Raw genomic sequence first — 115,343 nt, 5'->3', positions numbered from 1 at the left:
TCTTCGTCAACAGCGTAACAACTTTGCGTACCCCTTCGCAACGCAATATGATCACGCCGCAATGCATTTAATTGAACAATTGTACGGAATATTTCAGCATTTGTATCAAGACTATCCCACTGCATACCAGAACGGCACCCAGGATCATTATCGCCAACCATACCAAGTTCATCACCGTAATAAATCATCGGAGCACCTTCGCAGGCAAACATGCAACAGTAGGCAGCTATGCAATCCTCAGTATTATTTTGGTGCGCAGTTAAAACACGCTCAGTATCGTGACTACCCAACAAATTCATCATCCCATGGTGATATCCATACGGTATGCGCTCCTGCAAACGGTTAATACCGTTAACAAAATCGTATGCATTGAACCGCTTCGTTGCAGTAAAACCTAAAACTAAATCACGCAGAGTATAATTCATTGTGCTATCGGTAGTGTCTCCTTGCAGCCATTGAGCGGGGTCTCTCCATTCTTCAGCTATCAAACATAATTCTGAATTTTTTGCTTTAACAACTTGCCTAAAATCCTGCCAAAATTCTGGATAAATAAAATATGGAACGTCAAGACGATAACCGTCGATACCTTGATCAATCCAATATCTCGCAACATTAAAATGATGCTCACGCACCTTTGGATTAAACACATTCCACTTCGGTAGATATTCACAACCAGAACAGGTTTTATAATTAGGTACAGGCAATGACTTAACTGGAAAGTTTTTCACTGAAAAATAATTAACATATTCTGAATTCTCTTCATTTTTAACAACATCTTGAAACATCCAATGAGTTTTACCACAATGATTTAAAACTGCATCTAGTACTATACGTATATTCCGCTTATGCGCTTCATCTACCAATGTATGGAAATCTTCAAGAGTTCCTAAAAGTGGATCGATTTTAAAATAATCGTTTGCATCATAACGATGATTTGTTGCAGCAGAAAAAATTGGATTCAAATAGAGCGCATTGCACCCTAAATCATGAATATAATCAAGTTTTTCTGTAATTCCAGCAATATTACCACCTAAGAAATTCTCACGCGTAGGCTCAGCATCCCATGGATCAAGCGGCACATGACCTTCAGTTAGCATACCGTAGCCTTCACAACGATAGAAACGATCAGGAAAAATCTGATAAAATCTTGCATCAGGTAACCACTGTGGTATAGACATAATAAACCCCATCCTTAATTTTTCTACAATTTCTAATCTTTCATACCAGTATTGGCAATTCCTCTAACAAGCGCACGTTGGAAGAAAAGGAACACAATAATACTTGGTATTGTTGCAGTCAAAGTTCCTGCCATCAAATAATTCCAAGAGGTTCCGTAACGCCCTACGAAGGATGCTAAACCAATCTGAATTGTACGAGTTTCATCCGTATTCGTAACTAATAACGGCCAAAGGAAATCATTCCACGCAAAGAGAAAACTAAAAATACCAAGCGTCGCAAACGCTGGAGACGACAATGGAACGATTACTTTGAAGAATATTCCAAACCTGCCACAACCGTCAATGCGCGCTGCCTCATCAAGCTCTCGAGGAATTGTTGCAAAATATTGGCGAAGTAAAATAATGCCAAACACATCTGCAAGCCTAGGAACAATCAAAGCATACAGCGTATCAACCCATCCCAAATTAGCGACTATCTCATAAGACGGAATAACAATCACAAAATTAGGAATCATCAATGCAGAAAGCAGCAGAATGAATATTGTTTTCTTCAAAGGAAATTCTAAGCGCGCAAAAGCGTAGGCGGCAAAGGCATCAAATATTAAATGTCCTACAACAATTCCTACCGTCATCAATAGCGTATTCCAATAATATTGCGCAAACGGTGCCGCTTGCCACGCGTGAATATAGTTTTCCCAATGCCATGATGTAGGAAAAATTGAAGTATTCGTGTATGTTTCAGCACGCATTTGCAAAGAAGTAGTGAACATCCACAAAAATGGAATGATTACTGTTGCTGAACCTAAAATCAGAATCGCATGACGCGCCAAACGCGACCATAATGATGATTTCATTATTCTTCTCCTTGTGCTCCAGAAACTTTCCATTGAATCATCGTCACGCCTAGCACTAGCGCAAGCGTAATGAACGCTATTGCTGTTCCATAGCCAAAATCACCGAGCTTGAACGCATCACGATACATCATCATGCCAAGCACTTCCGTACCTCCGCGAGGACCGCCACCAGTGAGCATGTATGCAAGGTCGAAGGATTGGAAGCTCGTTACTAATGCCTGAACTACTACAAAAAACGTCATTGGAGATAGCAATGGGAAAGTAATCTTCCATAATTTTTGCCACCCAGTAGCTCCATCTAATGCAGCCGCTTCATACACGCTTTTTGGCAATGCTTGTAACGCAGTTAAATACAAAATAGCGTTAAAACCAATATTTTTCCACACGGTCAAAAGAATTAATGCAATAAGCGCAAGCCAACGATTTTGTAACCAATCTGGTCCGTGTATATTGAATTTCATCAACACACTGTTCACGAATCCAGAAGGATCGAGCATATATTTCCACACAATGGCTGCAGCCACAGAAGATGTAACCACTGGAAGGAAGTAAATACTACGATAAATACTCCTACCTCGTATAGGCGCATCAAGCAAAAGCGCGAGCAACAATCCAGTCAGCACACTTAATACACATACACCAGCAGCATAAATAACCGTTACCATTAAGCTATTGAAAAACTCAGGATCTTGGAAAAGACGAACATAGTTTCCCAAGCCAATAAATTTCTTTTCTGGAGAGAATCCATCCCACGATGTTAGTGAAATATATACAGCAGACAACACAGGGTACAGCACGAAACCACCAATAATAAGCACTGCTGGCAACAAGAATACCGCAGCACATATTACTTGATCTTTCTGGTAGTGCCTGTGCGCAGACTTGAGAAAATGACGTTTTTTCATTACATACTCCTTGATGCAAAGAACTCCGATAGCTGAGTCAACTTCATTTCCTTTGACCCAGCTATCGGCACAGTATTTATGCAATCAGCCTTTGGCAATCACGTCGTTTACTGCCTTTTCAGCATTCGCAAGCGCTTCGTCAACACTCTGCTCTCCAGCGAAAGCCTTCTCCACAGCCTTTGCAAATTCAAAGGAAATCTTTGGATACAATGGCGTATTTGGACGCGTATGAGCAATCTCCATTTGTTCCACAAACGGAATTAAACGAGGCTGTTCCTTCTTAACCCAATCCAAATACTTATCAGACTTTGCAACACTCTTCGTTACAGGAAGCATGCCAGTCTTTTGCGACCACTTGATCACCTGTTCTGGCTGCAAGAACCAGTTCAAGAACTCACCAGCAGCCTTGGCACGAGCGTCAGAATTATGGAAGACGATTGCTTGTTCACCACCGAGATTAGTCGCTTCCTTGCCATCCTTTGGATGAGGAGCTTTCGCTACACCGAAATCAAATGGTGGATCTGGCGCCCAGATGCCAACCATCCAGCTACCTTCCTGAGCAGAACCACCCTTGCCCTTTTCAAATTCGCCCCACTTAGCATATGGGCTCACGCCGCTCTTGATAAGATCCATCCAGAAGTTCATAGCCTTCTTGCCTTCTGGCGTATTGAATGCAGCCTTAGAATTATCCTTCGTCAAGAATTCGCCGCCAGCTTGCCACAAGTTGACCTGGAAGTTCCAAGTTAAACCTTCGCCGTTATCTCCTGCTTGAGTAAGCAAATCATACCCTGGCTTGCCAGTCTTTTCCTTGATTGTCTCGGCAACTTTCTTCAACTCATCCCATGTTTGTGGTGGTTTGTTAGGATCTAACCCAGCTGCTTTATAAACGTCCTTGTTGTACATGTACGCAAGATTATTGGCAGTAACTGGCACAGAAACTTGTTTGCCGTCAATATGACCATAGTCAATCAATGCAGGAGTCACATCATCGAGCGTTTTCGAGCTGATAACCTTAGAAAGATCAGTCAAATTGCCCATTTTTGCAATCTGTGGCACCCATACCAAATCACTTATAGAAATATCTGGCAAACTCTTCGACGAAGCCGATGCACGAAGCTTCGTCATAAAATCAGAATTCGGAACGCTCGCAGTCTTAATCTTAATATTTTTATGCGAAGCATTAAAATCCTTCACCATTGCATCAAAGGTATCGGCATTAGCGCCATCCCAATAATGCCAAATGGTAAGCTGTGTTGAGCCATTAGCGTCGGATGATTTTGCACTACCACACGCACCTGCGCTAATAATCATTGCAGCAGCACCGATTAATGCACATATTTTTGTAAGTTTCTTCATTGTAACCTTCTTTTTATCTGCATATGTTAACTTGCACTCATTTTGCATTTAGAAAATGGGTGACGAACTATTCTCTAAAGCATCAGAAAACAAACTAGTAATTTTTTTATTCTTTGTTGTATGACTACATAACAAGCAAACAGTTTTTTAATTGCCGCAAACACTGGCTCATATAAATCTACATGTCATGTTCACACAGACACCAAATCAAAAATGCACGCTTGTTTCTACCTCCTCCCCTCCAACTCCGAAGACATTATCTTTAGATACCCACTGTTTGTCATCAAGCAATGCCTTAAATTGGAACTTTTTACCTTTAGGTATTCTTTCCATTTCAGTCTCCTTTGAACTGCAATGCTAAACTCTTGTAAATCAATTTACTACATTGTTAAACAAACGTCAATCCCTTAACATAACTACACGTTATATACTTGCCACGCTTGCATACTCTTCGCGACGCAATGAGCAAACGCTCCAGCTTCCTCTCCTACTATCGCCAGTAATTATGCATCTTGCTTGCAAGCCGCAGCGATGCGAATCACGACACAAACAAAAAGCGCAAAAATAAATACATTTCGGAGTAGTTAAGAGTAGTTAAGAGTAAAACACCGCAATAAAACACTCATTTCACTCACAGTCCAGAAAAAGGTGTATATCAAGAGACATATATTATTCAGAATATGAAAGAAAGAAAAAAGAGAAGGAAATGAACGCTGCGGCACGAATTCGCACAACTCTTATTATTGCCGTTTTATCGCTTAATGCTTTTCTTTTAACAAGCTGTAGATTTGGCGTGAGTCTATATCTTTTAATGCATGTTGACTTATCTCACGCAGCGCTTAACGCGGTATCAGTAGCGCTTATGACCTGCATAGCAGCACCGCTTGGCGGAATTATTGCAGATAAATATCCACCAACTAAATTGTTTATAGCGCTAACGTTCTGCTTTGCCTTGTTGTGCACTGGATATGGTTTTGCTTTAGTAGCACAGCATAATCTTATTACTATTATGGTTACGCTACTTGGCATAATATTCGGGTTCTTTACTGCATTTTCTTCACCTAATCAAAAAGTATTGATGGCGTATAGTGTACCAACTGGCGAAAAAACCAAGTTTTTAGCAAGCATGCGCATGTGGATTAATCTCAGCAGGCTTGCCGCACCTGCGATTACTGGCATATTTGTTGATATATGCAATCCTCTCATTTTCTTTACGAGCATTGCTATTGTGATGATACTAGCGGCGCTACCTCTGCTGTTAGTTAATCTAAACCAGCAAGCACAAAATAGCGCAAACAATACGAAAACAGGAACAGGAAGCAATAAAACCGCTGGTTTTGCAGCTTCTCTACACTATATGAAATCTACACCATGGTTAATAGTCTTAGGAGTAGCATCAGCATTACAATCTGGATCATGGCTTGCCGCATTCAGACTAATGGGAGCACACCATTGTCTCACACTTTTTCATTCGGCATCCACGTGGGGAACAATAGTCAGCATATTTAACATTGGCATGATTGTAGGTTCAGTATTATGCAAATATATTGTGCTTCATTATGAGATTTTATACTCTATTTTATTACCTGGATTCCTCTCTATTCCTTTACTTATTTTCGCACTTAATAATTGGATTGCTCTTTTTCTTTGCTCTGCTTTCATTGCAGGTATTATTTTTGACGCCACTATTGTCTATGGGCAAACAGCTCTTCTCGACGGCATACCAACACGCATTCTCGGCGCAACTACTACTTTTACTTCTATTATGGAGCAATGCGGCATTATCGTAGGGTATGCAAGCGTACTAGCATGGGGAAATCTAAATTCATCATTATTCATAATGATTGCAGCTGGCGTAATACTTGTTTCAACAGGTATAGCCTTATGGATTATTCAAGCTCGTAAACAAACATACCCATCAATGCTTACCAAAGATTATTGGACACCATCAACATGGGTAAAAAGAAGCATATAACAAGCTATTTAGCGCGAAAGCGCAATAAAGCTATACAAATGCACACGGCATTATTCACTCAGCCATTGCCAAGCCTCAACCACATTGCTTTGAATCACTAAGCTTTAAGCGAACTTATTCGCTGCGGAGTAACCCCCGTAAGCTCTCAGCGCCTGCCTTTATAAGATTCCCTTTGTAAAGGTTTTCCTAGACAAGATATTCATCATACAAATTCAAGTATTATTATTACTTAAATAATGCTTTTCTAAAGGAGCAATATGATAGCAAAGCATATTACTGTTGGCATTGTTGATGATGATTGTTTTTGTCTACACGGCCTAAAAACATATATTGAACAGGTTGTTCCGTCCTGCAATATTTGCTGGTTGTCAACATGTGCCGATCAAGCAATTCAGTTTTGTCAAAATCGATGCCCAGACGTGCTGCTAATTGACATGTATATGTCTGGGGTTTCGGGAATTAAAATATTATACGAATTGCGAAGAAGACACTCGCTCCCAATAATAATTGCTATAACTTCATTTCCTATCAACGATTATGCATTAAAAGCATCGGCAGCAGGCGCGCAAGGCATTGTTGGGAAAAACCACCCAGAAACTATTTGCGCTATGCTTAGCAGTATTATCCAAGGCGCGTTCAAGCCGCAAATAATAGGCGATCTTCATTTTGACGACACGATGACAGCATTTCAACGTTTGCAAAATAAGCCAAAAAAGGGACGCCTTGCTTTAACGGATCATGAGACTGAAATTGTAAAGTTGTGCAGTAAAGGCATGACCAATGCGCAAATCGCTAAACGTTTATTTGTTGAAACTTGTACTGTGGAAACTATCCTTCGTCGCGTGTTCAAAAAGTTGAATGTGACGAATCGTTCACAACTTATTACCACATGGCTGCATGATGAATATTTAGGAAATGATACACAATGATTATTTTCTTAATGCGTCGTTTGCGAGAAAAGCTTATTGACAATAAAACATTTTTACTATTGGGATGTTTATCGAGCGCAATGGATGCATATATTTACTCAAATAGCGACAATAGCACAATACAACTTGTTATAGTTTACATGATTCTTGCTGCTATGAATCTGTTCCTTTGCTTGCTCCCGCATTTTATGAGCATGTGCTATATTTTTGTGCACCTCAGCATTCTTGTTATTCCTAGTCTGAATCTTCCACCAGTAACTTTCGGGCTCATCATATCATTTGTTTTTATTTCATATTTATATCCGATTCAATTTACACTACCTTTATTCTTAGTAATAGATGCATTACACTACGTTGCATACCGATACCTATCAACTTTGTCTTTCAAGTATCTTATTGCTTACCTTTTAATAAATATATTTTGCGTTTGCACTGGTATTATTTTGCGCATTTATCACCAAAAAATGGTTCTTTATGAAAAAGATAGGCAAACAATTAATAATCTTAATTTGGCTGTGCGAATGCACGATAAATTAACTAATAAGATTGCAGATATTGCACTACAAAGTAAAATAGCATTACTTGACAAGTCTATTTCTAAAAAGCAACGAGAAGCTATTGAAGAAATAAATGATTTGGCAGATCAGGCTTTTGAAGAAGGTCATAATATTATCGACATTCTACGTGGAAATACTGCTAAGCATGATGCTCGAAGCGAGTTCATTCAGCGCATTGAAGATACGCTACAAATGAACGACTCAATCAATGAATCATGTGGATTAAAAGGAAGATCCATATGCAATATATCTAGTAACGATATTCCTGAAGACATTAGCGATGAAATCATCTGTGAAGTTATTGAATTAATCGAAGAACTATATTTGAACATTCGAAAATATGCTTCTTTAGTTTATTACATCAGAATTTCGATACGCGAAAAACAAATTGTTATAAAACAGTTCAATGTTCGATTTTTGGGCAAGAAAAGTAAAGATGTGATTCGCGCAGTATCTCAAAAAGGGCTTCTGCTTCATCGCGATACCCTAAAGCATTTAGGCGGTTCACTTTATTTTCGAGCCTTTGGCAAGTATTGGGAATGTAATGCAGTTATCCCTTTCAAAAATGAACATAACCGTATAAATAGTATACTTTACTGATTCAGTTTAAAAGATTAATGAATCTTGAGTAGTTTTAATTAGTAATTATTTGTAAAGGTTTTCATATACAAGATATTGTTTACCTTTTAGCGCGACATTAATTTATAAATTGTAAAGGTTTTATATACACAATTATTTTCTTGTATTAGAAGGAGAAGAATATGAGTAATTTAGAAGATACAAAAGCACAAATTCCGTCCGTATTTTGGACAATAGCCAATGGCGTATTTCTTGCTAGCGGAATTGCGCTGATTGTAATGCGTAATGATTATCTATGGGGAGTGCCTCAAATTATCGCTGGATTATTTGGTCTTGCAACCATATTTCTCATTAAAAAACCGTGGTGCGCGCAACTATATTTTATAGTATCTTCACTAGCCGTAATAGCAAATGGGCTTATGGAAATATTCGGCATAATCCACGGATCTGGATACGGTTATGTTCCGCTGATTATTGGTATAATTGTTCTTCTATTTATAGGCCTTGATAAGGATGAAAGTTCAAAAGCTCTTGGCATAGCCAAAAATAAGTAAAAGCATTAGACTGCGAATTTTAATATAAAAACATATCACAATTTTCAAAGGCCAAGCTGTAGCAATGTATCCTACGACTTGGCCTTTGATTATTTATCTGTTAATGATTTGTTTTGCATAGAGTTTATATGTTACTGAGTGATTGACTTGCGCATAGCCCCAACCACATTGCATTAAGTTACTAAGCTTTAAGCGAACTTATTCGCTGCGGAGTAACTCCCGTAAGCTCTGCAACATCACGAACCGTCAATCCCTGATTCCTTAATAAGCGGACCGTTTCACGCATAAGCATAGACGCTTCTTCTTGAGTTTTTATAGCTGCAGATTTTGCATCTAACATGCGCTGAAGCATAAGCTCATCTTGCTCACTAAGTTTCGGAGTTACTTTCACGCCATTGACTTTAACATTTAAAGTTGCAGCAGCGTCTTTTACCATTGCTGCAACCTGATCAAGTCTACGTACTTGAGTAAATAATCCTGGTATTTCTGACACTTCTATAGCCCACCAGCCATCGCATCTGCGAGCTATAGCGGTCACCATTTGTAAACAAGTCGTTGCATCATCATGCTCAGTAGCACTCATTGATTAAGTCTTTTCTCCAACTCTTTTCGCTTCACACACATAAGTATATGCCTATTTATCAATTAAGTAAATAGGCATTGCATACAAAATCAGCACAATGAAGTTATACAAATGCAATTACATCACAGGACAATTAGTTTGCACATCCTGTTGGAATCCTGACGGATCTCCTAGTTTTGCTTTACGCATGTGCTCTTTGAAAAAGTTTCTCGTTGCATCATCACAACGGTCTGGACCCATAAACGGCATGCTAGGCACTTTTTCGAGCTCACGCAAAGCTTTACTTGCCGCTTGTTCATTACTAGCATACGTGTCTAACCATTGCCGCTCCCAAGCACACTGATAATAATTAGATGCTTGCGTATCGCCATATCCACTCTGGAACTGAGCGTCTTTTTCTTCTCCAACCAAGTTTGCAGGAGCTTTATATTTTTCAGGCCAACTAAGCTTTGCAACGGACTCCTGATATTCCTTCTCTATATGAGCAAAATCAACAGTCTCTCTAGGTGAACTATTTTGCGAGCGCGCGCCACCCATACCGCTCGCATTATTGTTGCCTACTCCTCCACACGCATTAAACATAAGAATCGCACTAAGCACACCAACAATAAGAGTTGCTTTACCAATAGTATGATTATTCATTATTCCTTCTTTCTTATTTTTTGAAAATTAACGCAATGCTAATGCTGGCTGTAAACGCGATGCTTTTATTGCCGGCACCACACTTCCAGCAAGTGCTGTTATAAAAGCCGCAATAACAGCTCCAATAGCAGCTTCATATGGGTAAACTGGCGGACTGACTGGGCTTGATGCATCCCAAAAACTTGATGCTATAGACACAAGACCAAAAGAAACAGCGACGGCAGCAATCGAAACTATTAGTGCTAAAATAATCGCACTGCCTAACACGAGTGAAGCAATCGACCATCTAGTAGCACCCAAGGCTCTACGTATAAGCAGTTCATGTGTGCGCTGTTCCAACGATGCTAAACCAATATTGATTAAACCTAACGCGGAAACAAAAAGCAATAATGCTGCTACGATAGCAAAACTTAATTGCAATACTGTTATAACATTCTCGTAATCATCACTATTATCATGTCTTCTAATTTCGTTTACTTGTCCACCACAACAGTCATAAAGAGCATCTGAAACATAAGATTTAATTGATTTTTGAGAACGATTTTCTTTATTCAACCAGTAGATTGAGCCTTGAGCTTCTTTTCCAGAATATTCCCAAAGAGTTGGAGCGTAACGTAATAATCCTAGAATATTCACGTATACTTTTGCTGAGTCTACGCCATCGTTCACGACTCCAACAATCCTTATAGGACTCATTTGTGTTGTTTTGCGAGAAGTAATAAATGCTACTTCACCGATCTTGTATCTTTTGCTAGCAGATTGGTTTACTACCATTTCTAATGCGTTGCTTTTATCGCTATTACTAAACCATCTTCCACTTACAATAGGTAAGTTATAAACTTTGTTGTATCCTGCCGTAGTGTAAACAGCATCAACATATTGAAGATTGCTGGTCTTATATTCTTTGCTTATTTTTACACTCTTCGAGGCTGGCATAGAAGCGCTAAACAGTAGTCCAGTGTTTGGTTGTAGCATAACGTTAGCGTTACGGTTTGCGGATTCAATGCGATTTAAGAATTTGTTAAATACTGAATATTCGTCAAAATTTTGTGCTGAAAAAGTAATCTCGTATGTTGGTCTACGACCGTTTAGCTGTTCGTTAGTTGCAATAAGATAGTCCTTACCAACCGTGCCGATAAGCACTGACGCAATAACGGCAATGATGCCAATAAACATTGAAAAACCTGTGAGGAAGGATCTCATAGGAGACAGGCGCAAATCTTTAAGCAGCATAATCATAAAGAACACCGCCTTCCATAGTAAAAATGTGAGAGCAAGAACGAGCCACTTTCATATCATGAGTGACTAATAGTAATGTTGTTCCAGATTCTTGAACACGATCATGCAACACTTGAAGCACTTTTTCTCCCGTACTACTATCGAGCGCGCCAGTTGGCTCATCGCAAATAAGTAATTCGGGATTAGTAACTAAGGCACGCGCTATCGCGACTCTCTGCTGTTCACCGCCTGATAGCCTTCCAGGGTATTCGTTTAGTTTATCTTGCAATCCAACAGCACATAATGCTTCTTCTATCGTTTTTCTTCTTGTCTGCTTGCTTTGTTGTAGTCCTGCGTATAAAAGCGGCAACTCAACATTTTCTCTAATGCTTAAATGCTTAATAAGCGAATAGTTTTGAAAAACAAAACCAATATTTCTAGCGCGCATATGCGATACTGTACTATCACTACACTTTTGGATTGACTTGCCAGAATAATAGTATTTTCCAGTAAAATTTTTATTCAAAAATCCAATAATAGAAATAAGACTCGTTTTGCCAGATCCAGACCTGCCAACTACCGCATATGTTTCACCTTGGTTAAGTAGCATAGAAACAGAGTTGACAGTGGTAAGCCATTCGCCATTGCCTAGTTTTACACGCGCTGACACATCTTGTAATTCAACCAGTGGAACAGGATTGTTCTCCATAATCATTGCACTCCTGGAATGAGATCAGGAGAAACACCTGCTACAACATCACCCTCATGCAAACCAGACGTAATTTCAATATTAGCGCCGTCACTGATTCCAAGACCAACTTCTTTACGCTCCCATTTATCGCCTTTCTTGTATGAGACTAAGCCTTTTTGGACTCTTCCAGCAACCGCACTAACAGGCAGAGTTAGAACCGATTGTTTATGCTTGCCATTAAAAACAAGAGTCGCATTTTGACCTGATTCTACTTCTGCGCTTTTATCTATTAAACACGTTAAAACTTTTGACGATACACTGGGTTTACTTTGCGCACTCGACTCATCTGTTTGAGTTGAATCAGCATTATCATTCTTGCTACTACCCGAGGCTGCAACATCGGTAGAAGTTCCACCGCTTTGTACTATTTGCAAACAATTGGTTGGTCCAACACCGTCTTCAACTTGGAAGCGACCTTTAACATCTGCAATATCTGCAGAACGAAGTAAAGCTTTTGCGTTAAGGCTTATTGAAAAACCTTCATATTTAAGAGTGAATAGCGGGAAAGATTTAGGCATGTCCGCAGATGATTCAGCTACTGACACAACTTTAGCGTCTACGGGAGCAATAACTTTGTTACCAGCATTGTAGCCTAAAATACTTCCAGCTTTTACAGCACTTCCTGCTTTTACCGATGGAGAAAAATTCCCTCTACTTACAGCAGTGATAACAAAGGTAGACGATTGTTCTATTGTTGCTTTACCCGACACAACTTGTGTTAAAGGCTGTTTTTTGACTGAAATAAGTGGAACTGAATCATGTGATGCCTGCTGTTGACTATCATCAACTGCTCTACCAGCGCATGCAGTAAGCAAACACGCCGGCAGAGCAGCCAACAAGAATACTTTCGTAAACTTACGCATAACACAAAGCTCCTTACTCACCAAACTCGTAAACGCATAGAATGCGTTGAAACGAGCCTCTCAAACTAATCCAAAATAAATAAAGTGCTCGGTAACGCTACAATTAACGCTTTCATGATTACCACTTTATTTAGAATTTCAGCTTTTGGTTAATAGCCTATAATCGCCGTAAAGAGTTTGCATCATACTAAATGATGATTTTTATTTATGATTCTTGAAGCTTGCGTAATACCAGAGAATAATCTATTTTGCATAGAGTTTATACGTTACTGAGTGATTGACTTGCTCAGAGATCTAATATCACTCTATTAAATCACCGCTTAAGGCTATCCTCGTTAAGCAAAAAATCGAATAGATCCATAACCGCAATGCACACACTTCTATCTGATATTTTCCAAAGTACTTTGGGTTTTGCAAGATAGAATTAGTGAAAATAGGGCATATTTGGCAATTCTATCTGATATTTTCCAAAGTACTTTGGGTTTTGCAAGATAGGAAGATAATAAGATAGAAAAAATAGGAAGATAGTGCTAGCGAATTTAGGTAACTTTTTACTACTCACGATTTAAGTCTTAAGCAAATCGCCTGCACATTTGCGCTACTCAGAAAATCAACAATAACAGACATAGCACAGTAATAGACATGCGTATTACAAAAATGCGCTGACGCTTTGACACGTCTTCAAATCTTCTAGATTTTGTTAATAAAGACGAAGTCAACGCATCAGCGCTATCAAGTTATCAAGCTATCAAACCATCTACCTCAATGCTCTATGAGCTTGATTAAAGAATTCATACTCGTAAATGCATGAAGTCATATATGCTTGAGCAGCAAGAATTCGAGCCTGTGGGCCAGCTTCTTCAAAAGCTCTCTCAACAAATTTAACCGCCATTCTTACACCTGACTCAAAATCATGAGAAGAATACATTGAAATCCAATCATGATATGGGTTTTCAGGAGTATTATTTTTGACTAAAATTTGCCCCACTTCTTCATAAAGCCAATAGCATGGCAATATGGATGCAGCTCCAATCACGTAGTCTTCTGCCATTGTAGAAGCAAGTAAGTGATTTACGTAAGCTAATGTTACTGGCGAGCAAGGCGCATCAATGCTTATATTTCTGCTTCCAAGCCAATCTCTGTGCAACTGCGATTCCGCTTCTATGCACATAGCTGCGCCCGTAGCCCAATGCACTCTAGCCTCATTATCTGGCGTTTTAGCTCCAACAGCAGCTAGCGCGCGCGAATAACGCTTCAAGTATTCAGAATCTTGACTTATGTAGAAAGCAAACAAGTCAGAGTCAAGCGTTCCATTGCCTAAAGCCTCAATAAATGGCATTTTCATAATGTTGTTATCAACATCTGCACTAGCATCCCATAACGCTTGAGTCCAAGGACCACACGGCTCCACATTTGGCTTTCTAGCCTTGCTATGAGCTTTTACGACTACGCTTTGCGGAGTTAATCCATCTAAGCCATTCGCTTGCATATGCTCCCAAGGAGTTGACGAAGAATCTAATTCCAAACGATAATTACGAGCCGCATGGTTCACAGGCCCATGACCTTTTCCAACATGCAAATCTTTACCGCAAGCAATAGCTTCGTTAAGCCATCTTGACGACCACGCTAAAGCATTCGCTACAGTACTGTAATCGCTTAGCTTCTTTCCTTCTCGCAACGCTAATCCTATGCGCGTAGCTAGAGAAGAAGATAGCGAGCAGCCAGTGCCATGCGTTGTTGTTGTATCAACTCTAGGGCAAGGAACGTGCACTCTGTGACCATCTGGGAACACAACAGTATTTCCAGCATCTTCGCTTGTTAAGTGGCCGCCTTTAACAATAACAATAGTATTGTTTTTTGCACTCCACTCGCTTGCTTGAGCATAAGCTTCTTCAAAATTGGATGCAGGCTGTTTATCGCATAATACTGCGAGTTCAGGTATGTTTGGCGTAATAACATCCGCAAGAGGCGCAAACTCGCGCATTGCATCTTCTGCAGACTTTTCAAGCAGCCTATCTCCCGAAGTTGCTACCATAACTGGATCTAACACAACAACAGGAACAGGATGATTTTTAAGCCAATTTTGAACTAGGCTAATATATGATTTGTCTCCAAGCATGCCGATTTTTACAGCATCAATAGTTACGTCATCAAATACTGCTTCTAGTTGCGCTTGCAAAAAGTCGGTTGGAGGAGTATAAACTTCGCGCACACCGCAAGTGTTTTGAGCAACCAAATTAGTTGTTACACACATTCCAAATCCATGTGATGCCGTGATTGACTTTAGATCAGCTTGGATTCCAGCTCCGCCTGTTGGATCAGTTCCAGCAATACTTAGTACGCGTGGAATAATCGGGTCTTCTAAAGATGGCAAAGAAGATGGCCTTAGGCTTGAATCATATAATTTAGAAATTGATTGCAAAGGTGCTTGAGCTTGCGAAAATTGATTATTCATTATTTTTATTCCTTCGTAATAGCATCGCGTAATTTGCGCGCTTCTTCGCAAGGATTTTGCGCAAGCATTAGAGCAGATACTACGCATAAACCATCTATTGAAGTGCTTTTAATAGGGAATACCGTATTTTCGTTAACGCCGCCAATTCCGAGCGTACTAATGCCGAGTTCTTTAGCGCGTTTAGCAATCTTTTCTACTCCTTCAACACCTAAAGCAGGAGCAGCGTCTGGCTTAGTGGCAGTAGGCCAAATCGGACCTATTCCAATAACATCAGGCAATGCCACATTTTCTTTAGCACATTCGTTATAAACGTAATCTAACTGTTCTAACTTTTCTATAGAAAGCCCAACCATCCATTCTGCAGGAATAGACTTACGCGCTTCAATATAAGGCGTATCTGTTTGCCCAACATGCAAGTTGAGTCCTAAGCTTTTAGCGCAATCTATACGATCGTCAACAAAAATCGGCACGTTTCCGCAACCATTAGCAAGCATTTTGTCTCGCAAGCTTTGAGCTTTATTATTAAAAGTTTCGCTATTTGCGTACTTATCGCGCAATTGAACTACGCTTGCTCCGCCTTTAACGCAATCAACTGCAATATCTTCTTCTGCTCGATTGCTCATCTTTGGGTCTGTTATAAAGTATAAAGACCAATCAACAGGGTCGAGTTCAAATTCAATATTCGCTAGTTTCAGCATCTCGTCTGCGCTCAAATCCATAAGCGCATCCATCCATAATGTTCTAAATGCACCTGGCGATGTTGAGCGTTGTGCTGCCCAAGTTCCTGCTGCAGCAGCGTGCACGTGAGCGGCAACTGTTGCTGCAAAAGGTCGATTTCGATTTGCTCCAACGTATGCTGCCACCAATGCGCCAAGAGAGCAGCCCGTTCCGACTACTTTCGTCATTATCTCGTGACCGCCCGAGACTCGTGCCGAGCATCCGTGACCATAAATAGCGTCTTTTTCGCCAGAAATAGCCACTACCGAGCCATAGAGTTTAACTAGCTTCTTAGCAGCTGCAACTGCTGAATCAACGGAGTCTCCAGCGTCTACTCCCTTACCGCCGCTTTCTTCTCCAGCTAAACCTAAGATTTCGGAAGCGTTTGCACGAATTACAGTAGGATGACTTTTAACGATTTCGCGCGCGTATTGCGTGCGTGGAGCTAAACCGCCAACTGCAACTGGGTCAAGAACCCATGGAGTGTGTGCTTTTACAGCTCCGCGAATTGCAGCATCCATAGATTCTTTGTCTACTGGCCTATACGTTCCAATGTTTACTAATACACCAGATGCGATTTGAGCAAATACTTCAGCTTCTTCTGCGTCTACGACCATTGCTGGCGATGCACCAGCAGCTAGCAGAACGTTTGCCGTTATTTCTTGAACAACATTATTCGTTACGCAATGTGTTAGCGGATTTTTTGCGCGCAAAGCTTCGATGCATTCACGTACATCTTGAACGAATTGCTTGCAACGAGCATTAGTTGAGAATTCACTATTTTTAGAGCACGACACAGTAGTCATGATTTTCCCTTCGCTAGTACTAACTAGATCAGGTTCAACGGGTATAATCTCAGCGCTTTCGCGCACCCCGAACCCATATTTGACTATATATGTTCGTTATGACGTTATTTACGCGCGCGACGACCTACCTTTTCGCTTAGAGCGTAGCGCGAGAGGCGCTTTGACTGAGCTTGAAATTGCATAACGCATTTCAAGCTCCTTCAAAGCGTGATTTGGCTCAAATGTAAAGTCCAGTGGACTTTACATGCCAAATCAGCCGAGCGGCTACTAATAGCCGTGAGGAATAGCGCGCTGTAACGCGCGAACGAGGACCTTCCATGTAGTGCGTTTGTATAACGACACGACGTAAATCAAGTACAATCGCACTACAAGAATACGAGCGTGTTAAGCATTAAAAAAAAAAGCGGGGAGTTTATACTCCCCGCTAGAAAGAATAATGCGGCAGCGTGTTAGTCTCCCACACCCTATCGAGTGCAGTACCCTCACCGTGTCAGGCCTTAGCTTCCGGGTTCGGAATGGGACCGGGCGTCTCACCTGAGCCATGACCACCGCAAAACTAGATTATACACTCGCAATACGCGAGCGGCAAGCTGGCGGTTTGGGAACCGGACATGAACGCGAGCAACAAGAAGAAACAATCATCAAAATCAACAACTTAACCATAATCATGACCGCTTAACACTCCCTAATGTTAAGAGAATTAAACGATAAGCAATACAAGTAGTATCACAATCGCCCATTAGTACTGGTCAGCTCCACCCCTTACAGGGCTTCCACATCCAGCCTATCAACCACGTGTTCTACATGGGGGCTCACACACAAAGTGCAAGGAATGCTAATCTTGGAGCAGGCTTCCCGCTTAGATGCTTTCAGCGGTTATCCCTTCCAAACGTAGCTAACCGGCAGCGCCACTGGCGTGACGACCGGCATACCAGAGGTTCGTCCACCCAGGTCCTCTCGTACTATGGGCAGGTCTCCTCAACATTCCAACGAGCGCAGAGGATAGAGACCAAACTGTCTCACGACGTTCTGAACCCAGCTCGCGTGCCGCTTTAATCGGCGAACAGCCGAACCCTTGGGACCTGCTCCAGCCCCAGGATGCGACGAGCCGACATCGAGGTGCCAAACCATCCCGTCGATATGGACTCTTGGGAATGATCAGCCTGTTATCCCCGGGGTACCTTTTATCCGTTGAGCGATGCCACGTCCGTACGCCGGCACCGGATCACTATCTCCGACTTTCGTCCCTGCTCGACCCGTCAGTCTCACAGTCAAGCCCGCTTGTGCGATTACACTCAAAACCCGATTGCCAACCGGGCTGAGCGGACCATTGAGCGCCTCCGTTACTCTTTAGGAGGCAACCGCCCCAGTTAAACTACCCGCCAGGCACTGTCCCTAACACGGATAACGTGTCGAGGTTAGACGCCAGATATGGAAAGAGCGGTATTTCACTTGTTGACTCCACGCAAGCTAGCGCCCACGCTTCAAAGCCTCCCGCCTATGCTACACGATCCACACCTAACGACAATACCAAGGTATAGTAAAGGTCCCGGGGTCTTTTCGTCCTTCTGCGCTTAACGAGCATCTTTACTCGTACTGCAATTTCGCCGGGCTCCTGGCCGAGACAGTGGGGAAGTCGTTACGCCATTCGTGCAGGTCGGAACTTACCCGACAAGGAATTTCGCTACCTTAGGATGGTTATAGTTACCACCGCCGTTTACCGGGGCTTAAATTCACCGCTTCACCGAAGCTAACGGATCCTCTTAACCTTCCGGCACCGGGCAGGCGTCAGAGCGTATACAGCGGCTTACGCCTTCGCACGCTCCTGTGTTTTTGGTAAACAGTCGCTACCCCCTAGCTTGTGCCACCCCCAACAGCTCCGCATGTAAAAAACATCACCATCAGGGGTCTCCCTTATGCCGAAGGCACGGGAGTAATTTGCCGAGTTCCTTGGCCAGGATTCGCCCGATCGCTTCGGTATACTCTACCAGACCACCAGTGTCGGTTTAGGGTACGAGCGGAATCACACCTCACGTCGAAGCTTTTCTCGGCAAGCAGGATCACCGGAATCAGCCATACGGCCTACCCATCACGCCTCAGCTTAAACATCCCCCGGATTTACCTAGGAGACAGCCCACACGCTTAGCCACGGAAAACCACCTCCGCAGCCGGCTACCTACCCGCGTCACTCCCACGCTAACCTACTACCGATACGCTCCCAACACTAAACCAGAAGAAAACCCCGAAAGGCAATCAACCAGAATAACGAAGGTTAGTACTCTCAGATTCAGTTCGAACGGTGTAACACCGGTACGGGAATATCAACCCGTTCATCCATTCGACTACGCCTGTCGGCCTCGCCTTAGGACTCGACTCACCCGGGGACGACGAACGTGGCCCCGGAACCCTTAGTCATTCAGCGGACAGGATTCACACCTGTCTCTCGCTACTCATGTCTGCATTCTCACTCCCGTATAGTCCACGACAAGTTCACACTGCCGCTTCACCCCATACAGGACGCTCTCCTACCCCGCGTGAAATAAATCACGCAGTCGCGTCTTCGGTGGCGTGCTTAAGCCCCGCTACATTGTCGGCGCGGAACCACTAGACCAGTGAGCTGTTACGCACTCTTTCAAGGATGGCTGCTTCTGAGCCAACCTCCTGGCTGTCTATGCGACTCCACATCCTTTCCCACTTAGCACGCGCTTCGGGACCTTAGACGACGATCAGGGCTGTTTCCCTTTTGACGACGGAGCTTATCCCCCGCCGACTCACTGCCATGATAAACCTAACAGGTATTCGGAGTTTGGCTGCTATTAGTACCCGGTATGGGCCCGCAAGCATCCAGTAGCTCTACCCCCTGTAAGCAATAACATGACGCTGCACCTAAATGCATTTCGGAGAGAACCAGCTATCACGGAATTTGATTGGCCTTTCACCCCTAACCCCAAGTCATCCCCCCAGTTTTCAACCTAGGTGGGTTCGGTCCTCCACACGGTCTTACCCGCGCTTCAACCTGCTCAGGGCTAGATCATCCCGCTTCGGGTCCAGGACATGCGACTAAAACGCCTTTTAAAACTCGCTTTCGCTACGGCTCCCCCACCCGGGTTAGCCTCGCCACATACCACTGACTCGCAGACTCATTTTTCGATAGGCACGCCGTCACCCCACAAGAAGGCTCCGACGGATTGTAAGCGCACGGTTTCAGGAACTATTTCACTCCCCTCCCGGGGTGCTTTTCACCTTTCCCTCACGGTACTAGTACACTATCGGTCAGACAGGAATACTTAGGCTTACCCAACGGTCTGGGCAGATTCACGCGGGATTCCACGAGGCCCGCGCTACTTGGGAATAAACATAAAGAGACATCGCACGACCTGCTACGGGGCCATCACCCTCTACGGCTGGGAATTCAATCCCATTCACATAACACGATGTTTTATCACTCTCCTCAACCCCGTCAGAGGCTGAACAGTCAATCCCACGACCCCGAATACGCAACACCTGACGGTTATCACACGTACTCGGTTTAGCCTGATCCGCTTTCGCTCGCCACTACTCACGGAGTATCCTTTCCTGCAGGTACTGAGATGTTTCACTTCCCTGCGTACCCCCCACAAAACTGTGGTGACCACCCATAACAGTGGCCGGGTCTCCCCATTCGGAAATCCTCGGATCAAAGCCCACTCGGCAGCTCCCCGAGGCATATCGCAGCCCGTCACGTCCTTCATCGGTCCTGTCTACCAAGGCATCCACCATACGCCCTTACCAGTGATACACCAGTAAAAAGCCTATCGCTTAACTCTCTAGACAATAAATCATCACACTAAACGATCACAAAACGATCAAGCGACTCCACCAAAATGGAGCCGGTTGAAATTGATAAAAGTAAAAACAAGCAAAACCAAAAAATAGTCTCACTATTCTTACTCGCGTCCACTATCCAGTTCTCAAACCACCAAACACCAAGAACACAAGCCAAAACCAAAAAGCCTCAACCTGTAATCCAAGGGCTAGGACCGCAACCCCAAACAAAAAAGGGGGGTGGCAATCCGGGAACCCAAAAGCATGCCCAACATACTCACACAAAAAACGTTAACTATTGTTTTCCACACCAGTAACCACACTCAAACCGAGCGTGCACAAAAACTCCGTAGAAAGGAGGTGATCCAGCCGCACCTTCCGGTACGGCTACCTTGTTACGACTTAGTCCCAATCACGAGCCTCACCTTAGACGGCTCCATCCCAAAAGGGTTAGGCCACCGGCTTCGGGTGCTGCCCACTTTCATGACTTGACGGGCGGTGTGTACAAGGCCCGGGAACGCATTCACCGCGACGTTGCTGATTCGCGATTACTAGCGACTCCGCCTTCACGTAGTCGAGTTGCAGACTACGATCCGAACTGAGACCGGTTTTAAGGGATCCGCTCCATGTCACCATGTCGCATCCCGTTGTACCGGCCATTGTAGCATGCGTGAAGCCCTGGACGTAAGGGGCATGATGATCTGACGTCATCCCCACCTTCCTCCGAGTTAACCCCGGCGGTCCCCCGTGAGTTCCCGGCATAACCCGCTGGCAACACAGGGCGAGGGTTGCGCTCGTTGCGGGACTTAACCCAACATCTCACGACACGAGCTGACGACGACCATGCACCACCTGTGAACCTGCCCCGAAGGGAAACCACATCTCTGCAGTCATCAGGCACATGTCAAGCCCAGGTAAGGTTCTTCGCGTTGCATCGAATTAATCCGCATGCTCCGCCGCTTGTGCGGGCCCCCGTCAATTTCTTTGAGTTTTAGCCTTGCGGCCGTACTCCCCAGGCGGGACGCTTAACGCGTTAGCTCCGACACAGAACCCGTGGAATGGGCCCCACATCCAGCGTCCACCGTTTACGGCGTGGACTACCAGGGTATCTAATCCTGTTCGCTCCCCACGCTTTCGCTTCTCAGCGTCAGTAACAGCCCAGAGACCTGCCTTCGCCATTGGTGTTCTTCCCGATATCTACACATTCCACCGTTACACCGAGAATTCCAGTCTCCCCTACTGCACTCTAGCCCGCCCGTACCCGGCGCAAACCCACCGTTAAGCGATGGGCTTTCACACCAGACGCGACGAACCGCCTACAAGCTCTTTACGCCCAATAATTCCGGATAACGCTTGCGCCCTACGTATTACCGCGGCTGCTGGCACGTAGTTAGCCGGCGCTTATTCGAAAGGTACACTCACCCGAAAGCTTGCTCCCAATCAAAAGCGGTTTACAACCCGAAGGCCTTCATCCCGCACGCGGCGTCGCTGCGTCAGGGTTTCCCCCATTGCGCAATATTCCCCACTGCTGCCTCCCGTAGGAGTCTGGGCCGTATCTCAGTCCCAATGTGGCCGTCCGCCCTCTCAGGCCGGCTACCCGTCGAAGCCTAGGTGGGCCATTACCCCGCCTACAAGCTGATAGGACGCGACCCCATCCCATGCCACTAAACACTTTCCCAACAAGACATGCGTCAAGTTGGAGCATCCAGCATTACCACCCGTTTCCAAGAGCTATTCTGGAGCATGGGGCAGGTTGGTCACGCATTACTCACCCGTTCGCCACTCTCACCAACCAGCAAGCTGGTCGGATCCCGTTCGACTTGCATGTGTTAAGCACGCCGCCAGCGTTCATCCTGAGCCAGAATCGAACCCTCCACGAAAAACTTCAATGAAGAGCCAACATAAGGCTCCAATATAAAAGAAAAAGACGAGACATTCTTTAAGGAAAGAACATCCCAACAAAAAACCTCACCATCATTTAACCATCTCTCAGGCACCCCACAATCTGTGAGGCTGACAATGAACTGGCAATAATTAACTAAATAAGTAGTACAGACACGCTCTTGAGTTCTCAAACCACCACCACACCAGCCGGCTCATCAACCTCAACCGAGGAGAACCAGCCGCGCTGAGCAGCAAGAGATAAACTTACACCAAAGCAAGCCCAAAAGCAAATCACACCCAAACCAACAAGCCAAAACCATTGAAAACACTAGCATCCATCGGAGTGTCGCAAACACGGCTAAAACACGATAAAAAGTCGCCAGCAACCAAACACCAACAAAAACACAACAAAAATAATCCAAAAAAACAAGAAAAACACCCCCAAAAACCAAAACACGGGAGTGTCGCGCAATCAACATAAGCAAAATACAAAATACACAACGCAATACAAAATACACAACGCAATCAAACAACTACATATATGCACACAACATGTGCGCGTGCTATATATAGGTATATGAGAAATAGCGAGAAAAACAGCAAGGGCAGCGCACACCATCACATTGTTGCGCTAACAGGCGCAGGAATATCTACAAGCGCGGGTATTCCAGACTTTCGTGGCCCAGATGGAGTTTGGACTAAACACCCAGAGCAAATGAGCGTTTACGACATTGACGCATTTTTAAGCAGCGAAGAAGAACGCATTTACTCTTGGCGATGGCAAAAAGAATCGCCAGTTTGGAACGCTCAGCCAGGAACAGCACATAAATCGCTAGTAAAACTTGAGAAAGCTGGGATGCTGGACTTAATCGCCACTCAAAACTTTGATGCGCTTCACGAAAAAGCTGGAAACAGCACAGACATTGTAGTGAACTTGCACGGAAGCATTGGAACATCTCATTGCATGAGCTGCCACGCAAGCTACAATACAGCAGACATTATGCGCGACTTAAACGTACACCCAGATCCACATTGCAGGCGCGCGCTGCCGTACCGCGGAAACATGCCTTGCAACGGTCTTATAAAAACGGACGTTGTATATTTTGGGGAAGCTCTGCCCGAAGGCGCAATGGAACGCAGCGCGCAGGCGATTATGCACGCAAGCGAGCTGTGGGTTATTGGCTCCACGCTAGAAGTGTTTCCAGCCGCAAGCCTTGTGCCACTAGCTGCTCGCGCAGGAGTGCCGATTACAATAATGAACCTGGGCGCTACGCAATACGATCATTTGGCAGAGCGCATAATACGCGAAGATATTGCAAAGGCTCTGCCAAAGTTAGTAGACGAAACTATTGCAAAGTAACTATTGCAAAGTAACTCCAAAATAATTATTGCAAGCTAACGGCAATTCCCTCCCACGGCGCAAGCGTGCCATTTTTAAGCGATTTAAGGGCATGATCCGCGCTGTACGTAGAAATCATCACATCATCATACGATGCGCCGTTAGAGGCGATATTACGCAACAATTCGGCACTTTGAGCAGGTATTGCTACAGATGAATCCGTCATATTTACCATTACGAGCAACTTCTTTACAGAAGCACAAGGCAAATCGCAAGCAACCGCGCTTGAAGAACTCACACCATGCTCAAGACCTGCCTCATCTGCCACATCTGCCTTAGCATTATCACAAGTCTGCTCAACCTGCCTAATAAACGCGTAAACGCACTCGTCATCCGCATCAACCAAATTCCAAGAACCAGCCGAAACAACAGGCTGCAAATGACGCAACTCAATCAAACGCTTGTAGAACGAGTAAACGGAATCCGAATCTTCCATTTGCTCCGCCGCATTAATATCTACATAATTAGGATTCACGCTAATCCACGGCTGCGCATTATTTTGCGACGGAACATTAAAAGGCATGAATCCCGCATATTTAGACGCATTCCACTGCATTGGAGTTCGAGAATTATCGCGACCGCGCTTTGCGAGCGCATCCATCATAGACTCCGCAGACTGAATATGCGCTTCTTCTACGCGCTGCTTAAACATATTCAACGCTTCCAAATCGCGATACTGCTCAAGACGCGTAAAGTGCGCGTTTGTCATGCCAATTTCTTCACCCTGATACACGTACGGAGTACCGCGATGCATATGAAGAAGCATTGCAATCGCCTTAGCAGAAAGCACGCGCATCTCATCACTAGCCTCACTACCCCAGCGAGAAAGCGCACGCGGCTGATCGTGATTATTAAAGAACAGGCTCGCCCAACCAGCCTCGCTAACTGCTTGCTGCTGATCCGTCATTGCGCGCTTTAATGCCGTCAACTTAAGAGGAATAGGATTCCACTTAGTTCCATTTGCGCAATCAACATTAACTTGATCAAACAAGAAAAGCATGTCTAGCTCGCCATTAGCAGGATTTGTAATATAAGTGTTTCGATGCGCGGAAATTCCAGGAGCTTCGCCAACAGTTAAGAAACCTTCGCGACCCTTGAAAACCGCTTCGCGCATCTCGCGCAAAAACTCGTCTAAGCGAGGGCCATCGGAGCAGAAGAAATACGGTGAAGAGTAGCCGTCATCGCCTGCTGGCGCATCTTCAATCTGCGAACCGTATTCTCCAGGCAAACGCCCTTCGCTATCTATGCGCTTAGAAATTTGCGTAATTACATCCATGCGGAAGCCGTCAATTCCGCGATCCATCCACCAATTCATCATCTTGTACACTGCAGCGCGAACGGCAGGATTTTCCCAATTCAAATCTGGCTGCTTTGGCGAATACTGATGGAAGTAATATTCGCCGCGCTTTGGATCATACGTCCACGCCGAGCCGCCAAAATACGAACCCCACTTATTTGGCTCCGCACCTGGTTCTCCAGGCACACATCCTTTGCGTGCTGGCCTCCACCAATACCAATCCGCGTAGTCGCTAGAAGCATCTCTTGAAGCCTGGAACCACGCATGCTCGTCGGAAGTGTGATTTACTACTAAATCCATAACAACTTTAAGGCCGCGCTTGTGCGCTTCTGCCAAAAGCTCGTCCATATCTTCCAAAGTTCCAAAAAGCGGATCAATATCTTGATAATCGGAAATATCGTAGCCGTTATCGTCTTGTGGAGACTTGTAAACAGGGCTAAGCCAAAGCACGTCGACACCTAAATCAGCCAAATAGTCAAGACGCGAAGTAATGCCCTTCAAATCGCCTATTCCGTCGCCGTTAGTGTCTTGGAAGCTTCGCGGATAAATCTGATACACAACTGCATTTGCCCACCAAGGGTTTGGCGTAGCGCCGTTTGTGCGCACAGATTGCGGCAAGTTCGCTCTATTAAAAGTAGTCATATAAACCCCATTAATATTTTTATTATTTATTTTTATTATTCACAACGTTTACAATTCTATACTTTAACTATCTTACAAGCACATTTTTTAAGCACTAACAATATAAAAAGCGACCCGCAGTAAAACCGCGAGCCGCGCCTCCTTCTCATTCATTGTAAGAGCTATAGAGATACTATCTAAATTATTGCTGATTATGTAATCTAAATGCAAGCTCCGCCAAATGAACTCCGTGAGTCAAGAACTCGTGAGTGCGGCACACGTAGTCATTTTCGCGACCAAGCTTCGCAATATATCCGTTTATATAATCAACCTCTGTTTTGCGACCGCGACTCATATCTTGGTACATTGAAGGATAGTGCAAAGGATTTGCAACACGGCTCACATAGTCAATAGCCTCCAGCTCTTGCTGACGAGTATTGACCATACGGATTCCTGCGCGATCGCACACGTCGTACGCTTCGTTAATAAGTTGGCGAGCCATATCCATAGCCCCTGGATACGAAATAAACTGACCCATCTGAATCTGATACATTGTGCACAAAGTATTAACTACGGAATTAAAAACTACCTTCGCCATGCACGTGCCCTTGAAATCTTCCGTAATAGTAGGATTCAAGCCAGCAGCTTGAAAATCATCACGCATAGCAAGCTCAACATTGCTCACTTGCTCGTTCAACGCGCACATATTCATTGTACCAACGCCAACTTTACCAATAAAATCAACGTCTCCAGGACCATTCAGAACAGTTGCAATCATTGCGGTACCGCCGTAAATTCGATCGTCCGAGAAATATTGCTGAAGCTTTTCAAAATGACCCCAACCGTTCATTGCAGCGAACACAACCTGATGATCCTTAAACAAAGGCTTGCATCGCTCCAACATCTCCGCAAGCTGCATCTGCTTCATAAACACAATCCACACGTCTGGATCGCCGTCATAATCTTCTGGAGTATACATATTGATTGGCACAAGATGGCGATTTTCATGGTCACGACTAACCATTACTCCACCTTGCTCGCGGACTTTATTCACATTTTCATCCCAGGCATCAATAAAATCAACATGAATACCAGCCGTCTCCTGCAACAAAACGCCATAGCGATATCCCATAGCGCCCGAACCGATCATTGCATATTTCATGTCACTCATAATGACACCTCCCTGTAGGTAAAGTGGCGCCCATACATAAATTCATAAATTTCATTTATATGGATTACGCGCAAGCGACCACGAATATAACAAAAAGCAGAAGACCGAATGAGTGAAAAACAATCAGTCAACTGCTCTTTGGTTTTTATAGCATATTACACAGTTTTTTGAAAATGTCAAAATTTTTCTAATTACATCTTTACAGCGTTTCTAATTAAAAAATTATTCAGTTTTATCTATGATTTTCGAAAAAATTACGCAATAATTGCACACACTGCGATTCGCAAACGGAGCCAAAAACTTGCGGATGCGAGCCAATATGAGGATCTCGCAAAATATCCCAAACAGATCCGCATGCGCCAAGTTTTGAATCCCATGCGCCAAAAACAACGCGACTAATATGCGTTTGTAAAATCGCGCCAGCGCACATTGGACAAGGTTCCAAAGTAACAACAAGCGTGCAATCGCTAAGATTCCAAGACTTGCGCACATCTGCCGCCTGCCTAATCGCAAGAATTTCTGCGTGAGAAAGAGGGTCCGCGTCTTGCTCGCGAAGATTAGAGCCGCGGCCAATAATCGCACCAGAACCATCTACAACAACAGCGCCAACTGGAACTTCTCCACAATCGGCAGCAACTTGTGCAAGTCGCAATGCCTCTTGCATGAGTGAAACATATTCGCGCGCGCTGAAAGTCACATTAACCCCGAAGAAATATTGTGCAACGCAAACCAAGAGCGAATATCGCCAAGTTCTTCCATGTGAACTGCGTGGTCAAGCCCGCGGTAACGCTTCTCTTCGAGCCACGTATGCTCCTCAAGCCAGGCTGCAGCCGCAGAAAACTCGTAAGGAGCAATAACAGCATCATCCAAGCCGTAGCCAAAGAAAACAGGCGTGTTAAGATCCGCAAGAACGTCGTCGTTAAGAGAAATATCTTTAGCAATATTAGGAGCTACAAAGCCAGAAAGCGCAACGGATGCGCGGTAGCGATCTGGATTAAGCCTAAGAACATGAATCGCAAGAGCCGCACCTTGCGAAAAACCGAATGGCACAACAGCGCGGTCTTCGGGAACGTTCGCCGCAACCCACTCATCAATCGCAGCAGCCGCAGCATACATATCTCGGTCTAAGTCATCTCCATTAGGCACAGCATCATGGAACCAACTGTAAGCGCCTTGAGCCAAGCGAAGTGGAGCACGCAAAGAAATCGCATCGTTATAAGGTGCCACAACGCGCATTAAGTCAAGCAAATCGTCCTCGTTTGAACCCCATCCGTGCAACAGCAAAAGAAGAGGCCTTGTGGCGTATGCAGATGCTTCGCTTCGAGAATACTTAGCAACGCTTACATGCAAATCTTCGCCGAATCTGCCTGGAACAACACTAGATTCGCGGCCAGCATGAAGTCCATTTGAAGCTCCAGAAGCATTGTCTTCGCTGCCAAAATCATTATTGTTAAATTCGCCGTTGTCGAACTCACTAGAGATCACACCGTTATGATTAGTCATAACTACAGCATACGGCACAGCTTTGGCATTTATAAACGCGCGAAGACTATATAAAAATTTAACCCCAGCCGCTTGGACTGGGGTCTAAATTTAAGGAAAAAATATGAATAAGCTTTCGTGAATTACCTTTTAAGTTTTTCACTAATATTATGAAAACACACAATCCTTAGCGCTGCTAGTGAACTAGCTGATAACTTGCTGAAAGTTTTCTACTTTTCCCCTGATTTTTCTTAAAAATCAATACTAATCGAGGCTAATCAAGACTAATCAAATCTTAATTAAGACTAATCTTCCAAATTTGCGCGATAGAAGTTCTCGTAAGACCTAGACGGAGTTGGACCGCGCTGACCTTGATAGTGAGATCCGTTAACAGAAGAACCGTAAGGATTCTCACATGGAGAACTCAGCTTAAAGAAGCACATTTGCCCAATCTTCATTCCTGGCCACAATTTAACTGGCAGCGTACTAACGTTTGAAAGCTCCAAAGTAATGTGACCTTCGAAACCTGGGTCAATAAAGCCAGCTGTGGAATGAGTCAAAATTCCAAGACGGCCAAGCGAGCTTTTGCCCTCTAAGCGCGCAGCAATCGTGGAATCCAACTTCACATACTCCCAAGTGGAGCCAAGCGCAAACTCGCCAGGATGCAAAATCCAAGGCTCATTTGGTGCAACCGCAAACTGCTCAGTCAACTCCCCCTGGTTTTCCGCAGGATCCACGTACGTGTAAGCGTGATTATTGAACAAGCGGAAGAATCGGTCGAGCCGCACATCAATCGACGCAGGCTGCACCATTTGTGGGGTCCATGGAGTCAAATCAATATGACCCTCGTCATGAGCTTTGAGAATGTCGCGATCAGACAACAGCATAACGTCAAATCTCCTTGCGATAAAACTTCGTAAAACAAACACTTAAACACACTTATATGCCAAGTGTAGCGCGTGCCGCGGTCGAAAATATTAGGCAGATATTGCAACAGAAGATTCGCCTTTGCGCTTAGCAATAAATCGCAAAACGCACTTTCTTAACTCCGAAGCAATAAGCACAACCATTGAAAGCCCAAGGCACTCCACCCACTCCATAAAGTCGAGCGGAACTGTGCCAAACGGACCATTAAGGAATGGTATATAAATTACAGCAAGCTGCAACACTACGGAAACTGCGATTGCGCCCCAAAGCCAACGATTTGCAAACAAGCCAACAAACACGCTTTGCAAATGCGAGCGAGATGCAAGAGCATTAAGCATTTGAGCAAACACAAGAATAGTGAAGCCCATTGTGCGCGCATGAGTCATTTGGGCAGCATGAGTTAAAACAGTTGTGGAGCGGTCTGTAAACAATCCGCCAGCCAAATGCATATCCATGCCAATCAACGTTATAGCTGCCATAATCACGCCAATAAACACAATGTCTCCCCACATTGGCTTATCAATAACGCTATCCGTAAGTCTTCGCGGACGCCTATTCATAACGTCATCCGTTTGCGGATCAACACCCATTGCGAGCGCAGGAGCCGCGTCCGTAAGCAAATTAATCCACAAAAGCTGCGTTGCGAGCAAAGGCAAAATCACGCCTACAGAGTTTGGCTGCGTAATTCCCAAAGCGCCAGCAAACACTACACCACCAAACACGGTGAACACTTCGCCAACGTTGGAGCTAAGCAAATATCTCAAGAATTTACGAATATTGTCGAAAATTCCGCGACCTTCGCGCACAGCTGCGACGATTGTAGAGAAGTTGTCATCTGCCAAAATCATCTTGGCGGATTCTTTAGTGACTTCCGTACCCGTAATGCCCATTGCAACGCCAATATCTGCCGACTTTACAGCAGGAGCATCGTTTACGCCATCACCAGTCATAGCAACAATATTGCCTTGCCTTTGTAGCGAGGAAACAATCGCAAGCTTGTGTTCTGGAGCAACTCGCGCATACACGCTCACTTTGCTAATAGCATCGTCGAAAGCAATATTGTCGTCATCTCTAGAAAGCAACTCGTCAAGCTCATCGCCAGTAAGAGCATGCTCATCTTTTCCAATAATGCCAAGGTCGCTAGCGATTCGAGCAGCCGTAAGCGGATGGTCGCCAGTAATCATAACAGTTCGGATTCCAGCACGATGCGCTTGAGCAACGCTATCTCGAACTTCGATTCTAGGAGGATCAATAATCGCAACCATGCCGTTCCAAATCAAATCAGATTCCAAAACGTCGCTTTGCTCAGCAACATCTGCGATTTGGCCAGCAGCATTAGAAACCATGCCGCTAACTTTAGCTAAACTATCTACGCCAAGCGGCCTATACGCCATTGCAAGCGTGCGATAAGCTTCGCCAGAGAGCTTTTCCACATTTGCAAGAATTTCTTCGCGGTCTCCTTCTGTAAGCGGACGAACAGCGCCAGCTACTGCGATTCGCGTGCAATAAGAAAGCAAAACATCTGGAGCGCCTTTTGCGCAAACAATAAGATTCCCAGAATCCGAATCGTCTTTAACAACAACAGACATGCGTTTGCGCTCAGAAGTAAATGGCACTTCCGCAACGCGACTAAGATGCGCGTAACGCTTGTCTGCCTTGGTTTTGCGAGCCGCAACAATAAGCGAAACCTCGGTAGGGTCGCCAACTGGCTGCCATGCGTCAGACGATTCATTGTAGTGCAAATCGCCATCGTTTGCTAAATACCCAGATCCGAGCGCACCAATCACCTCTGTAGCTAGAGCTGGAGGAACCGCCAAATCCGCATCTAAAGAACCCAGCAAAACCATTCGTCCTTCTGGCTTATATCCGCTACCCGTAAGCTGTACTTGGCCGCTAGGCGTTATAACACGCTCAACAGTCATCTCGTTTCTAGTTAGAGTACCCGTTTTGTCGGAGCAAATAACAGATGCAGAGCCAAGAGTTTCTACAGACGAAAGCTTTTTAACAACAGCATGATGCTTTACCATGCGCTGAACGCCCAAAGCAAGAACAACCGTTAAAATAGCAGCCAAGCCTTCTGGAACAGCAGCAACAGCAAGAGAAACAGAAAGAAGCAAAGAATCTATAACGTCTTCAATAGTGTGGAAGCCTTCAAGAGCCCACATAGACGCAAGCACAACGGCTGCAATAATACACACTGCGATTCCAAGAACCTTAGATACGCGAACCATCTCCTTCTCGAGAGGCGTGGCTTCTTCTTGCGCGCTAGAAAGCATATCCGCGATTTTTCCAACCTGAGTTTTCATGCCAGTAGACGTGACGATTGCGCGGCCAGTGCCTTGCGTTACGGCAGTGCCATTAAACACCATGTTTGTGCGGTCTGCCAAAGACTTTGGCGAAGCTAGAGTTTCTGGACGCTTGCTAACGGCAACCGATTCTCCCGTAAGGCTTGCTTCCGCAACGCGCAAAGAAGCTGCTGCAATAAGCCTTGCATCTGCAGAAACAGCATCGCCTTCGCCAAGAACCAAAATATCTCCAGGCACAACATCCGCTGTATCTATGCGCATAACTCGCCCATCTCTAAGAACAGACGTTTGTGGAGCGCTCATTTTTGCCAGCGCCTCAACCGCTTCTTGCGCGCGCGACTCTTGAATATAGCCCAAAACTGCATTTGCTATAAGAATCACGATTATAACTATTGAGTCAAACGGCAAAACTTCGCCGCCACTTTCGCCACCATGCTGTGCGCGCTCAACAAACCATGCGATTGCGGAAATAATAGTTGCCGCTATAAGCAAGTAAACAAGCGGATCTTTAAACTGTTCGAGGAACCTTTTCCACGCTGGCGTTTTAGGAGCACCAGCTAGAGCATTCGGGCCAAATTGCGCGAGCCTTCTAGAAGCCTCATCGCTACTTAGACCAGTAGAAACATTTACATTAAGCGCATCTGCAACACTTTGTGCGTCTTGCAATGACGGATCTTTGGATTGATCGCTTTGATCAACCATATTTTCCCCCTTGGGAGCGCCGCGGAGTAGTCAATAATCAAGATTTATGCAAAGTTAACTCAAAATCTTGATTATTGCGCGGTTGTGGATTATTGCAATAACAATAATTAAGTACCGTTCTATTATGCCACATAAAGCGCCAAATACTAATGCCTCGGGGGCGTGTGAGAATAAGAATATGGCTATGAAAAAAGGACCGACCAAGGGGTCGGGTGGAAAACATCGTAACGCATTGCGCGGCAAGGGGCCTACTCCTAAGGCAGAAGATCGCGTTTATCATAAAGCTTATTTCGCTAAAAAAGCTGCGATTAAGCGCACTTTTGCAGATCCGCGTTTGGCTGCAAGACGCAGAGTAGATAAGTTGGGCACAGATAGCGATGAGTTGGTTATTGGGCGAAACGCAGCTCTTGAAGCTTTGCGCGTAGGCGTTCCTAGCACGCAGCTTTATGTTGCAAATCGCATTGAGCACGACGATCGCACGCGCGAAATCGTTAAGCTTGCTGGCATGCAAGGCTTGCGACTTTTGGAGGCAGATCGCCTGGAGATGGATCGCATTGCTCACAGCACTAATCATCAGGGCATTATTTTAAAGGTGCAGCCTTATCAATACTCTTCGTTGCAAGAGCTTGTTGATCGCGCAGAAAAGAAGGCTCGCGCTATGGAAGCAGCGGATTCTGCATCTGCACGCATTAACGCACGCCCATTGTTTATAGCGCTAGACGGAGTTACCGATCCGCAAAATCTTGGTGCTGTTATTCGATCCGCAGCCGCTTTTGGCGCAAATGGCGTAATTTTGCCAGAGCGCAGAAGCGCATCTGTTACGGCTGCAGCTTGGAAGGTTTCTGCAGGAGCCGCAGCGCACTTGCCTGTTGCTCGCGTTGTGAATTTAAACAAGGCGATTCAAGGTTTGCGCGAGCGCGGATGGTACGTGATTGGCCTGGACGGCGGCGGAGACAAGCTTGTTGGCGAAACTGGCTTTGAAACCGATCCGCTTGTTGTAGTTCTTGGAAGCGAAGGCAAAGGCATGAGTCGCCTAACGCGCGAAGCTTGCGATGCTATTGCTGGAATCCCAATTTCTAGCGCTGTTGAATCGCTTAACGCATCCGTTGCTGCTGGAATCAGCTTGTATGCTGTTGCTAATGCGCGTAGGCTTGCCGCTTTAAGTCAAAATTAGCAATTGTTTGCAATTAAGAGTATTGCGGATTTAAGAGTTAACGGTAATGCGGATTTTAAAGCTACGCAATTTACAAAGCTCACATAACGCGCGCACATTGGCACAGCTATTGGCTTTTGTTCTATACATTGCGATTATTGCAATCGTAATGTGTTTCCACGAACCTTGGTTCGACGAAGCTCAAAGCTGGCTGATTGCGCGCGATTCGCCAATCGCAAGCATTTTTAGCATTAGAACACATTACGAAGGTCACCCTCCTTTTTGGAATCTTTTACTTGCGATTGCAGCCAAAAATGGCGTTCCATACGAGTTTGGAATTAAGGGCATTCAGCTGGTTTGCGCAAGCTTACTTGGCGCGTGGCTTATTTTTAAGTCGCCTTTTAAGCACGCAAGTAGCCTTGTAACTTTTCTTATTCCGTTTACTTATTTTGCTTGCTTCCAATACGGAGTTACTTCAAGACCGTACGCTTTGCTTTGCTTTGCTTAAGCTTGCTAGTAGCGGCACATTACTGGAATAGTGCGGATTCTAAGACTTCTAGCGCTTGCAAACTTGCGATTAGTCTTATGTTTATGTGCCTGCTTAGCGTGTATGGAATCGCGTTTGCTGCAGGATTTACGATTGCTTGGATTTGGCGAGTTTTTAGCAAGAATATTAACAAAAACCTTAACGAAGGTCTTAGCAAAACTCGCAATAAAACTCTTGATTTTAATGCAATTTTTCACGCGATTAAGGCAACAATTATACCGTCAATCGCATCAAATTTGGCACGACTTATATCTTGGGGATTAATCGCCATTTTTGGCGTTGCAAACCTTGCTCTTGCATGGCCAGCAAAAAACGCGTTCGCCACTCGCGCAACGATTGATGGCAATTCAACAATCGCAAAATGCTTTGCTTTTATATTCGTAATGCCTTCCGAAAGCATGTTTACAAGCTTTTATGGCGATATTTCAATGCGAAGAATGCCTTTTGACTTTTTGCCAATTGCAATATGCACGCTGTTTAGCCTTGCGATTTGGGCATTTGCAATTAAAATCACCATGCGAAGAAAACTTCTTGCAGTTCTTGTAATCCCTTATCTCGTTCTTACAATCGTAGCTGTTCGCTATTTTACGCTTCACCACGCAGGTCTAATCTTTGTGTTTTTGCTTAGTGTGCTTTGGATAAGTCACATAAAAGAGCCACTTAGCAGCAACGATATTCCTGCGATTTTTGTTAAAATCGCCACTACTAAATCCAGATTTATAAAAAACAAAGCTTTGAAAATCAACTTACTAATCTCAATAATCCTTGCACCAAGCCTAATTTGGAACGCGTTCGCTTGCGTAAACGACATTCTGTTTGACTATTCGCCTTCTAGAGCCGTAGCGCAATACATATCTAGCAATCACTTGCAAAATAAGCGTTTTGTAGCATCTTGGCTCCATAATTACGAGCAAGTTGACGAAAGTAGAAACGTTATTTCGCACGAAGAAATCGACACTCACCAATATTCGTGGCTTTTAGTGGGCGCAAACCCTTATTTTTCTAAGAATCTTATAGATTGTGCCTACAAAAACAAGACTTTTATAACAAACGAAAGTTCTAGCGCAAAACAGCAAGAAAAAGAGTTGGCAGCGTGCGCCGCAAAGGGCGAGCCAGAGTTCTTTGTTAGCGAATCCATCCAACCGTGGTACTACTTCTTGGCATTAAACTACAACATTTCGCACTACAAAGCGCACACTGTTTCCAACGTTAAAACATCTTGGAAAGCTCTTGTTTGGGAAAGCACTGCAACTATTTACGAGCGAAAATCGAACATAAAATAGGCAAAAGCGGTTGTTTAGCAATCACTAAGCAATAAACTTAGCAACCGCTAAACAACCACTAAATAATCCCTAAACAACAGCTACAGCAGCTCAATCTTTGGATGCTCGGCTCTAAACTCGTTTGTATGCGAATCGCTAGCATACCCAAGCGCAAATCCAGTTAAAAGCTCCATGTTTTCTGGAATTTCAAACTCCGCGTCTAATGGGCTCCGCCAAGTTGACAAAACACCAAGAGGGCAAGAGTCAACACCTAAATCTTTAGCAGCAAGAAACAGAGTTTGCAACATAAGGCCAGCGTCCATTGCAGCAAACGGCATAAAATCGCGCCTAGCTAAAACAAAGCCAATAACGGGCGCTCCAAAAGCCTCGAAATTCCTGCGCGTATGGGCGTTCCTGGCTGCAAAATCGTGCCTTTCGATTCCTAAAATGCGAATATAACGCTAGACCGAGTTTAGCGCTTCGCTGCTTTAAGTCGCTAGGATACGGCTTTGCAACAGGAACGTCGCCATTAGGCGCTGACTCTTGAGCAAACTGAGCGCGCTCAGATTCGCTCAAGCTCTTATCTTTGGCTTTAAGCATTGCATTGCACTTATCTAAATAAGCTTTTACAATGTTGTCTTTTTTGCTGCCTTGCGCAATAGCAAGCGCATAAGCTCTTGTGTTGCTCCAGCTTGGTGCAAGAGAAGCAGTGTGCAATATTGACTCTAAAACGTTTTGCTCAATCGGCTTGTTCAAAAAGTCGCGTGCAGAAAACCGCTCCGATGCAAGTTGGCTAAAATCTTTGTAGGTCATGGTATCAGTTTACCAAAAACCGAATGGGTCAAAAATGCCACCGTCGTCGGAATCGTCGTCTCCGCCTCTAGGAAGCTGATCCAAAGTGTCGTCGTCATCATCCGAAGAATCGCCGCCATTGCCATTCTGGCTCTTCTTATCGGAAGAATCAGGCTTCTTGTTGCCGCGCTTTCTTAGCGAGCGAGGATCTTGACGAGTTGCTCCATTAACCGCAGCTTCTTCTTGGTTAAACTTGACTGTTAGATTTACAGTTCCATTACCGCGAACAACCGTTATTGTTGCTTTATCTCCCAAAGCGGTAGCGCGCACAAATCCAAGCAGCGAGTAGTTGCTTGTAACAGACTTGCCATTAAACGCTACGATTGTATCTCCAGCACGCATTCCACCTTTTGCAGCAGGAGCACCAGGCGTTACAGACGCCACTTGAGCGCCGCCACGCGTAATGTTATTTTGCGTTACATTTACGCTTTTAACCATAATTCCAAGAGCAACGTGCTTTACAGAACCATGCTTAATGATCTCGTTTACTACGCGCTTAACAAGGTTAGATGGAATAGCAAAGCCGATTCCAATAGAACCTGCTGTGCCACCTCTTGCAGAAGTTGCAGCAATAGACGAGTTAATACCAATCACTTTTCCAGAAGCGTCAAAAGTTGGGCCGCCCGAATTACCTGGGTTGATTGCGGCATCAATTTGCACAGCATTTGTAACGATTTCCGAACGACTTTGATCATCCATAACAGAAACTGGGCGATTAAGCGCAGAAACAATGCCTGTTGTAGCAGTATCGTCGTATCCAAGTGGATTTCCGATTGCCATTATTGGCTGGCCAACCGCGAGCGCGTCCGAATCCGCAAAATCAACTGGCTTTACGCTGCTAGGCAAACCGTCTACTTTAAGAACAGCCAAATCAGTAGTTTTATCTGTTCCAACAAGCTTAGCCTTGTAAATCTGACCGTTAGAAAGCGTTACTTGGAGCTGTTGCATGCCAGCAATAACGTGGTTGTTTGTAACAACATGACCTTGCTTGTCGATTATTGCGCCAGAGCCTTTGCTCATGTTTTTGCTATTGCGCGCCTGAATAGACACAACTCCGCCAGAAACGTTTTTAGCAACCGAGCGCCAATCGGGAGACTGACCTCCTTTTACTACGGCTGTTCCTTTTGAAGGACTTTGCGCACCCACATCTGCAAGTGTTCCCGCGCCTGGAATAGGAATCAAGCCTTGAGTGAGAACAAACGCCATTACAACAACGCACACAATTGCAGAAATAATGGATGACACAATTGCCACCATTATTGTTGAGTTTTCTTTAGATTCCGCCTTAAACCCGCGCTTTTTATAAACCACATTTGGAGTTTTGCCTGGCATTTGGCCTGGCGCTTGATTTAGCACTTGATTTGGCGCTTCAGCAGGCTGACTTTCCGCGCTATTATCCGCGCTATTATCCGCGCTATTACCATCGCTATTATCCGCGCTATTACCATCGCTATTATCATCGCTCAAATCGTAAGGATTGCCGAATCTAGTTTGCTTTTGCTCTCCATTGCTATTATATGGATCGCCATATGGCAAAAATGGGTTATCTAAATCGTTGCCATATTCTGATTTCTCATAATCACGGCTATTTGCGCTATTTGCTACACTTGCACTACTCGCGCCATTTTGCTCTTGATTTTGCAACGATTCGCCAAAATTATTAGAATCACCGCTATTCTTATTTGCATCACTATTAGCATCGCCAGCATCTACAGGACCATACGCTCCGTATTCGGGAGCTGGTCTATAAATCTGCTCTGGATTCACATGATTTTCCTGCACACTCGTTGGCTCCGATTGGCTTTGTGAAGCATTGCCATTTTGCTCTTCACTAGAATCGTAGGCCTTAGAATCGTAAATATCGTCAGCCATTAATCCTCCTTAAATCTTTTACAAAGCATACTCTAATCTGATTACACAAATTCATACAAGCTAATATGCAATTAATGTGCAATTTTTACACAATTTTGCGTTTACAATACGAGTTAAACGTGCCGCTCTTAAAATTACCTGAATATTTAGTAGTATAAATGCCGTATAAATACCACATATAACCCATAAATTAGCTAACTATTTTTATAAAAATTATAAAAACACGTAAAATTTAACGAACGGCTGCTTGCGACTTTTCCGCGCGCAATGCCGCAACTTCTACGCGTATCGTCATGCCTTCTAATAGAGTAAAAGGTATGACTAATCTTATTGAACACCCACGCGGAGCAGAGCCTGGTAAGCCAGGAGATCGCAGCGAATTCTCGTTTACAACAAAAACGCGTTTAGAAAATGCAGCAGACGGCAAGGGAAAAGACGGAGCCAGATACGGCCGCACTGGCGTGATTCGCACGCCTCATGGCGATATTCACACGCCTGCGTTTGTGCCAGTTGCAACTCAAGGCGCAATGAAGGCCGTGCTACCAGAGTCAATAAAAGACCTGGGCGGCCAATGCATGCTTTCTAACGCATTCCATTTATATGAGCGCCCTGGCGAAGACATTTTAGACGAAGCTGGCGGTCTTGCAAAGTTTATGAACTGGGATGGCCCAACTTTTACGGATTCTGGCGGATTCCAAGTGCTTTCGCTTGGAGCAGGATTCAAAAAGACGCTTGCAATGGACGTTACGGGCATGAAGTCCGACGACGTAATCGCAGCTGGCAAAGAGCGCATGGCATTCGTTGACGAAGATGGCGTCACTTTTAAGTCTCCTCTAAACGGCTCGATTCATAGATTCAGCGCAGAAATCTCAATGGGAATTCAGCACAAGCTTGGCGCAGATATTATGTTTGCTTTCGACGAGCTTACAACACTTATGAACACTCGCCGCTACCAAGAAGAGTCTGTTGAGCGCACCTTCCGATGGGCCAAGCGATGCGTTGCAGAACACAAGCGATTAACCGAGACGCGATTGGGAAAGCCATATCAGGCGTTGTATGGAGTTGTTCAAGGCGCAAATTACGAGGATTTGCGTAGGCGCGCGGCAGAACAAATTGCTTCGCTCGACTTTGACGGCGTTGGAATCGGCGGCGCAATCGAAAAGCGCATTATTGGAGATACTTGCGCTTGGATTTGCGATGCCATGCCAGAAAATCGCCCTCGCCACGTGCTTGGAATCGCGGCAGTTGACGACATTTTTGCTTGCGTAGAAAACGGCGGAGACACGTTTGATTGCGTGGCACCTGCGCGATGCGGCAGAAACGGCGCGATTTTTACTCGCCACGGGCGATACAACGTAAAGCGCGCGGAATTTAAGCACGATCAGGGTCCGCTTGAAGCTGGCTGCGATTGCTACACTTGCACGCATTATTCGCGCATGTATGTTAGCCATTTGCTGCGCGCTAAAGAGATGAACGGATACACGCTTGCCACTATTCACAACGAGCGATTCTTTGTTAAACTTCTAGACGACATTCGCGCGTCGATTGACGGCGGATATTTTGAAGACTTCCGCGACGAATCGCTTGCGCACTACTACGAAAATGGCTCGCGTGGATAGTTTGCTTGTTGCTGCGCGCTTTGACCGCGCAGCAACATGATCTGCTTTTCCGCGTTTTGTACGTGATTTAGGCCAAATATGGTACAAAGTGCGTCACATCTGTTCACGCGTTACAAGATTACATAGGTTACGTCAAGTGAAGTAGAGATTCGAGATTTTTCGCACTGAATGAGATGAACCTCAGCATGAAATGGTGATTCATCGAATGAAGAAGAAAAATCGAGAATCTCGGCGATGAAAACCACGCAAAAGTTCTAGATATTCAGAAGGTTTGATGTATTTCTCTACGAGCAATAAATAGCGCCATCCCAAAACCTAAAACCTTAGAATATTAACGTTCATAAACTATCCGCAAAAGTGCGCGTCACTTGCGAGGAGAGAAATACTCAAACCTCGCGCAATACCAAGCAAAGACGTGAGCGCGCTCTAAGTCGAATGCACTTCGGAGCGCAACACACAAGGGTAGTATTTGCTAAAAGCGCGCAAATATGGTAGCTTTGTGGTCTGTATGCGAACGTGGCGGAATGGTAGACGCGCTGTCTTCAGGTGGCAGTGAGTGTATACTCGTGCGGGTTCAAGTCCCGCCGTTCGCACTCTTTAAGAACGTTGATTTTTCAACGTTCTTTTTTATTTTGTGGCAACGACTGCAACATCATGTGCAACAATTGTGCATTTGCTTAAAAATGTGTGATAGACTGAATAGTGAACGTCATAAGACGTCATACGTGTTAAAACATTGGTGTTTTAATTTTTACGGTCATGGAGGACTAAAATGGAACGTCGTTCAACGAAGACGACGAACCTGGGTGAAGAAATTGCCAATATCGGGGGTTCGGCACACACGCGATTCAATCATGCCGTAATAAAAATTACACCATCTAGTGAAATCAAAAAATATAGCGAAAGCGCATCGAGCATCAATCGTAAAGATAAAAACGATGAAATAAATAAGAACGAAGGAATAATAAGGTTCAAATTTGTAGCAAATACGGATTGCGATTTATTAAATATTAAGCCCGCGCAAAAGTCGCAAGCTTCCGCGCATCAAGAGCACGCAACTCCAATAATAAAAATAAGTATTAAAGAAGATGCTCCACTACTTGTTGCGCAAAATCTTTTAGAAGATAGCGCAGACGCAAACGGTGCGAAAGAAATTGCGCTACACATGGAAGATGCGCTAGGCGCATGCGATGGGCGCGAACACGATTTTGCAGTAACGTACGGCAGTTTTGGAAGCCGATTCTATTTAGACGGATACCAATGCTTTGCGAGCGCAACGAATCTTGGACCGCAAAGAGTGAGCGAAAAAGCGGCCGAAGCGTGTGCAGCGCAGGCAGAATCTTCGCAAATCTACGACTTTTACTACTCAAACCACTTGCCAAATCCAGAAGAAATCGCGAATTCGGCCACACAGGCACAGCCAGACATATGGTTTGCAGGACCTACGATTTGTGCAAGAGACATAAAACGCGTATCTTGCAAGTCGAGCGGAACTTTGCACATTCAATTTAGATTGCGAGGCCCTGGCCAACACGGAGTGCTTTTTGCTGCTGGAACTGCTGGAACTGTTGGAACAAAAACTAATCTAGAATCTAGCGAAAAAATAAGCGTGTACGCAGGGCCAGAAGGCATAAAAATCACGCTAATCGACGACGAAACGTGCATAAAAAGCGTAATCGAAGCAGCCGCAAGCGTTGACGACGGCGAATGGCACGACTTGATTATTCGCGCAAATCGCGGAGCAACCGACATTTACGTAGACGGATACAGCCAGTCGCACAACATAGGGCAATTCTGGTTTGCAAACATACCAGAATTAGACGCCGTAAGCATTGGCGAAGACTTGCGCGGAGTGCGATTAATGGGCGAAGCTAGAACAGGCGGAATCTACTTTAGCGCACTAACCGAAGGCCAAATCCAAAGAATATCAAAAGTAAAGCCACTTGTAACAACTGCATTATTCGACACGGGATATGCAAACTCGCGCAGCTACAGAATACCTTCGCTTGTAAAAACGCACATGGGAACGCTAATCGCAGGAGCAGACCAGCGAACAAGCGTTTCAAACGACGCTCCAAACCACATAAACTTTGTGATTCGCAGATCCGCGGACGGCGGCAAAACGTGGGGGCCTTTGCAAACCGTAATCAACATGCCTGGCAAAAACCTTGGAAAACTAGGCGCGAGCGCAATCGACTCCTGCCCTGTTTTAGACCCAGAAGGCAAAAGCGAAAGAATTAACGTATTAATAGACATTAATCCTGGCGGAATTGGGCTAACAAATTGCAAAACCGCTGTAGGCGTAGACGAATGCGGAAGAATCAAGCTAATAGACCGCTTAGGCGGCAACTACGCGGCAGCAATGGACGCAAGCGCGGCCGTAAAATTGCCATGCGATTCTAGCGAAAAAGAATGCTCAACAAAGTGGATAGTTTTGCCAGATGGAAGTATAAAAAATAGCGATTCGCACAATGACTTATGCAATAACTCGCACAGTAATCAAACTTGCGACTGTTCCACGTGGAACATATGGAAATCGCCAGAAATCGCAAGCGAAAGTCAACCATTATTTGCCGAAAAAACGTGCTATATAGCGCAAATTTATTCTGACGATGACGGCAAAACGTGGAGCGAGCCACGCTTAATCGACCACATGATTAAAGAGCCATGGATGAGCTTTGCTGGAGTATGCCCAGGGAACGGAATTGTTATTAGACAAAACGAAAAACATTACGGCAGAATACTCGTACCATTCTATTGCAGCGGCCAAAGCAAATCGCACTATTCTTCGGGAGCGCTTATTTCGGACGACGACGGCAAAACGTGGAGCCGAGGCAAAATGATTAACGAAGGGCGATTAATCAACGGAAAAATCGTAGACCCTGCAACAATGCAAGACGACGATGCAACAAGCTCCGAAACTGTGTTTGTTGAACGCAAAAATGGCGATATTCTAGCATTCTTCCGCAATCAAAATCGTTCGGGATGCGTAGGCAAAGCCATTAGTCACGATTGTGGAGAAACTTGGAGCGAGCTGATTTTTGACACAAGTTTGCCAGAGATATTCAGCCAGCCGAGTGCAACCTGCTTTAGCAGCGAAAACGATGGAAACGCACAAAACGCCGACTGCATAGCGTTTGCAAACGCAAGCCAAATGATGCCATACCGCGGACGCGGAGTTGTGCGATTCAGCTACGACGGCGGGCAAACGTGGGCAAAAAGCGTGTGCATAAACCCGTTCCACCACGTTTATCAATGCCTTAGCTCTAGCAATAAACGAACTTTGCAACTACTGTGGGAAAGAGAGACTACTGGAATTTATATAACAGCAATAGATTCCTCGCTTTGGCAGCAAGATAGTTTGCAAACAGGTTTCACAAACAAAGTACACACAAACGAAAAAATGGAAGACACAAAAGAGAGAAGACTCACGCGAACTGAAAGGAGCCAAAATGGAAGAGACATTTAGCAGCCGCGAAGACGATGAGATGACAACACTAGACCGCTTATCGTTATTGCAAGCAAGCTCTAACTCCGCTCCAATCGCAGCAAGAAAGCGCTGCGATGAAACAATGGACGCAATCAGATCGCTTATTTTAAGAGAACGCTTGCAACCAAAAGACATGCTGCCAACTGAGCCAATGCTATGCAATTTGATTGGCGCATCAAGATCATCTGTACGCGAGGCGATTCGCAAGCTGGAAGCGCTTAACATTGTGGAAGTTAAGCAAGGAAAAGGCATGTTTGTTGGCTCGCTATCTTTGGACCCAATGGTGGAAACACTCGCTTTTCGATCTTTAATCTCCATTAATAAGAATTTTGAAGACTTAAGCAATGTTGTAGAAATGCGAAAATTCCTAGACCTTGGATGCGCGGATAAGGTGGTTGAGTCGATTAAGGGAACGCAGCAGCCAGAGCTGGAGGCGCTTTCGGAAATAATGGCTAAAGAAGCGCATGCTGGAAAAACGTTCTTGGAACAAGACATTGCTTTCCACACGGGCATTTTGCGAGCGGTAAACAATACGATTGCAGAGCAATTCGTGCGATGCTTGTGGCTTGTGCATATGGCTGTTTTGCCGCAATTGGGGTTGGAAGTTTCGGACGAGCTTGAAAAGACAGCTAGAGCGCACGAGCTTATGCTTAAAACAGCTATTGCGGGAGACGCAGACGGATATAGGCAAGCTGTAAACGACCATTACGAGCCTATTCAGTCGATTTTGCTTAATAGACTGCAAAAGCACTAAATAAATGGAAGAACCGCTCACTAAACGAGAGCGGTTCTTTCATCTTCAATGGTGATGCCTGAGTACTACAGCATCACGATTAATCGCAACGATACGATTTACGTTACGAAATTTTATGGCCGTCGCACCAAACGTGCTCAACTGCCAAAGTTCCTGGATTAAGCAAAAGCAAATCGGCAGCATATCCCTTTTCAACCAAGCCCAAAGGAGCGCTAGTTATAGCGTTCGGCTTATCTACTCCAAGCACGTGAGCAGGAACAAGAGTTGCCGCAGCAATCGCCTCTGGCAAACCAATGCCAAGCTCTTTAACAGCGCGCTTAATAGCAACTTCTAGAATCAAAGTAGATCCCGCAATAGCGCCATTAGAAACAAGCCTTGCGTGGCCGCCTGTAACAGTAACGTCTAAAGCGCCAAGCTTATAAGCGCCATCTGCGCATCCTGTTGCAGCCATAGCATCCGTTACAAACGCAATCCTTCCAGCCGCTGCCTTAAACGCCATTCGCAAAACTGGGTTTTCAACGTGGAAACCGTCGTTAATAAGCTCAATCGTTACGCGCGAATCCTCCAAGGCTGCAGGGATTGGACCTGGCTTGCGGTGATGAATGCCGTTCATAGCGTTAAACATGTGAGTCATAAGCGTAGAGCCAGCGTTAAAAGCCGCGCGCGCGGTTTTATAATCCGCGTCGCAATGCCCCACTGCTGGAATCACGCCAGCTTCTACAAAGCGCTTAATCGCCTCCATGCCATGTTCTCGCTCTGGAGCCAAAGTAATCTGGCGCAAAGTGCCATCCGCCGCCTCAAGCAACGCCTCAACGCGCTCGGGAGTAGGGTCCACTAGGCAATTAGGGTCGTGCGCGCCTTTTCTAGAAAGCGCCAAGAACGGCCCCTCTAAGTGAGATCCAAGCACATCTGGTCGCGTTTGCATAACGCGCTTAACAGTACGCAAATTCTCTTGCATTACGTCAAGAGGGTTTGTAATCAAGCTAAGAACTTGCCTAGTTGTTCCATGAAGCATGTGATACGCGCGCGCAATGGCAATCCCTTCAGCACCATCGTCAAACGAATGCTCCCATGCTCCGTGAGCGTGCAAATCAATGTAGCCTGGCGCAGCAAAACAGCCACGCCCGTCTACAACGCTTAAGTCAGATGCGCGCAATCCGCAAGCATTAATCGCAAGCGCAAGATCCTCATCTAAAATGCCCGTTTCTATAATCACGCCATCTTTAACCAAAATCCAAGCGTTAGGAACAATTCCGCGCACGTCTACAACGCTCACGTTACGCACTACAAAATTGCGCCCCTCACTTGATTTTAGTGAATCATCAATCTTATTTACGGCGTCTAAATATGCATTTTTTGACATTTCACTCACCTGCGATTGTGCTTTTGAAGTTTGTGCTTTTGAATACGTTACTTAATTTTAGACTTGAGTATCAGATTCCTTGCCAAGATGGCTTATTTGCATACACCCAACGATAGTAGTCTGCCAGCTTAAGCTTGCTTGCTGCATCTTCGTCTACAATCACAGTTGCGTGCGGATGCATTTGAAGCGCGGAAGCTGGGCATAGCGAGCTTACTCCGCCTTCTAGCGTTGCAGCTACAGCATCTGCCTTATTTGAGCCAAACGCAAGAAGAACAAGATGCTTAGCGCGCAAAATCGTTCCAATTCCTTGCGTTATGCAATGAGTTGGAACTTGGTTAATATCTCCGTCGAAGAATCTGCGATTATCTACGCGAGTCTGCTCGGTTAGTGTTTTAACGCGCGTACCTGACGCAAGCGAAGAGCCTGGCTCGTTGAATCCAACGTGGCCATCGGAGCCAATTCCCAAGATTTGCACGTCAATTCCGCCAGCAGCAGCAATAGCAGCATCGTAGTCAGCTCCAGCGTGCGCAATCTTGCTGCCCTCGCTTAATGGCGCTCCGTTAAGAACATCTCCTGGAACATGAACTAAATCTGGGTTTAGGCCGATTAAATCGGTTACGGTTCTGCGGATTGTGCTGTGGTAAGACTGTTCGTGCTCTAACGACAATCCAATGTATTCGTCAAGAGCAAATCCGCGCACGCGACTTACGTCAACATTATTTTCTTTAACAAGCTTTGCAAGATGTTCGTAGGCCTTTAATGGGCTAGATCCCGTAGCTAAGCCAAGTACTGCATCTGGCTTGCGACTAATCAAATCTACAACTGCTTTTGCGTAAAGCTCGCCAGCTTCATCTTGATCTTTTACAATAATAACTTCTGCCATCTTTGCTTCTCCTTTAAAGCTTTAATTAGCATAATTAGCAATTTTTAAGCAACATTAATCAGTAATTATAAGCAATTATTAGCATTTATTAGCATTGCGGCATACGAATTAACGCACACCGCAACGCTATTTACTTACTATGCCAATAAATAAACGAATTATTTAAGTGATTTATCTAATAAATTATTAATCTAATAAAAACCGCTTAAGACGTTACTTTGTGGAATCGCTCACTTCTTGCGGAGTCTTTGCCAAAGTCAAGCCAACTTCCTTAAGAACGCCAGCAACGGCTTCAACGTTTTCTCCCTTAAGTGGGCAAACTGGATCTGGCATCTGATTTGTGTCAAACACGCCAAGCAACGCCATTGCGGTCTTAAACGCTCCAACGCCAGCGCCAAAGCCTGCCACACCGCTAGGAACAGTAACGATTCGCATCAAAGCAGCAAGCCAATCCTGCTCCTTCTTAACCGTTGCCCAATCGCCAGCCTGAGCAGCCTTCCACATGCGCACGTAGCCAGTGGCCTCAACGTTTGCAAGTCCTGGAACAGAACCGTCTGCGCCAGCCATGTATGCGCCGTCAACAACAACCTCTTGACCCGTAAGCAAAGTCAATGGGTGACCAGCCTTATTGTTGTCGTCTACAAGGAACCTGAACGACACGTCGTCGTTGGAAGAATCCTTAACGCCTGCAAGAACGCCATCTTTACCAAGCTTTACAAGCAAACCGCCTGGAAGCTTTGTGTGCACGCAAACTGGAATATCGTAAGCAAACAGTGGCAAATCTGGAACAGCTTCGTGAATAAGACGGAAGTGGCGCTCAACTTCTGCCATACCGCCAAGTGCGTAGAATGGCGCTGTTGCAACAATCGCAGAAGCCCCAAGCTCCTTAGCTTCCTTTGCATGCTCAATAACGCGGTTTGTTTCCGTATCGATGCACCCAACCAACACTGGCACGCGGCCGTCAACAATGCGCATTACGGTTTCAATGATTTCGCGACGGCGCTTATCTGTGCTAAACGCAACTTCGCCAGAAGATCCAAGCGTAAATAGGCCGTCTACGCCTGCCTCAATCATTCGGTTAAGAGAGCGCTCAAAGCTAACAACGTCTACTTCGCCGTCTGCCGTTAATGGCGTAACTACTGGTGGAATAACGCCGTGGAATTTTTCTGCCATGATTAAACTTCTTTCGTATTTTTTATTATTTATGACTTATTGATTTATGATTTATGACTTTAGATTTTGCAATTAATGGGCGGCCTGCATGGATTTACTGCAAGGTCTTAACAGACCGCCCGCGCATTCAAGCTAGCGACTAGCGACTAGCGCTTGCTCGCACCGCTCACACTATTTGCACTCTTCTTCCGTTGGGTGCAAAAGCGAAGGAGCCGCGCCCATCAAAATCTTTGTGTACGCATCCTGCGGATTGTTAATCACTTGGTGAGTTTCGCCGCGCTCAACAATCGTTCCGTGATTCATAACAACAACTTCGTCGGATATGTATCGGATTGTTTGAATATCGTGGCTAATAAACACCATTGAAAGATTCAGCTTCTTCTTTAAGTCGGAAAGAAGATTCAAAATCTGAGCACGCACAGAAACATCCAAAGCGGAAGTTGGCTCATCTGCGATTATTGCATCTGGATTAAGCGAAAGCGCACGAGCGATTGCCACGCGCTGACGCTGACCGCCAGAAAGCTGACCTGGCAAAGCGCCAAGAACAGAATGAGGCAAACCAACCATTCGGATTAGCTCCTTGGCTCTAGCATCGCGCTCAGCTTTGCTTCCAATCTTGTGCACAACAAGCGGGTCAATCAACTGGTCAATCACACTCATGCGCGCATTCAAAGCCATTGCTGGATCCTGGAACACAACGGAAACCACGCGTCCAATATCCATGCGCTCTTTTGCAGTTCTATGCGTAACGTCTTGACCTTTGAACAAAACCTTGCCGCTTGTTACTTGCTGGAGTCCGCACATAATGTTTGCAGTAGTAGACTTTCCGCAACCAGATTCGCCAACAATACCAATCGTCTTACCTGGCATAAGCTTAAGATTCACCTTGTTTACGGCCGTAATCTTGTTCTTATGGAATAAGCCAGATCCTGCTCGAGTAGTGAACACCACTTCGGCGTCGCGCAGCTCGATGATTGGAACATCGCCATTTTCGCTTTGAGTTTTGTTTGTTTCGTTAACATTCATGTTCATCGCACATCTCCTTTATCGGAGTTGGTCAAAATTGCGGAAGGCACATCCGATTCTGGCTCTGGAGGCGCAGCGTAGAAGTGCCACGTTCCTGGAATGCGCTTCATTACTGGGCGCACGTCAAGCCCTTGATCTGGATGAGAAGAACGCGGAGCGAATCGATCTCCCTTAGGGAAGTCGGATGGGCTTGGAACCGTTCCTGGAACCTGGTGCAATCTTGGAGCACCAGCCTCAATGGAAGTTACGGAGCCAAGCAAGCCGCGCGTGTACTCATGATGCGGATCGGTGAGGATTTCCTTAGTGGAGCCTTGCTCAACAACCTGGCCTGCGTACATTACGGTAATCGAGTGCGCAACCTTAGCAACAAGAGCCAAATCGTGGCTTACAAACACCATTGCGAATCCAAGCTTTTCGCGCAATTCGTTAAGAAGGTCAATCACTTGCTTTTGAACAGTAACGTCCAAAGCGGTTGTTGGCTCATCTGCGATTATCAACTTTGGATCTCGCGTAAGTGCCATTGCAATCAACACGCGCTGACGCTGGCCGCCAGAAAGCTCGTGCGGGTAGGATTCAAGCGTACGCTTTGGATCCAAGCCTACAAGCTCCAGCAACTCTTCGGCGCTACGAGTACCACCTCTAGAAGTTAGCTGCTTCATTTGCGCTTTAATAAGCATTGATGGGTTTAAGGAAGACAACGCATCTTGGTAAACCATTGCAATCTCGTGGCCACGCAAAGCATTGTGCTCCTTTGGGCTAAGCTTTACAAGATCCTTGCCATTAAAGAGGATTTGTCCGCTAATCTTAGCTTTTGGATCAAGCAAGCCCATAATCGCAAGCGAAGTGATTGACTTACCGCAACCAGATTCACCAACCAAGCCCATTGTTTCGCCTGGACGAACAGAGAAGCTCAAGTGGTCTACAACATTTACGCTGCCGTAGCGTGGGAACTGAATGCACAAGTCTTTAACCTCAATAACTGGAGGCTCCGTAGACGTTGGTTGCAAGCGATCCGTGCGCTTTAACTCTGCCTCGCGAAGCTTTGCCAAAGACTCAACCAAAGCATCGTGCTGCTCATTGTACGCTGCAACTGGATCGGTAAGAATCCTGTCTTCCTTGCGAGCAGCATCCGCATCTGCAGCACTCTTAGCTACTGGAGCGGTTGGAGCTGCAACCATTGCATCCGTAATGCCCTCAGAAAGAATGTTAAGGCACAAAACGGTAATCATGATTGCTAAGCCTGGGAACAGTGCCTGCCACCAATATCCAAAGATAACGCCTGCCTTAGCAGAAGACAAAATGTTGCCCCATGTTGGCGTTGGCTCTGGAATACCAGCGTTGATGAAGCTAAGAGAAGCCTCGAACACGATTGCGTCTGCAACAGAAAGCGTTGTGAACACCATAACTGGAGCTGCAATATTACGCGTTACATGCTTGAGCAAAATCCAAGGTGCGCGAGCGCCAGAAACGATTACTGCACGCACGTAGTCTTTTCCATATTCGCTTATTATGTTTGCGCGCACAATTCTTGCGATTTGTGGAACGTAAAGCACACCAATGGAAATGATGATACCAATCATGGATTGTCCAAGAATTGCAAGGCACACAGCTGCTAATGCGATTCCTGGGATAGACATTACTATATCAATCAATCGCATTATAAGCTCAGATATCCAAGTGCGGCTCACAGCTGCAATTGCGCCGATTATTGCGCCCATCACCAACGCAAAGAGCACAGACGACAAGCCGATTACCAGCGAGTAGCGAGCGCCGTACATAACGCGCGAGAACACGTCTCTACCAAGGTTATCAGTGCCAAACCAGTGCGCGCCTGTTGGCGGCTGATAATTTTGCGTAATCTTTACTGGGTCGCATGGCGCTAGGAATCGCGCGAATACTGCGCAGAACGCCAATATTGCAATCACAATAAGCGAGATCTTAGAGCCTAAGCTCATGCTCTTAAATCTGTTAAATTTGATGCCTGGCTTAGATGCGGCATCTACTACCTGACTTTTTCCAAATAGCATGTCACACCGTCCTAATTCTTGGGTTGATTAGCACGTAAAGCAAATCAACAATAATGTTTATAAAGATGAATGCGATTGCAACAACCAAAACAACGCCTTGCACAAGCATTGGCTGGTTGCCATTAATGCCGTCGAACATTGCGGTACCCATTCCTGGTAGTGCAAAAATAACTTCGATAACGATTGCACCACCCATAAGGTAACCAATCTTCATGCCAAGAGTTGTGATTGGTGTAATCAAAGCGTTGCGGAACACGTTTCTAGCAACAACCACGCTCTTTGGAATACCTGCGCCGATTGCGGTTCGCACATAATCCTTATCCAATTCCTCTACCATAGAGGTTCGTATGATTCGCGTAAGCTGACCTGCTACTGGAAGGCCTAGTGCGAAGCAAGGCATTGCCATTCTTGCAATGTACGCTTCTGGATCTTCAAAGAACGGTACAAAATCGCCAGAACCTGGGAGCCATGCGAGCTTGATTTGCAAGACGTAAATCAAAAGAACGCCGAGCCAGAAGGATGGAGTTGCGATTGCAATAATCGAAAGCACGCGAACCGTTTGGTCAACCCAAGTATCGCGGTAAAGCGCTGCAAAAACGCCAAAGATTACTGCAAAGATTATTGCGATTAACAAACCGATGAAAGTTAGTTGCAAGGTAATTGGGAAGGCGTCCGCTACTCGTTGAGCTACAGAATCCTTGTTTACACCATAAACACCCATGTTTCCTTGGAAGAGTCCAACTATATAGGACCCAAACTGCTCCCACCATGGCCTATCGTAGCCCATTTCGTGTCGGAAGGCTGCCAGAGCTGCTGGAGACGAGTTTTCGCCTAATGCTGCAACTGCTGGATCGTATTTAGAAAATGACATAAGGAAGAATACGAGGAACGTAACACCGAATGCCATGAACGGCAGGGCGATTAGTCGCCTACCTAAAAGTCTAAGAAAATTACTCATAAGACATCCACACATCCATTGAAGAAAATTATTATTTTGCATAACAAAACCGACCCATCTGCACAAAGGCGAGAAAGGTAAACAGTTGGGTCGGTTTTGCGGTTAGAGGTTAGGGAAAATGAAGTTTGTTACTTTGACTTGCACCTACTTTGTTAGCTTTGCTTTTACAAGGTTGATGCCAGTGGAGCCGATTGCATTCCACTCAGCCAATGCGCCCTTCTTTACAGCGGTCGTAGTCTTACGATGGAAGAGTGGGTACAGAGGCACTTCGTCGCTAATCAAGTCGAAGCACTGGTTCCAATACTTCTGGCGATCTGCTGGCTTGGATGCTTCAAGAGCTTCGTCCATAAGCTTGTGGAGCTTTGCGTATCCTTCGGAGTTCTTCCAGAATGTACGCTGACGGGTCCAAGCGTTGTCACCGTACCACCAGCTCATAAGCAAGTCTGGGTCGTTGCCAAACACGGATGGATCGCCTGGGGCAAGAACCATGGAGTAGTTTGCGTCGTCGCGGTCGGTAATCTGTGGGTAAAGTGCAGAAGACTTCATAGACTTGATTTCTACATCCATACCAATCTCAGCAAGATCATTCTTGATTTGTGGAGCGAGCTGAGTAATCCAAGTGTGGTCTGTTGTGTAAAGAGTGAACTTTAGTGGGCCACTTACGCCAGCTTCCTTAAGCAAGCTCTTTGCCTTAGCAACATTCTTGGTGTAAACGTTCTTTGCCTTGTGGTAATTTGCGTAGTTCTTTGGCAAGAAGCTTGTTGCTGCCTCGCCCTGGCCGCTCATCTGGTTGGTAATAAGCTTGTTTACGTCAATTGCGTAGAGAGCAGCTTGGCGAACTCGCTTGTCGTCGAATGGCTTCTGCTTTGTGTTGAACATAAGGAATGGAAGAGTGAAGCCCTGTGCGGTCTTAAGCTCGGATCCAGATGCCTTCAAAGTGTTGAATGCCTGTGCTGGAACCATTTCCATTACGTCTGTCTTTCCACCTTGCATTGCGGTTACGCGAGCAGTATCGTCAACGGTTACATTCCAAACCATCTTCTTGGTCTGTGCCTTGTACTTGCCGTTGTAAAGATCGTTGCGCTCAAACTTTACTTGGTTATCTGTAATCGATACGTACTTCCATGGGCCAGATCCGATTGGCATATTCTTAAGATCTGCATCAGACTTTGCAGATGGAACAATCTGAATCAAAGCAAGGCGCTGCTTGAACAGTGGGAACGCCTTCTTTAGCTTAAAGATTACGTGACGATTGTCTTTTGCTTCTACAGAGTCAATAAAGTCGAGCATAGAGATGTAAAGGCTGCCCTTTGCGGTTGTGCGCTTAAAGGAAGACACTACGTCTGCCGCTGTTACTTCCGTTCCGTCCGAGAACTTAGCAGCATCGCGAATTGTTACTTCGTATTCAGTATCGGAAATCTTCTTTGGCTCACCTTTTGCAAGAGCGTTGAAAACCTTAAAGTTGCTGTAATCAAGAGCGTAAAGTGGCTCTGTAACGTGCCAGTTTGCTGCCATTGGCAACGCGCCAGAGGTTGTAGACGGCGCAAAATCACGGCTTGCGTATGCAACCTGTGCGGTAATCGTGTCTTTAACAGCAGTCTTTGCTTTTGCTGCCTTGTGGGATTTAGCTCCACCGCAGCCAGAAAGCATCATTAATGCGGCCACACCAGCGGCGATTGCCACGGTTAGCTTCGAGTTAATTCGTGCCATATTTTCTCCTCACCATTGAGTTTGGGTTTTTTGCATTTCGTCTTCGAATGCGAAAACATATTAAATTATAGCGCGTGCGTTATTTTCACGTTACTTCAAACATAAGAGGTCTGATGTCTGATGTCAAGTTATGCGTGTGTCGAATTTGTGAAAATTTTGATTATTTTTTACTGTACAAAAAATTAGAACAAAACCGCACATAATCGACACACATATAACCACTATTTTTCTTTATTTGTTACTTACGCGCGCTAGGCGAATCTGCGGCTGCTTGCGACTTTTCCTTAACGCACTCAACCGCATCCGCCTGCCAACTCGCCGCTTACAACTTTGCTGCAAACCAGCGCGTAATCGATGTTGGGTGCGTAATCGCAGTTCCAACAACAGCAGCCCAAGCGCCCATTTGCATAACCTTGTGCAACTGATCTGGAGTATGAATACGCCCTTCGCAAATAATTGGATAATCTGGGAAAGCTTGCAAAATCTGGCCTAAAAGCTCAAAATCTGGGCCGTCCGTTTTTGGCCTTCCAGGAGAAGTGCCAGCCAAAGTGGTAGATATAATATCTGTTCCACAATCCGCCGCGCGCTTGGCATCATCGAAGTTTCCGCAATCTGCCATAACCACTATGCCTTCGTCGTGCAAAGCGCGAACAGTTTGCTCGTAAGTGAGCCCATCTGGGCGCGGCCTATCTGTAGCGTCAATCGCAATAATATCCGCTCCAGCAGCAGCGCAGCAACGCGCATGACGCAAAGTCGGAGTTATGTAAACGCCTTCGTGACCATCTTTCCAAATGCCGATTACAGGAACATCAACTTGTCCTTTAATCGCAGAAATATCCGACAATCCTTGGCACCTAATGCCAACAGCTCCGCCTTCTACAGCCGCCATTGCCATTTGTGCCATTGTTTCTGGGTGCCTAAGCGGCTCCCCTGGGTACGCCTGGCAGCTAACAACTAGGCCGCCCTTGATTTTTTCAATCACAGGATTCATATAGATTCCTCCTTTTTTCAAATATGACTAAACTAAACAAAATTAAACATATCTAGGCGCAATCAAACGCGATTAAACGCGATTTGAGTGAACAGCCCAAGCTGCGCCAATCAAAGGAGCAGACCCACCAAGCTTGCCCTTAACAATCGGCGTACTTTTAATCAACGTTAAAGCAGAGTCTTCAAACCCAGCGCGCATAGCATTCCACCAAATATCGCCAGCTTCTACAACAGACCCCGAAAGCACAATCACATCTGGATCTATAAGATTCGCCATTCCTGCAACGCACTGCCCCAAGGCCCTGCCGCTTCTAGCCAGCGTTTCTTTAGCGTGCTCATCCTGCCCAGAATTTGCGCGCACACAAACCTCGTAGCCGTTTTGCGCAAGCTCGGTTCCTTGTGGAAGATTGCTGTTGTAAAGAGTCGCCAGCCCCGTTCCCGATGCCACTGGCTCAATGTGGCCCGCATGCGCTCCGCAAGAGCAGTCAAAGCCAACTCCCAAATCACTAACAACGTGGCCAGCGTGGCCTGCAACTCCGTGCGCGCCCGTAAACAGCTTGCCGTTTACAATAATCGCGCCACCAATTCCAGTGCCTATGCCAACAGAAAACACAATCGACTTTCCGCTGCCTGCTCCGTAAATCGCTTCTCCAAGGCCGTGACCACCAACGTCGCCAATCATATAAACTGGCAAATCGGTTACGCGCTTAAATGCGTCGTAAATTCGCTGACCTCTCCAACCTGGCAAAATGTCGGTAGCTGCTACGATTTCGCCAGTTTTACTATTTGGCACTCCTGCAGCCGCTATTCCAATTCCGCTGATTTTTTTGCCACTTTTCGCCGCATCTTCCAATATTTGCTTTGCGCGCGCTACTAGGCGATTCTTTATATCTTCTCCGCCTTTTGCAGCTTCGGTTGGCATAGAGCCATAGTCTTCTACTGTTGGAGACGCACAATCTGCGCTTTCTTTGCCAAAGTTAGACTCTGCGGACCCTGTAGGCCCTGGTAAAGTCACCAATCCGTACGCGATTTTTGTTCCGCCTATATCAAAAGCAAGATACGTAGAGCGAGAATCTTTTACTTCGTTCATAACAATTTCCGTTTTCTTTCTTGCGTTTGCGACCTTATTTTTACTATCTACTAAGACTATTTACTAAGCCTATTCACTCACCCTGCGCCGCGCTTACAGCATCGTGAATGCGCGCCAAATATCCCAAGCGCTCCTCCACGCTCGCGTCTTGCGGAACGCACACTTTTGCGCCCAAATAGTCGATTGCATAATCGTCTTTTAGCGCCTCACGAGTGGTTTCTTGAATTTCTTTAGACGTCATTAACGAAGTCGGCTCATCTGGGTTCATTGGCAAGTGGCCATCAATCCACTCGTATCCGTATTGTGTTGCATCTGGACCAGCTCCCGAGAACATTAATCCTTGCAGAACGCCAGCCTGCCTTGCAGCTCGCACGTGCTCCACTGCCGCTTGAGCATTTCGCTCTTCTACAACGCTTCTTCCCCAGTTGACTGTGATTCCAACTCCAGCATCTTTTGCAATTTGAATCTCTTCTTCTAGCGGCAGGAATCCTTTTTCTGGATTTTGGCCTTCAATATATCTATCGCAATGCTCAATCACCAACTTTGCTCCGCACCAATCGAGTTGCGCGAGTTCTTCTAGCGACTTTTTCATTGCATCCGCTTGCGCTAAGCGAGTCGGAGCCGTGTGTATTTCTACATGAGATATATCGCAGCTATCTCTAATGTCTACAACGTTTGCGATTGCTTCGCGAATATCCTTAAAGAATGCGAGCGCGCGATGCCTGCCTTCTTCGCTTGGGCTTGCAAGTCCAAATTCTGGATCTGGATCAAAGTTTATGTGACGCATTGTTCCAGGAATTGCCGTAATCGTGTTTGCATGCCAATGCGATGGTATTGCAGATGCTAGCCACGCGCGATTTTTTGGATCTGCCAAATCTCCTGGGTATGGAATCTCCGTTCCGTCAATCCAGCTTTGCTTACCCAACAAATCGTAGTATTTTTCTTGATCTTCGCGAGTTTTTGGCAACGATGCATATGCGCCTACAACAAATTTAGCTTTCAGCATGATATCCTCCTTGAAATCGTAGCTGATTTGTATTCTGATTTGTCTTTCGACTTATCTTTCGATTTGTCTTTTGATTCGTAGATTACACCAATATCACTACAATTCGTCAGACGTCTGATAAATCTTTGTGCTTGCGACTAAATTGTTTTCAAACTAAAGCAGCTTTTGTAAAAACATTAAATTTGATAAATTTGTAAGGTTGAGTCAAATTTATTGAATTGCTCTCAATAAGACTTTCCAAATCGTCAAAATAAAACTGTATAAAGTAAGGATTGTGGTATGAGAAAGGTAAGTACTATTCGCACAATTAGTGGAATTGTATTAACTTTTGGATTGGTTTTTTCGTCACTGCTTGGAATTCCCGCGTTGACGTCAACAGCAATTGCAAGTGAGACATTGCCATCTACCACACCTCTTACCGCACAAACCGCTCACGACATTTCAACTGGCAGAATTCGCCTAGAAAATGGCCAAATTGACCAATTGTTGTATGGAAAGCCAGCTCTAGATCCAAATGAAGACAGCGATGGCGATGGACTTAAGAACAGCGAAGAGCTTTACACGTACACAAAAGATGGACGAACATACTACGGATACAAGTCACATCCTTTGATTAAAGACACTGATGGCGACGGATTAGACGACAAAGACGATAAAAATCCTCGCAGGTGGGATATTAGCCCTCGCGATATGGCTCTGTTTATGGAACTTGCGTATAGGGAGGATAATTACGTAAATAAAGTGCTTGACGACAAGCATGAGCTTACAGAGATTTACAAAGATCGCAACGAATATAAGCTTATGCATAACGAGCTTGCGCCATATTGGAAAGTAAAGAAAACATACCACGAGTCCGATGGCTTTGACGCTGTTCTTTTTGAAAATGTTAATCCTGAATACCCATTTATTGAGCAAAACGGCGTGCAAGTTCTTGGAATCCGCGGAACCCAAGGAGCAAAAGATGCAAGTCTGGACTTAAAGCTATTCTTTGGCGGCGAAATTAGCCAAGCAACCACTACAGAAAAACTTATGGATGAATTAAACAATAATCATCTAGTGAGCAATCTGTACGTTACTGGCCATTCTTTAGGCGGATATTTAACAGAACGTGCGCTTGTTTATGCTAAGCGGAAAAATTACGATTGGTTTACCAAAGCTTATACATTTAATGCTCCAAAAATTAAGGGAAGCGTTTTTAGGCCATCAATGAAGAAACGAGCCGAAGAACTAAACGAACTTACTAAAAAAGGTTACGCTGAGCATTATGCCACAAAGAAAGATACGCTTATAAGCTTTATTGGTCATGTTGATGGTGCAAAAATTATAGACACTGGAAACAATGGTCACAGCTCACGCAACTTCCTAGATAAAAAGATGGACAATCAGCTAGGATTTACCGTTGGAAACAGAAAACAGATTGATGGCACTGGAACTGTAAACCCAGGAGTTACAAAAGTTAAAGAAACTCCAAAGCCTGCAGAAGTAAAGCCTTACGAAGAAACTTACAAGCCAGAAGTTAAAGAAATTCTTCTTGCAAACAACGAGCCTTCACCAAGCGATTTTAAGGATGCTTTAGCAAACGCTAAGGATCTTCCCCAAGGAGCAACTTTTGAAGATGTTACAAATCGCGATTTAATTAACATCTCTAAAGCTGGAGACTATACAGGCAAGCTTAAGATAAAAATAAATGGCACTAAAACGATTGAAAAAGAATTTACTATACGCGTAGTAAATATGCCAGAAGTCACCGTTAAAAGCGATGCCAACCTTCGTTTTGAGCTAAATTCTACATTCCCTAACGATTTTGACGCTAAGAAATATCTTGATGGAGTACCTAGTAACGCTAAAGTTTCTTTGCTCAATACGCCAAATATGAACACTAAGGGCGTACAAGACATTACTGTAAAAGTAAGCTTTGTTAACGGCACTAAGCGAACGGTAAAGATTCCCGTAAAAATCTATGAAGCAACGCCTTGGGCAAATTTGACTCCAGCACAAGAGAGCATTCCGTGGACAGAACTAACTCCAGCAAAGAAATCAATACCGTGGACGGAGCTAACGCCAGCGAAAGAAGTAATCCCATGGATCAACCTAACTCCAGCAACGCCAGTAACGCCAACACCAGCACCACAACCAGAGCCTAATATTCCTACACCACCTCAACCTCAACCTCAACCAAATCCACAGCCACAACCAGAGCACCCACAGACTCCAGTTCCACCTACACCGCAACCAAATCCAGAGCCTGCAAACCCTACAAACAATACAACGCCGCAGACTCATCAAACTCATCAGCCAACCCCAAATGTGGAATCTCATGAGCCGCCTAGCGAGACTAATAGTCCACAAACTCCTAATGCTAACAATAACTCACCAAGCAAAAGCTTTGTGGAAATTAACAACAATACAGAATCGCTCACAAATCAGAAGCAGGCACCAGAATCAACAGAAGTGCCAGAAGCACCAAAGAGCATTGCTGATTTGCTGCCAGAATTAACCAACACTCTAACTGTTGGAAACAATAACATTGCTTATGCAGGAAAGAACAATCAGATTACTGTTTCTCTAAACACAACAGCAGAATTCATGCGTAAATTGCAACTAAACAAAGCAGTAAAAGCATACGCATACATTTATTCAAGCCCTAAGCTTCTTTATAGCGTAAATGGAACAAGGCATGTAACAGTTCGCATCAACAAACAGGGCAAAGCAATATTTGATGCGATTATTCCACAAGAATATAGCGGCAATCACACTATTGTTCTTATCGACGAAAATGGCAAGCAAGTTGCATGGACTAATGTGTTAGTAAAGAAAAACGAATCTTTGCAAAATAATTCTTCAAGTGGAATTGTTTCATCGCAAACACATAGTGCTAGTGTAAACAACAAGCTTCCTAATACTGGAATACAAGTGATTCCAGCTGTTTTTAGCACTGCATTAATACTGTTTGTTTGCACAATCATTACAGCTGCAAAAAAATCACATCTAACTAAATAGCTAATGCAAAAAACTAAATACTAAATACTAGATAAAGACCAGCTTGCAAACAACCAAGCTGGTCTTTATTTATTCACTCAAATGCATTGCATTCCCACAGCGCGCTTAATGGTATTGCCCACAGATTATCTGCCCACTGCATAATTTTTTGACCCATATAAACAACATATCCGCGCTTAAATTCAGGTTTTTTAGAAAGAGCTACAAGCCCCTTAAAATCGTTACGATTCACCATGCTAGAGCTTTTTACTTCCACTCCAACCAGATTCCCACGGAAGCTTAGCACAAGGTCAACTTCTTTAGGACTGCTACCAGTTTCACGCCAGTAGAAGCAATCTGGATGCGTTTTAGACCATTGCACAGCAGGCATAATCTGATTTACAACAAAGCTTTCTAGTAAGTTCCCATACGTAACGGGATCTTCCAAAGGATTATGACCCTTACTGATCATTGTTTGAACACTTAAAGACGTATCGACTGGGTGTATTTTTGCTCTAGTAAAAGTTTGACGATTTGGCGCAGTTTTTATATTCGGTAGATAATTTATTAAGAATCTACGCAAGAATACGCTAATGTAACGCTCAATGGTTCGCCTATCTAAAGCAAGATCTTGACCTATTGAACTCGTATTAAGAATCCCACCAGGCTCACATAGCAACTTATTAAGTATGCTAACAGCCATGCTTCTGTCTAATCGTTCTCCTGGAAGAATGGTATCTCCCAACACTGCAAGAATATCGTTTGAAACAAGCTTTTCTCTCTCCCAAGCCTCGTAAGAATCATATGATTGCTGATATTCTGGGAATCCTCCCGCAGCCATAATTTTATATACTTCTTCTCTGCTTATTTCTTTTTCATATTTAAGATTTGGATTACTTTCTATAAGACTATCTACAATATTTCTACTATTTTGAGTAATTTCACACTGCGTAAAAGGACTCATTGTAAAATGCTGAGCGCGTCTAGCAAGAGGATCTTGACCATCTAGTCCATTGCGATTTATAAGTGCACTACCTGTTAAAACATATTGAAGACTGTTTTCCGTTGAATTATCAACTATTTCTTTTATTGCAAGAGGCAAATTTGGCAGCCTTTGCGCTTCATCAATAACAACTGGAGTACTAAGATTTTTTAGCCAACCATATAAATCTGTTGATGCAAGCACAAATGTATTTTCATCCGCAAGGCTCACGTATGAGAATCCTTTAGATACAAGCTGACGCTTTGACATCATAGTTTTACCTACAGCTCTTGCGCCTTCAAGAATCACGACTTTTCGTTTTGATTGAAGAATAGAATCAGCAATTGGTCTAGGAAAATATGCGCTCATAAAAATAAGTGTACACAAAAACGTATTTTTTGTACATTCAATGTACAATTTTTTATACATCCAATGTACAAAAACTACGATTTACACATCTCTCGTCTAATATCACACACAAAATTCATACCAAAATCAAGGGCCCGAAGCCCCAAAAGTGTGTAAAAAAAAATCATGTCTTAGACCTTGCAATACAAGCGTTTTGCCACAATCGAATCTGGGCTATTCTTTACTTGCAAAATCATTCTAAACAAAGATATCCCAATATTTAACACAGATTCACGTTACTAGTTTTATCAATCACTATTGTTCCGATAAATTAAATATGTTATTCCGCTACTGTTTATGTTATTCCGATAAAACGTTAAAATATAATAAAATGCAACAATGATTAAGGGTATTTTATGTACATAACAGTAAAGCAAGCTGCTGAAAAATGGGGCATATCAGATAGACGAGTAAGAATTCTATGCTCCGAAGGGAAAATTCCAGGAGTATATCGAGAAGGAAGATCCTGGAAAATACCGCATGACGCAGCAAAGCCAACCGACGGAAGATATAAAATTAGCGAATCGCTAATTCCAATCATAAAAACTAAATTAGAAACCCTTAAAAAAAGAAGACCCCTAACTGAAGGGGAATTAGAAAGACTTAATGAAGAATTTCTAATAGAATATACATATAACTCAAACGCAATTGAGGGAAACACTTTAACACTGCGCGAAACAGACATGGTTCTTAGAGGGCTTACTGTTGATCAAAAATCATTAAAAGAGCATCTAGAAGTTATTGGACACAAAGAAGCCTTTGATTACGTAAAGCAGCTTGTTAGCGAAAATAAGCAGATAAATGAAAAAGTTATAAAAGACATACATTATTTAGTTTTAGCCAGTAAGAGAAAAGATAGAGGCGTTTATAGAAGAGTTCCCGTTCGAATTATGGGATCTACACATGAGCCACCACAACCATATTTAATCGCTTCAAAAATGGAAGAATTATTGAAAAAATACAAAAACAGCAATGAAGATATTGTTACTAAACTTGCTCGTTTTCATATAGAATTCGAAAGCATTCATCCTTTTATTGATGGAAATGGAAGAACAGGAAGACTGCTGGTCAATTTGGAATTGATGAAAGCAGGTTACCCACCAATAGATATAAAATTTACTGATCGCTTGAAATATTATGAAGCTTTTGATGAGTATCACTCAAAACATAACGTGTCTGCCATGGCAAACTTGTTTGCAAGATATTTAAATCAAAGACTTGATTTGTATTTGTCTATTTTAGAGTAATGATTATTTTTAATTAAAGCTACGCGCAATTGGCTTTACTGTTATTCTCTCAGATAGTTGACTGAACTATTAACAGCACTGTGGTCGAATCTCCGACTTGGCCACAGATTCTGATTGGCCTATAATCCAATATTTATACAAATGCATTGCGTTGCAAGCGCGCGATTATAAAACTTGTATACACAAAAACGTATTTTTTGTACATCCAATGTACATTTTTTATACATCCAATGTACAAAAACTACGATTTATACATCTTTTGTCTAAATATCACACACAGAATTCAGACTGAAATCAACAAATCACAATCAAACCAAACACAACATATAACAAACATAGCCTTCTGAATTTTAATTAAACTCAGAAGGCTATTATTTTTAATAAACTATTTAATCTAGTTATGCTACATAGCTATCTTTTTTACTCTTAAAGATGGTTATAGCTGCAATGCTTACAACAAGAACAGCAAGAACAATCAATGGCGCTGTGAAGTAATTTGTGTAGAATTCACGCACATCAACATCTACGGAATTGATAGTCGCAGCATAAGTTGCCCAAGACAATACGCCTAATACAACATCAACAATCGCATATACATATGCGTTTTTATACAACTCTTTAACTGACTTGCTGCTTTTAACCCAAAGCATTACAGACAAAACCAAGCCTATTAACATTGATGCAACAGCAACAAGTGCAAACAACATATCTAACATAAAAAAACCTCCTGCCCAATTAAATCCTCTACCATAGCGGATTTAATACGATTTTAATTTAACTAAGACTTTCGTGTCAATATTAAAAAAAAAATTATAGAATTTTGCACATTATTTTCACATTTAGCGTACTTCTAAGACATAAGAACAAGCCACAAACGTTGATATATCAACGTTTTCTACATGGAGCGGACAACGGGAATCGAACCCGCCTCTGAAGCTTGGGAAGCTTCCATTCTACCGATGAACTATGTCCGCATGTTCGGTTGTTTGCGATTAATCCTTACCGATAATCTGCCTGCAAACAAGCAAATAAGTGCCAAAGAATCAATCTAAAAAGCAAACCATCTAAGAATATCACGCTCCGCTAACCGCTACAACTCCACCAGAAACACCTTTGCCGTATTCAATATCGTATTTAGTGCCATTCTTAAAACGAAACACGCTATCTCTATCTGGCTCAACGTAATCTACTTCTCCACGTGCATCTTCTTGCACAAGACTTTCCATCTTACTAGACATAAGCATTAAAGAGTCAACTCGCTTGTTAACATCTGGCTGCCTAGAAAACAGCTTTAAAAGCTTGGAATCGTAGTTTGCAAACGGATTTACAATCATCAGTGAAGCAATAGCTTGCACTCCCGAATGCAAATCCATCTTATGCATCTTAACTCCGTAGGAAATTTTGTTTAGAGCAGAAGCTAAAGCCGCAGGGTCGCCAGTAAGCATACTTGCACTTCGATCTGCATCCAGCTCGCGCACTCTAGAAATCGCAAGCTTAACAAATAGAGAACCAAGCGGCACAAAAATGGCACTTAAAACCTTGCCAATAACTTTTAGTACAGGGCAACGCCTTTTAGCAGATTTTGCACACTCACTTCCCGAATACATAAGCACGTACCCAAAATACGTAACAACTGTTGCGATTGCAGATGCAACCGTTGAATTCAAAATATCGTGATTATAAACATGAATAAGCTCGTGGCTTACAACGCCACGCAACTCGCGCTCGTTTAGAATATTCAAAAGACCACGAGTGCAGCAAATTGTTGCGTGACGCTCGCTTCTACCAATTGCAAAAATATTCGGACTATCTGTTGGAGCAACATAAATGCGCGGCATAGGCTTTTCGATTTGCGCAGAAATCTCGCGAACAATGCCGTATAAAACAGGTTCGTCATTCTCGCTAATTTCGCTAGCACGCATAATGCGAGTGGCAACTTTTCCAGAAAGCCAATAAGCACATAAGCTTAAAATTATTGCAATAATTGCAAACCAAACCAGCATCGACAAACGCAATCCAGCAACAATCCACAGCAAAGCAGCAAATAGCCATATTAGCGAAAACAACACTACTGTTTTCAAATTGTTGCAATAGCGCATACCCATGTTGCCAAACATGATTTTGATTTTAATAATCGCAACTGTAATTTTGCTGAATGAAAACTGTATATTTAATGTTTATGATTTAACACACTTAAAACAGATGAATAAATGTTGAAAAGTGGCCACTTTCTGCGCAATTTGGCTACAGTTTAATGGCCACTAATCAATGTTTACTAATCAATGCGTACACTCAATATAAACTATTGTTTAATTTCCGCTATATCCATAAGCATTTGTTTAGATACGACTTTTTTGCGAGCGCGATTTTCCGCTAATCCAGATTCCACCTCGAAAGCATCAATCCTCTTCCACCCTTCAAAATCAACCACTTTGACTCCTCTAGATTTAAGAAGATTTTCAATAGACTTAGGATCTCTATCTGTTGCCAATCTTCCAGGAAGTGCAGGAATCTCAGAAAGCGCAGGAAGCGCGGTTTCACATTCTTCGGTCGAGCTTTTTGCCAAGTCTTCCAGCATATTTTCAACAATTTGCAGAGCGTCCGACTTTGTAGAGCCAATCAAACCGACTGGTCCTCGCTTAGCCCAACCAGTTGCATACAAGCGCGGGCAAACAACCCCATTTTGCGCAGAAGTTAAAATCCTGCCATCGCTGTTTGCAAGAAGCGCACGAGAAGAGTCGTAAGCAACTCCACTAACCTGCGCAGGCTTATATCCAATCGCATGGTAAACCGCCTGAACTGGGTATTCTTCAAACTCGCCAGTGCAAGTCATTTTGCCATCCGCGCTTGTAGATGTGCGCTCTACTCGAATCGCACACACTCGCCCATCTTTGCCTAAAATCTCAACTGGATTTGCGTTAAAGTGAATAATGTAGCGCCTATTTGCAGTATTGCCCTCAAAGTCAACGTTTCCACCATCTTCCATATCTTCACTCAAATCGCGTATAGCAAAAAGCTCTTCTACCATTTGGCGAGTCAATTTGTCTTTTCCAGCAACATCAATTGTTTCGTCGTCCAGGTCAAAATCGCTTTCGTTTACAACTATTTGCACACCAGAAAGCTTTTCCATCTCACGCAATTCTTGCACGGAGAATTTAGCTTGAGCAACGCCTCGTCGAATAAACAAGTGAAGTGTTTTAGCCTGGTTTTTAAGTAAACCATTGTAAACGTCGTCGGAAATATCCGTGTGCTCTCTAAGATAATCAGCATCTCGCAAAAGCTCGCGCGCAACATCCATAGCAACGTTTCCGCCGCCAATAACAGCCACTTCGCTTGCATCAAGCGGCCACGTACGCTCGCTGGTAGGATATCCGTCGTACCATTCCACAAACTTTGCAGCGCCATAAACACCGTTTAACGATGCTCCTGGAATACCAAGCGGCTTATCTTCTACAGCGCCCGTAGCAAAAAGAATTGCGTCGTAGCGCGGCAATAAATCTTCTAGTGTAATATCTTTGCCAAATTCAACATTCGCATACAAGTGAATATTTGGATTATCAAGCGTTTTAGCTAATGCATCTGCAATAAATTTTATACTCGGATGGTCTGGAGCAACGCCATATCGAACCAGGCCAAATGGCACTGGCAACTTTTCAAATAAATCGATTCTAGCGGCCGTACCCAAGCCCATGCCGTCGCCTAGTTTTTTAAGCTGACGAAGAAAAATATCTGACGAGTAAATTCCAGCAGGCCCCGCGCCAATAACTGCGATTCGCAATTCGTGCGAATCCGCATTATAATTCGTTTCCATAAATTTTCCCATGTTGTTATTCAAATTTTGTTATTCAACTTTTGTTATGTTAAAACATTACATTTTGCGTGTTTCGAGCATTCTTAAGCCTAATCTTTTTGAAGATTTACATAATCGCTTCCTTAAATGCTCCACTACTTAGACTAGCGCCTTGATTCATTCAAGAAAAGAGCAAAGTGAATATTGTCACTTACGCACGTTTGCCTTTCAACGCTGTTAGCGCCCACAAAATTGACACAACATCAATCATCTCTTGCATCATAGCTCCAAGAACGGCAGGAATCAGCCCAAAAGCAGCCGCAATCATGCTTATAACAGCCAAACCAATTCCCAACATAACAGCTTGAATCATAACTCTCTTCGTGTGTTTTGCAACGCTTACAGCGTTTGCTACAGCATAAATGTTGTTGTTCATAATCACAACTTGCGCGCACTCCGAAGCTGCTGTATCCGTGCCATCTGTTAAAGCCACACCAATGTTTGCTGCAGCCAAAACTGGAGCATCATTTACGCCATCTCCAACCATCATTGTTACGCGCTTATCTTTTTTCTTATGCATAAAGCTGCTAAAGATGCCAAAACTGCCGCAATCTTCTTCGCTTTTGTAATCACTATAGTGCTGTTTTATGCACTCAAGTTTGTCTTGCGGTAGCAAATTAGCCTTTACTCGCTCAATCCCAACGCTTTTTGCTATTGTTTGAGCAGCTTGCAAGCCGTCTCCTGTAAGCATGCTTATTGAACGAATGCCAAGCTCCTTTAGTTTTTGAATCGTTGATTTTGCATTTTCTCTAGGCACGTCTTTTAGAACGATTCGACCAACAAGTTTGCCATCAAAAGAAACGTATGTTGCCATTTCGTCGGCAGCAAGTTTTTCAAAGTTGCTTTCTATTTTTGATATATTTTTTGCGTTTTCTATATTTTCTATATTTTCTACATTTGCATGTTTGGCTTTATCTTCGGCTGCTTGCGACTTTTCCGCGAGCTTGCCAGGGCACGCATTCAAAACGTAGCTTTTTCGCCCAACTCTAACGTTTATACCATCCACACTTGCGCATATACCTTGCCCAGCAGTTTCTTTAACACCGCTTATAACTGGATATTCGCGAACGCTTGGAAGTTGCGGAATAGCAGATGGATGCGCGTTTTGCCAAAGATCTGCTCCAGCTTTTGCAATTCCTCCTGCAAGAATGTGCTGCGAGTAGGTTTCCAAAACACCTGCAAACATTAGGATTCTATTTTGCAACCCACTATTTTCTTGATTTACGCCATCTTTGCCATCTGCGCTATCTGCGCTATCTTCGCCATCTTTATGATTCGCTAAATCCACTCTAACAACTTGAGGCTGCTTAACAGTAAGCGTTCCCGTTTTGTCGAAGAAAACATCACTTACACAACTTAATTGCTCTAAAACATCCTGACTTTTTACAACAATCCCAAGCTTTGCAAGCCTTCCCGTTCCTGCCATAAATGCCACCGGCACAGCGATTAATAGTGGGCAAGGCGTAGCTAGCACCAACACTTGCGCAAATCTTAAAGCCTGCCCAGATACAGCCCAAGCGCTAAATGCAATCACAAAAGAAAGCACCGTAAATGGAACGGAAAGCATATCCGCAAATCGAACTACAACTGCCTTGGAGCTTCTTGCAGATTCAACCAACTTCATGATTTTTTGATATTGCGAATTTTGCGATAACTTAGTTACGCGCATAATTAACACAACACCGCCATTTACACACCCAGACAACACTTGCGCGCCAGCAAACACTTCACGCGGAAGCGACTCGCCATTTATTGCGCTTGTGTCTAAAACCGCAGAACCGCTTAAAAGCTGACCATCTACAGGAACCGTTTCTCCTGGAAGCACAACTATTACATTGCCAATTTTTAGATCTTCAACTGGAACTGTTTTGTATCTTTGCAATTGGCTAGAAGACTTTACATCTTGCAATATTGGGCATTCTTTAGAGTTATTGTTACATTTTTTACACGATTCACAACTAGTAAAATCTTTAGGTTCTTGCAATGCCTCTAGCGAAGATTCATCGCTTACTTTTCTAAAATGATTATGATCAAGCAGAGCACATTGCTCACAAGATTCACCGCACACTATTCCAGGAAGTGTCATTAAATGCGCGGTTTGAGGAAACGCATTTACTAAAAGCGACAGATTTTTTTGCGCTGCATCTTGCGCAAAGTCTTCGATTGCACCGCCTGTAAACACCATTACAACAATCAAATAACTTGCCCAAAATTCGCCTATACAAAGCGTTGCGAGCAATGCAATAAACGCAAGCAAGTCAATTCCAAGCGTGCCATGCGCCAAATCATCAATCATACTTAAAAGCGACTTAGCACATGTGTATAAAACTAAACATGTTATTATACTTTGCCCGATTGTAAGGCTTATTTGCGCATTAAAATCAACGTTTATCAGTGAAAATAGTTGATTTAACGTCTTGCTTATAGCTTTGCAAAAATCGAGTATAAAACTTAGATTGCTAGAATAAAACGCCGCAATAAACGGGAACAAAACTAAAACGATTACTAATTGAGGAGCACGACGGCAATACGCTAAAAGTTTACGCATACACTTTCCTTACGCTGATCAGGTTAACCGCGTTAAACGCTGCTAACACACGATTTCACGCCTTGTTAACCCATTGAGCAGCTATTTATAAGATTTATAACAGCAAGCCCAATACACGGCGTAAGAGGTTATATTGACTTAACAAATTTAGTTTACCAAAAGGCCTAGATGAGAAGCATTCTCATATAGCAAGACGCGCGCAAGCACAACAAACACCCCAAAACACAATACGGACCCCATGCATGAAAAAAGGGCTTCTAGCAAATGCTAGAAACCCTATTTGTGGAGCTAAGGAGACTCGAACTCCTGACCCTCTGCTTGCAAAGCAGATGCGCTACCAGCTGCGCCATAGCCCCATTCGAAAGAATGATGTTCATTCTATCGTGGGCCCGGGAGGACTTGAACCTCCGACCTCATCCTTATCAGGGATGCGCTCTAACCACCTGAGCTACGGGCCCAACTTGTATGTTGAAAACATACAAGTAGTTAGATTAGCACATGAAACAAAAATGTCAAATAGCAAATCTAAGCGTGTCGCAAAATTATTCTACAAAATTACTCTAAATGACTGCGCATAAACCACTGGAACTTTTCAAGCTGCTGAACATGGTCTTGAATAATATTTGAGCTAACAATATCAAGATTATCAAGCTGTGCAATGGCATTTCTATCGTCCGCAATCATATCGTTGTAATACTCAATTAATGCTTGCAAATATTCTTTGGTGGACTTTCTACCACTAAGAGCAAAACGCTTCCAAGTGCGCGAAGCTACAACATCGTCCGCGCGACCAGATGGCGAGCCTCCAAGCGTTGCAATTCGCTCAGCTGTCTCATCTGCTTGAGCCAAAACTTCACTAACTTGAGGGTCAAGCATTTCGTGAACTGCAATAAAGTCTGGACCCGTAACATTCCAATGCGCATGCTTTAAGACTAAAGCAGCTTCCTGCTCGTGGCTTAAACGATTTTGTAAAACCGCAATAGCTTTTTCGCTAGAAACTTCGTCTAAACCTGGCACAATATGCATTAAAGCCATAGTATCCTCCATTTTTTGTTTTTTATTAATTTTTGTTATTGATTTTGTTCAAATCTTTATTTTGCTCTGTTTTTCTAACTTCAATCGTAGCAATTCTACGACCATCCACTTCTGCAACAGTCATATCGTAGCCATCCGCATCGTGCAAAACAGCGCCAACCTTACCCATCGAGCCTGTGCGAGCCAGAAAATACCCTGCAACCGTTTCGTAAGGGCCATCTTCCAATTCGATTCCAGTAACGTCTGCAAAGTCTTCAATCGTCATTCCGCCATCAACAGTAGCTACTCCGTTTACAAACGCTGTAGACTTGCTATCGCGGCTTAAATCCGACTCATCTGGCAAGTCGTACTCGTCTCGAATATCTCCAACAAGCTCCTCGGTCATGTCTTCAAGAGTTACAATGCCATCCGTTCCACCATACTCGTCAATAACAACCGCAAGATGAACCCCTCGCTTTCTAAGAAGCTCAAGACTTGGGAGCAACTTAGACGTTCCAGGAAGACTTATTCCCTCTCTAGTTACGTCTGCTACTGTTTTTGCGTTTGGATCTTTAACATCCAGCAAATCTCGAACGTGAACAAATCCAATAACATCATCAAAATCCTTGCCTGTTACTGGGTACCTAGAGTACGGAAGCTCGCGAATCTTTGCAGCAGCATCTTCTAGACTTAGTGAGCCATCCAAAAACTCAACGTCTGCACGAGGACGCATGACTTCTGCAACAATCGTCTCGGAAGCGTCAAAAACATCGTCTAAAATCGTGCGCTCATCTTGACTAAGTTTTTTATTGGAATTAACTAAAACGCGCAACTCTTCGTCGGAAACTTCACTTTCTTTTTCGTTTGGATCGAACCCAAGAAGGCGCACAAAACCGTTGGTATTCTTAGCAATCAACCATATTAGGGGCTTGCATATTTTAGAGAACACGTCTACTGCAGGAACAACAGTCCTTGCGATTTGCTCCGATCGCTGCATTGCGATTCTTTTTGGAACAAGCTCAGAAATTACGATTGAAAAATACGATATTATAAGCGTTAAAACAATAGTCGTAAGCGGGCCTGCTACATGTTTTGAAACACCCCAAGACTCCACTAATGGCACAACATGAGGTGCTATTGCAGATTCGCCAAAAGATGCCGAAAGAAAACCAGAAAGCGTAACTCCGATTTGAAGAGTGGAAAGAAAAGTGTTTGGATCGCGGGCGATTTTTGCTACGCGCGCTCCTCGCGCATCCTGCGCTTCCATGCGATCCAGCTGCGACGATCGCAAGTTAACAAGCGCAAGTTCGGTTGCTGCAAATATGGAACCAAACAAAAGGAACACAACAATGAGTGCAATGTTAAAACCCAACGACATACTTGCTATCTTAGTTGAATTTAGCTCATATAAAAAGTGCGTATAAAAGCAATGTTAATAATGTTGATAATATGCGGATAATATGCGGACAATAAACAAATACGCGCAATCAAGTTCTATAGAAATACCCCGAAGGCGCTTTATTCAAATCGCTAGCGGATTCAACTTTAAGAACAATTCCATCTTGCGAATAACCTTTTAGCCCAACTTTCCCAAGGGCTATTTTGGCTTTAACAACAACCCATTGATGATGCTCAAATCGCATATTTTTGGGCATTTGTGCAACAAAACCAAACGGGCTCATATCTAAAATGCAACAAGACATAAACTGTCTAGATATGCGAACTTGATCTTTAGAAAGCGTAGATTCTTTGCTTATAAACCCTTTTACAACAATCGTATAATCTTTGTATTTATCAAAATTATGGTCAATTTCGTTGTACCAATTGCCAAAATCATCGTCTGCAACAACAATTTTTTTATTAACTACATCTAATCCGCTTAAATTTTTTTTATTATTTTTACGATTAGACGCGATTGCTATTGCGCGACCAGAAGCATACTCGTCAAAACCTGCAGACTTTGCAAAACCGCTCGCAAGCGACGATTGAGACATTTGAAGTGGAATCAAAATAATAAGCATTGGCACTACAATTGAAACCATTATTTTTTTGCAATCTTTAGCATGTGCAGGGAAAAGTCCAAAAAGTGAGCAAATTCCCAAAACCAAAAGCAAAATCGCAGCAAAAATAAGATAAGCAAACGCGCGCGGAGTAGTCAAAATTGCATAAGATCCACTTAGAGCACTGTGCATTAAAGTTGCAGAAAAACAAAATAAACACAATGCTTGAATAATGCTTGCAAATGTTATTTTTTTAGACAATTTTGCAGAATTTGCGGAATTTGCGGAATTTATATCACTCACAGCATTACTCCCCACGCAAAATGAACAATAAGCGCAGCAAACAAACAGAACACAACAATCGTTGCAATTAAGCGCAAAACAAAGCTAGTTTTGCAATCTTCAACAAGCATAAGCGTATTTTTTATGTCTAGCATTGGCCCAAAAAGCAGAAAAACAATTACTGAACTCATTGGAAGCGAGGAGGCCAAAGAGCGCGCGATTACAGCGTCGGAACTGGAGCAAAGTGAGCTTGCATACGCTATTAACATCATTGCTGGAATTGCCACAAAAACAATTGTTGTATTAACCTTTGATGCAGGATCTGCACCAAGCCAAACGCGAATAATCGAAGCAACTATCGTTCCAAACAAAATTATTGGCATTAGTCGCATAAAATCTGAATAAATGTGATGTGCGTAAGTTTTCAAACTATTTTTAATACCAGACTTAAAGCTGGAAGAATTTTTATACGAAGAATGGCCACTTTGCGACTTATTGCAGCCGCCGCAATACGCACAATCCGCACAATCCGAACAATCAGCGCGAACTTTTTCCAATACATTTCGCCTTAAAACTTGCGACTTTACAGGAAAAATCACAAAGCTAACACCCACTAAAAGAGCCACACCAACACCCAAAGCCACTCGAGTTACAGCAACTGCTGGAACGTCCGCAAACGCGTACCAAGTAGCCCAAATAGAAACAGGATTTACCACTGGAACAGCGCACAAAAACGTTACAGCACAAGGCAATGGCAGCTTTCGCGCAACAAGACGAGAAAAAGTTGGAACAACAACACAATCGCAAACAGGAACGCACACACCTGCAAAAATCGCAGCCAAAAAGCCGTTTGCAATAGACTTTGGAGCGTGTTTTTCAATAAAATCTTCCGTAACCCATGTTTCTACAGCAGCGGAAACAAGAACACCAATTAGCGTAAAAGGAACAGCTTGCAAAAGCAAGCCAGAAACACCCCTAATAACAGTGTTTACAGGCAACCACGGGTTGCGCGCTTGCAAAGCTGGAAGCATTGCAATAATAAGAGCTACAAAAGGCACTCCTGCAATCAAAAAAAGATAGTTTGCAGAATTTGCTTGTTTTGCTTTACTTGCTTTTTCTACTTGGCTCGTTGTTTTTGCTTCGGTTTCTGTTTTTAGCATGACAACACTTCCACCAAGCCGTCACTCATTCGATACCTTGCTCCAACAAGCATCAAAGCGTCTTTGAAAACAGCTTCGCGAATTATTTGTGATTTTTCGCAAATTTCAGCCAAAATATTAGACACGTGAATACGTTCAATATCATCTGTATCTAAATTTTCCTCAACACCTGCGAGCGCAGCAGGCCCTAAAGAACGCAGTAATATTGACTCGCTCGACTCAATTGTTTCGCTTGTTTTATCTTCGCCGTATTCAGAAACCAGCTTTTGCACGTTCGGCAAAACAGCCTGTACAGCGCCGCAATGCTCATGCCCAAGCACAACCAACACTTTTACCCCCAAATCACTTACAGCGTATTCTAGCGAAGCTATTACGGCATCATCCAACACTTCTCCAGCTGTGCGAACAGAAAAAATATCGCCCAAACCAGCGTCGAATATAAATTCTGGAGCAACTCGCGAATCTGCGCACGAAAGCACAACAGCTCCAGGATGCTGACCGCCAATAAGTTTCATGCGCGATTCTGAATTTACGCCTGCATGATCTGAATTGCCGTCTGCAAATTTGCGATTCCCTGCAAGCATTGCGTTTAATACCGATGTAGCTAAAACTGAATCTTCATTAGCAAAATCTTCGCTGACTTCTTCTTGCATTATTACCTCCTACACTGGCATTGGCAATATTTTCAGTTGCTTAAAGTGTAAAATTTTTGACTTAAAATATATTGTATCTTTCGTAGTAAATAAGAATTTTGTTTAAGAATATAAGCCTATTATCAAAAAGGCTCCCGTATTGCAATTCGCAAATACGAGAGCCTTCTTGATTCAGTAATTTATTAAAATCATCCAGTGTTTTGCAAGCCTGCAGCAACACCAGAAACTGTGCAAAGAATCAAGTAAATAAACTCTGCTTGCTGGCTTTCGCTAAGCTCTTCTTTATCTACCTTGTTGCGCAACTTATGCAATGCAAGTGACTGAATTACAGAAAGCGCGTCCACGTAAGGCGAGCGCACGCGGATTGCCTGGCCAAGCACATGGCGATGTTGCAACGGCCACTTATCTCCAACAATTTGCAAAACCCACTTGCGCGTAAGTTGCATTTCCGAAAGCACCTTATCGCTCAAATCTTCGCGATCTCCAAGGCTTAGATACATGCAAGCAATGCGCTCATCCGTTTTAGCCAAAGACATCTCAATGTTGTCAATAAAAGTGCTGAAAAGTGGCCACTCTTCGTACGCTTTGCGCAAAGTTTGCAAGTCGCCAAACTTTTCGCAAGCTGTACCCAAGCCGTACCACGCTGCCAAGTTGATTCGAGCTTGTGCCCAAGAGAAAACCCACGGGATTGTGCGCAAATCATCCAAAGACTTTGCGCCAAGGCCTCGCTTTGCAGGGCGAGAGCCGATTGGAAGCAAACCAATCTCGCTAAGCGGAGTAACGGTTGAGAACCACGGCGTAAAGTCATCTGTTTGAAGCAAATCAATAAAACGATTATGCGCTGCAACATCAAGCTTTTGAGCCATATCCGCATACTTATGCGTCATCTCTGTGTTTGTTTTCTCCACGCTTGGAGCAGACTGAAGCAAAGTTGCTGCAGCAACAGATTCCAAGTGGCGAATCGCCAAAATTGGGTTTCCGTATCGAGCAAAAATCACCTCGCCTTGCTCAGTAAGCTTAAATCTGCAATTTACTGACCCAACTGGTTGAGCCAAAACAGCACGGTTTGCAGGGCCTCCACCTCGTCCAACAGCGCCACCGCGACCGTGGAACAGCGTTAGGTCAATATCGTGCTTTTTAGCCCACTGAGCAATGCGCTCTTGAGCAGAATGCAAAGCAAGCGTTGCAGAAGTAGGGCCTGCGTCTTTGGAAGAGTCGGAGTAACCGAGCATAACTTCCATCTTGCGGCCAGTGGCCTTTAAGCGAGCTTGAACTTCTGGAATCTTAATGATTTCTTCCAGAACATTAACCGAATTTTGCAAGTCTTCAAGCTGCTCAAAAAGCGGGATTACATCGATTGTTGGCGCATCTTGAGGGTGAGCAAACGCAAGGCGATTAAGCTCAAACACATCGCGAACATGCTGAGCAGACTTTGCAAACGATATAATGTAGCGGCGAGCAGCGCGCATACCATTTCGCTTTTGAATAGCACCAAGCGCGCGGAAAGTGTCTAGAACTTCGCGAGTCATTGGCTGAAGCGGGCCGCGCTCCCCATGCAAACCGTGTTCGCGAATATCTTCCAAAGCGCGAGAATGCACGAGCGAATGCTGACGGAACTCCATTTCCACCATGTGGAATCCAAATGTTTGCGCTTGCCAAATAAGATCTTGCAATGGACCATAAGCCGCGCGCGAATCGCCAGCAGCCGCAAGAGACCTTTGTACAATGTGCAAGTCTTCAATAAAATCTTCGCAAGAATGATACATTATGTCTGTATCTCGGCTAATTGTTCTGTGCAAACGATCTGCCATAACAAGCATAACGGCTCTATGCGGCTCGCTATTGGAAACGTCGGATGCGCTTTCCGTTAGCTGCTCGCTCATTTCTCGCTGGCGATTCCAAAGCTCCAAAAGCTCAACACTTGGAGGAGTTGTGCGCGTTTCCATTGTTAAGCATTTTCCAACTTCACGCGTACGCGCTTCTAGAGCAGCAAGAACGTGGTCGCTAAACTTTCTAGCAACTTGCCTGCTAACTTTTGCCGTAACATTTGGATTTCCGTCTCTATCGGAGCCAATCCAGCTTCCTGGGTGGAAGAACGCTGGGCAACGCGGCGGCACTAAGCCAGCCTTCTTACCTAGCAACCAATCGTCAAATCTGCGATAAACCAGCGGAATCGTGTTGAACAAAGTGGCGTCAAAAATGTCTAGAATCGTGTCCGCTTCTTCAACAGGAGTTGGCTTTTTAAGTGCGATTGGAGATGTACGCAACAATGCGTCAATCTCGTTGTATAGCTTACGATAATTCTCGCGCTTATCCGATCCGCCTAAAGTATTGTGCTTACTTAAAAGCTGCGATATTCTGCGGATTTTACCAGCTACAGCCTTGCGCCTAGCTTCTGTTGGGTGCGCAGTAAAAACTGGGTGGAACTCAAGCTTTGCAAGCAATTCCTTAGCTTGCGCAGGGCTCATTTCTGTAAGCAACTTGTGATATGCGCAAGTTAGCTCGTTCACTGGATCTACTGGATTAGAATCCTCAACGTCGCATTCGCGCTGATGCAGCACAGAAACCCTGTAGTTTTCTTCGCAAAGATTTGCAAGATGGAAGTATGTAGCAAACGCGCGCGCAAGCAATTGCATATCTGGCAAATCCATGCCATTGATTTTTTCTACAGCCTTGCTTAGTCCGTCGTTTTCTGTTTCTTGAGCATCAAGCATTTGATTAAAGTGTGCTGCACTTGCGTCTACAGCATTTAAGCGCACTTCGTCAAATACGGTTAATAATTTTTCATCAAATTCGCCTAAAACATCGCGCAGAATATGCAAGCACAAATCCATGTCTTGCTTAAGCGATGCTGGCAGTTCGCGCTCCTCGGGACCTTTTCGCCCTAAACCAGACGTTACAATCGTTGCGTCTGCTGGAGTTACCTGTTGATTTTGAGTTGTCATCAGACCTCCTTGTGCTAGTCATAAGGTTGCTTGGTCATTCGACTTCCACGGCTCCTCCGCGGTTATTTAGGTCAAAAGTTGCAAGCCCACAGCCTTTGTTTCCAGCGAGATTCCAAAATAATTGTGAACCGACCTTAGGACTGATTTTTTATATAAATTTTTTATATAAATTTTTATAGGCAATGCAATGCGTATACTAAAAAATTGTGAGCATAGAAGAGAATAACGCGGATAGCAGCGATAGCAATAGCAGCAATAATAACGGCAGTAACAGCGATAGTAATAAGCCAAAAATACTTTCGACTGGCCATATTGTTGGAAAGCCTTCTGGCCGTTTTCAAACGCATGCGATTCCGCTAGATATGGAAGATGTTGAGCGCGATTGGGATAAACCAGTTACGCAAGCTGGAATTGCAGCAAAATCCAGCATTATTATTCGTGTTGGCGCTTTAGGTTTAGGCGCTGGAACTGGAAGCTACCGCGTTCGCGAGCTTATGCACCGCGTTGGCGAACCTATGGGCGTGAACGTTCGTGCAGACGTTAATTTAACAGATATTGAAGCTACTTGCACAGATAAGCATGAGCGAATTACAGAAGTTGTTGACTTGCCTACTACTGGCGTAAACACGGAGAGAATCTGGCTTCTTGAGCACTTTGCAGATTGGTTTAACGTTAAGCTTGGAAACGATTCCTTATACCATTCAAAAGCCACTGTTTCCAAGGAATTAGTGGATACTCTTCAAGCTAGCAGTAACGAGAACGCGATTGTTCAAACAGCTAAGCAGTCGGAGGAGCACGCTGCAAAAGTCGAAGAAAAAATGGCAATTCAAGAGGCGATTCGCAAAGAAAAACCTCGCGGAATTTTTGCGCTACAGCCAGAAAAAACGTATGTTGAGCATTTTTCTCACGTTCAAAATGTCAAGAATGTTAAAAATGCTCAAAATAGCCAAAATAATTTGAATTCAGATCTTAAAAACAATTTCACTACTTCCTCTAACGCAAATCCTGCTGGCGATTTCTCCGCGCCGCTTACAGTTCGTCAAGTTCACGACCGCTTAGACTTAATCAAAAACCGCAAGCCTCTTTATAAACCTTGGTTTGCTGGCCTTGCCTCTGCAGTAGCATGCGCATCCTTCGCATTTTTGCTTGGCGGCGGCGCTTACGATATGCTTGGCGCTTTTATTGGCGCTGGAATTGGCCACTACGTTAGAAGACGCATGTTTATGCATCATCTAAACCAATTCGTTGTAACGTTTATTGCTGTTGCTGTTGGCGCTTTAAGTTGCATTGCTTCTTTGCGCATTATTGGTTGCTTTGACCCTTCTGCTTTGCATCACAATACGGCTTATATTGGCTCTGTTTTGTTTGTAATTCCAGGCTTCCCGCTTATTACAGGCGGCTTAGATATTGCTAAGATTGATTTTCCTTCTGGCATTCAGCGGCTTTGCTACACAATGGCGATTATTCTAATGGGCACTCTTGCAGGCTGGATGGTTGCAAGCCTTGTTCAGCTAGACCCTCAAGGCTTTACTCCGCTTGGCTTAAATCCTTGGCTTAATGCTGTTCTTAGAATGATTACAGCGTTTGCAGGCGTGTGGGGATTCTCCGTTCTGTTTAATTCTCCTCAACGAATGTGTTTTGTTGCTGGAATAATCGGAGCAATTACCGATACTTTGCGCTTAACAATGGCTGATTTTGGCGTAGCTGCAGAGATCGCAGCGTTTACTGGCGCTTTGCTTGCTGGTCTTTTGGCTTCCGCTTGGCGTGCAATTGTGCATAGAGGCTGGGCGCCGCAATACTTGGGATATCCGCGCATTGGTCTTACGGTTCCATCTATTGTGATTATGGTTCCTGGACTTTATATGTATCGCGCAATGTTCTATCTCGGTCAGTTTAATACTCTTCCTGCTTTAGACTGGACTTTCCGCGCGTTTATGGTGATTATTTGCTTGCCATTAGGGCTTGCAGTTGCGCGCGTTATAACAGATAAAAGCTGGCGATACGACATTTAGTCATAAGCTAATAAACATAAAACGCCCAGCTACTACTGGGCGTTTTATTTATGCGCGTTCTATTTGCATGCAATCAAAATATGCAATCAAGAAAGCTTTATCAAGCAAGAATTAATCAATACTTCATATTCATTGCTTCGCGTACTTGATCAAGTGTTTCTTGTGCAATCGCAGCAGCTCGCGCATTTCCATCATGCAAAATATCTCGAATTGAATCCATATCTTTGGCCAATTCCGCTCTACGCTGGCGGTGTGGAGCAAGGAAGTTGTTTACAGATTCAATAACGTACGCTTTTAGTGCTCCTGCGCCCGCGTTGCTGATTTCTTGCGCAATATCTTTTGGATCTCTGCCTGTAACCAAACCAGCAGTAGTCAAAAGCGCAGAAACTTGCGGACGAGCCACTGGGTCAAAAGTAATTGTGCGCTCAGAATCAGTTGGACTCTTCTTAATCAGCTTTGCTGTTTCTTCTGCACTTGCGCCAAGCATAATCGAGTTTCCGTAAGACTTGCTCATCTTGCGGCCGTCTAATCCTGGGATTTCTGGCGTATCCGAAAGAATTGCAGCTGGCTCTGGAAAAACAGGATTCTTCTTTGCGTATCTCTCATTAAATCTGCGAGCAATCGTGCGCGTAATCTCAATATGCGGCAAATTATCTTTGCCAATTGGCACAACATTTGCTTTGCAAAACAGAATATCGCAAGCTTGATGCACTGGGTATGTAAGCAAAAGTCCTGTTAAGGCATGACCAGAAGCTTCCATTTCGGCTTTAACAGTAGGATTTCTATGCAATTCGGCTTCTGTAACTAAAGACAAGAATGGCAGCATAAGCTGGTTTTCTGCAGGCACAGCGGAGTGCGTAAAAATCATGGTTTTCTTAGGGTCAATTCCAGCAGCCATGTAGTCAAGAACAAGGTTTAGCACGTTATCTTCTACGTGCTCAACAGTGTCTCTATCCGTAATCACCTGATAGTCTGCAATAATCACGTTTGTGTTTACGCCAAGATTTTGCATTGCGACACGCTCGCGAATCGAACCAAAGTAATGACCTAAGTGAAGTCTTCCTGTTGGCCTATCTCCCGTAAGCATTGTAAAGGAGCTAGGATTTGCTTTTAGCTTCTCAAGCGTTGCGTCTGAACGTTTTTGAGCTGCCACAAAGCTTGCGCTTATCTCGTTTCCAGCAGCTGTAACCTGTGCTTCTTCTGCCATTTCTAACTCCTTACACACGCAATTTTTCTTGCGATTTTTACGCCTAAAATATGGCTTTTATGGTAAAAGTTCACTCAGACAATATACTCTGTTGCGGCAAAGTGGTACGCTCTTGTGTGATGAATTGATTGTTTCGGTAAATTAGAGGGGGTCAGATGGGCCGCGGACGACAGAAGGCAAAGCAACAGAAAATTGCCCGTAAGCTCAAATACCTGACGACCGATACGGATTACGACGAGCTTGCTAAAGAGCTTAATACTCACGAGCCTGGTCAAGGATCCTTCGATCCGTTTGAATCTGATAGCTACAAGAATGAGGATTATCTAGATAATCAAGATGATTCCGAAAGCTTATCTGTAGAAGATGATTCTAAAGACACCAACACTAATGCTGGTAATGATAGTGTTGGTAGCTTGCATGATTCCGTTTCGAGTGGAGATGACGATTTAGACGACTACGCCGAGTGGGCTGCTCAGTCTGCCGCTCAGGCCGCTACTAAAGACAAGTCGTCTAGCAATTCTGGCGTTGTTCATCATCACATTCCTATGCCTATGCCTAGTTTTATGCATAAGAACAAGTAATTTTTGCACAAGAATTTGCACAAGAACGCTTAATTCTATATGTAGATAAGCATGTAGGCAAATACCCTTAGTTAGCATTAATTATTAAAAAGAGCTTTTGTAAGTTCGGGCAGCAAATTGCTTAAATCGTCTCGCTCTCCAACTGCGCTTATATTCCCAATTTGCTGCTCGTAATCCCATTTTGTTATTGCGCAAGAAAGTCGCAACCAAACATCTGGGTCAAGTTCTATAACATCTGGCGGTGTTAAATTATGCGGATCTGAATGTGGTCCTTCTAAGATTTTTACAGCTCCCCAAGGCGCCACTCTTACCTCTACAGCGCATCCTGGAGCTATATGCTCTAGCACATAAAGCGAGTATCTAACAGCCATTGCTTCATCGTTTACGCTAACGCCTATTTCGCTTGTGTTTATGCAGCACAAATCTTTTTTATTGTTCGTAGAATCTATTTTCATAGAATTTATATAAGATTTTGCACTATTTACCCACGTTTCAAACGATTTTTTAGCGCCACTTATATCCGCTTCTCGTATAACAGCCATATTTGAATTATCTCACGAATTGTCTAAGTATTATTTGCGATTTTAATGTTGTTTTATAAAAGTCATATTGTGAATAATTATTAATAAGGGTTTGGGGTTGTGGTATCATCAACAATGAAAACGTGTGCATTGCCGCGTACCGTCTTGTTAAGTGCAATTTGGCGCGGCTACAACCAGCATAATCAAGGGTTGCTATTCGCACATTTTAGGTAAATATATTATTCACGGCACAAGGAGTCAAATATGACTAAACACGTCGCGCCTAAAGCCAAGACTACTGCGGCGGCATTTGCCAAAGAACTTCAAGAAAATCTGAAGTACACCCAGGGTGTCACCCCAGAACAGGCCACTACGGCTGATGTGTATGTTGCCGCTGCTACCGCTGTCCGTCGTCATTTGATGGACTCTTGGATGCAGACACAGCATGACATGATTAACGGAAACACAAAGGCTGTTGGCTATTTAAGCGCAGAGTTCTTAATGGGCAAGCAGCTTGAAAATGCTTTGCTTAACGCTGGCCTTACCGATCAGTTCAACAAGGCTGTTACAAAGCTTGGTTTTGAGCCAAAAGATGTTATCGATGCTGAGTATGAGCCAGGTTTAGGTAACGGCGGTTTGGGTCGTCTCGCAGCCTGCTTTATTGACTCGCTCGCCTCTATCGGCGTTCCAGCATTCGGCTACGGCATCCAATATCGTTACGGCATTTTTAAGCAGCGCTTCGACGAGCAGGGCAAGCAGGTAGAAACCCCTGATTACTGGCTTAGCAACGAAGAGCCATGGGGTCACGTTGACTACGGCAGAGATCAGCGCGTTAACTTCGGCGGCGAAGTTGTTGAAGAAAACGGCAAGCGCGTTTGGAAGCCAGCATGGGCTGTTCGCGCAGTACCAGTTGACTACATGGTTCCAGGCTACAACTCTGGTCGCGTAAACACTCTTCGCTTGTGGACTTCTAAGTCTTACGACGAATTTGATTTGCTCACCTTCAACAAGTCTGAGTACTTGGATGCTGTTAAGCCACAGGTTGAAGCAGAAAACATTTCTAAGATTCTTTATCCAGAAGATTCCACTCCACAGGGCAAGGCTTTGCGTCTTGAGCAGCAATACTTCTTCGTAGCTGCTTCTATTCACGACGCTATTCGCGTGTTCTATCCTGGTCAAGATAAGCCAGATCTTACAACCTTCCCAAGCAAGATCAACTTCCAGTTGAACGATACTCACCCAGTTATTGGTATTCCAGAGCTTATGCGCGTTCTTATGGACGAGTACGGCTACGATTGGAACACCGCTTGGGGCATTACTACTAAGACATTCAACTACACTTGCCACACGCTTCTTCCAGAAGCTTTGGAAGTTTGGCCAGCCAAGCTTATTGGCGAACTTTTGCCACGCCACCTTGAGATTATTCAAGGCATTAGCGAGCAGTTCCGCAACGAGCTTCGCAGCAAGGGCGTTTCCGAAGATCAGGTTGAGCGTATGCGCATTGCTACCGACGCCGACGAAAATGGCGAAGGTGCTGTAGTTCGCATGGCTTACTTGGCTACCTACGGCGGCTCTTACGTTAATGGCGTTGCTGAGCTTCACTCTGAGTTGTTGAAGGATGTTACATTAAAGGACTTCTCCAGCGTTTACCCAGATAAGTTCAAGAATGTTACTAACGGCGTAACTCCTCGTCGCTTTGTGCGTTTGAGCAACCCACGCATGTCTGCTCTTATTACTGAGGGCTTGGGCACCGACGCATGGCAGGGTGATTTGGAGCTTCTTGAAGGTTTGAAGCCATTGGCTGACGACAAGGCATTCGTTAAGAAGTTTGCTGAAGTTAAGAAGCAGAACAAGCTTGCCTTCGTTGATTTTGCAAAGCACAAGTATGGCTTTGAAATCAACCCAGACACTATGTTTAACACCATTGTTAAGCGTTTGCACGAGTACAAGCGCCAGTCCATGAAGATCCTCCAGGTTATCTCCACATACGCTGGAATCAAGAATGGCACAATCGACGTAGACAAGATGCTTCCACGCACCGTGTTCTTCGGCGCTAAGTCCGCTCCAGGCTATGCTATGGCAAAGCTTACTATTCAGCTTATCAACAATGTTGCTCGCGTTGTGAACAACGATCCAGCATGCAAGGGCAAGCTTGCAGTGTTCTTCCCAGAGAACTACAACATTGAACTTGCTATGAACTTGATTCCTGCAACCGATTTGGATGAGCAGATTTCTCAAGCTGGTAAGGAAGCTTCTGGCACCGGTAACATGAAGTTTGCTTTGAACGGTGCTTTGACTGTTGGTACTCTCGATGGTGCAAACGTTGAGATTCGCGAGCGCGTTGGTGCGGAGAACTTCTTCCTCTTCGGCATGACTGTTGACGAGGTTGAGAAGCTCTACGCTGAAGGCTACGATCACGGCGGCTCCCGCAAGTACTACGAGTCCGATCCTCGCTTGAAGACAGCTGTAGACATGGTTGCTGACGGTACATTCTCCAACGGCGACAAGAGCGTGTATGAGCCACTCGTCAACGATTGGCTTACTCACGATTACTTCATGGCAATGGCTGACTTTAGCTCTTACATGGATATTCAAGCTCAAATTGAGGAAACTTACCGCGATCCTATGAAGTGGGCACGCATGGCTGTGTTGAACGTAGCCAACTCTGGTTACTTCTCTTCTGATCGCTCTATCGAAGATTACCTCGATCGCATTTGGCACACTGGCGCTCTTCCAACTGCCGAATAATTATGTAAAAGCATTTTAATATTGCTTTAATAAAAGCTGTGACTAGCGTTTGTTGGTCACAGCTTTTTTATTTATAAAAATGACTAAAAAACGACTATCAAAATAAAAATAAGGTGTGAAGCTATGCACTACGAGTGCAATACTTCACACCTTATATAGCTAAAGATTTGAGTATAAGAATTTTAATTCTAACTAAGCCTCAACTGCCTTAGCTGCTTCAGATTCTTCCTTATCTTCTTTTTCTGCGCCTATGTTAATTGGCGAAGAGCTGTTCTCCCATGGCTGCTCCCATGGATCGTAATCAGGATTATGCTGCTTGTAAACATACAATGCTGCAATACCTGCGAGCAGTGCTCCAAAGAGCAGTGCAAAGAACTTCCAACCGCCAGAGGACCTGTTCTCCATGATGGCTCCTTTCGTTAAGCTGACCTGCTCGTCCAAGTCAACGTTTGTATCGAGTTTACTCGTGTATTCACTATAATAGTGATTTTTTTTAACACTTGCATCTTTTTATTATATTTTTATGCACAAAACACCATAAATCTTACAAAACATTTTTAATGACCATTATGGTTGCTACTTATGTATGCAAATTTGTGTATGCAATTAGATAATGTTATTTTATGAACAATTTTGACATAAACACTATTGTTAAGCGCTTTAAAACTAATTGCAAAACCGCAACGTATTCAATTATCTACATTTGCGTGTTTGTGTGGATTATTGAGATGATTCTTCACACTTTTTTGCCAAGCGCATATCAACTATTTGTTGAAAATACTGCTTTTGCGCCATTTTTGATTACAAAAGCAAGCTGGACTTGGTTTACGTCTATGTTTGTTCACGCGCCAGAACTTACGCACATTCTTTTTAACATGATTTGCTTGTATTCGCTTGGCGTAGAGCTTGAGAGATTCTTTGGTAAATGGAAGTTCTTTTTCTTATACGCTATTAGTGGGCTTGGTGGATGCGTTGCAACTCTACTTTACTCAAAGCTTACACAAGACTGGGTGATTGCAGCTTATGGGGCTTCGGGAGCGATTATGGGTCTTATTGGCGCTCTTTTGGTTGCGCAATGGCGACTTGGCGAAAGTGTTAATGGAACTTTAATTTGGATTGGCCTAACGCTTGCAATGCCTCTTTTGGTTCAAAATATTGCTTGGCAAGCTCATATTGGTGGAATTGTTACTGGAATAGTTCTGTCTGCTTTACTTGGCACTAATAATCCTCTTCTTAAAAAAGCATCTTTTAATGAGCGATTTGCTGTTTACTCTTTACTAATACTTATTGTTCTTCTGGCAATAAGCGCATTCTGTTTGCAATAAATAGCGTTAAATTACACGCGTGTAGTTCTCCACAATTGTGGACATAAATGTGCATAACCTGGGTATAACATGGGTATATCTAAATAAGTTATCCACATTGTTATACACAATCGTTGATAACTCTGCATTTTTAGCCATGTTAACAAGTGTATAAAAGTTATCCACATTTTTGGAAAATTGTGACTTTCTCTAAACCTTAATTAAAAATAGAATTATGCAATCTAACAACATTCACACAAAACAACTACAAGATCAAAATCAGCAAACTATTGATTTTATTCTTCAAAATCAAAACACAAACCCAAAAGAAGCTGCACTAAAAGCGTCTAATAACCCAAACGTGAATGTTGCTTTTGCTGTTAATCAAATAAGCGGAAAGCAGATTGCAAAAACAAAACTGCCAATGTGGTATAAAAACAATCAAGTTATTTACCCATCACATATTTCTATGGAACAGTGCTCGTCGCAAGCAACCGCGCAATATAAAGCACGCATCGCAAATCGTCTTATAAAAAACAACAATATTGATAAGTGCAAAACAACTCTAATCGACTTAACTGGCGGATTTGGAGTAGATTGCGCAATTATGAGCCAAGAGTTTTGCAAAGCCATTTGCGTAGAAACTCAAGAAGAACTATCGGCCATAAGCCAGCACAATATGACTGTTATGCGCTTAAACAATGTTCAATGCGTAAACTCAACAAGCGTAGAAGTGCTAGAAAAAGTAGACTACGCAACGATTATTTATATTGACCCAGCAAGACGAGATAAAAGTGGAGCTAGAACGTACGCGATTAAAGATTGCACACCTAATGTTTTAGAGCTAAAACAACGCATGCTGCAAGTAGCAAAATTTGTGATTATTAAACTATCTCCAATGCTTGATTGGAGAAAAGCTGTTTGCGACTTTTGTGGAAACGTTAGTCAAGTACACATTGTTTCACACAATAACGAGTGCAAAGAGCTGCTTTTAGTATTGGACTCAAACATGCATTCAAATATTGAAGTTTATTGCGCAAACAACGATTCAGTAACCGTTTTTAACGCAAAATACAATCCAGACTTAAATAAAGTAGAAGAAGCGCAAGAGACGCAAGAATCGCAAGAATCACACATAAAAAGCGAGCAAAACTCAAATGATTCAATAAGAGATTGGAAAAACTGCGCTAAATATGCCTATGAGCCAAATTCTTCAATTATGAAGTCGGGATGTTTTAAGATTTTAAGCTCTAAATACAACGTGTTTCAAATCGCAAGCAACAGCCACGTTTTTATATCTTGCGAATATAAATCAGATTTTCCTGGAAACATTTGGAAAATAAATAATATTTGCAGCTTAAACAAAAAAGAAATCAGTAAAGCTCTTTCTAAAATAACTTACGCAAATATTGCAACATACAATTTTCCACTAAGCGTAAACGACTTAAAGAAAAGGCTTAAGTTAAAAGACGGTGGAAACACTAGGATTATTGCAACTACCGATTCTAAAAATAATCATGTTCTTATTTGTGCAAGCAAAGCGGAGTAATAAACACACAAAGCACGCATATAAAAATGGCTGCACGCTTATTACATGCAGCCAAAATCAAATATTATCTACAAGCTATATAAAGCTATCAAGCTATATACAAACTATCTCCAGCACATTGTCATTAAGAACCCAGCCATAACCAAGCATGCTGCAATCAAAAGATTAAACGCTCCAATTCCTGGAATTGGCAAAGCAGGATTCAAGTAATAAATAACAGCCCAGAACAAGCCAACAATCATAAGCGTGCAAAATAGTGGAACAAACCATCCAGCATTAGCTTTAGTGCCCTTAATGGACTCTTCAACTCTGCGAGTATTTTCTTCTTGACGCTTCATCATGCGCTGTATTTGCGGAGACAACGACTCTTTATCGGCAGTTGCGTTCAAAACAGCTTCAACCTGTTCCATAGGAACACCATACAAGTCTTCTTTAGAAGAGTTTTGAGATTCATCCACATCGGCAGATGAAGTGGTATTCAATTTATTCAATTCTTCGTCAGCCATAACAGTAACACTCCAATCAATCGGCTACACGTTATAATAATAGTTACACTCGAACGCAAGAAGAAGAATGGGTAATATGGCAAAACAAACAGGTAAACACGGCGCTAGAAAATCGCTGTTAGGAAGCGTTGCCGTTGCCCTAGCAATTTGTTTTACTGGTTACTTATTCGTTACTAATTTGCGCATAAATCGTACTGCATTTGTAACTTCCGATACGGGGCAAATGGTGGAAAGAAATTCTCAAAGAGCAAAATCTTTGAGAGAAGAGGTTAAAGAGTTAGATTCTAAAGTTAATCTTCTAAACAAAACGTTAACAAGCAGCGCAAGCGGGTCTGATTCTTCCGACGATACTGGCGCAAGCACAATACTTCCAGCAATACAAGGACCAGGAATTACTGTAACGCTAAACGATTCGCCACTTTGGAAAACGGCCGTAAACGGGTCTGGAAGCTCCGCAAACATAAATGACTATGTAATCCACCAACAAGATATAGAAGCCGTTGTAAATGCCCTATGGAAAGGCGGAGCGGAGGCTATAACAATTCAGGGTCAAAGAATCTTGTTTAATTCAGCTGTTGTTTGTATTGGAAATGTGCTTATGTTGCAAGGCCATCAGTACTCGCCACCGTATAGAATATCTGCTATTGGTTCAATAGAAGACATGATAGAATCGTTGGATAATTCTCCAGCAATTCAAACATATAAAGACTATGTCAGTACTTTTGGACTGGGATGGAAAGTGGAAAAAAGGGGAAACTTAAAGTTCTTAGAGTCGTCTGCCCTGTTGCAGCCTCTAAGGTTTGCTTCGGTTCCAAAAGATGCCGATATTATTGGAAATATTCCCCAACACCATTCCACCAAACAATAAAGGAGTAAAATGAAGCGTTCTAACTACAAGCACGAACGTAGCGAAGCCAAAACAACAAAGGCTAGCGCACTTTGGACAATAGCTGGCGTTGTTGGAGAACTTCTTATAGCTTTTGCAGTTGTTTGCGCATTGTACATTGTCTGGCAAATGTGGTGGACGGGCGCTCAATCCGAGCATGTACAGTTTGAAACCAGAGAGGCTGTTTCGTGGAAGAATCCTGCTGCTGGTAAAAAAACCAAGATTGCTCTTCCTCAAGTAGACGATCCTCCTAAATTGCAAAAAGTAAAGTATGGAGAACTTGTTGCTCGAGCATACATTCCTAGGTTTGGTAATCAATGGGAGCGCAATATTGTTGAAGGCGTTAGCCTAGAAATATTAAATAGGCGAGGACTTGCACACTTCCCTAAAACAGAAATGCCAGGAGAAATTGGAAACTTGGCTATTAGTGGTCACCGAAATGGTTACGGTCAGCCTTTAGCAGACGTTGACCGATTCCAAAAGGGCGATCCTATTATTATTCGTACAAAAGATTATTGGTTCGTTTATAAGTACGTTACTCACAAGATTGTTAGACCAGATCAAAGTGAAGTTCTTGATCAAGACCCAATAAATCACAGCAAGAATCCTAAAAAGCGCATGATTACGCTTGTTACTTGTGAGCCAAAATATTCAACTCCTGAGTTCCGCTTTATTAGCTTTGGCGAGTTTGATTATTGGGCTAAGGTTTCCGACGGTATTCCTAAAGAGCTTTCTACGGTAGATGCAAACGGTCAAGTTAAGTTTGTAAACAACGAGCAGCAGTCTTTGGCTTCTAAGCTCGATTCGCTTGTTCCAGTTATACTTATTGCTATAGTTGCGTACATTATTATCTTCGCTGCAGCAGCTATCGCTTGGCAATGGCCTCTAAGACGTCAAATCCGAGCTGGATTAAAACCAAAGCCAGAATTCAGCATTTTTGGCGGACTTATGCGATTGCAGCCTGGTATTTTGCCAATAAGATTAGTTCTTTGCGCACTAATCTACGTAACAGCAATTGCAATTCTTATGCAATGGATATATCCGTTTGCTTCGGCAACAATTCCATTCTTAAGAGAAATGTCTGCATACACAACAACGATTTATTAAATCGCTACTAATAAGCTAGGAATCTATTAGTTTACAGTTTACTTGTCTAATTAGTTTTCTAGCTTATTAGATTACAAACAGCTTATAAATCATTGGTTTGATAGCTTATTAAAATAGCTTATTAAAACACAAACTATTAATTAATCTTAGTAGCTTACAAGTTAAATAGCTTACAAGTTAAATACAAATGCCGCCTAGCACCGTTAAAACAACGGCAAGATAGGCGGCTTCTTGTTATTTATCACTATTGCTTGTTGTTGCAGAAGATGAGCCAGATGTTGAAGTTCTTCCAGGCTTTGTAGTGGTGTCTACAGAAGGCTGGGGAGTTTTTACAGTAAGCGTTATTGTAGAGCCTTTATCTATCTTAGACCCTTCCTTTTCCGACATACTATCAACAATATCGTCATCTGTAGCGGAGCCATCAGCAACAACCTTAAAGCCCTTTGCTTCTAGTATTTGCTTAGCTTGCTTTAACGTTGATGTTCCAAGAGCAACATGAGGAACTTCTACCTTAGGCTTTCCTTTAGAAACATACACAGTTATAGCGCTATGAGGTTTTACAGCAACTCCAGAAGACGGATTCATTTTAGTAACCATTCCTTCTGCAACAGTGTCGGATTCTTCTTCTACGGTATTAACAGTAAATCCAAGATTTTGCAATTCTCCAGCAACAATATCTTTGGACTGCCCAACCATTCCATCTGGAACCTTAGTTAAGCCAGAAGAAATGTACAAAGTTACCATTGAACCTTTATCGGCAAACGAATCTGCAACTGGGTCAGTTCTAGTAACGTGATTCTTTTTAACGTCTGTACTATCTTCCACTCTAACGTTAGAAATCTTAAATCCTGCGCGCTCAAGAGCTTTTCTAGCTGCTTCTTGCGATTTTCCAGTAACATCTGGAACCTTAGTTGATTGAGGACCAATAGAGAACCAAACGCTAACTCTAGACCCAGACGCAACCTTCTCTCCACCTTTAGGAGATTGCTTGGTAAAAGTACCTTCTGGCTTAGTAGACTTATCGTCTTCCAAAATATCTGGAATAAGACCAAGCGCGCGAAGTTTTTCTTTAGCAGCATCTTGAGTTGTAGTTTCGCTAAACGTTGGAACAACAATATCTCCAGCTAGCTTACTGCGATTTAGCATAAATAGAATTCCGCCAACAACAATCGCGCAAACAATCGCAGACACAACAGAAGCAATAACAATTCGCTTACTTCTTTTTGCCTGATTTGCAGCGCGCTGAGCGGCTCTTGTGTTGTAGCCCGTATTTGGATACGCATCAAACTGGCCTGTAATCGCGCCAAAACTTTGAGTAGAGGCAGTGTCTGCCGCTCCAATAGCTTGAGTTGCAGCATTCTGCTCTGCCTGCTTTCTTGCGCGCATATTAGCTAAATCGGTTAGCGGATTAAAAGCTGCTGCAACAGGAACACCGCCGTTCATAAACGCTAATATGTCGTTCTTAAATTCAGCAGCCGTTGCATACCTATTCTGCCTATCTTTTGCCATTGCTTTTGCGCAAATCTTATCCCACATTGAAGGAAGACCTGGAACAAGCGTACTTAGAGGAGTTGCAACTTCTGAAACATGCTGATATGCTATTGCAACTGCAGAATCGCCAGTAAAAGGCGGCCTTCCAGTTAGCATCTCGTATAAGACGCATCCTGCAGAATACAAGTCGGATCTCATATCCACCTGTTCTCCACGCGCCTGCTCTGGAGACAAATATTGCGCGGTTCCAACAACACCTTGCGATTGTGTCATTGTTGTTGCAGAATCGTCTAACGCTCTTGCGATTCCAAAATCCATAACCTTAACAATGCCCTGCTCGGAAATCATAATGTTTCCAGGCTTAATATCTCGGTGAATCACGCCCATTCTATGCGAATACTCCAAGGCATTCAAAACTCCAAGCATAATTTGTTCGGAATCTCTTTGACTTAAAGCACCATTCATCTTAAGAATATCGCGAAGCGTTTTTCCTTTAACGTATTCCATAACAAGATACGGCAAATGCTCTTCTACGCCATTGTCGTCTACAACAGACTCTTCTCCAGAATCATAGATATTCACTATGTTTGGATTATTCATTTGCGCAATAGAATGTGCTTCTCGGCGGAAACGAGACAAAAAGATTTCGTCATTTGCCAAATCAGAACGCATGATTTTAACAGCAACGGTACGACCCAAGCGCTTATCTTCTGCGACTCGCACTTCGGCCATTCCACCGCGGCCAATCAATTCACCTAATTGGTACCGTCCATTCGCTAATGAGGTAGGCATTGTGTTACTCATTGCTGCTCCTTGCGGTCGTTATTATTCAAAATGTTAATAATATTAACTTGTGTTTTTGGAACACTTCTAACGCTGCGTTTAATGCGCTGAGCATTGGAAGAATCTATTGTGTTTTTATTGTTAAACGCTGTTTGCTGATCCAAAAGTCTTCGTTCAATTTTTGCAAGCACTTTTGAAACAACAAGAGCATCTTTAGGTCTATCTTTTGGATTCTTAGAAAGCATTGACATTACAAACTGTCTTAATTGAAGGTCAACACTATCTGGAAGAGGTGGAACAGGGTCATTAACGTGTGCGGCTGCAATATCTACAGGCGTAGTTCCAGTAAATGGCCTATGTCCACAAAGTCCTTCGTATGCAACAACTCCAAGAGAATAAATATCGGACTGGGCAGTTGCTTGCTCTCCTTGAGCTTGCTCTGGGGAAATATATTGAGCTGTTCCAACAACCATTCCATCTTGAGTAATCTGCTCTTGGTCGCTAGAGTACGAAACGCCAAAATCTGTTATCTTTACGCTTCCCGTTTCGGAAACCATAATATTTGCTGGCTTAACGTCTCTATGAATAACACCGTGGGAATGTGCAACAAAAAGACCTCTTGCAGTTTGAATAAGTATAGGCAGCAATCGCGTTGGCTCAACAGTTTTTTCTTTATGATATAAGTCTGCTAAAGACTTACTAGGAACATACTCCATAATCAAAAAGCCAATGCCATCATGCTCGTAGTAGTCAAATAAAGCTGCAATATTTGGGTGAGCAAGATTGGCTGAATTATGCGCTTCTGCTCTAAGTCTACGCAATTTAGCTTCAACATTGCTTGTATCGGTTCTAAGCGCTTTAACGGCAACAATCCTGCCAAGCTGTATATCAAAGCCCTTCCAGACTTCCCCCATGCCTCCTTGTGCAAGTCTTCTATCTAGTCTGTATCGATGATGAACTAACTGTCCTTCAACAAGTTTCATTGCTTAAGCGCCTCCTTCATCACCTGTCTCATAATTGGCCCTGCTGTAAGCGTTCCATACGTACTAGCATTGTGAATAACAACTGCTACAGCTATTTTAGGATCTTGTGCAGGAGCAAATCCAATACCCCACCCATTAATAGCTTGATTTCTAAACCCAATTTGTGCTGTTCCCGATTTTGCTGCAACAGCAACATTTGGCAAAGAAAGATTTTGATTACTTTTTACAACTACACTTTGCATCATAGCATTGAGTTTTGCAGCACTTTGTGCGCTTAAAGCTTGACTCATAACGGTAGGCGTTGTTTGAGAAATAACAGACAAGTCACTAGACCTTACGCAATCAACAAGCGTTGGCTTCATAAGTGTTCCATTATTTGCAATAGCAGCTGCAATCATAGCATTTTGAAGAGGAGTAACCCTAGCATCTCCCTGACCAATTGACTGAAGAGCAAGTTTATCTTGCGTAGGCTTTTGATTAAGCAAAGACGCAACAACCCTCATTGGGAATCCTGTTGAATCAGATCCGTCTAAAGTAAATGAGCTAAATAATCCAAACTTTTTAGCCTGCTTAACAATCGCATCTGCTCCTAAAGAAACTCCTAGTTGTGCAAATGCAGTATTTGAAGAATAAGCTAGAGCATCTTCAAAAGATATTTGACCATTCAATCCGCTAGCGCTTGGAACAACATTTGTAAGATGAGTTTGCGTTCCTGGAAGAGTGTACGAAGATCCAGCTGGAATCGAAGTATTTAAATCATATTTTCCAGTTTCTAGCGCAGTTGCCGCAACAACCGTTTTGAAAGTAGAACCAGGAGCATAAAGTTCAGATATTGAATGATTTAGCATTGGATTATATATGTTAGATATAAGATCCTTATATGCTCTGTTTACTAAAGAAACATTGTGAGATGCAAGAGAAGAAGGATCGTAGCTAGGCGTACTAACCATTGCTAGTATTCTTCCAGTTTTTGGCTCTATTGCAACTAAAGCGCCATTCTTGTCTTTTAGCAGATTGTATGCAAGAGTTTGAAGCTTAGTGTTAATAGATGTTTCTATAGAAGCACCTCTGTTTTCTGCTCCTGTAAATAGAGACTTAAACTTTTGAAGGAATAGCGCGTCGGATTCTCCACTTAAAAGCTGATTTCTAGAAGCCTCTATTCCTCTATCTGCTCTTTGACTTATTGAATAATAACCCGTTATTGGAGCATAAGCAGGGCCGTTAAAATATGACCTTTGATACACGAATGCATCTTTAGATGGATCTGATTTCGCTAAAACAGTTCCATCGGATGCAAGAATTGCTCCTCTTGGAGCGCCAAATTCGTGATATAGCGCGCGCCTATTTCTAGGATCAGAATTTAATTCGTTTGCTTTTATAGATGTTATATACGTGCTAGAAATACATAAAACAACAAACAACACAATTACTGCACTAAAAAGCTGCTTCAAACATTTATTCATAAGATTCACCCCCATCTTCTTTAAGATTAGAGGAGTTAAGATTAGAGGACTTATTTTCTCTTTGCTTAAGCTCTCTTTCCCTAAGAGCAGCTAAAGCTTCGTATTGGAAAGTATCAGACGATATAGCAGCCTCTGGCTTATTAGCAGCATTAGATATAACAATCAAAATAGATGCAAGCACATAGTTTGCAACTAGAGAAGAACCACCAGCTGCCATATAAGGCATTGTTAAGCCAGTAAGTGGAATAACAAGCGTGATTCCGCCAACAACAGTAAATACTTGGAACGCCATTGTAAAAACAAGACCAGATGCAAGAAGCTTTCCAAAACCGTCTTTAATCTTCATAGCAGTAATCATGCCCGACGCAATAATAATCATGTAAAGAATTAAGACTATAAACAAACCAGTTAATCCTAATTCTTCCCCAACCGAAGCGTAAATAAAATCGGAATTAGCAAGTGGCGTTAAAGAAGGATGACCTTGGCCTAATCCTGTTCCAGTTATACCTCCTGCAGCAAGGCCAAATAATCCAGTAACAATTTGAGCAGACCCACCTGGGAATCTGTTGTAAATAACTGGGTCGTATGGGTTAAGCCAAGCGTCAACTCTGTATTGAACGTGTGCAAAAAGCTTAACAGCAACTAAACATCCAATTATAAATGCTATAAAGCCTATTGCAAGCCAGCCTTTTCTTCCAGTTGCAACGTAAAGCATAGAAACAAACATTGCAAAGAACATTAATGATGTTCCTAAATCGTGTTGCACAACAAGCACACACATTGAAGCAGCCCAAACAAGCGCTATAGGACCCATATCTTTGAATCGTGGAAGATGAATTCCAAAAATCTTTGTTCCACCAACTGCAAGTCTGTCTCTATGATCAAACAAGTATGCTGCAAAGAAGAAAGCTAAGAATAGTTTTGCAAATTCTCCTGGCTGAATAGTGTGGTTTCCAAAGCCAATCCAAATTCTCGCTCCGCCAATTTCCTTACCGATTATTGGAAGCATTGGAGATAAAAGGAGAACAAGACCAATCACCATGCTAACGTACGAGAATCTTCTAAGAATCCTATAATCTTCTAGAACCATCACAAAAATTATGGATAATACAAGAGCAACACAAACCCAAATAAGCTGTTTCATAGCAACATTAGTGTTGTGCTGTTTATCTATTCTTGCAATCATAACAGTTCCAATAGCTGTAAGAAGAAGAATACAAGGGAGTATTACCTGACTAGAATAAGGCTTTTTTACAATCAAAACGCCCCACAAAACAAGGTATAACGCCGTTGTTAAAACAAGCATACCAACATAGTTTGCTGGAACGAATCCATCAATCCTTAGAAACATTTGTAAAAATGCTATTGAAGATATAATTACAGAAAACAGCAACAAAGATATTTGCTTAATGCGCATACTAAACATGTTCACGAGGTTTTACCTCCTGAATCATTGCTTGAATCTACAACTCCACTATTATTTCCGTCTTTATTATCTGAATTAGAAATAATACTTTTTGGCTTATTACCACGCTTCTCGCTTTCTCGAGCGCGCATTTCTCTTCCAATTAGCCTTGCATGACCTCTTGCTTCTTTAAGACTGCTAAAACTAATACCTTCATCAAGCTGATCTTGCCAAGACTTATCCAAATTCTTGACTTTAATATTTGTTTCTTCAATCTGGTGTGAAAGCTCTAATCCAAATATGTTAGTAGGAACACCTTGGTAAATAACTACTTTGCCGTTTCCCTTGCCAATGTAGTATTGCTTTTGAGTCCAAGAATAAACAAGATAAGCTCCACAAGCAACAATCGCACACACAACAAGCGTTGCAAAAGCAACACCTATTCTCATCCATCTTCTTCTAATTCTATTTGCTTTGTGTGCTTCTGCCTGTTCTCTTTTTACAGCACGCTGAACATCTGGATCCCTAGGATCTGTTGATATTCTACCGTTCTTCTTTTTTACAATAGGAATCTCGTTTGTGTCTGTAGATCTTAGCTCTTCTTCGTTTCTTAAATGCGAAGGCTGCACAAGTCGAGTAGTTTCTACAATTTTCTCATCTTTTTCCGCCGATTTTGCGTCTGTTTGTATAAGAGCAGCAGCTCTTTGAGCAGGAGAATCCTTACCTTCACGCAATGGCGGCGTAGAAGAAACAGCCTTATTAACAATATCTGCTATAGACTCTAAATCTTTGCTTGCAGCACCGCCAATTAATGGAGTTTGGTGAGGCAAGTCAAAAGCATCTGCGTCTAGTGCCAAAGTTGCATCCGCTATAACAGCAGTCGCATTATCTGTGCTTCCTGCTTTAAGTGCCATAGAAACAAGTTTTTGAGCACACTCTTCTTGATTAGATACAGTGCTCATAACTTCTTGAATTGTGGAATCTTCTAACACTCCACACACACCATCCGAGCACAAAAGCCAACGATCAGAAGGGTGTGCCTGCCTAATAGCAATATCTGGCCTTGGGTCAATATCAAAATCACCTAAAACGCGCATAACAACATTTCGCTGCGGATGATTTCTTGCTTCTTCTGGCGTAATGTGACCCGTGTCTATTAAATGTTGAACGTAACTATGGTCGCAAGTCATTCTTATAAGATGATTATCTCGCAACAAGTACGCTCTAGAATCACCCAAATGTGCAAGAACCCAGTAACCATTTACAAGAGATACGGCTGTTACTGTTGTTCCCATTCCAGCAAGTCTGCGCTCTCTTTTGGCTTTGCCAACAATTGCGTCGTGAGCAGCCATAATCGAGGTTTCCATCATTGAAGAAACAGCTTTTACATCATTTGGCCTTGAATCTTGCTCAATGTGAGCTAAAGACCTAATTGCGATTGTAGAAGCCGTATCTCCTCCAGCATGACCGCCCATACCGTCGCAAATAGAGGCCAATCTTTCTCCAGCAAACGCAGAATCTTGATTATTGCTTCTAACAGTACCAACGTCGCTAACAGCTGTTGAATACATAAACAACGCTTTGTCTATAAAATAGGCCTTATTTAAGCTGCTTTTTTCACTTTTTACAGCATTATTTACTGGATTATTATTTGCATCGCTGCTATTTGCAGACTCACTACTTACAACGTTTGCAACACTTGCAACGCCATTACTTACAGAATCAACTTGATCTTGCTGCTTTTGACTACTTGTTTTATCTTCAATGTTTGAATCGAATTGCGCCATTTACTTACCTCAATTCAAACATTGTTGCTCCGATTCGCACAGACTTGCGCGGAGGCAAAACAACAGGTTCATTAACTCTACTATGACCTATCATAGTTCCGTTAGTGCTACCTAAATCTTCAAGAACCCAAGAATTTACAGATTGATTAAAATACACGCGCGCGTGATGAGAAGAAACAAACTCGTCATTTAGAACAACCGTATTGTTTGCAGATCTTCCAAGAGTTACGCCAGAAGGCTCCAACGGGAATGACGAACCAGCTAAAGGACCATCAATAATAACAAGCAAAGTTGGCATTTCAGCTTGATTATTCTTCTCTAAATTAGCAGAAGCAATATTGTTATTTCTTAAAGATTCATCATTAGAAGGATTTGGTCTGCGATGAGACTTATTCTTCCAAGCTTTAGACTTTTTAGGACTAAAAATTTCAATATCTTTTCGTAAAGATCGAACAGCAAACCATACGAATACCCACAAAAGTACTAAAAAACTGTACTTAAGTATAGCAAAAGTCAACTCGGTTAATATCATGCGTGTACTCGTATCTCTTTACGTATTCGTCTACTACTCCTGATCTTGATCCGAAGCCCAATAAAGAATACGGGTGCGCCCAATAGTAATAGTGTTTCCATCTAATAGCGTTGCTGCTGGAGTTTGATGACCTTCAACATAAGTACCATTAGTGGATCCAAGATCCCTAGCAATAACACCATCTGGTGTAACGTCTATTCCAAGATGTCTACGAGAAATTCCAGGATCATCAATAACAATATCGCAACCAGAACCTCTGCCTAATATTGTGCGATCTTTTGTTAACAAATACCTATTCCCATTAATCTCCAGCATTGGATGATTTTCTGACTGCTCTTGAGTTGTTACAGGAACAGCGTTTCCTGGAACAGAATCAGAAGTTAAATTGAAATCACCTTTGGTAAGATCAGTATCTTCTTCAAAAATAACTGCAACTGGGCCAACAAAAGCATAATGCTGACTTTTTGCATATTGTGTAAGATTATCCGCAAGCTCATTTGCTAAAGCTTCACTACCAAGCTGATCAAAGTCTGGAGTACTAAGCTTAAAGTGATACTCATTTGGTGCAACCGTACGATCGCGATCAATTGGCATAGACTGGTTATCAATTTCTCGCTCTAATGCACTAGAAAGATCAACAGGTTGCAAGTCTTTAGACCCGAATTTTGCGAAGACTCCATTCATTGCACCTTCAACGCTCTTCTCAAGTCTGTCAAGCACGCTCATTGTAAACCCTTTCTACCTTTTCCTCATATTACTCGTCACCTCGTACGGTGTACAAATCACATCTAAATACCAAACATGCGTTTGCTAAATTTATTTACATACTTGTTTATATACTACATTTTTACAAAATTATGCAAAATAAACAAATAAAACTTATAAACCAATTTAATATTACAAGTTTATTATATATTTCTAAGTGTAATCTTTAATTATGAATCAAAAAAATAAGCTTTACGAATTTTTAGAAAAAATAAAGTTCTATATAACTAATAATAAGAAGTGTTCTACTGTTATACTTCTTGCGATTTTAGTTCCTTTAATTGGAAAACTTTTGCTTGTTAATAGTGCAGAAAGATCTTTTGAAGCAGGAATCGTAGCATTTTTCCACAACTATTCTCCGTCTTTTATAATGGCTCTTTCTAAATTGCTTGCAATAGTTTTTTCTACAAAATCATGCATTGTTATACTTTTTATTTTGGCTGTTATTTCTTATTTTATAAAACGAGATTGGCGCATAACTCTAATACAGCTTGCGACTTGCCTTTTGCCAATGATTTATATTTTTGCTGTTAAATTCATAGTTCATAGACCTAGGCCATTTATTGGTGTAAAAATTAAAGTTCCACCAGATCCAAGTTTTCCAAGCGGTCACACTGCAGCAGCAGTAGCTATTTGTTCAATGGCTCTTATGATTATTTATATTGCAAATAAGTCTTTCTTAAGGCTTGGATTAATCGTTAGCATTATTATTGTTGCTATTGTTGCAATTTCTAGACTTGTTGTTGCAGCACACTTCCCTAGTGATGTTTTAACTTCTGCAATAATGTACCCAATACTTGTTTTGTCTATTCTTAATCTATCTAAAAGTAATAGTTTTATTTACAACAAAATATTAAGAAAATTAAAATAATATAGATATCAAATAGACATCAAATATTAAATAGCAGAAGGGATTTTCTATGTTTAACGGTTTCAAAAAATTCATTGCAAGAGGTAGTGTAATCGACATGGCGGTTGGTGTTGTTATGGGCAGCGCCGTAACTTCCGTTGTTACTTCGATTGTTAAAAACATTATTAATCCGCTTATAGCGATAATTTGCGGAAAGCCAGATCTTGATGGTGTTTTAACAATAACAATAAATGGTGCAACAATCTCTTTTGGTGCAGTTATTGGATCAATCTTAAACTTCCTTATTGTTGCTGCAGCTGTTTATTTTTGCATTGTTCTTCCTATTAACAAGTTAAGAGAGATTGGTCTTCCTTTCTTGCAATTTGAAAAAGAAAAGAGTGATGAAGAAAAACGCAAAGATCGCGAAGAAAAAATGATTAAAATTTTGGAAGATATTCGAGATCTATCTTATAAAAAATAGTTCGTTTAATGATTTTTATAAATAATTTTTATAAAAATAATCCCCACTAATCTACTTAAAGTTTAGTGGGGATTAATTTTATGAGATTAAATTATTAATTATACGTGCTTTTTGCTTTAGTCATCACCAAGAGTTAAGTGAATTCCACCAACTAATGATCCAACAACGTTATAAAGCAAAGATCCAATTGCAGATAATAATGTTGCAATAACTATTTCTACAACAGAAAAAATTATTACAGCACTTAAAACAGTTGGCAAAGAAAAAACGTCTGCAAGGTTAAAACCGTTGCTATTTAAGCCTGTTGATGAAACAATCTGTGTTACTTGATCAAAAACACCAATCATGTTTAGAAATAGCCAAACTAATCCCGCTGCAATAACTTGTATTATTCCGCCAGCAACACTTAGCAAAAATGTTACTTTTGCAACACTCCAAGCATCTACTCTAACTAGGGAAAGACTCATCCTTCTAGCTCTTGGTTGAGTAGATTTTCTAACGCTATACGCATTAGAAGAAGACGTAGCTGTTGCACCTACTGTTCTTGGAGAACTAGTATTAGATTCTCCACTAACTTTGCTATTGGATGCTTCAAAATCTTCACTCATCTAAGTTCCTTCCAATAGTTTTTTCTGATGATTCTTCATTTTGAGTTTCATCATCATCTCTTTCCTCGTTTCGAGCAATCGAGATGATTTCATCACCCTTATCTGGCTTTGCTAAAGTCACTCCTTGAGTGGTTCTACCTGTGCGCTTAACTTCGTTAACGTCGGAACGAATCACTTTACCAGACTTCATAATTGCCATTACTTGATCTGTTTCTTCAACAATCAAAGCACCAACCAAAGAACCGCGGCCTTCTGTAAGCTGTACCGCTTTAACACCGTAGCCGTTTCTTCCTTGCAAACGATACTCTTCAATAGCTGTACGCTTAGCAAATCCTTCGTTTGTAACAACAAGAAGATCTTTGCTTGTATCTACCGACACAACATCCATATCCAGCAATTCGTCGCCTTCTCTAAATCTCATGCCTTGAACGCCTGCAGTTTGACGGCCCATTGGTCGAAGTTGCTCATCATCTGCTCTAAACTTAAGGCTCATACCAAGTTTAGAAACAAGAATAATGTCATCTTCTGGGTTGCACAAAGCTGCACCAATCAGCTCGTCTGTTGGCTCCCCAGTTTCTTCGTTTGCCATTAGTCGAACAGCAATCAAGCCACCTTGTCGTGGAGAATCATATTCTTGCAAAGCAGTTTTCTTAACTTTTCCAGAACGAGTTGCCAAAACCAAATACTTTGCTACATCATAATTTTGAATTGACAATACCGCTTGAATTGTTTCTCCAGGAGTAAATTGAAGAAGATTTGCAACATGCTGACCTTTAGAATCTCTTGATCCTTCTGGAAGCTCATATGCTTTAATGCGGTAAACGCGTCCGCGATTAGTGAAGAACAAAAGCCAATTGTGAGTAGATGTTAAGAAGAAGTGATCTACAACATCATCTTCACGAAGCTTTGCGCCCTTAATACCCTTACCTCCACGGTGTTGTGCGCGATACTCGTCTGCTTTTGTACGCTTAATATAGCCTGCGCGAGTAACTGTTACAACAACGTTTTCTTCGGCAATAAGATCTTCAACGTTCATTTCTCCCGAGAATGGAAGAATCTTAGTTCTGCGCTCATCTCCATATTTTGCTACGATTTCGTCAAGCTCATCGCCAACAATCTTGCGCTGACGCTCTGGGCTTGCAAGAATATCGTTGTAATCTTCAATCTTGCGCATTAATTCTTCATGCTCGTCGAGAATCTTTTGACGTTCCAAAGCTGCGAGCCTACGAAGTTGCATTGCAAGAATAGCATCTGCTTGAACTTCATCAACATCAAGCAAATTCATCAAACCAGTGCGAGCTGTTTCAACATCTTTAGAAGATCTGATTAATGCAACAACTTCGTCAATCATATCCAAAGCTTTTAAGTAGCCTTGCAAAATATGATCTCGCTCTTCTGCCTCGCGCTTTAAGTAGCGTGTACGCCTATCAATAACTTCAAGCTGATGACTTACCCAATGACGAATAAACGCATCCAAGCTCAAAGTTCTAGGAACACCATCAACAAGCGCAAGCATGTTAGCGCCGAAAGTTTGCTGCAATTGCGAATGCTTATACAAGTTGTTCAAAACAACTTTTGGAACAGCATCTCGCTTAAGAACAAGAACCAAACGCTGACCAGTACGGCCAGACGTTTCATCGCGCATATCTGCAATGCCTTGAATCTTACCGTCTCGCACAGCTTCTCTAATAGAAGCAGCTAAACGATCAGGATTAACTTGGTATGGAAGCTCAGTAACAACCAAGCACATACGTCCCTTAATTTCCTCGGTATTAACAACAGCGCGCATTGTAATTAATCCGCGACCAGTGCGGTACGCTTGCTCAATTCCCTTGTGGCCTAAGATTGTTGCTCCAGTAGGAAAATCAGGCCCTTTAATTCGCTGAATTAATGCTTCTAGAAGCTCGGAATTACTGGCATCTGGGTGATCTAAAGCCCAATGTACGCCATCGGCAACCTCGCGCATATTGTGAGGTGGAATATTAGTTGCCATACCAACAGCAATACCTGCAGAACCATTAACTAAAAGATTTGGGAAACGAGATGGCAAAACTGTTGGCTCTTGAGTTTTTCCATCGTAGTTTGGCAAGAAATCAACAGTATCTTTGTCAATATCTCGAACCATTTCCATAGCAAGAGGCGCCATACGGCATTCTGTATAACGCATTGCTGCTGCAGGATCATCACCTGGGGATCCAAAGTTTCCTTGACCATCAACAAGCAAGTATCGCATTGACCAAGATTGAGCCATACGAACCAAAGTGTCGTAAATAGCAGAATCACCATGAGGATGATACTTACCCATAACATCGCCAACAACACGAGAGCACTTGTTGTATCCGCGATCTGGCCTATATCCGCCATCGTACATTGCGTAAATAACGCGACGATGCACTGGCTTTAAGCCATCTCGAACATCTGGCAAAGCACGCTCAACAATAACAGAAAGTGCATAAGCAAGATAGGATTCGCGCATCTCTTGTTGCAAATCCATATGCTTTACGCGAGCACCCTTCATTAAGCCATAATCCGTATTATCTGCTTCTTGCGGGCTTTGTGGCTCCATTGAACCGTCAGGTAACTGATCTGGCTCTTCGCTATTATTAGCGGCATTTATTTCGTCTACCACTGTAATTCCTTTTTATTAGCTTTAAGTTTATTTGCTTTAATGCTTTTACTGACAATTTTTAACAATTTTTAAGCGTCAATAAATCTTGCATCGTGAGCATTACGTTGAATAAAGAGCCTACGAGGTTCCACTTCGTCTCCCATAAGCATTGAGAAAGTTTCATCAGCTCGAGCAGCATCTTCAATATGAATTTGCTTTAGGATTCTGTGCTCAGGGTCCATTGTTGTTTCCCACAATTCCTGATAGCTCATCTCACCCAAGCCCTTGTATCGCTGAATGCCTTCGCCTTTAGGAAGTTGTCTGCCTGCAGCTTTACCTTCTGCAAGAACTCTGTCTCGCTCTGCATCCGTATAAACAAAATCATGCGCACCCTTGCTCCACTTCAAGCGATAAAGAGGAGGCATTGCAACGTAAACGTAGCCTGCTGTAATCATTGGTCGCATATAGCGGAAGAACAGTGTTAAATTCAATGTAGCAATATGAGCACCATCAACATCAGCATCAGCCATAATAATGACTTTGTGATATCTAACTTTACTTAAGTCAAAATCTTCACCATAACCGCCACCAACAGCAGTGATTAAGGATTCAATAGTTTCCGACTTCATCATTCTGTCGATTGATGCGCGCTCAGTATTCAAAATCTTACCGCGCAATGGCAAAATTGCTTGCGTAATAGGATCTCGTCCTTGAATTGCGGAGCCACCTGCGGAATCACCCTCCACTATAAACAGCTCGCATTCTTCTGGATTATTAGACTGGCAATCCTTCAATTTATCTGGCATTCCAGCAGTTTCAAAGATTGACTTTCTACGAGTATTTTCGCGAGCTTTCTTAGCTGCAAGACGCGCACGCGATGCTTCAATTGCTTTTTGAATAATGTTCTTTGCTTCACTTGGATGAGCGTCGAACCAATCTCCAAGCTTTTCGGTCATAACTCGCTGAACAAAAGTCTTAGCTTCGGAATTACCAAGCTTTGTTTTAGTCTGACCTTCAAACTGTGGAGTTGTAAGCTTTACGGAAACAACTGCTGTTAAGCCTTCTCGAACATCGTCTCCAGAAAGATTAGTATCTTTTTCTTTTAATATGTTCTTTTCTCGAGCATAACGATTTACAAGAGATGTAAGCGCAGCACGGAATCCTTCTTCGTGAGTTCCACCTTCTGTAGTAGAAATCGTATTTGCAAAAGTATGCACCGCTTCCGAATATGCAACAGTCCATTGCATAGCGATTTCTGCAGAAATACCAATCTCAAGGTCTTCTGCCTCAAAATCAATAACATCTGGCTCTACTGGAACAGCTTTACGAGATTTAACTAAGTAATCAACGTAATCTTTAATTCCGTGATCATACTTGTAGCTAACGCTTTGATGCTTTTCTTCGCTAATTGATTCATTTTCTCCAGTGACTTCATCCACTGCTTCATCGGGTTTACGCAAATCGGTTAGAGAAATCTTCAATCCCTTGTTAAGAAAAGCCATTTGCTGGAATCTAGATCGCAAAGTTTCAAAATCGTACGTAGTTGTTTCAAAAATTGCGCCATCTGGCCAGAACGTTACAGAAGTTCCCGTAGATTCACCATCTTCCATTGGCTGACCTTTTTTAAGAGGAGCCGTTGGATGCTGATCTACATACGTTTGAGTCCAATGGAATCCTTGACGACGAACTTCGATTTCTACACGCGTAGAAAGAGCATTAACAACAGATATGCCAACGCCGTGCAAGCCGCCAGAAACAGCGTATCCGCCGCCGCCAAACTTTCCGCCAGCGTGAAGCTTAGTCATAACTGTTTCAACACCAGAAACACCTTCGCCTGGTACTTCGTCAACTGGAATACCACGTCCATCGTCCACAACTTTTATTGCATTGTCTGGCAAAATTGTCACTTCAATGTGAGAAGCATAACCAGCCAAAGCTTCATCAACTGAATTATCTACAATCTCGTATACAAGATGATGCAATCCTCTAGGGCCAGTTGAACCAATATACATACCTGGCCTAATTCGAACTGCTTCCAATCCTTCTAGAACTCGAAGATCACTAGCATCATAATGTTCAGGAGAAAGTGAATCATCTAGCTGAGCATCATCTAGTTTATGTTCTTCAACAGAATTTTCCATTGAATTATCTTCAGTGTTTAACACTTTAGATCCCTTCCCGTATTACCTCATGCCAAGAGGCATTTACGAGGTCTATACACGCTAGAAAGCACAAAAAAGGGTCTTCTAGCGATTTAACTATATTACATAACATTCTACACATGCATAATGACCGCTCTTTATTAAGAGCCATTATTAGTGATTCTTAATATTAAACCTACTGTTTATTGATTTTTTGCCTGTTTTTTGCAAAGATGGGCCAACTATTTTGACTTCTTTAATATTAATATTCTTAGAATATTCAAATATTTTTTTCTCAAGCATAGGCTTGCAATAGCTAAGTTGCGTATACCAAACATTTGATTTTGTTCTAACAATTAAAACGCCATCTTTTATTTTGTCTATATAACAATTCAATGATGCGCTTTTTCCAACTATTTTCCACCAATCTTCGCGCATTTTTGCTATAGAAAGTTGCTCATTCCAATTGTTTTGATTAGCAAAATTTGCAAGTAAAGAATAAAGATTTTGTGGATCTCTACCAGGTTTTCCAAAACTTTCTAAAGCTTTATAAGCATTCTGCTCGTTAACTACCTTTTTTATTGCTTTCTTTTTAATAGGCGTAAAAATTAGTTCTGGAAGCTTTCTTGTATCTAATTTTAGTATTTTATTTACGGGAATTTTCATCTAATATCCCCTAAGTCAGTAGATTTATTTTGGTTATTTTCAATATAATCAACACTATTTTTACGACTATTAACAATATTTTCCAATAAAATTTTATGATTAATATCAATATTGTTTTCTAAAGATTTAGAATCATCTTCATTTTGATCTTTTGCTATTTTAGACACATCAATAATCGAGTTTTCTAACACACTTTTATCTTTTGGTATATCACTTAAAGACGCAACAGTAATAAAAACTTGATCTTGATTTTTTGCAAATTCTAAAATTTGTTTTCTTCTAAACTCGTCTAATTGTGCAAAAACATCATCTAAAATAACAATAGGTTTTTTCCCATTCTTTTTTTCTAATGACTTAAATAAAGCCATTTTTAATGCTAATGCAAGAGTCCAAGATTCACCGTTTGAAGCAAATTCTTTTGCATTATAATCATTAAGCAATATAGTAAAATCGTCTCGATGAGGCCCTATTAGATTGTATCCTCTTGCAACTTCTCCATTATAAATTCTTTGAAAATGCTCACTAATCGCAAGTCTAATAGAATTATCATTACTTTCTTCAAAATCGTCTTCAAAATTATTTTCGCTAAAATCAATCTCACTAAAAGAAGGATTATATTCGATTGAAGCAAAATTAGATGAGTTAGAAAGATGTTTAACAATATTTGAAAAAACATTATTAAGTAACTCTATTATTTGTTTGCGTAATTTTGTAAGAATTATTCCAGTTTCAATAAACTTAGCAGTCCATACTTCTAAATCAGAAACCGTATTGTAATTATTCATTGAATTTGGTGAATAATTATTAGATAAACTTTTTAATAGTGCAGAACGCTGCTTTGCAATATGATTATATTCTTGCAAAATAGGCAAATAGTTTGGTATTAATAATGCTCCAGCTTGATCAATGAATGTTCTTCTAACAGTAGGATCTGAAACAATCAAATTTTGGTCTCTTGGAGTAAAAGAAACACAAGGAACTAAGCCAACTATATCTTTCATATATAGAGATTTTTTACCATTAATCCTTGCTCTATTAGCACCCTTTAGATTAATGCTTAGCTCAAATGTTGTTTCGTCTAAATTATCTAAATTATCTGAACCATCTAAAGTATTGATATTGCAAGTATTGCTAAAATCCTTAACATTTGCTCGTATTGTAGCGCAATTATGATTTATCTCTATTAATGGCGTTAAAGAAGATACTCTATGACTTGTTCCTGTTGAAATAACTTCTAACGATTCAACAACATTAGTTTTACCTAAACCGTTTGAACCTACTAGAACATTCATTTTGGGGGAAAAGTCGAGTACACAACTACTCCACGAGCGAAAATGGTCTAATGCAAGCTTTGAAACATACATTTATTTGGCTACGTTATTCGTTATAAGTATTTGTTTTAAGGATGCATTGGAACAACAAGATATCTGTAATTCATTGATTCATCTCCATCTGCTTCTTGTTGACCGTTAAATTCAACAGGCTTAACAGCAGACGTGATTTTAGCGTGAATAAATGGCTCACTAATAGCGCTTAATCCTTCAATCAAGTAGTTAGGATTAAAAGCAACAATAATATCTTGACCATCCATATCTATGTCAATAATTTCTTTTGCTTTAGATTCACTGTCGTTTCCAGCACTTAGAGTGAGTTCATCTTCCGCAAAAGACATGTAGATTGGAGCATCTTTTTCTGCAACAATAGCAACGCGTTTAATTGCGTTAATAAGCATTTGTCGATTAATAATTGCGTGAATAGGATACTCGTCAACAAAAAGACGATCTACAGAAGGAAATTCTCCATCAATAAGTTGAGAAGTGCTAACTCTTCCAGAATTTTCAAATCCTAGAATAGAAGGTTCTTGCTCGTTTAAGTTAATAACAACATTTTGATGTTCGTCAACAGAGCGCGAAATATCTTTAAGAATGCTTCCCTTAATAAGAGTTGAAGTATTTATATCGCTATGTTCTGGAGTCCACTTAAAAGTGGAACGAGCAAGACGATATCTGTCAGTAGCTGTAAAAGTAACAGTATCGTCTTCAAAATGAGCATGAATTCCTGTTAGAACTGGCCTATCTTCTTCTCTAGAAACTGCTACAGAAGCCTGATTTACAGCCTGAACAAAAGTAGGAGCATCTACTTGACCAAGTTTTGAAGGAATTTCTGGTAAATCTGGATATTCTCCTTCTGGCATAAGCTGCAAAGTAAATGTTGACTTTCCAGAAGTAATTGTAAGAGTTGTTTCGTTAGAAGATAAATATGTTTTTTCTGCTGGCAAAGATTTTGTTATATCTGCAAGTAGTCTGCCTAAAACGAGCACACTCCCTGCTTCATCTACACCCGCTTCAACGTGATGACGACTAGAAAGTTGATAGTTAAATGCGCAAAGCTGCAAAGTTCCGTCTTTTGCTTCTAGCTTTAAGCCAGCAAGAATAGGATTTGCTGGACGATTATCTATAACGCGAGTAGTCCAAGATAGTGCGTCTGCAAAAGAAGCGGAATTAACTTCAACTTTCATATTTCCTCATTTCAGTAAAACTGTGTTTATTCTATCTCATTGGCTAATGAAAATCTAATTTAGAAATAAGTGCTAATCGTTAATAAAAAATATTATTATTATTCAAAAATAAAGTAATAATAGTAATAAGCAATGTGGAAATGTTAACATGTGACTAGAAAAGCTTTGTTAAAGCCATTATCCACATAAGAAAAATGTGGATAACCTATGAGTAATTGTGTGCAAAAAGAGTCGAGTTATCCACATTCGGAGCTATTTTTTCATTAATTCACATTTTGAGCGGCTTTATAAACAGTTTATTCACTTTTTTAACGGCGTTTTCCACCACTTATTCGCAGGGTTTAACCACATTTGTGACTAACTATGTGGATAACTTTTTTTATTTTAATTAACAGAGTTGTATAGATTTGTGTAAAACTACTTTTTATTCGTAGGATTTTGCTTTAATCGAACAGTTAATTCCATAACATAGTTATAGATTTCCTGCTTTTCTTGCATCTCTCCGCTAATGCGCGTATAAGCATGCATAACAGTCGTGTGATCGCGGCCGCCAAAGACTTCGCCAATATCAACAAGACTCATACTTGTCATTTCTCTAGCTAAATACATTGCAATTTGACGTGCCAAAGCAACATTCTTAGTTCTAGATCTGCCAACAATCTCGTCAAAAGTCATATGGAAGTACTTAGCAACTTGACCAATAATATCTGTTGGACGAATTTCAATATCGGAAGCAAAGAAGTCTTGTAAAGCTTGTTCTGCCAAGGATTTGCTCACAGGTTGATTACTTAAAGATGCAACGGCTGTAACTCTAGTTAAAGCACCTTCAAGCTCACGGATATTCTCTGTAAAACGCTCCGCAATAAGGTCTAGAACATCGCTAGGGACGTTAGAATTATTCATTAATGCCATCATTCTTAGAATGGCTATTCGGGTTTCTAAATCAGGCGGCTTAATATCAACAGTTAAGCCAGACTCAAATCTAGAAATAAGTCTTGATTCAAATCCTCTAAGATTTTTAGGAGCAACATCAGAAGCAATAACAATTCTTTTACTTGCTTGATAAAGAGCATTAAAAGTATGGAAGAATTGTTCCAGAGTTGCTTCTTTTCCTCCCAAAAACTGAATGTCATCGATTAAAAGAACATCAACTTCGCGGAAGCGCCTATTAAAATTAGCGATTTGACCCTGATTTTGACTTGTGTTTTGTAAAGCCTCAATAAATTCGTTAGTAAATTCCTCGCTTGTAATATAACGAACCTTAAGTGAAGAATCCTTAACAAGAGCATAATTGCCAATAGCATTAAGCAAATGTGTTTTACCTAAACCAGATCCGCCGTAAATACATAAAGGATTAAAGTCTTTTCCAGAGCCTTCTGCAACAGCTAAAGCAACTGTGCGCGCAAAACGATTAGAATCTCCAGGAACAAAAGTATCAAAAGTTGCGCAAGTATTTAAGTGAGTAACGGGATCCCTTTTTATTGAAGAAGGAATTTTTGCTTGCGGATTATTAATACCAGAATTAATACCAGAAACATCTAAACCAGTGTTTTGCATGGTATTTAAGCCGGTTGCGTAGTCAAAATCTTTTTGAATAGGAGTATTGCTAGATGAACCAACATTTTCAACGCTATTAGTGTTTACAAGATTGTTAGTATTTTCAACAGATTGTGCGCCAAAATTTGATTTTACGTTCTCTAAAGAGTTGCTTTTAGAAGAAGATAAGTCTGAATTAACGTTTGTATTTTCTTCTAAAGATGTTGAAAATACTCGGGAAGTCTCGTTTACATTTTGATTAAGATTGCTTAAATCGGAAGTGCTGTTAGTGGCATTGATGTTAGCGGCTGCACTGTTAGTTGAAGTATTGTTATTTTCTGATTGAGAAACAATCTTAAATGCTGGAAACATATCTTTTCCAGTACAAATTTTTAATGATGTAAGAAGAGCTGAACTAAGCTCATTTTGCAAAGCTTGCTGTGTTTCTATATTAGAGACGCAAAGAACAATAGTAGTTCCAAAAATAGATTCAGGTTTTACGCTTTCAAACCAGCTTTTATCGCGGTTGCTTAAAAGGGCATTATGACGCAATACTGCAAGGGTATTTGACCACACAATAGTGGCTTGCGCATTTGGATCGCTAAAAGAATCCGTCATGCTACACCCCCATAAACTTGCAGAAACATTTATTCGATTCTTTACGCTTAGACAAAACAGATATGCAAAACAGAGATACATATCCATTCGCGCGCGTAAAGAGTGCTAGTAGAATATGTTTACTCCGACCCTAAGAAGTTATCCACAGCCTCGCGTGTTGAAAATACTTAATTGTGAATAACATGTGTGTAATTTGTGGATAAGATAAAAGCTTTTAATCCACATTTTTCAAGGCTTTTACAAGTTGTTTGATTTAGTGAAAATGGTACAGAAAATTTTACGGTGTTGAAAAATTTGACTTATTAAAGCGTACTTATAAACACGTTTAATCAAAAGTTTTTTGACTATTGGTGAGGGGTAATAGTAATTTAGTATAGCTTGACTCATACGGAGCCGTGCTTTTGCATGGCTAAATACAGGAGCGTTAGTTATGAAGAGGACATTCCAGCCTAACAACCGTCGTCGTCACATGAAGCACGGCTTCCGCGTTCGCATGCGTACGCGTGCTGGCCGCGCAGTGATTAATCGTCGTCGCGCCAAGGGCCGTAAGACACTATCTGCCTGAGATGGGGCGCGTCGTAAAGCATGGATAGGCTGAAAAGCCATCGCGATTTTGTTGCGGTGCTCAAAAAACGACGCAAGGTGTGTTCACGGGATATCGTCGCGCATTACAACATGCGTGGCGGTATAGCCGTGTTAAACGCGCTTAACGAAGGCGAAAAAACAAGTCTGAATCAGATTGCCACGGGTCGTGATGGTAATACACCCGCGGCATTTTGTGGTACCTTAAATCAGCCTCAACAAAATGAAGCTGACTTAAGGCTAGGGCTTGCTGTATCTAAAAGCGTAGGAAAAGCTGTTATTAGAAATAAAGTAAAAAGACGCTTTAGAGTAATAGCAAAACAGCATCAATCGTTACTTCCAAATGGTTGTGACGTAGTTCTAAGAGCTAAATCTACTGCTGCTAGTGCATCGTTTGAATCATTAAATGAGCAGGTTAAAAAGATTTTTGAGAAAATAACCAAAATTGTTCAAAATCAAAGCCAGCAAATAGCGCAAGAAGAACACCAAGAATGCCAACTAAATCAACCATCAGAATCGTTGAAAATCGGCGAAAACAACAATAAGTTGGTTTAAGGAATAGTGATACAGCTATGAATAGCAGAAAAAGTGTTGTAGCGAATTTGATTATAAAAGCGATTCGCTGGTATCAACGCGCGATTTCTGCTAATAGACCAGCTTGCTGCCGATACTACCCAACTTGCTCAAGATACGCTATTGAAGCAATTAGCCGCTATGGAGCGTTTAAGGGCGGTATCCTAGCTGCTTTGCGACTATTGCGCTGTAGACCATGGACCAGCTGCAGTATTGACGATGTACCACGCAAATATTCAATTTTTTATCGTTGCGCTTGGTCCAAAGCGCATGAAGAGCCACGGTTAACTCCCTTGGCTGATCAAGACAAGGAAAACTAATGTTTAATCAAGACCACTTTTTACTTGATAATGGAATTTGGGGATGGTTCTATAAAATCCTTACGCCAGTTGAGTGGCTTATGACTCAAGTAATGGCGCTTTTCCACAAGCTATTTGTTCTTATTGGAATGAATGAAATTGGATTCTCCTGGGTTCTTTCAATAGTCTTTCTTGTGCTTGTTGTGCACGCGTGCATATTCCCTGCCTTTATAAAAAGCATTAAAGGTATGCGCAATATGCAAGCGATCGCTCCTAAAATGAAGAAAATTCAGCAAAAGTATAAGGGTAAAAACGATTCTGCTAGCAAAGAAGCCATGCAGCGAGAAATGATGAAGCTGTATCAGGAGAATAACGCAAATCCTGCTGGAAGCTGCTTGCCAATGATGATTCAAGGCCCAGCATTTATGAGTATTTGGTATACGCTTTCTGTTATTCCATTTATTGCTAGAGGAAAGCATGCTTCTTTGGGTGCTTTTGATGTTGCTACAGCGCAGCAATTTGTTAAAACGCATGTGTTTGGTGTTGGTGTTTCCGACACGTTTATGACGGTTCAAGCAGGCGGAAAAGTTGTTATTGTAATCTTTGTTATTTTGATGTGTGCTGCAATGTGGTATATGCAATTTAACAATATTCGCAAGAATCTTCCTCCGGAATCTAAGCAAGGCAGCCAGTACACAATGCAAAAACTTATGATGTGGGGATTCCCATTAATCTATGTTTTCTCTGCATTCGCTCTTCCATTTGCAATGCTTGTTTATTGGCTTGTAAACAACATTATGAATATGCTTCGCTCTATTTGGCAGGTGTATGCCTTCCCAACTCCAGGATCTCCTGCAGCCGAGGAAAAAGAAAAGCGTGATTACAAAAAAGAAACAGAGCGCAGAGAGCGCGAAGGTTTGCCTTCTATTGAAGAAGAAAAGCTTCAACAGGCTCGAGAAGAAGCTAAGCGCAGAGAATCAGAAGGATTCCAACGTAAGCAGCCTAATCGCAAGCGAAAAACAAGTAAATAATGTAAAAACAAGGTAAATGTGAATTTATTTATTAGATTTATTAAAATTATTAAAATAATTTATAAATTTGGATTTATCTTCAGTTAAACTGTACACAGAATTGTGATTCTTGACATTTATTGAAATTAAGGAGTATGTAAATGGCACAAGACGAGACCAGGAGCATTGACCAGCTCAATGAGGAAGCTGATATAGCTGCCGATTACTTAGAAGGACTTTTAGATATTGCCGACTACGAAGGCGATATTGAAATGGGCGTTCGCAACAATAGGCCAATGATTCAAATTGTTGCGGATGATGATTCCGACATTAAGCATTTGATTGGTAGAGATGGAGAGGTTGTTGATGCTTTGCAACAATTGAGCCGTCTAGCTGTTCAGCAAAAAACTGGTGAAAGATCGCACTTAATTGTAGACGTTGATGGGTTCCTTAAGCGTAAGCGTCAACATTTGCGAGATATTGCGTTGGATGCTGTTGATGAAGTTCGCGAAACTGGTGATTCTGTTGATTTGAAGCCAATGAATTCGTTTGAGCGTAAAGTTATTCACGATACAGTTAGAGAAGAAGGCTTAAGGTCTAGGTCTCATGGAGAAGAACCACACCGCTACGTTACTGTTTATATGCCTGCAAGTGCCATTGAAGATGATGATTTAGATGAAGATGTGGATGTAGACATGGATGATGTAGACGTAGAGTTGGATGAAGAATATACAGAGTAACAATTAGCTTAAATAAAAAGTAACACAATGGAACAAAAATGTTTTATTGTGTTACTTTTTGTTTGAGGGGCTGATTTGCGGAAAAGATTTTAGATATGGAACAGGCTGACAATTTACAAAACAATGTAGATGAAAACAATGTAGATGAATTAGATAACTCCCCTTTGTTGAGTGAAGTCTTAGGCAATGCTATTGATAAATGTAAGATGTTTCACGTGAAACTTAAGGAAGAGGGATTAGTTCGCGGCCTTGTTGGTCCTAGAGATATGAATATTCTTTGGGAAAGGCATATTCTAAATTCTGCTGCAGTTGTTCCATTTGTTAAAAAAGCAGTTGAAAAGTCAAATAAAAAATCCATCGCAGATGTTGGAAGCGGCGGAGGTTTTCCAGGAATTGTTGTTGCTGCTTGTTTGCCAGATTGCAAAGTAACATTAATTGAACCAATGGAAAGACGAGTTCTTTGGTTAAAAGAATGCGTAGAGGTCATGGGCCTAAAAAATGTTACAGTTTTTCATGGAAGATCAGACGAAGTTATTGCTAAAGTTAAGTCTCACGAAATTCCAGCCTTTGACGTAGTTACATGTAGAGCTGTGGCACCTATGACAAAATTGGCTGGATGGACCATTCCACTATTGGGCAAGAATGGCCAACTAATCGCGTTAAAAGGAAAGTCTGCACAAGCGGAGATTGATAAGGCTGAAAAGATGATTAAAAAAGTAAAAGGGTTAGATCCTAGAGTAGTTGATGCCCCTGTTGCTAAAGGCCTTCAATCAACAAGTGTTGTAATAATTGATAAAGGCTGATTGATAAAGGCTGATTTAAGTTTTGTGATTTAGTTCTGTACTTTTATGCGCATTTATTTTGTTGCGTTAATTTTCATTGAATGTTTCACGTGAAACTGAGTAAAGATGTTATATGTTTCACGTGAAACTGTGTGTTTTTATAATATTTTTGTAGTATTTTCTGCAATTTTTATGGTGTTTTATGTCCATAGAAGAAAGGAAACTTGAAAATACTACGGTTAAATCGGTTAGTTTGGTAATTTCCCATAGGTGGGCGGGGTGGTGTGAATGGTGGAATCAGCAGAAGATACAATTAAACGTATTTTTGGGGATTCTGGATCTTCCTTGGGCAGTGAGTTGGCAGATATAACCAGTCGCTTCCATGCCATTGATGGCGTTGTGTTCCCTAAGCCGAAGACTACACGTTTTATTGCGGTTGCGAATCAAAAAGGCGGAGTTGGAAAAACCAGTTCCGCTGTGAATTTGTCGGCAGCAATGGCTGTTGGTGGGTCAAAAGTTTTATTAATTGATATGGATCCGCAAGGTAATGCTTCTACGGCAATGAATATACCACATTCTTCCGCAGATCCTTCTATTTATGATGTTATTGAAGGAAGAAAGACTATTGCTGATGTTAAACAAGAGTGCCCAGATATTGCAGGGCTAGATGTTGTTCCAGCTTCGATTGAGTTAAGTGGTGCTGAATTAGAAGTTGCTCAAATGGAAGATAGGAATAATCTTCTTAAGAACGCAATTGATGAGTTTTTAAGCTCTAGCAGCGAACATTACGATTACGTTTTTATTGATTGCCCACCTTCTCTTGGTCTTTTAGTAATTAATGCAATGTGTGCTGTGCACGAGATGCTAATTCCGATTCAAGCAGAATACTATGCTCTTGAAGGCTTAGGTCAGTTGATTCGAACAATTGGTTTGGTTCAAAAGCACTATAATCCTGCGCTTGTTGTTTCTACAATGCTTGTAACAATGTTTGATAAGCGAACTCTTCTTGGTAGGGAAGTTTTTCAAGAAGTTAAAAATCATTATCCAAATATTGTTCTTAATACCACTATTCCGCGAACTGTTAAGATTCCAGAAGCGCCAAGTTTTAATCAAAGTGTTATAACCTACGATCCGCATGGAACAGGTGCTGTGTCTTATAGAGAAGCTGCATTTGAGATAGCTAATAAGTCTGATGTAATTTTGTCTGTTATTGATTCAAAAAGAGAGGGTAATTAGTGATGAGTGCAAGTAAATCGCGTTTGGGTAAAGGATTGGGAGCATTATTCCCTGCACTTCCTGGAGAAGATAGTTTAGATGAGTTTGCTAACAAAAAGATTGAAGAT

General features: G+C 42.5%; 86 protein-coding genes, 4 tRNA genes, 3 rRNA genes, 2 pseudogenes and 1 riboswitch (2 of these 96 only partly in view). Of the genes and pseudogenes, 30 read left to right on the top strand and 65 right to left on the bottom strand.

Features of this window, described 5'->3' with window-relative positions:
* The 5 genes from NYP67_RS01755 to NYP67_RS01735 all read right to left on the bottom strand — a co-directional run.
* Positions 1-1,178: the 5' portion of a glycoside hydrolase family 13 protein gene (locus tag NYP67_RS01755; protein ID WP_410294424.1), read on the bottom strand. The gene continues 202 nt to the left of window position 1, outside the view; only the first 1,178 of its 1,380 coding nucleotides appear in the window; it begins with the start codon at positions 1,176-1,178; the stop codon falls past the left edge of the window.
* Between the two features lie 32 nt (positions 1,179-1,210).
* Positions 1,211-2,032 carry a carbohydrate ABC transporter permease gene (locus NYP67_RS01750; protein ID WP_004112888.1) on the bottom strand — a complete coding sequence of 274 codons (822 nt, stop codon included), beginning with the start codon at positions 2,030-2,032 and terminating at the stop codon, positions 1,211-1,213.
* Positions 2,032-2,937 (bottom strand): carbohydrate ABC transporter permease, encoded by a 906-nt coding sequence (locus NYP67_RS01745; protein WP_004118115.1) that lies wholly within the window; start codon positions 2,935-2,937, stop codon positions 2,032-2,034. The genes NYP67_RS01750 and NYP67_RS01745 overlap by 1 nt, the downstream gene beginning before the upstream one ends.
* Positions 2,938-3,021: 84 nt before the next feature.
* Positions 3,022-4,293, bottom strand: coding sequence for an ABC transporter substrate-binding protein (locus tag NYP67_RS01740; RefSeq protein ID WP_004131339.1), 1,272 nt, complete (start codon positions 4,291-4,293; stop codon positions 3,022-3,024).
* A 207-nt stretch (positions 4,294-4,500) separates the two neighbouring features.
* Positions 4,501-4,626 carry a hypothetical protein gene (locus NYP67_RS01735; RefSeq protein WP_004112878.1) on the bottom strand — a complete coding sequence of 42 codons (126 nt, stop codon included), beginning with the start codon at positions 4,624-4,626 and terminating at the stop codon, positions 4,501-4,503.
* 373 nt (positions 4,627-4,999) lie between these two features.
* Here NYP67_RS01735 and NYP67_RS01730 point away from each other — a divergent pair, with 373 nt between their 5' ends.
* The 4 genes from NYP67_RS01730 to NYP67_RS01715 all read left to right on the top strand — a co-directional run bounded on the left by NYP67_RS01730 (position 5,000) and on the right by NYP67_RS01715 (position 8,887).
* Positions 5,000-6,268, top strand: a complete 1,269-nt coding sequence (locus tag NYP67_RS01730) for an MFS transporter (protein WP_415702259.1) — start codon at positions 5,000-5,002, stop codon at positions 6,266-6,268.
* A gap of 257 nt (positions 6,269-6,525) precedes the next feature.
* Positions 6,526-7,197, top strand: a complete 672-nt coding sequence (locus NYP67_RS01725; RefSeq protein WP_004131325.1) for a response regulator transcription factor — start codon at positions 6,526-6,528, stop codon at positions 7,195-7,197.
* The gene (locus tag NYP67_RS01720) at positions 7,194-8,354 is read left to right on the top strand and encodes a hypothetical protein (protein ID WP_004133315.1); all 1,161 of its coding nucleotides are present in this window, start codon (positions 7,194-7,196) and stop codon (positions 8,352-8,354) included. Before NYP67_RS01725 ends, NYP67_RS01720 begins: the two co-directional genes overlap by 4 nt.
* Positions 8,355-8,515: 161 nt before the next feature.
* The gene (locus NYP67_RS01715; protein ID WP_004133309.1) at positions 8,516-8,887 is read left to right on the top strand and encodes a hypothetical protein; all 372 of its coding nucleotides are present in this window, start codon (positions 8,516-8,518) and stop codon (positions 8,885-8,887) included.
* A 181-nt stretch (positions 8,888-9,068) separates the two neighbouring features.
* On the opposite strand, the gene NYP67_RS01710 is transcribed toward NYP67_RS01715, so the two are convergent.
* From NYP67_RS01710 to NYP67_RS01665, 10 genes are all read right to left on the bottom strand, one after another.
* On the bottom strand, positions 9,069-9,470 hold the full coding sequence (locus NYP67_RS01710; protein WP_004131321.1) for a transcriptional regulator: 402 nt from the start codon (positions 9,468-9,470) through the stop codon (positions 9,069-9,071).
* Positions 9,471-9,587: 117 nt separating this feature from the next.
* A complete protein-coding gene (locus NYP67_RS01705; protein ID WP_004131320.1) occupies positions 9,588-10,112 on the bottom strand; it encodes a hypothetical protein in 525 nt (174 codons plus the stop codon).
* A 27-nt stretch (positions 10,113-10,139) separates the two neighbouring features.
* A complete protein-coding gene (locus NYP67_RS01700; RefSeq protein ID WP_101889841.1) occupies positions 10,140-11,351 on the bottom strand; it encodes an ABC transporter permease in 1,212 nt (403 codons plus the stop codon).
* Positions 11,335-12,045 carry an ABC transporter ATP-binding protein gene (locus tag NYP67_RS01695; RefSeq protein ID WP_004131316.1) on the bottom strand — a complete coding sequence of 237 codons (711 nt, stop codon included), beginning with the start codon at positions 12,043-12,045 and terminating at the stop codon, positions 11,335-11,337. Before NYP67_RS01695 ends, NYP67_RS01700 begins: the two co-directional genes overlap by 17 nt.
* Positions 12,042-12,944, bottom strand: a complete 903-nt coding sequence (locus tag NYP67_RS01690; RefSeq protein WP_004133305.1) for an efflux RND transporter periplasmic adaptor subunit — start codon at positions 12,942-12,944, stop codon at positions 12,042-12,044. Before NYP67_RS01690 ends, NYP67_RS01695 begins: the two co-directional genes overlap by 4 nt.
* Before the next feature lie 757 nt (positions 12,945-13,701).
* Positions 13,702-15,399: a bifunctional hydroxymethylpyrimidine kinase/phosphomethylpyrimidine kinase gene (locus tag NYP67_RS01685; protein WP_020759322.1), complete on the bottom strand. Its 1,698-nt coding sequence runs from the start codon at positions 15,397-15,399 to the stop codon at positions 13,702-13,704.
* 5 nt (positions 15,400-15,404) lie between these two features.
* Positions 15,405-16,922, bottom strand: coding sequence for a hydroxyethylthiazole kinase (gene thiM, locus NYP67_RS01680; RefSeq protein WP_032839710.1), 1,518 nt, complete (start codon positions 16,920-16,922; stop codon positions 15,405-15,407).
* A riboswitch (TPP riboswitch) is annotated at positions 16,911-17,002 on the bottom strand. It overlaps the preceding gene by 12 nt.
* Before the next feature lie 356 nt (positions 17,003-17,358).
* A 5S ribosomal RNA gene (rrf, locus tag NYP67_RS01675) occupies positions 17,359-17,475 on the bottom strand.
* 167 nt (positions 17,476-17,642) lie between these two features.
* Positions 17,643-20,701, bottom strand: a 23S ribosomal RNA gene (locus tag NYP67_RS01670).
* 378 nt (positions 20,702-21,079) lie between these two features.
* Positions 21,080-22,606 (bottom strand): 16S ribosomal RNA (locus NYP67_RS01665).
* Together the 16S, 23S and 5S rRNA genes form the textbook arrangement of a ribosomal RNA operon.
* A 581-nt stretch (positions 22,607-23,187) precedes the next feature.
* On the opposite strand from NYP67_RS01665, the gene NYP67_RS01660 reads away from it, so the two are divergent.
* Complete coding sequence (locus tag NYP67_RS01660; RefSeq protein WP_473411116.1) at positions 23,188-23,970, top strand: SIR2 family NAD-dependent protein deacylase; 783 nt, start codon at positions 23,188-23,190, stop codon at positions 23,968-23,970.
* Between the two features lie 25 nt (positions 23,971-23,995).
* On the opposite strand, the gene NYP67_RS01655 is transcribed toward NYP67_RS01660, so the two are convergent.
* The 6 genes from NYP67_RS01655 to NYP67_RS01630 form a co-directional block, all read right to left on the bottom strand.
* The gene (locus tag NYP67_RS01655) at positions 23,996-25,948 is read right to left on the bottom strand and encodes an alpha-glucosidase (RefSeq protein WP_473411115.1); all 1,953 of its coding nucleotides are present in this window, start codon (positions 25,946-25,948) and stop codon (positions 23,996-23,998) included.
* Between the two features lie 181 nt (positions 25,949-26,129).
* On the bottom strand, positions 26,130-27,098 hold the full coding sequence (locus NYP67_RS01650) for a ketopantoate reductase family protein (protein ID WP_060785743.1): 969 nt from the start codon (positions 27,096-27,098) through the stop codon (positions 26,130-26,132).
* Positions 27,099-27,330: 232 nt separating this feature from the next.
* The gene (locus NYP67_RS01645) at positions 27,331-27,795 is read right to left on the bottom strand and encodes a nucleoside deaminase (protein WP_415704308.1); all 465 of its coding nucleotides are present in this window, start codon (positions 27,793-27,795) and stop codon (positions 27,331-27,333) included.
* Complete coding sequence (locus tag NYP67_RS01640) at positions 27,792-28,601, bottom strand: alpha/beta hydrolase (RefSeq protein WP_473411114.1); 810 nt, start codon at positions 28,599-28,601, stop codon at positions 27,792-27,794. The genes NYP67_RS01645 and NYP67_RS01640 overlap by 4 nt, the downstream gene beginning before the upstream one ends.
* A gap of 284 nt (positions 28,602-28,885) precedes the next feature.
* A complete protein-coding gene (gene dcd, locus NYP67_RS01635) occupies positions 28,886-29,467 on the bottom strand; it encodes a dCTP deaminase (RefSeq protein ID WP_016635257.1) in 582 nt (193 codons plus the stop codon).
* Positions 29,468-29,557: 90 nt separating this feature from the next.
* Positions 29,558-32,515, bottom strand: a complete 2,958-nt coding sequence (locus NYP67_RS01630; protein ID WP_473411113.1) for a cation-translocating P-type ATPase — start codon at positions 32,513-32,515, stop codon at positions 29,558-29,560.
* Between the two features lie 178 nt (positions 32,516-32,693).
* Here NYP67_RS01630 and rlmB point away from each other — a divergent pair, with 178 nt between their 5' ends.
* Together rlmB and NYP67_RS01620 are read left to right on the top strand one after the other, a co-directional pair.
* Positions 32,694-33,689, top strand: a complete 996-nt coding sequence (rlmB, locus tag NYP67_RS01625) for a 23S rRNA (guanosine(2251)-2'-O)-methyltransferase RlmB (protein ID WP_128831932.1) — start codon at positions 32,694-32,696, stop codon at positions 33,687-33,689.
* Positions 33,690-33,735: 46 nt separating this feature from the next.
* Positions 33,736-35,498, top strand: a pseudogene (locus NYP67_RS01620) (ABC transporter ATP-binding protein).
* 80 nt (positions 35,499-35,578) lie between these two features.
* Here NYP67_RS01620 and NYP67_RS01615 read toward each other — a convergent pair.
* Both NYP67_RS01615 and NYP67_RS01610 read right to left on the bottom strand, forming a co-directional pair.
* A pseudogene (locus NYP67_RS01615) lies at positions 35,579-36,290 on the bottom strand (nitroreductase family protein).
* Between the two features lie 9 nt (positions 36,291-36,299).
* On the bottom strand, positions 36,300-38,201 hold the full coding sequence (locus tag NYP67_RS01610; protein ID WP_473411112.1) for a S1C family serine protease: 1,902 nt from the start codon (positions 38,199-38,201) through the stop codon (positions 36,300-36,302).
* 293 nt (positions 38,202-38,494) lie between these two features.
* Here NYP67_RS01610 and tgt point away from each other — a divergent pair, with 293 nt between their 5' ends.
* The 4 genes from tgt (at position 38,495) to NYP67_RS01590 (ending at position 44,064) form a co-directional block, all read left to right on the top strand.
* Positions 38,495-39,820, top strand: coding sequence for a tRNA guanosine(34) transglycosylase Tgt (tgt, locus tag NYP67_RS01605; protein WP_196485397.1), 1,326 nt, complete (start codon positions 38,495-38,497; stop codon positions 39,818-39,820).
* A 510-nt stretch (positions 39,821-40,330) separates the two neighbouring features.
* A tRNA-Leu gene (locus NYP67_RS01600) sits at positions 40,331-40,413 on the top strand.
* Between the two features lie 179 nt (positions 40,414-40,592).
* Complete coding sequence (locus NYP67_RS01595) at positions 40,593-43,289, top strand: sialidase family protein (protein ID WP_473411111.1); 2,697 nt, start codon at positions 40,593-40,595, stop codon at positions 43,287-43,289.
* Positions 43,273-44,064, top strand: coding sequence for a FadR/GntR family transcriptional regulator (locus NYP67_RS01590; protein WP_004131272.1), 792 nt, complete (start codon positions 43,273-43,275; stop codon positions 44,062-44,064). The genes NYP67_RS01595 and NYP67_RS01590 overlap by 17 nt, the downstream gene beginning before the upstream one ends.
* 103 nt (positions 44,065-44,167) lie before the next feature.
* On the opposite strand, the gene nagA is transcribed toward NYP67_RS01590, so the two are convergent.
* From nagA to NYP67_RS01540, 10 genes are all read right to left on the bottom strand, one after another.
* On the bottom strand, positions 44,168-45,427 hold the full coding sequence (nagA, locus tag NYP67_RS01585; RefSeq protein WP_473411110.1) for an N-acetylglucosamine-6-phosphate deacetylase: 1,260 nt from the start codon (positions 45,425-45,427) through the stop codon (positions 44,168-44,170).
* A gap of 70 nt (positions 45,428-45,497) precedes the next feature.
* Entirely contained in the window at positions 45,498-46,310 is an 813-nt protein-coding gene (nagB, locus tag NYP67_RS01580) for a glucosamine-6-phosphate deaminase (RefSeq protein ID WP_020757458.1), read from the bottom strand.
* A 213-nt stretch (positions 46,311-46,523) separates the two neighbouring features.
* Positions 46,524-47,483, bottom strand: a complete 960-nt coding sequence (locus NYP67_RS01575; protein WP_016635892.1) for a dihydrodipicolinate synthase family protein — start codon at positions 47,481-47,483, stop codon at positions 46,524-46,526.
* A gap of 171 nt (positions 47,484-47,654) precedes the next feature.
* Positions 47,655-48,515, bottom strand: a complete 861-nt coding sequence (locus NYP67_RS01570) for an ABC transporter ATP-binding protein (protein ID WP_016635891.1) — start codon at positions 48,513-48,515, stop codon at positions 47,655-47,657.
* Positions 48,512-50,536 (bottom strand): dipeptide/oligopeptide/nickel ABC transporter permease/ATP-binding protein, encoded by a 2,025-nt coding sequence (locus tag NYP67_RS01565; protein WP_115757105.1) that lies wholly within the window; start codon positions 50,534-50,536, stop codon positions 48,512-48,514. The genes NYP67_RS01570 and NYP67_RS01565 overlap by 4 nt, the downstream gene beginning before the upstream one ends.
* A gap of 1 nt (position 50,537) precedes the next feature.
* Positions 50,538-51,443, bottom strand: a complete 906-nt coding sequence (locus NYP67_RS01560; protein ID WP_004113928.1) for an ABC transporter permease — start codon at positions 51,441-51,443, stop codon at positions 50,538-50,540.
* Between the two features lie 195 nt (positions 51,444-51,638).
* Positions 51,639-53,204 (bottom strand): ABC transporter substrate-binding protein, encoded by a 1,566-nt coding sequence (locus NYP67_RS01555; RefSeq protein WP_346284366.1) that lies wholly within the window; start codon positions 53,202-53,204, stop codon positions 51,639-51,641.
* Between the two features lie 322 nt (positions 53,205-53,526).
* Positions 53,527-54,195: an N-acetylmannosamine-6-phosphate 2-epimerase gene (locus NYP67_RS01550; RefSeq protein ID WP_004131256.1), complete on the bottom strand. Its 669-nt coding sequence runs from the start codon at positions 54,193-54,195 to the stop codon at positions 53,527-53,529.
* Positions 54,196-54,267: 72 nt separating this feature from the next.
* A complete protein-coding gene (locus tag NYP67_RS01545; protein ID WP_115757101.1) occupies positions 54,268-55,284 on the bottom strand; it encodes an ROK family protein in 1,017 nt (338 codons plus the stop codon).
* Between the two features lie 73 nt (positions 55,285-55,357).
* A complete protein-coding gene (locus NYP67_RS01540) occupies positions 55,358-56,290 on the bottom strand; it encodes a DUF4862 family protein (protein WP_101889458.1) in 933 nt (310 codons plus the stop codon).
* 279 nt (positions 56,291-56,569) lie between these two features.
* Between NYP67_RS01540 and NYP67_RS01535 the strand changes: the two genes are divergently transcribed.
* On the top strand, positions 56,570-59,290 hold the full coding sequence (locus tag NYP67_RS01535) for a Rib/alpha-like domain-containing protein (RefSeq protein WP_102704867.1): 2,721 nt from the start codon (positions 56,570-56,572) through the stop codon (positions 59,288-59,290).
* A 73-nt stretch (positions 59,291-59,363) separates the two neighbouring features.
* Here the strand turns inward: NYP67_RS01535 and NYP67_RS01530 are convergent, their stop codons facing one another.
* The gene (locus tag NYP67_RS01530; protein ID WP_032815617.1) at positions 59,364-60,620 is read right to left on the bottom strand and encodes an ATP-binding protein; all 1,257 of its coding nucleotides are present in this window, start codon (positions 60,618-60,620) and stop codon (positions 59,364-59,366) included.
* A 395-nt stretch (positions 60,621-61,015) separates the two neighbouring features.
* On the opposite strand from NYP67_RS01530, the gene NYP67_RS01525 reads away from it, so the two are divergent.
* Complete coding sequence (locus NYP67_RS01525; protein ID WP_102704866.1) at positions 61,016-61,906, top strand: Fic family protein; 891 nt, start codon at positions 61,016-61,018, stop codon at positions 61,904-61,906.
* 398 nt (positions 61,907-62,304) lie between these two features.
* On the opposite strand, the gene NYP67_RS01520 is transcribed toward NYP67_RS01525, so the two are convergent.
* The 13 genes from NYP67_RS01520 to NYP67_RS01460 form a co-directional block, all read right to left on the bottom strand.
* Positions 62,305-62,622 (bottom strand): peptidase A8, encoded by a 318-nt coding sequence (locus tag NYP67_RS01520; RefSeq protein WP_102704865.1) that lies wholly within the window; start codon positions 62,620-62,622, stop codon positions 62,305-62,307.
* Positions 62,623-62,806: 184 nt separating this feature from the next.
* Positions 62,807-62,880: transfer RNA gene (locus NYP67_RS01515), tRNA-Gly, on the bottom strand.
* Between the two features lie 99 nt (positions 62,881-62,979).
* Positions 62,980-64,023, bottom strand: coding sequence for a M48 family metalloprotease (locus NYP67_RS01510; protein ID WP_004131238.1), 1,044 nt, complete (start codon positions 64,021-64,023; stop codon positions 62,980-62,982).
* Positions 64,024-64,208: 185 nt separating this feature from the next.
* Complete coding sequence (locus NYP67_RS01505) at positions 64,209-65,717, bottom strand: FAD-dependent oxidoreductase (RefSeq protein ID WP_032815616.1); 1,509 nt, start codon at positions 65,715-65,717, stop codon at positions 64,209-64,211.
* Between the two features lie 190 nt (positions 65,718-65,907).
* Positions 65,908-68,304, bottom strand: a complete 2,397-nt coding sequence (locus tag NYP67_RS01500) for a heavy metal translocating P-type ATPase (protein ID WP_473411109.1) — start codon at positions 68,302-68,304, stop codon at positions 65,908-65,910.
* Positions 68,305-68,587: 283 nt separating this feature from the next.
* A tRNA-Ala gene (locus NYP67_RS01495) sits at positions 68,588-68,660 on the bottom strand.
* Between the two features lie 28 nt (positions 68,661-68,688).
* Positions 68,689-68,762 (bottom strand) — tRNA-Ile (locus NYP67_RS01490).
* 97 nt (positions 68,763-68,859) lie between these two features.
* Entirely contained in the window at positions 68,860-69,339 is a 480-nt protein-coding gene (locus tag NYP67_RS01485; RefSeq protein WP_004131229.1) for a Dps family protein, read from the bottom strand.
* A gap of 25 nt (positions 69,340-69,364) precedes the next feature.
* Complete coding sequence (locus tag NYP67_RS01480) at positions 69,365-70,696, bottom strand: hemolysin family protein (RefSeq protein ID WP_004131228.1); 1,332 nt, start codon at positions 70,694-70,696, stop codon at positions 69,365-69,367.
* 109 nt (positions 70,697-70,805) lie between these two features.
* Entirely contained in the window at positions 70,806-71,621 is an 816-nt protein-coding gene (locus NYP67_RS01475) for a TIGR03943 family putative permease subunit (protein ID WP_004132407.1), read from the bottom strand.
* A complete protein-coding gene (locus NYP67_RS01470; RefSeq protein ID WP_004132405.1) occupies positions 71,618-72,760 on the bottom strand; it encodes a permease in 1,143 nt (380 codons plus the stop codon). The genes NYP67_RS01475 and NYP67_RS01470 overlap by 4 nt, the downstream gene beginning before the upstream one ends.
* A complete protein-coding gene (locus NYP67_RS01465) occupies positions 72,754-73,413 on the bottom strand; it encodes a carbonic anhydrase (protein ID WP_473411108.1) in 660 nt (219 codons plus the stop codon). Before NYP67_RS01465 ends, NYP67_RS01470 begins: the two co-directional genes overlap by 7 nt.
* Before the next feature lie 188 nt (positions 73,414-73,601).
* Positions 73,602-76,358 carry a phosphoenolpyruvate carboxylase gene (locus tag NYP67_RS01460; RefSeq protein WP_473411107.1) on the bottom strand — a complete coding sequence of 919 codons (2,757 nt, stop codon included), beginning with the start codon at positions 76,356-76,358 and terminating at the stop codon, positions 73,602-73,604.
* 206 nt (positions 76,359-76,564) lie between these two features.
* Here NYP67_RS01460 and NYP67_RS01455 point away from each other — a divergent pair, with 206 nt between their 5' ends.
* Entirely contained in the window at positions 76,565-78,370 is a 1,806-nt protein-coding gene (locus tag NYP67_RS01455; protein ID WP_128831943.1) for a threonine/serine exporter family protein, read from the top strand.
* Positions 78,371-78,485: 115 nt separating this feature from the next.
* Here the strand turns inward: NYP67_RS01455 and trpS are convergent, their stop codons facing one another.
* Positions 78,486-79,577, bottom strand: coding sequence for a tryptophan--tRNA ligase (gene trpS / locus NYP67_RS01450; protein WP_004131219.1), 1,092 nt, complete (start codon positions 79,575-79,577; stop codon positions 78,486-78,488).
* 155 nt (positions 79,578-79,732) lie between these two features.
* Here trpS and NYP67_RS01445 point away from each other — a divergent pair, with 155 nt between their 5' ends.
* Positions 79,733-80,158: a DUF3073 domain-containing protein gene (locus NYP67_RS01445; RefSeq protein ID WP_004131217.1), complete on the top strand. Its 426-nt coding sequence runs from the start codon at positions 79,733-79,735 to the stop codon at positions 80,156-80,158.
* A gap of 77 nt (positions 80,159-80,235) precedes the next feature.
* Here the strand turns inward: NYP67_RS01445 and NYP67_RS01440 are convergent, their stop codons facing one another.
* Entirely contained in the window at positions 80,236-80,700 is a 465-nt protein-coding gene (locus tag NYP67_RS01440) for a sterol carrier family protein (protein ID WP_004131216.1), read from the bottom strand.
* A 243-nt stretch (positions 80,701-80,943) separates the two neighbouring features.
* Between NYP67_RS01440 and NYP67_RS01435 the strand changes: the two genes are divergently transcribed.
* Positions 80,944-83,427: a glycogen/starch/alpha-glucan phosphorylase gene (locus tag NYP67_RS01435; protein WP_473411106.1), complete on the top strand. Its 2,484-nt coding sequence runs from the start codon at positions 80,944-80,946 to the stop codon at positions 83,425-83,427.
* A 192-nt stretch (positions 83,428-83,619) separates the two neighbouring features.
* Here the strand turns inward: NYP67_RS01435 and NYP67_RS01430 are convergent, their stop codons facing one another.
* The gene (locus tag NYP67_RS01430) at positions 83,620-83,832 is read right to left on the bottom strand and encodes a hypothetical protein (RefSeq protein ID WP_004131212.1); all 213 of its coding nucleotides are present in this window, start codon (positions 83,830-83,832) and stop codon (positions 83,620-83,622) included.
* A 218-nt stretch (positions 83,833-84,050) separates the two neighbouring features.
* On the opposite strand from NYP67_RS01430, the gene NYP67_RS01425 reads away from it, so the two are divergent.
* Both NYP67_RS01425 and NYP67_RS01420 read left to right on the top strand, forming a co-directional pair.
* Positions 84,051-84,752, top strand: a complete 702-nt coding sequence (locus NYP67_RS01425; RefSeq protein ID WP_018639895.1) for a rhomboid family intramembrane serine protease — start codon at positions 84,051-84,053, stop codon at positions 84,750-84,752.
* A 214-nt stretch (positions 84,753-84,966) separates the two neighbouring features.
* The gene (locus NYP67_RS01420; RefSeq protein WP_473411105.1) at positions 84,967-86,280 is read left to right on the top strand and encodes a THUMP-like domain-containing protein; all 1,314 of its coding nucleotides are present in this window, start codon (positions 84,967-84,969) and stop codon (positions 86,278-86,280) included.
* 104 nt (positions 86,281-86,384) lie between these two features.
* Here the strand turns inward: NYP67_RS01420 and crgA are convergent, their stop codons facing one another.
* On the bottom strand, positions 86,385-86,786 hold the full coding sequence (gene crgA / locus NYP67_RS01415; RefSeq protein ID WP_004131207.1) for a cell division protein CrgA: 402 nt from the start codon (positions 86,784-86,786) through the stop codon (positions 86,385-86,387).
* 76 nt (positions 86,787-86,862) lie between these two features.
* Here crgA and NYP67_RS01410 point away from each other — a divergent pair, with 76 nt between their 5' ends.
* A complete protein-coding gene (locus tag NYP67_RS01410) occupies positions 86,863-87,654 on the top strand; it encodes a DUF881 domain-containing protein (protein WP_004131206.1) in 792 nt (263 codons plus the stop codon).
* A 9-nt stretch (positions 87,655-87,663) separates the two neighbouring features.
* Positions 87,664-88,779 carry a class E sortase gene (locus tag NYP67_RS01405; protein WP_004131205.1) on the top strand — a complete coding sequence of 372 codons (1,116 nt, stop codon included), beginning with the start codon at positions 87,664-87,666 and terminating at the stop codon, positions 88,777-88,779.
* 234 nt (positions 88,780-89,013) lie between these two features.
* Here NYP67_RS01405 and pknB read toward each other — a convergent pair whose 3' ends face one another.
* From pknB to NYP67_RS01370, 7 genes are read right to left on the bottom strand one after another with little or no spacing between them, the layout of a single operon-like run.
* Positions 89,014-91,074 (bottom strand): Stk1 family PASTA domain-containing Ser/Thr kinase, encoded by a 2,061-nt coding sequence (pknB, locus tag NYP67_RS01400; protein WP_004132382.1) that lies wholly within the window; start codon positions 91,072-91,074, stop codon positions 89,014-89,016.
* A complete protein-coding gene (locus NYP67_RS01395; protein WP_004131203.1) occupies positions 91,071-92,036 on the bottom strand; it encodes a serine/threonine-protein kinase in 966 nt (321 codons plus the stop codon). The genes pknB and NYP67_RS01395 overlap by 4 nt, the downstream gene beginning before the upstream one ends.
* Positions 92,033-93,499, bottom strand: a complete 1,467-nt coding sequence (locus NYP67_RS01390) for a peptidoglycan D,D-transpeptidase FtsI family protein (protein WP_165845311.1) — start codon at positions 93,497-93,499, stop codon at positions 92,033-92,035. Before NYP67_RS01390 ends, NYP67_RS01395 begins: the two co-directional genes overlap by 4 nt.
* Entirely contained in the window at positions 93,492-94,931 is a 1,440-nt protein-coding gene (locus tag NYP67_RS01385) for an FtsW/RodA/SpoVE family cell cycle protein (protein ID WP_004132379.1), read from the bottom strand. Before NYP67_RS01385 ends, NYP67_RS01390 begins: the two co-directional genes overlap by 8 nt.
* On the bottom strand, positions 94,928-96,691 hold the full coding sequence (locus tag NYP67_RS01380; protein ID WP_018639881.1) for a PP2C family protein-serine/threonine phosphatase: 1,764 nt from the start codon (positions 96,689-96,691) through the stop codon (positions 94,928-94,930). The genes NYP67_RS01385 and NYP67_RS01380 overlap by 4 nt, the downstream gene beginning before the upstream one ends.
* A 4-nt stretch (positions 96,692-96,695) precedes the next feature.
* Positions 96,696-97,223 carry an FHA domain-containing protein FhaB/FipA gene (locus NYP67_RS01375; protein ID WP_004131195.1) on the bottom strand — a complete coding sequence of 176 codons (528 nt, stop codon included), beginning with the start codon at positions 97,221-97,223 and terminating at the stop codon, positions 96,696-96,698.
* A gap of 33 nt (positions 97,224-97,256) precedes the next feature.
* A complete protein-coding gene (locus NYP67_RS01370; protein WP_018639878.1) occupies positions 97,257-97,949 on the bottom strand; it encodes an FhaA domain-containing protein in 693 nt (230 codons plus the stop codon).
* A 211-nt stretch (positions 97,950-98,160) separates the two neighbouring features.
* Between NYP67_RS01370 and NYP67_RS01365 the strand changes: the two genes are divergently transcribed.
* Positions 98,161-98,859, top strand: coding sequence for a phosphatase PAP2 family protein (locus NYP67_RS01365; RefSeq protein WP_004132376.1), 699 nt, complete (start codon positions 98,161-98,163; stop codon positions 98,857-98,859).
* A 49-nt stretch (positions 98,860-98,908) separates the two neighbouring features.
* Positions 98,909-99,319 (top strand): large conductance mechanosensitive channel protein MscL, encoded by a 411-nt coding sequence (gene mscL / locus NYP67_RS01360; protein WP_116438085.1) that lies wholly within the window; start codon positions 98,909-98,911, stop codon positions 99,317-99,319.
* Between the two features lie 116 nt (positions 99,320-99,435).
* Here the strand turns inward: mscL and NYP67_RS01355 are convergent, their stop codons facing one another.
* The 7 genes from NYP67_RS01355 to dnaA all read right to left on the bottom strand — a co-directional run bounded on the left by NYP67_RS01355 (position 99,436) and on the right by dnaA (position 110,014).
* Positions 99,436-99,927, bottom strand: a complete 492-nt coding sequence (locus NYP67_RS01355) for a DUF3566 domain-containing protein (RefSeq protein WP_004131188.1) — start codon at positions 99,925-99,927, stop codon at positions 99,436-99,438.
* Positions 99,920-102,556: a DNA gyrase subunit A gene (gyrA, locus tag NYP67_RS01350; protein ID WP_004131185.1), complete on the bottom strand. Its 2,637-nt coding sequence runs from the start codon at positions 102,554-102,556 to the stop codon at positions 99,920-99,922. Before gyrA ends, NYP67_RS01355 begins: the two co-directional genes overlap by 8 nt.
* 68 nt (positions 102,557-102,624) lie before the next feature.
* Positions 102,625-104,700 (bottom strand): DNA topoisomerase (ATP-hydrolyzing) subunit B, encoded by a 2,076-nt coding sequence (gyrB, locus tag NYP67_RS01345; RefSeq protein WP_473411104.1) that lies wholly within the window; start codon positions 104,698-104,700, stop codon positions 102,625-102,627.
* A 150-nt stretch (positions 104,701-104,850) separates the two neighbouring features.
* Complete coding sequence (locus NYP67_RS01340; protein WP_004131181.1) at positions 104,851-105,342, bottom strand: DciA family protein; 492 nt, start codon at positions 105,340-105,342, stop codon at positions 104,851-104,853.
* Positions 105,339-106,706: a DNA replication/repair protein RecF gene (gene recF / locus NYP67_RS01335; protein ID WP_032835976.1), complete on the bottom strand. Its 1,368-nt coding sequence runs from the start codon at positions 106,704-106,706 to the stop codon at positions 105,339-105,341. Before recF ends, NYP67_RS01340 begins: the two co-directional genes overlap by 4 nt.
* A gap of 35 nt (positions 106,707-106,741) precedes the next feature.
* The gene (gene dnaN / locus NYP67_RS01330) at positions 106,742-107,860 is read right to left on the bottom strand and encodes a DNA polymerase III subunit beta (protein ID WP_004131176.1); all 1,119 of its coding nucleotides are present in this window, start codon (positions 107,858-107,860) and stop codon (positions 106,742-106,744) included.
* 417 nt (positions 107,861-108,277) lie between these two features.
* Entirely contained in the window at positions 108,278-110,014 is a 1,737-nt protein-coding gene (gene dnaA / locus NYP67_RS01325; RefSeq protein WP_473411103.1) for a chromosomal replication initiator protein DnaA, read from the bottom strand.
* A gap of 430 nt (positions 110,015-110,444) precedes the next feature.
* On the opposite strand from dnaA, the gene rpmH reads away from it, so the two are divergent.
* The 8 genes from rpmH to NYP67_RS01285 form a co-directional block, all read left to right on the top strand.
* Positions 110,445-110,579 (top strand): 50S ribosomal protein L34, encoded by a 135-nt coding sequence (gene rpmH / locus NYP67_RS01320; protein WP_004114029.1) that lies wholly within the window; start codon positions 110,445-110,447, stop codon positions 110,577-110,579.
* A 20-nt stretch (positions 110,580-110,599) separates the two neighbouring features.
* Positions 110,600-111,151: a ribonuclease P protein component gene (gene rnpA, locus NYP67_RS01315; protein ID WP_004131172.1), complete on the top strand. Its 552-nt coding sequence runs from the start codon at positions 110,600-110,602 to the stop codon at positions 111,149-111,151.
* Positions 111,152-111,168: 17 nt separating this feature from the next.
* A complete protein-coding gene (yidD, locus tag NYP67_RS01310; protein WP_004131171.1) occupies positions 111,169-111,489 on the top strand; it encodes a membrane protein insertion efficiency factor YidD in 321 nt (106 codons plus the stop codon).
* Positions 111,489-112,499: a membrane protein insertase YidC gene (gene yidC, locus NYP67_RS01305; RefSeq protein ID WP_473411102.1), complete on the top strand. Its 1,011-nt coding sequence runs from the start codon at positions 111,489-111,491 to the stop codon at positions 112,497-112,499. Before yidD ends, yidC begins: the two co-directional genes overlap by 1 nt.
* A gap of 140 nt (positions 112,500-112,639) precedes the next feature.
* Positions 112,640-113,218, top strand: coding sequence for a Jag family protein (locus NYP67_RS01300; RefSeq protein WP_016635500.1), 579 nt, complete (start codon positions 112,640-112,642; stop codon positions 113,216-113,218).
* Between the two features lie 95 nt (positions 113,219-113,313).
* Positions 113,314-114,021, top strand: a complete 708-nt coding sequence (rsmG, locus tag NYP67_RS01295; RefSeq protein ID WP_473411101.1) for a 16S rRNA (guanine(527)-N(7))-methyltransferase RsmG — start codon at positions 113,314-113,316, stop codon at positions 114,019-114,021.
* Positions 114,022-114,288: 267 nt separating this feature from the next.
* Positions 114,289-115,236 (top strand): ParA family protein, encoded by a 948-nt coding sequence (locus NYP67_RS01290; RefSeq protein ID WP_004131167.1) that lies wholly within the window; start codon positions 114,289-114,291, stop codon positions 115,234-115,236.
* 2 nt (positions 115,237-115,238) lie between these two features.
* Positions 115,239-115,343, top strand: partial view of a ParB/RepB/Spo0J family partition protein gene (locus NYP67_RS01285; RefSeq protein ID WP_473411208.1) — the 5' portion only. Its footprint extends 1,260 nt past the window's final position; the window shows 105 of its 1,365 coding nt (coding positions 1-105); it begins with the start codon at positions 115,239-115,241; the stop codon falls past the right edge of the window.

The sequence above is a fragment of the Gardnerella sp. c23Ub_4 genome (genome assembly GCF_055804115.1).
Note: the sequence above shows the minus strand (reverse complement) of the source record. Positions and strands in the feature narration are given on the sequence as shown.

Coding starts and splice junctions, on each gene's coding strand:
- NYP67_RS01735 (WP_004112878.1), bottom strand. CDS start 4,626: ATGGAAAGAATACCTAAAGGTAAAAAGTTCCAATTTAAGGCATTGCTT.
- mscL (WP_116438085.1), top strand. CDS start 98,909: ATGTTTAACGGTTTCAAAAAATTCATTGCAAGAGGTAGTGTAATCGAC.
- nagA (WP_473411110.1), bottom strand. CDS start 45,427: ATGTCAAAAAATGCATATTTAGACGCCGTAAATAAGATTGATGATTCA.
- NYP67_RS01510 (WP_004131238.1), bottom strand. CDS start 64,023: ATGTTTGGCAACATGGGTATGCGCTATTGCAACAATTTGAAAACAGTA.
- NYP67_RS01650 (WP_060785743.1), bottom strand. CDS start 27,098: ATGAGTGACATGAAATATGCAATGATCGGTTCGGGCGCTATGGGATAT.
- NYP67_RS01300 (WP_016635500.1), top strand. CDS start 112,640: ATGGCACAAGACGAGACCAGGAGCATTGACCAGCTCAATGAGGAAGCT.
- trpS (WP_004131219.1), bottom strand. CDS start 79,577: ATGGCAGAAGAAGCACAGGTTACAGCTGCTGGAAACGAGATAAGCGCA.
- NYP67_RS01440 (WP_004131216.1), bottom strand. CDS start 80,700: ATGGCTGTTATACGAGAAGCGGATATAAGTGGCGCTAAAAAATCGTTT.
- NYP67_RS01420 (WP_473411105.1), top strand. CDS start 84,967: ATGCAATCTAACAACATTCACACAAAACAACTACAAGATCAAAATCAG.
- NYP67_RS01740 (WP_004131339.1), bottom strand. CDS start 4,293: ATGAAGAAACTTACAAAAATATGTGCATTAATCGGTGCTGCTGCAATG.
- NYP67_RS01540 (WP_101889458.1), bottom strand. CDS start 56,290: ATGCTGAAAGCTAAATTTGTTGTAGGCGCATATGCATCGTTGCCAAAA.
- NYP67_RS01460 (WP_473411107.1), bottom strand. CDS start 76,358: ATGACAACTCAAAATCAACAGGTAACTCCAGCAGACGCAACGATTGTA.
- NYP67_RS01365 (WP_004132376.1), top strand. CDS start 98,161: ATGAATCAAAAAAATAAGCTTTACGAATTTTTAGAAAAAATAAAGTTC.
- NYP67_RS01730 (WP_415702259.1), top strand. CDS start 5,000: ATGAACGCTGCGGCACGAATTCGCACAACTCTTATTATTGCCGTTTTA.
- NYP67_RS01480 (WP_004131228.1), bottom strand. CDS start 70,696: ATGTCGTTGGGTTTTAACATTGCACTCATTGTTGTGTTCCTTTTGTTT.
- NYP67_RS01430 (WP_004131212.1), bottom strand. CDS start 83,832: ATGGAGAACAGGTCCTCTGGCGGTTGGAAGTTCTTTGCACTGCTCTTT.
- NYP67_RS01355 (WP_004131188.1), bottom strand. CDS start 99,927: ATGAGTGAAGATTTTGAAGCATCCAATAGCAAAGTTAGTGGAGAATCT.
- NYP67_RS01575 (WP_016635892.1), bottom strand. CDS start 47,483: ATGGCAGAAAAATTCCACGGCGTTATTCCACCAGTAGTTACGCCATTA.
- tgt (WP_196485397.1), top strand. CDS start 38,495: ATGCCTTCTAATAGAGTAAAAGGTATGACTAATCTTATTGAACACCCA.
- NYP67_RS01435 (WP_473411106.1), top strand. CDS start 80,944: ATGACTAAACACGTCGCGCCTAAAGCCAAGACTACTGCGGCGGCATTT.
- dcd (WP_016635257.1), bottom strand. CDS start 29,467: ATGCTGTTGTCTGATCGCGACATTCTCAAAGCTCATGACGAGGGTCAT.
- NYP67_RS01720 (WP_004133315.1), top strand. CDS start 7,194: ATGATTATTTTCTTAATGCGTCGTTTGCGAGAAAAGCTTATTGACAAT.
- NYP67_RS01700 (WP_101889841.1), bottom strand. CDS start 11,351: ATGATTATGCTGCTTAAAGATTTGCGCCTGTCTCCTATGAGATCCTTC.
- NYP67_RS01405 (WP_004131205.1), top strand. CDS start 87,664: ATGAAGCGTTCTAACTACAAGCACGAACGTAGCGAAGCCAAAACAACA.
- NYP67_RS01690 (WP_004133305.1), bottom strand. CDS start 12,944: ATGCGTAAGTTTACGAAAGTATTCTTGTTGGCTGCTCTGCCGGCGTGT.
- NYP67_RS01750 (WP_004112888.1), bottom strand. CDS start 2,032: ATGAAATCATCATTATGGTCGCGTTTGGCGCGTCATGCGATTCTGATT.
- NYP67_RS01380 (WP_018639881.1), bottom strand. CDS start 96,691: ATGGCGCAATTCGATTCAAACATTGAAGATAAAACAAGTAGTCAAAAG.
- NYP67_RS01395 (WP_004131203.1), bottom strand. CDS start 92,036: ATGAAACTTGTTGAAGGACAGTTAGTTCATCATCGATACAGACTAGAT.
- NYP67_RS01290 (WP_004131167.1), top strand. CDS start 114,289: ATGGTGGAATCAGCAGAAGATACAATTAAACGTATTTTTGGGGATTCT.
- NYP67_RS01630 (WP_473411113.1), bottom strand. CDS start 32,515: ATGGTTGATCAAAGCGATCAATCCAAAGATCCGTCATTGCAAGACGCA.
- yidC (WP_473411102.1), top strand. CDS start 111,489: ATGTTTAATCAAGACCACTTTTTACTTGATAATGGAATTTGGGGATGG.
- NYP67_RS01555 (WP_346284366.1), bottom strand. CDS start 53,204: ATGGCACGAATTAACTCGAAGCTAACCGTGGCAATCGCCGCTGGTGTG.
- recF (WP_032835976.1), bottom strand. CDS start 106,706: ATGTATGTTTCAAAGCTTGCATTAGACCATTTTCGCTCGTGGAGTAGT.
- NYP67_RS01695 (WP_004131316.1), bottom strand. CDS start 12,045: ATGATTATGGAGAACAATCCTGTTCCACTGGTTGAATTACAAGATGTG.
- pknB (WP_004132382.1), bottom strand. CDS start 91,074: ATGAGTAACACAATGCCTACCTCATTAGCGAATGGACGGTACCAATTA.
- rlmB (WP_128831932.1), top strand. CDS start 32,694: ATGGCTATGAAAAAAGGACCGACCAAGGGGTCGGGTGGAAAACATCGT.
- nagB (WP_020757458.1), bottom strand. CDS start 46,310: ATGGCAGAAGTTATTATTGTAAAAGATCAAGATGAAGCTGGCGAGCTT.
- NYP67_RS01505 (WP_032815616.1), bottom strand. CDS start 65,717: ATGGAAACGAATTATAATGCGGATTCGCACGAATTGCGAATCGCAGTT.
- NYP67_RS01410 (WP_004131206.1), top strand. CDS start 86,863: ATGGCAAAACAAACAGGTAAACACGGCGCTAGAAAATCGCTGTTAGGA.
- NYP67_RS01640 (WP_473411114.1), bottom strand. CDS start 28,601: ATGACTAATCATAACGGTGTGATCTCTAGTGAGTTCGACAACGGCGAA.
- NYP67_RS01595 (WP_473411111.1), top strand. CDS start 40,593: ATGGAACGTCGTTCAACGAAGACGACGAACCTGGGTGAAGAAATTGCC.
- yidD (WP_004131171.1), top strand. CDS start 111,169: ATGAATAGCAGAAAAAGTGTTGTAGCGAATTTGATTATAAAAGCGATT.
- NYP67_RS01375 (WP_004131195.1), bottom strand. CDS start 97,223: ATGATATTAACCGAGTTGACTTTTGCTATACTTAAGTACAGTTTTTTA.
- rpmH (WP_004114029.1), top strand. CDS start 110,445: ATGAAGAGGACATTCCAGCCTAACAACCGTCGTCGTCACATGAAGCAC.
- NYP67_RS01660 (WP_473411116.1), top strand. CDS start 23,188: ATGAGAAATAGCGAGAAAAACAGCAAGGGCAGCGCACACCATCACATT.
- NYP67_RS01610 (WP_473411112.1), bottom strand. CDS start 38,201: ATGGCTGACGATATTTACGATTCTAAGGCCTACGATTCTAGTGAAGAG.
- NYP67_RS01655 (WP_473411115.1), bottom strand. CDS start 25,948: ATGACTACTTTTAATAGAGCGAACTTGCCGCAATCTGTGCGCACAAAC.
- NYP67_RS01570 (WP_016635891.1), bottom strand. CDS start 48,515: ATGAACATGAATGTTAACGAAACAAACAAAACTCAAAGCGAAAATGGC.
- NYP67_RS01425 (WP_018639895.1), top strand. CDS start 84,051: ATGAACAATTTTGACATAAACACTATTGTTAAGCGCTTTAAAACTAAT.
- NYP67_RS01370 (WP_018639878.1), bottom strand. CDS start 97,949: ATGAGCGTGCTTGACAGACTTGAGAAGAGCGTTGAAGGTGCAATGAAT.
- NYP67_RS01500 (WP_473411109.1), bottom strand. CDS start 68,304: ATGCGTAAACTTTTAGCGTATTGCCGTCGTGCTCCTCAATTAGTAATC.
- NYP67_RS01520 (WP_102704865.1), bottom strand. CDS start 62,622: ATGTTAGATATGTTGTTTGCACTTGTTGCTGTTGCATCAATGTTAATA.
- NYP67_RS01525 (WP_102704866.1), top strand. CDS start 61,016: ATGTACATAACAGTAAAGCAAGCTGCTGAAAAATGGGGCATATCAGAT.
- rnpA (WP_004131172.1), top strand. CDS start 110,600: ATGGATAGGCTGAAAAGCCATCGCGATTTTGTTGCGGTGCTCAAAAAA.
- NYP67_RS01390 (WP_165845311.1), bottom strand. CDS start 93,499: ATGAATAAATGTTTGAAGCAGCTTTTTAGTGCAGTAATTGTGTTGTTT.
- NYP67_RS01545 (WP_115757101.1), bottom strand. CDS start 55,284: ATGAACGAAGTAAAAGATTCTCGCTCTACGTATCTTGCTTTTGATATA.
- NYP67_RS01485 (WP_004131229.1), bottom strand. CDS start 69,339: ATGGCTTTAATGCATATTGTGCCAGGTTTAGACGAAGTTTCTAGCGAA.
- crgA (WP_004131207.1), bottom strand. CDS start 86,786: ATGGCTGACGAAGAATTGAATAAATTGAATACCACTTCATCTGCCGAT.
- NYP67_RS01550 (WP_004131256.1), bottom strand. CDS start 54,195: ATGAATCCTGTGATTGAAAAAATCAAGGGCGGCCTAGTTGTTAGCTGC.
- NYP67_RS01445 (WP_004131217.1), top strand. CDS start 79,733: ATGGGCCGCGGACGACAGAAGGCAAAGCAACAGAAAATTGCCCGTAAG.
- NYP67_RS01465 (WP_473411108.1), bottom strand. CDS start 73,413: ATGCAAGAAGAAGTCAGCGAAGATTTTGCTAATGAAGATTCAGTTTTA.
- NYP67_RS01745 (WP_004118115.1), bottom strand. CDS start 2,937: ATGAAAAAACGTCATTTTCTCAAGTCTGCGCACAGGCACTACCAGAAA.
- NYP67_RS01590 (WP_004131272.1), top strand. CDS start 43,273: ATGGAAGAGACATTTAGCAGCCGCGAAGACGATGAGATGACAACACTA.
- dnaN (WP_004131176.1), bottom strand. CDS start 107,860: ATGAAAGTTGAAGTTAATTCCGCTTCTTTTGCAGACGCACTATCTTGG.
- NYP67_RS01535 (WP_102704867.1), top strand. CDS start 56,570: ATGAGAAAGGTAAGTACTATTCGCACAATTAGTGGAATTGTATTAACT.
- NYP67_RS01710 (WP_004131321.1), bottom strand. CDS start 9,470: ATGAGTGCTACTGAGCATGATGATGCAACGACTTGTTTACAAATGGTG.
- NYP67_RS01470 (WP_004132405.1), bottom strand. CDS start 72,760: ATGCTAAAAACAGAAACCGAAGCAAAAACAACGAGCCAAGTAGAAAAA.
- NYP67_RS01340 (WP_004131181.1), bottom strand. CDS start 105,342: ATGAAAATTCCCGTAAATAAAATACTAAAATTAGATACAAGAAAGCTT.
- NYP67_RS01715 (WP_004133309.1), top strand. CDS start 8,516: ATGAGTAATTTAGAAGATACAAAAGCACAAATTCCGTCCGTATTTTGG.
- NYP67_RS01560 (WP_004113928.1), bottom strand. CDS start 51,443: ATGGCATTCGGTGTTACGTTCCTCGTATTCTTCCTTATGTCATTTTCT.
- NYP67_RS01685 (WP_020759322.1), bottom strand. CDS start 15,399: ATGAATAATCAATTTTCGCAAGCTCAAGCACCTTTGCAATCAATTTCT.
- NYP67_RS01565 (WP_115757105.1), bottom strand. CDS start 50,536: ATGCTATTTGGAAAAAGTCAGGTAGTAGATGCCGCATCTAAGCCAGGC.
- thiM (WP_032839710.1), bottom strand. CDS start 16,922: ATGACTACTGTGTCGTGCTCTAAAAATAGTGAATTCTCAACTAATGCT.
- NYP67_RS01530 (WP_032815617.1), bottom strand. CDS start 60,620: ATGAGCGCATATTTTCCTAGACCAATTGCTGATTCTATTCTTCAATCA.
- NYP67_RS01725 (WP_004131325.1), top strand. CDS start 6,526: ATGATAGCAAAGCATATTACTGTTGGCATTGTTGATGATGATTGTTTT.
- NYP67_RS01705 (WP_004131320.1), bottom strand. CDS start 10,112: ATGAATAATCATACTATTGGTAAAGCAACTCTTATTGTTGGTGTGCTT.
- dnaA (WP_473411103.1), bottom strand. CDS start 110,014: ATGACGGATTCTTTTAGCGATCCAAATGCGCAAGCCACTATTGTGTGG.
- rsmG (WP_473411101.1), top strand. CDS start 113,314: ATGGAACAGGCTGACAATTTACAAAACAATGTAGATGAAAACAATGTA.